This is a genomic window from Ostreiculturibacter nitratireducens (genome assembly GCF_032670585.1).
GTDB lineage: Bacteria > Pseudomonadota > Alphaproteobacteria > Rhodobacterales > Rhodobacteraceae > Ostreiculturibacter > Ostreiculturibacter nitratireducens.
In genome coordinates, this window is sequence record NZ_JAVQHL010000001.1 from 1,181,129 (window position 1) to 1,291,695 (window position 110,567).

Genomic DNA, 110,567 nt, shown 5'->3' on the forward strand with positions numbered 1-110,567 from the left:
CCAAGCATGGAGAGTCCAAGGTGCTGAAGGAATGCACGCTTCCGCTGACCGGCAAGGCCGTGGTGGACCGGATCATCACCAATCTCGGCGTCCTCGATGTGAGCCACAAGGGGCTCCACATCGTCGAACTCGCCCCCGGCGTGACCCGCGAGGAGATGATTGCGGCGACCGAAGCGGCGATCGTCTGATCGCGCCGCCTGAATTGTTTCGATTGCCGGGACAAAACCATAATCCTGCCGGAATTCGCTGTTAGTCGGCGGGTCATGACGATGAGCGGCACCGATCCGATGGCAACGCGCCCCGCCTCCCGGCGGTGGCGCGACCGCGCGCTGCTTCTGGGCCTGGTGGCTCTGGTTGCCGTTGGCCTCGCGGGGCTTGCCGCTGCCACCGGCTGGCGCGAGACGCTGGCACAGCTCTCCCGCCTCGGCCCGCTCCAGATCGCGATCCTCCTGGCGCTTTCCCTCGTCAACTACCTGTTCCGCGCGCTGCGCTGGCACCTCTTCGCGCGCCGCCTCGGTCTTCCGACCACGCTTGCGCGCGACGCGCTGCACTTCCTCGGGGGCTTTGCGATGAGCGTGACCCCCGGCCGTGTGGGAGAGCTCGTCCGCATGCGCTGGCTGCGCCGCGAAACCGGCTGGAGCTTCGAGCGAACCGCACCGCTCGTCCTTGTGGACCGTGCTTCCGACCTCGCGGCGATGGCACTGATCCTCGGCGGCGCGGTCATGCTTTCGGCGACCGGAATTGCCGGCGCCGTCCCGGTGACGCTCCTGGCGCTGGCGGCGGCCTTCGTCGCCACGCGGCCCTCGCTTCTCGATGCGCTCGCCACCCGTGCGCATCGCATTACCGGCCTCTGGCCGCGCCTATTCGCGCGCCTCCGCCGGGCCGCGAAGTCGCTGGCGAAGTTCTCGCACCCCTCTGCGCTCGCCTTCGCCGCATTCCTCGGGGTCCTGGGCTGGGCGGCCGAAGCCTACGCCTTCCACCTGCTGCTCGCCTGGATGGGGGCCGACATCGGCGCCGCCAAGGCCGCCGCGATCTTCATCTTCGCCACCCTCGCGGGCGGCCTGACGGGCGCACCCGGTGGCGTCGGCGGGGCCGAAGCCGCGATGGTCGCGCTTCTCACACTCGACGGCGTGCCGCTCGACGCGTCCGTCGCCGCTACCGCCGTCATTCGACTCACAACGCTCTGGTTCGCGATCGGGATCGGGCTTGCCCTCTTCCCCATCGCCGAACGTCATTCCCTCAAGGCACGGAATGCTCTGGAAAACCGCTGATTACACCGGCTGGGGCCGCGCGCTGCAAGCGACTGGCGATCTCGCTCGCCCCGAACGCCAATCCGCGCTCACGTCGCTTGCCGGCGAAGGTCCGGCCTTCGGCATGCGCCGCAGTTATGGCGACGCGGCGCTCAACTCGGGCGGCAAGGCGATCGACATGTCGCGCCTCGACCGAATTCTCGGTTTCGATCCCGCTACCGGGATCCTCGAGGCCGAGGCCGGCGCCCGCATCGGCGAGATCGCCGCGGCCTTCGCGCCGAGGGGTTGGCTCCCCCCCGTCATGCCCGGCACCGGATTCGCCACGATTGGCGGCTGCTTCGCCCAGGACGTGCACGGAAAGAACCATCATCACGCCGGCAGCTTCTGCCAGCACGTTGCAGAAATCGAACTTGTCCAGGGCGGAAAGCGCCGGAAAATCACGCCAGAGAAGAACAAATCACTCTTCCGGGCAACGTCAGGCGGATTGGGACAAACCGGCGTGATCGCGTCGGCGAAACTCCGGATGATGCCCTGCAAGAGCGACATGATCCTCGTCACCGAACGCCGGGTAGAGGACTGGGACGAGCACATCGCAGCGCTGGATGCCTCGACCGCGACCTATACCGTGGGCTGGATCGACGCGACGGCGACGGGGGCGAAGCTTGGCCGCGGCATCCTTGAAGAGGGTGAAACCGGCAAGGGCCTCGTGAAGAAGCGCGGCAAGGCCCGCAAGGTCCCATTCGACGCGCCGGGCTTCGCGCTGTCGGCGCCCGTGGTCCGCGCCTTCAACGCGCTCTACTACGCCCGCGTGCCGGCCTCTGGCCGCACCGTCGTGAAGCCGATCACCGATTTCTTCTTCCCGCTCGACAAGATCCACGACTGGAACCGGCTGTACGGCAAGCGTGGCTTCCACCAGTTCCAGTGCGTCGTCCCGCTGGCATCGGCCCCCGCGCTGAAGGAAATGCTGGCGCTGATCGCGACCTCGGGCCGGGCCTCGCCGCTCGCGGTCCTGAAACGTATGGGTGAGGGCCGCGCGGGCCACCTCTCCTTCCCGATGGAGGGCTACACGCTGGCGGTCGACTTTCCGAACCGCCCGGCCGCGGCGCCGATGATCGCGCGGCTGAACGACATGGCTGCCGACGCAGGTGGACGCGTCTATTTCGCCAAGGACAGCCTTTGCGACGCGCGCCTGATCCCGGGGATGTATCCGGAGCTTGCCGACTGGCAGGCCGAGGTCGCCAAGGCCGACCCGGAGGGCAAACTCGCCACCGACCTCGTCCGGCGGCTCAAGCTGAGGGAGCCTCGGGCATGAAGGAAACCTGGATCATCCTTGGCGCCAGCTCCGCGATGGCGCGCGCGCTGGCGCGGCAGCTTTCCGAAGAGGGCGCGGCGGTCCTCCTTGCGGGGCGCGACATGGCAGACCTGGAGGCCACGGCAGCCGACTGCCGCAACCGCGGCGCCCTTCTGGCCGAGGCGGTCGCGTTTGACGCCCGCGAACCCAAGGGCTTCGAAGCGATCATCGCCCGGATGGAAGCCGAGGAGGGCACGCTCAACGCCGCCGTTTTCGCCGGCTCCATGCCCGCGCAGGACAAGATCGACGAGGACCCGTCCCTGATCGCGGGCCTCGTCGAAGACAATTTCGTTGGGCCCGCCCGCTTCCTGCAGATGCTTGCGCCGCTCATCGAGGCGCGCGGCGGCGGAACTGTCGTTGGCGTCGGCTCCGTGGCGGGCGACCGCGGGCGGATCGGAAATTACGTCTATGGCGCCGCGAAGGCCGCCTTCCACACCTACCTCTCTGGGCTCCGGAACCGCCTTACGCGCGCGGGCGGCCACGTGGTGACGGTGAAGCCGGGCTTCGTCGACACCGCGATGACCTGGGGGCTGCCGGGCCTGTTCCTCGTCGCCCCCCCGGAAGCGGTGGCGGAGGACATCCTGAAGGCGGTGCGGAAGAAGCGGAACGTGATCTACACGCCCTTCTTCTGGCGTTACATCATGCTGATCATCCGGCACATCCCCGAACCGATCTTCAAGAAGATGAAGATCTGACGGAGCGCATCGGTACGAACTGACAGGGCGAAGAAACGTGGACCCCTCCGGGTCTCACCCGCCGAACCACTGCGCCCAGAGGCCCGCCGCCCAGAACATCAGGCTGAGCGTGATCATCAGGAGGCCGATCCCGAGCTTGTCCTTCATCGCGAAGACGATGGGGTCGTAGTCCTGCTTGCCCCACCAGCCCAGAAGCACCATCCGGACGAGCCACAGCCCCATCGGGATCATCGCGACCCACGTGAGCCAGGTCGTCGGATAAAGCTCCCGCCCCTGCTCGGAGACCGAGTAGAGGAAGAAGATGAGGAGCGCGCCAAAGGTTCCAAGGCCGGCGACGTTCAGAAGGTCTCCACGATCGCCCCGACCATAGCCGCGTCCGGGCAATTTGTCGTCCGTGGTGGCGAGCGTAAGTTCCGTCAGCCGCTTCACGCAGCCCAAGGCGATGAACACCGGGAATATGAAGATCAGCATGTAGATCGAAACGTCGACCTGCCCGGCAGCCGCGCCCGCCACGACGCGGATCGTGTAGAGCCCGGCCAGCGTCGCGATATCCACCCACCTGAGCCGCTTCAGCCTGAGCGAATAGGCGAGCGAGGTGATCATGTAGAGGATCACGATGCCCAGGAAACCGACGTTCAACGAAGCTGCTATGCCCAGGGCCGCGATGGCCAGCGCGACGAAGGTGAACATCCCCGACTGGATCGGCACCACGCCGCTGGCGAAGGGGCGGTTGCTTTTCGTCGGGTGCAGGCGATCCGCCTCGAGGTCGAGGAGATCGTTGACGATGTAGATGGACGAAGCCGCGGCCGAAAAGGCCACGATCCCCCACAGGATCGGCACCAGCGTCGCCATGTCGAACCTGTGGGCCGCGATCAGCGGCAGGACGAGAAGGCCGTTCTTGACCCACTGGTGCGGCCGAAGCGCCTTTGCTAGGCCGCGCCAGTTCGTTCCACCGGCGTAATGCACCACATTCTGCCCGCGCGCCGCAAGTTGCTGCGCCTCGCGCGAACGCCCCAGCACGATCGCGTTTTCCGCCTGTTCCCAAACAGGCAGGTCCGCCCGCGCGTCGCCCGCGTAGTCGAATCCGCGCACTCCGTAGGTTTCGACGAGGGCTTCGGCCTTTTGCGGGCCTTTCATGTTCGTCTCGCCGTCGGACGCCAGGACAGACTTCGAAAGCCCGTAGTCGGCCGCAAGGCGGGAGACGAGGCTTTCGTCCGAGGCCGAGGCCAGAACGACCTCGCGGCCAGCCATGCGGCTGTGCAGGGCGAGCTCGGCAATCTCGGGGTTCACCGGCAGGAGTTCGGTGCGCAGCGGCGCGATGCGGGCGAGTTCCGCCTTGAGCCGGGCGGGATGCCGGAAATGCCGGAACGACGCCAGCAGCGTCGCAACAGGCGCGCGCCCAAGCCCCGCCCAGAAGCATTCCATCAGCATGTCCGTTCTCAGGAACGTGCCGTCAACGTCCAGCACGAGAGGCTTCACGTCCGACATCCTCACCCTTTCACGGCGAAGACACAGCCGTCCGTGACAAGCTCCGGAGGCGTAAGGCACAGCCCCCGCGCCACCGTCCAGGCCGCCAGCACCTTTGGCACGTAGCCCCGCGTCTCGGCATAGGGCGGCACGCCACCGTTAGACTTCACGGAGTTCTCGCCCGCGTTGTAGGCGGCAAGCACCATCAGAGGATCGCGGTCGAACTCCTTCATCAGCCAGTTCAGGTAGGCGACACCGCCTCGAATGTTCTGCGCCGGGTCGGTGCTGTCGGAAACGCCAAAGCGCTTCGCCGTGGCCGGAATGAGCTGCATGAGGCCGACGGCCCCGGCCGAGGAAACCGCTTCCGAGCGGCCCGCGCTTTCGATGCCGATCACCGCGACGACGAGCGCGGGGGAAACCTCTGTGCCGATCGTGGCCCTCAGGATTTCGGTGCCATACCTGGAGGCGATATCCTGCAGCGACTGCAGCCTTGGGGCTCGGACGGCAGTGCCGTCGGGACCCTGAGCCAGAGCCGCAAGCGCCTTCGTGAATCTTCCGTTCCGGTCCCCGAGCGCCGGAGAGACCGCGTTCCAGTACCAGTCATAGTCCGAAGGGCCGCTCGGGCCGTCAGGCAGGAGACCGGGCGCAACGCCGCCCCGAGGTATCGGGTTCTCCGGTGGCGGCATGACCGCGGCCAGCATCCTCGCCTGCTCTTCGGGATCGATCTGCACGGTAATCCGCTTGCCGCCCGACGGTTTGGAAACTCCTATGCGCTTAAAAGTGAAATCCGGGTAGGGCTGGGGGCCTTCTTCAGCACCCGCAGGCACCGCCACAAGGGCAGTGCAAAGGACCGTTATCAGACCGAATCTCCGCGTCATCAGGCGCGTCTCGCCCCACTCCATTGATATCTATTCAATAGTCTTCTCGCAAAACTGGGAAAGTTGTGCCAGACAAACCGCCCCTCGGCCCGGTTTTGCCTGCAAACAAAGGCGATTCGGCAACAGTCGGCGAGCCCAAGACAACCTAGGCGGGTATTTTTTCGTATTTACTTCAAGGGCTTGAAAGGGTATCAAACAGGCACTTGAACCCCCCCTGAAAAAACCCCTACCGTGTCAAAATCCTGCCACGATTGAGCGGCCATAGTTGCCCATGCCGCGACGGCAATGGGCCTTACAGAGTGAGCCCAACGACCGGTGCGGATGGCAAGTAGTGCGAAGCGATGGAGATAGAGATATGAAACTGTTCAAGTTTGTCGGTAAGTTCCGCAAAGAAGAAGACGGCGCTGTGACCGTTGACTGGGTCGTTCTCACGGCTGCCGTGATCGCCCTCGGCGTGATCGCCCTGACCGCGGTTCGCGGTGGCGTTCAAATCCTCAGCGGCAAGATCAGCTCGGCGCTGTCCAGCCGCAACCCGGACTCCCCGTGATCTGACGCGCGTCTCGCGCGAAAGCTGCGAAGGCCGTGCTACCTGCACGGCCTTCGTCGTTTTTTGACAGCCGACCTTCACGGAAAACCCCTTGTCTTGCCGTACTTCCGACATGATCCGATGCGACCTTGTTCCAAGCGGACCCATAAAGGAAATGGCTTCGAGGTGTCTGGTATGATCAAGCGGATCAAACTCTTTCGTCGTTCGGAAGACGGGGCGGTTACGGCCGACTGGGTCCTGCTGACAGCAGCGATCGTAGGTCTTTCGTTCCCGCTCGTCGCCATGATCAAGGGCGGGCAGGACATCCTCGCCGGAAAGATCCACACGTCGCTCTCCACCAGGGAAATTGAGTGATCGCAACGACGATCGGGCGCCCGGCTGGCCGCGGCGCCCATTGACGTGCCCGGCCGGCTCCTTTAACCCCTAGCCGTTCGCGTCCGGCAGCGCGTTTTTTGCCATTTCGGCGGCTGACTGTTCCGACATTGTGCAAATTCCGCCGCTGCGGCGCGGTTTGACCAAGATAATGCCGCAATCTCACGGACAATTGTAGAGACTTCGGCAGCAAATGGATGTTGGCGTCGGGCGAAACCCGACCCCGAGCGGTTGAAAGGAAACGTCATGCGGATCGTCTTTGCTCTGGTCCTGCTCGCGGGCCTAGGCCTCGCCGGCTTCGCCGTTTTTATGGCACAAGGATACATCGAACAGATCCAGGCAGAGCGTGACCAGCTGATCGCCATGCGGGATCAGGCGCCTCACCTGAGCGATGTCGTCGTCGCCAAGAAAACGATGAAGTACGGCGACCGAATCACGCGCGACGATCTTCAGACGATCAAGTGGCCAACGGACAGCCTTCCGGCGGGCGTCTTCAACTACATCGAGGCCCCCGATGGCGCCGGGTCCGATGTCAAAGCATTCTTCGCGCGCGGCGAAACGCGGCCCCGCGCCGCCCTGCGCAGCTTCGAGCCATTCGAACCGGTGCTGGCCAGCAAGGTCACTCAACCGGGGGTTGACGCCGGTATCAACGCGAACCTGACGCCGGGAATGCGAGCCTTCGCAATTCGCGTCGACGTGCTTTCCGGCGTATCGGGCTTCCTGCGTCCGGGCGACCGGGTGGACGTCTACTGGACGGGCCGGATCGGCGACAGCAACGTCACGAAGTTGATCCAGACCGGCGTCCGGCTCATCGCCATCGACCAGAACGCAGACGCCGACCGGACGGAAGAAACCATGATCGCTCGGACGGTTACGGTGGAGGTAACGCCGGAGCAAGTCGCCGCACTCACCCAGGCGCAGTCAACCGGCTCTCTCACGCTCTCGCTCGTCGGCAGCAATGACGTCAGCGAAGTGGGCCCGATCGAGGTCGACCAGAGAACTCTTCTTGGCCTGCAGGAGGAAGTCGTCGTTGCGCCCGAAGTGAAAGAAGTCTGCACCGTGCGCACGAACAAGGGCGGCGAAATCGTCGTTGTGGAGATCCCCTGCCCCGACTGAGAGTCCACAGGCAGGTTCGAGAACCTCTGAAGGACACCGCATATGGTGTCCTTTTCTTTTTGGGCGCGCAACTTAGCCGTATGTGTTGCGATTTGCCCACATAAGGAAATTAACGCAACCAGTTGATTATTGCATAAAAAGGCCGAGTCCCGCATGCTTCCGGCAATATGGGTAGACGACCCGGTAAACGAGGCGTGATCAGAGAGGCAGGGTCACATGACAATACAAAAGGTTCTTTGGGCCGGCATGCTGGGCGTCACGCTCACCATGACGGCCATTCCCGCGGCAGAAGCGCAGACTTTGCGAGTGGTCAGTGGTTCCCCCTCCAGCGCGCTTCAGGTTCCCATGAACCGGGCCGTCGTAGTTGAGGCAGATGCACCATTCGCAGAACTTTCGATCGCCAACCCCGGCATCGCGGACATTTCCACCCTTTCGGACCGCACGATCTACGTTCTCGGCAAGGCACCCGGGCGCACAACGCTGACGCTCCTCGGACCGGACGGCGGTCTGATCGCCAACGTCGAGGTTCAAGTGACCCCGGACGTCGCTGAATTCAAGGAGCGGCTCCAGCAGATCCTGCCGGGTGAGAATATCGAGGTCCGCACAGCGAATGACGGCATCGTGCTGTCGGGCGTTGTTTCTTCGATCACGAAACTCGACCGCGCGCTTGATCTTGCGAACCGCTACGCGCCGGATCGCGTTTCCAACCTGATGATGGTCGGCGGCACCCAGCAGGTCATGCTGAAGGTCCGCTTCGCCGAAATGCAGCGCTCCGTGCGGAAGGCGCTCGGCAGCAGCGTCGCCGTCAGCGGCGGCTTCGGCGATGCCTGGACCGGCTCCTACCTCAACGGCAACATGATGGGCGGGTCCACCTACACCTTCCCGACGGGCACGCAGGCCGGCGCTGCTATCGGAGGCAGCATCGGCGGACTTGAATTCGAGGTTCTCCTCGAGGCCCTGGAAACCAAAGGCATGGTCCGCACGCTCGCGGAGCCCAACCTTACGGCACTCTCCGGCCAGGAAGCGCGCTTCCTCGCCGGCGGCGAAGTACCGATCCCGAAAGACGCCGGCGACGGCAAGATCGCGATCGACTACAAGCCGTTCGGCGTCGAACTGACCTTCCTTCCGACGGTCGTCGATGGCGACGTCATCAACCTCGCGATCAACGCGGCCGTGTCGAGCATCGACACCGCCCTGTCGAGCGAGGAAGAGCGGGTCTTCCGTCGTCGTGAAACCCGCACGACGGTCGAGATGCGCGACGGCGAAAGCTTCGCCATCGCAGGCCTCCTGCAGGACGACTTCCTCGACTCGGCCGGTCAGGTGCCGTGGCTTGGCGACATCCCGATTCTGGGTGCGCTCTTCCGCAGCTCCGAATACCAGCGCCGGCAGAGCGAACTCGTCGTGATCGTGACGCCGCACCTCGTGACCCCGCTTCGCGGAGAAGCCTTCGCGCTTCCGACGGATCGGGTCCACCCGCCGACCGAGGCAGAACTGTTCCTCTTCGGCAAGACCGCCAGAGCCGGCAAGGCCCCCACCACGGGTGGCGCTGCCGAAGTCGCGAAACAGGACTTCTCGGGGTCCTATGGCTATGTGATGGAGTAATCAGATGCGCACGAAGATGAGGCTCCTTCTGATCACGGTCGGTGTCGCGGCGCTTGCTGGCTGCTCCGCTGAAACCAACAACTTCCGCGCCTTCTATTCGGAGGCTGGCAGCGACGTGGACATGGGCGATTTCGGAAATTCGACCATGCAAAACACGATGCTGATGAGCAATCCGGAATCCTACGCGATTGATCTGACGCGGAAATTCGCGGCCGACGTGCCGAACACGGTGAACTTCGAGTTCAACAAGGCCACCCTCGATGCCGAGGCCCAGGCGGTCCTTCGCCGCCAGGCGGACTGGATCAAGCAGTTCCCGGAAATCCGGTTCCGCGTCTATGGCCACACCGACCTCGTGGGATCGGACGCCTACAACAAGCGGCTTGGCCTTCGCCGGGCGCAGGCGGTCGTCTCGTTCCTCGTCGGGCAGGGCATCAGCCGGTCGCGCCTCGAGGCGGTGGCTTCCTTCGGCGAAACACAGCCGCTGGTCTTCACCCAGGCGCCCGAACGGCAGAACCGCCGGACCGTCACCGAGGTTTCGGGCTTCGTCGAGAAGAACCCGGCCCTCCTCAACGGGAAGTACGCTCACGTGATCTTCCGCGAATACGTTGCGGGCGCGACCTTCCCGCATCCGTCGATCGAGCTCCTGGCCATCGGCGCCAGCCAGTGATTCGCCACAAAATCGGTTCGAGGGCGGGATTTTCAACAAATCCCGCCCTTACCTTTTGATCGTATCGGGAATCCGCACAATTACGATCTTCATGCCCAAATCTGGCCCTTATTGTCCGCGATACATACGGAAATCATTGATACGCGCGGAATTTCGCGACTCGCGTAAACGTGTTCGTCTGCGACCCGAGGCCACATATGGCGAAGACCGAAAATCAGCCCTATGATCGGCCTCTCGACAAGGAGAGGCAGGAAGCAATGGGGAACGGAACAGGGGCAACGTCCGCTGGGGCTCTGCAACCGAAGGCAGCTCCAATCACCGCGTGCACAATATCTAGGGACGTTGCGAATTTCGATCTGCTGATCGAGGACATGGAGGCGGAGGTCGGCGAGGCCTGGGGCGATCTGACGTTCGAAGACGCCTCGGTCTTCCTGAGCCAGCCCGAGGCCGAATCGCTTCAGTTCGTTGCCATCGCCGTTGACGAGGAGGATGAGGCCGACCTGAGCCGGATCGCCTCGATCATCCAGACCGCGAAGGACATGGGCATCAAGGTCATCCTGATCGCCCAGGAAGTGAGCCCGGTGATCCTTCACCAGCTTCTGCGTCTGGGTGCCGACGACTTCGTCCCCTACCCGCTTCCGGAAAACGCATTGCACGAAGCCGTCGAAAGGCTTCGCAGGGTAGCGAGCCAGCCGACCGGCCCGGCCGCCGTGGTGCCCGGACACAAGCCGCAAGCCGACCGTAACGGTGTCGTGCTGCCCGTTCATGGTCTTGCTGGCGGCGTCGGCGCAACGAACTTCGCGGTCAACCTGGCGTGGGAACTCGCGACCATCCAGAAGGATGACGCGCCGAAGGTCTGCCTGCTCGACCTCGATTTCCAGTACGGCTCGGTCGCGACCTACCTGGATCTGCCTCGGCGCGACGCGGTCTACGAGATGCTCTCGGACACCGCGCATCTCGACACTGACGGTCTGGCCGGGGCGATGTTGTCGTTCCGCGACAAGCTCTCGGTCCTGACGGCCCCGTCAGAGATGTTGCCCCTCGATTTCGTGACCTCCGAGGACATCAACCGGCTCATCAATCTTGCGCGGGCCAATTACGACTTCGTCGTGATCGACATGCCGCACACGGTGGTGCAGTGGACCGAAGCCGTGCTACACCAAGCGCATGTCCATTTCGAACTTCTGGAACTCGACATGCGCTCGGCACAGAACGCGCTGCGCATGATCCGCGCGCTGAAGTCCGAGGAACTGCCGGTAGAAAAGCTGCGCTTCGTCCTCAACCGTGCGCCGAAATTCACCGATCTCACGGGGAAGGGCCGCGTGAAGAGGCTCAGCGAAAGCCTCGATATCGACATCGAAGGCCAGCTGCCCGACGGCGGGGACCAGGTGTCCCAGGCCAACGACCACGGATTGCCGCTGGGCGAAACCACACCGAAGAACCCGCTGCGCCGGGAGATCCAGAAGCTCGCCAAGTCGCTGTTCGAACTGAGCAAGCAGACGGAAGCTGCAAAGGTATGATGGGAGACTGAGGCATGTTTTCGCGTTACAGAAAGGCAGGAAACACAACCGTTGAGCCGACCACTCCGCAGCCGGAGGCCAAGGCCGCCCCCATTGCCGCAAGAAAGTCGAACCCGGCGAGCAAGCCCGCCCAGGCCGTCGCCGTAGACAAGGACAAGAAGCGCAAGGAGCGGATGAGCGAGCTGAAGGTCGAGCTCCACAAGCGCCTTCTCGACAACCTCAACCTTTCCGCGCTGGAACACGCAACCGAAGCCGATCTGCGGCAGGAGATCGTCGCGATCTCGGGCGAGGCGCTGGATGAAATGGCGGTTGTCCTGAACAAGGACGAACGCGCCCAGCTGCATCAAGAACTCTATGACGAGGTGATGGGCCTCGGACCGCTCGAGCCCCTGCTCAAGGACGACTCGGTCAACGATATCCTCGTCAACGGTCCGCGACAGATCTTTATTGAACGGTCCGGCAAGCTCGAACTCACCGACATTACCTTCAAGGACGAGCGCCACCTCCTCCGGATCATCGACAAGATCGTGTCCGCCGTGGGCCGGCGCGTCGACGAATCGAACCCCTACGTGGACGCCCGCCTCGCGGATGGTTCGCGTTTCAACGCGATGATCCCGCCGATCGCCGTGGATGGCTCGCTGGTCTCGATCCGCAAGTTCAAGAAGGAAAAGCTTTCGGTCGACGACCTCGTCCGCTTCGGAGCCTTCACCGAGGAAATGGCGGCCTACCTCCAGGCGGCCGTTGCAACGCGCCTCAACATCATCGTGTCGGGCGGTACGGGTTCGGGTAAGACCACCACGCTCAACGCCCTGTCGTCGTTCATCGACCATTCCGAACGCATCCTGACGATCGAGGACACGGCCGAACTTCAGCTCCAGCAGACGCACGTGGGCCGGATGGAAAGCCGACCGCCGAACGTCGAGGGCAGGGGCGCCGTCACCCAGCGCGACTGTTTGAGAAACGCGCTCCGGATGCGTCCCGACCGCATCATCGTCGGCGAAACGCGCGGCGAGGAAGTGATCGACATGCTGCAGGCCATGAACACCGGCCACGACGGGTCGATGACCACGATCCACGCCAACTCCGCCCGGGACGCCGTTTCGCGTCTGGAGAACATGTTCTCGATGGCTGGCTTCGAAATGCCGATCAAGGCGCTGCGCTCGCAGATCGCCTCGGCCGTCCATCTCATCGTCCAGGCGTCGCGCCTTCAGGACGGTTCCCGCCGCATGATCTCGGTGACGGAAATCACCGGGATGGAAGGCGATGTGATCTCGATGCAGGAGGTGTTCCGTTACGAGCGCCTCGGCATCGCCCCTGACGGAAAGATCATCGGGCGCTTCACGCCCACCGGGATCCGTTCCGCCTACGCGGATCGCTTCCGCCAGTGGGGCTACGACCTTCCTGCCTCGATCTACGAACCCATTGCCGCGGAGTAGTGACCATGATCATTTCGCCGACCCCAATCATCTACGGCCTCATCTTCGTTGCCGTGCTGCTGCTGGTTCAGGCGATCTACATTCTGGTCTTCGGCAAGTCGATCAGCCTGAACAACAAGGTGAACCGCCGGCTTGCGCTTCTCGAGAAGGGTGGGCAGCGCGAACAGGTGCTGGAACAGCTCCGCAAGGAGATGACGCAGCACATGAACGTGAAGGGCATCCCGCTCTACTCGATCCTGGCCTCCAAGGCCCAGAAGGCCAATATCGCCTTCTCGCCGCGCCAGCTCGTGCTCATCATGGTCGGGATGACGATGTTCGCCTTCCTAGGGCTTTCGATCGCCACGCCCGCAGGCGTCGGCACGCGCTTGCTCCTCGCCTTCGCGATGGGCTTCGGCGGCGTGTATTTCTGGGTCAACGGGAAGGCCAAGAAGCGCATGCAGCTGATTGAGGAGCAACTGCCCGAAGCGGTCGAACTCATGGTGCGTTCGCTCCGCGTGGGGCACCCGTTCTCCTCGGCGATCCAGATCGTCGCGAAGGAAGTGCCTGACCCGCTCGGGACCGAATTCGGCGTCATCGCCGACGAAGCCGCCTACGGCCGCGAGGTATCCGAAAGCCTCAAGCACCTCGCCGAACGGATGGACATGCAGGACCTTCGCTTCCTCGCGGTCGCGGTCACGATCCAGCAGCAGTCGGGCGGCAACCTGGCGGAGATTCTGGACGGTCTGGCGAAGGTCATCCGGGCGCGCTTCCGCCTGTTCCGCCGGGTCAAGGCGATTACGGCCGAAGCGAAATGGTCGGGGATGTTCCTGTCGTCCTTCCCGTTTTTCGTGCTGCTCATCATCCAGGTGTTCAAGCCGGATTACTTCGACACCGTGAAGGATACCGCTTACTTCATTCCCACGGCTCTTGTCGTCTTCACCTTCCTGGGCTTGAACATCCTGTTCATGAAGATGATGGTCAACATCAAGGTCTGAGGGGAAGTCATGGAACAGCTGCAAACCATCAACGATTTCCTCGTCGAGAAGTTTGGTCCTCTCGGCCCGCTTTACGCCGTTGGCGCACTCGGTGTCGTTCTCATCGTTCTCGCGCTGCCGACGATGCTCAAGCGCAGGGTTGACCCGCTTTCGCGCCTGAAGGACAGCGCCGGGCCAAGCCAGAGTGCCCGCGCGCCGAAAACCGACCGACGCGGCACGCTGCGTCAGGGCGGGCATGGCGACAAGCTCCAGCGTTTCGCGTCTTTCCTTGAGCCGAAGACCGAAGAGGAACTGTCCACGGCCCGCTTGAAGATGATGCGCGCGGGTTACCGCAGCAAGAACGCTGTGCGGTCCTTCCATGCGCTCCAGTTCGCGCTCGGGATCCTTTTCCTGACGCTCGGCGCAATCTACGCCTTCGTGACGGCGGCCACCGCCAACACGGAAGTGGCCCCGACGCAACTGATGCTGTACGTCCTGGTGCCGGGGGCGATCGGCTATTACCTGCCCCGCTACTGGGTCGAACGCCGCGTCCAGACGCGCCAGCAGGAAATCCAGAACGGCTTCCCCGACGCGCTCGACATGATCCTCGTCTGCGTCGAGGCTGGCCAGTCGCTCGACCAGGGGATCATCCGCGTCGCGAAGGAACTCAAGGCGGCTTTCCCCTCTCTCGCCGAGGAATTCGGGATCGTCTCGACCGAAATCAAGGCCGGCAAGGACAAGCCCGGTGTGCTTCGCGCCTTCGCCGAACGGTCTGGCGTGCCGGACGTATCGTCCTTCGTCACCGTGATGATCCAGTCGCAGACCTTCGGCACCTCGATGGCCGAAGCGCTGCGCGTCTTCGCGGCGGAGATGCGCGACAAGCGCGTCATGCGCGCCGAGGAAAAGGCCAACAAGCTGCCGACCAAGATGACGCTTGGCACGATGATGTTCACCGTGCCGCCGCTCCTCATCATTCTCGTCGGCCCGTCCGTCTACAACATGCTGCAGACCTTCGCCACGATGCAGGTCGGGACGCAGTGACGGCATGGCCAACTTCCGCCCGGCACTGGTAGCCGCGCTCGTCGCGCTGAGCGCCTGCCAGTCTGCGATCGGCCTGCCGGGTAAATCCGGATCGCCCTACGCCCCGACCGGTCGCGTCAACAGCGACGACGCCATTGACGGGCTGATCGTGGGTCACAGGCTCATGGAGGCGGGCGAATATGAACTGGCGCTGAAGGCCTATTACCGCGGAGCCCTGGAGCACGGCGCGACGGTGGATGTCCTTTCCGCCATCGGGTCGGCCAACCTCCGCCTGGGGCGACTTGGCCAGGCAGAGCGGATCCTTCGCCGCGCCATCGAGCAGGACGAAACCTTCGTTCCGGCCTGGAACAACCTCGGGGTCGTTCTGATGGAACAGGGGCGCGCCGCCGAGGCGAGCGAAGTCTTCAAGCGGGCTTTCGCTCTCGACAGTGGTCAATCGGACGAAATCCGCGAAAATCTTCGCCTCGCACTCGCAAAACTGCAAAATCCCAGCTATGATCCGCCCAATAATAACGAGTTCAAGCTGGTGAGACGGGGGAACGGCCAGTTCCTGTTGCTCACCACACCCTGAGGAAGAGCAGCAAAGGACGCAGGCATATGCGCCATCCGGTTTTTCTAACGCTCTGCCTGGGCAGCGTTTTTGCGCTGTCAGCCTGCAACAACGGCACGAGCAACGCCGATGTCAAGCGCGCGATCGAGAGCGTCAACGTCATCGACGAGTCCAACCTCAACGACGTCATGCTGACAGTGGCCGACCCTAATGAAGCGGTCGCCTATTTCGCCAAGGCTTCCGCGCAGAACCCGGACCGCATCGACCTCAAGCGCGGCCTCGCACGATCGCTCGTCCGCGCCCAGCGCCCGGCCGAGGCGGCGACCGTCTGGACGGCCGTGGTCGCGAGCCCCGAAGGCACGAACGACGACAAGGTGGGCCTTGCGGAGGCCCTGATCCGCGCGAACGAATGGGACAAGGCGGAGAGCGTTCTGAACTCGATCCCGCCGACGCACGAGACATTCGACCGCTACCGGCTGGAGGCGATGATCGCCGACAGCAACAAGAAGTGGGACAAGGCCGACAGCTTCTACCAGACCGCTGTTGGCCTCACGACCACACCGGCGGCCGTGCTGAACAACTGGGGCTACTCCAAGCTGACGCGCGGCGACTTCACCGGGGCGGAGAAACTCTTCGCGCAATCGCTCGTCCACGACCCGTCGCGGTTCACCGTGAAGAACAACCTGGTCCTCGCCCGCTCCGCGCAGCGCAAATACGATCTGCCCATCGTCCAGATGTCGCAGACCGAACGCGCGATGCTTCTGCACACGATGGCCCTTTCGGCGATCAAGCAGGGCGATGTCGCCATGGGCAAGGCACTTCTTCTCGAAGCGATCGAGACCCATCCGCAGCATTTCGATGAAGCCGTGCGGGCGCTCGAAGCGCTCGATAGCGGAACGACGAGCGGCTGACCGTGCCTGACCACCAGGAGACCGCGTCGCTCGTATTCCTGATCCTTGCGGGGCCCTTGGCCTTCTTCATCGCCTGGAGCGATCTCAGGACGATGAAGATACCGACATGGTCCACCGACCTGCTGCTTGGGATATTCGCAGTCGCGGGGCTTTTCGTGCTGCCCTTCGACGTCTGGGCCTGGCGCTGGCTCAACTTCGTCGTGGTATTCCTGATCGCGATCATTCTCTTCTACACGGTCCGCTTCGGGGCTGGTGACGGCAAGTACGCCGCCTCCATGGCGCCCTTCATCGACCCGGCGCATGTCATCGTCGTCGTCTATCTCTACTCGGCCTTCCTGCTCGCCGCCTTCTTCACGCATCGCGCCATGCGGGCCGTGCCTTCGGTGCGCCGGATGACGCCGGAATGGACCTCCTGGACGCGCAAGGACTTCCCGATGGGGCTTGCGATCAGCGGGACGTTTCTCAGCTACCTCTTCTTCACCGCCTTCCCGGCGGCTTACGACGCGCTGATGTTCGACTTCTTCCCCGCCGTCTACGAAGCCATCTTCCGCAGAAGTATGTAGAGCGGCGTCCTGCGCACCTCCTCCAGCGTCTCCCCCCTCTCCGTCAGGGTTTCGAGCACATTCGCGCGCACGTCCGGCGCGATCGGGCAGAGCGGCACGATCACGTAGTCTGCGTTGTCGTATCCGGACAGACCGCCGTAGTACCAGGGGGCGCCGCCCTGCAGGAAGGGGAAGTCCCCGAACAGGGGGTAGGAATTGAATACGTCGGCGGCGAACAGGCGCGCGCCTGCAAAACCCGCGGCATCAAGGTCACGCGAAGCCGCCGTGAACCAGGCGGTCATGCCGACCATGAGTTCGCAATCCGCAAGCTCCTCGCCTTTGAGCTCAGCCGCCGGCGGCCGGTCTGCCTCTTCCTTCCAGGCGTCCAGCCCTGTTCCCGTCCGGTCCAGCGGGACGTTCCCGTCGGTCCGGTACAGCCGGATTTCCCGTGCGTGCAGGTCATCCGACAATCCGGCGCGCGGGAGGAGACTGCCGAAGTCATCCTCTGCAAGGAAAAAGTGCCGGAAGGGGCTGTAGACGAGGTTGAGGGCGGAGGGTGCGCCGTGGCTCAGGACCGCGACCCCGATCACGAGCATGACCGCGCGCATGTCCCAGCCAAGCCCGTTTCGCAGTTCCGTTCTCGGCCGCAGGGCGAACATCAGCATGGCGACGAAATACAGCCACTGCGGATCGTTGCCGAAATTCTGGTATGTCACGTAGACGAAGCCCGGCGCCAGCAGGAGCAGCAGAAGACCAGGCACCTCCTGCCGCGACTGGCGCAGCGCAACCACCGCGCCGAGGAGGAGGAAGCTCGCGCCCAGGTATGCAGGCGCCGTGATCGTCGAACTCAGGTCAGCGCCGGGCCGCTGCCGGGCCTCCGACTGCGTCACCGCGATCAGGTCGTCGAGGTAGGCGTACCAGAATTCCATGCCGACGAGAGCCGTGACCGCCGCCCCGACGGCAACACCGGCAATGATCGCGGCAAGTATCATCCGCCACTGACGACGCATCAGTAGCGCCAGCACGACGGGCGGGAAAAAGGCCACGAAATATGTAACCTTCGTCAGGGCGAGGGCCGCCATCCCCGCGCCGAGGATCACGCCATCGAGGACCGGCGCGCGGTCGCGCAGAGGCTCCAGCATCGCGAGCGCGATGACGATGTAGCTCAGCGCCCAGGCCCAGCGGTTGTAGTGCATCGATATGGACACCGCGCGGTCTGCCTCGCCATGAACCAGGGCGGTGCACAGGACAACGACGATCAGTCCGAAAAGGAAGCTCCAGACTCCGTCGAGCCTGCTGACGGCCACGCGAAGCGCCAAGACCGACAGGACGAATGCGACGGCGATCTGCGCGAGAACGAAGGACTTCCCGATCCCGAAGCCGAGGGCGACGAACGCGGATATGGGCGCGAGTGCGAGGAACCCGATCGGTGTCATGAAGTCGAGGTGGGGCCTCTGCCCGTCCGCTACGCGCAGGACCATCTCGATCAACTGGTAGGCGTCACCTTCGTGCTTTTCGATGAAGACGCCGCCCTTGAACAGGGTCACGCCGCCGAACAATGCGATCATCGCCAGGAAGAAAACCGCCAGAATCGCGGTGTTTGGCCGCCCCATCGTTTCTCTCCTGTCCCTCTGCGTTCATTTTTTGGCCACAATAACGGTGCAGTCTCCCGGAAGGAATCCCGCTCGGAGTGGTTTTTTTCGCGTTGTCGAAGCTATGCTCCGCGGGCATTGTTGAAGGACTGCGATCGGTGGGAGAAGCCCCGAGATGAATATTCCTACGGTGAACGTCGTCGCCCCGGTGGCGCCAAGGTCGATAGCCGATACCGGCCTGTCGACGGTCATGATGCGCGACATCGTTCTGAAGACGATGTTCCGCATGAACATCGAACTTGTCAGCAAGCTCAGCATTGCGATCTGCCTGCCCGTCCCCCTGACGCAGGAGCTCATAGAGCTCTGCCGCAGCCAGAGGCTCGTGGAGGCAACCGGCACGCTCCACGCGACCTCCGGGAACGAGATGGGCTTCCGACTGACGGAGGCGGGCCGCGACCGCGCGCTCGATGCGCTGGGTCAGTCCGAGTACTATGGCGCGATGCCGGTCTCGCTGGACGCTTTCCGCGAGCAGATCAAGCGCCAGTCGATCCGCAACATCAAGGTCACGCGGAAACAGCTGGTCGATTCGATGACCCACCTGATTCTGCCCGACAGCCTTCTCGACCATCTCGGCCCAGCCGTTAACGCCGGCCGTTCGATCCTCTTCTATGGCCCGCCGGGCAACGGCAAATCATCGATCTCGAACGGCATCCGGGCGGCGCTCGGCGACCGGGTCTATGTGCCGCGTGCGGTGGAATATGCCGGTCAGGTCATCACCGTCTACGACCCCGTGGTGCACCGTTCGGCCGAACCGGTGATCGAGGATTCGTCGACCCTGCGACGCCCCACGAACCGCCATGACAGCCGCTATGTCCACTGCGAACGGCCTTCCGTGATCACCGGCGGTGAACTTTCGCTGGACATGCTGGACCTCGGCTACAACCCCACCGCGCGGATCTACAACGCGCCCCTTCAGATGAAGGCGACAGGCGGCGTCTTCATCATCGACGACCTTGGCCGCCAGTCCGAACCGCCGCAGAAGATCGTCAACCGCTGGATTCTTCCGCTCGAAGAATCGAAGGACATTCTCGCCCTGCAGTCGGGCGAGAAATTCGAGGTCCCCTTCGACACGCTGGTGATCTTCTCGACCAACTTCCATCCGAACGAGATCTTCGACCAGGCGGCGCTGCGCCGGATCTTCTTCAAGATCAAGATCGATGGCCCGAACCAGGAACAGTACCTGAAGATCTTCGCGATGGTTGCACATCGCAAGAAGGTGCCGCTGGACGAGAAGTCGCTGGTGTACCTGATGAAGGAAAAATACCCCACGATCAGCAACATCTACGCGAACTACCAGCCGCTGTTCCTGATGGAACAGATCATGTCGATCTGCGAGTTCGAGGGCATCCCCTACCAGATGTCGCCGGAGCTCATCGACCGGGCCTGGGCGAACATGTTCGTCCGGGACGAAATCATCACCCGCTGAAACGGCGGGCTGCCGAAAGGCAGGCTCTCTCCTCTCTCCCCGCCCTGAAAACTCGCGGCGGGGAGTTTTCTTTCCGGGGCGGCGCCCCTAACTTTCCGCCATGGCCGCCCTCCCCGCCCCCTTCGATGCCTGGTTTCGTAGCCGCGGCTGGTCCGCCCACCCGCATCAGGAAGCCATGCTCGCGCGGGCTGGGGCCCCTGCGCTCCTCCTCGTCGCGCCGACGGGTGGCGGCAAGACACTTGCCGGTTTCCTCCCGACGCTTGCCGAACTGGCGGAAGACCCGCGCCCGGGCCTGCATACGCTTTATATCTCGCCGCTGAAGGCCCTTGCGGCCGACATCCGGCGGAACCTGACGACGCCAGTCACCGAGATGTCGCTGCCGATCCGGATCGAGGACCGGACCGGCGACACGAGCTATACGCGACGTCGGCGTCAGCGGGCCGATCCTCCGCACATCCTGCTGACGACGCCCGAGAGCCTCGCGCTTCTTCTTTCCTACGAGGACGCGCCACGTGTCTTCGCCGGACTTTCTCGTGTCATCGTCGACGAAATCCACGCCTTGGCGGAATCGAAGCGCGGCGACCAGCTGATGCTGTGTCTTGCGCGGCTGTCGCGCCTTGCACCCGGGCTCAGGCGGGTCGGGCTGTCGGCGACGATCGAGGACCCGGAGGCCATCGCGCGCCTCCTCGCCCGCCACCCGGAGCCCTGCGATATCCTCCACGCCGATCCTGGCCCCGACCCCGACATCGCCATGCTGGAGACGGAAGACGCTCCGCCCTGGTCCGGCGGAGGCGGCCGCTACGCGATCCCGGCGATTCTCGACGAGGTGCGCCGCCACAGGACCACGCTCATCTTCCATAACACCCGCGCGCAGGCCGAACTCTTCTTCCGCGACCTGTGGCTTGCGAATGAGGACGGACTGCCCATTGGCATCCACCACGGCTCCCTCTCCCGCGAACAGCGCGAGAGGGTGGAGCAAGCGATGGTCGCGGGCAGCCTGCGCGCCGTCGTCTGCACGGGGTCGCTGGACCTTGGGATCGACTGGGGCGACGTGGACCTCGTCATCCAGGTCGGCGCACCGAAGAACGTGAAGCGGCTCGTTCAGCGCATCGGCCGCGCCAACCACCGCTACAACGCCCCCTCGAAAGCACTTCTCGTCCCGGCAAACCGGTTTGAAGTTGTGGAATGCCAGGCGGCGCTCGAAGCCGCGCGGGAACACGACCTCGACGGCGATCCCCGTGGGCGGGGCCCCCGCGACGTCCTCTGCCAGCACATCCTGATCGCCGCCTGCGCCGGCCCGTTCAATGCCGGCCAGCTTTTCGAGGAAGTGGTGTCCGCCGGACCCTACGCCGACCTCACGCGAGCGGAATTCGATGCCTGCCTCGATTTCTGCGCCACGGGGGGCTACGCGCTCCGCGCCTACGACCGCTGGCAGCGGCTGATGATCCGCGACGGGCAATGGACGCTGCGCGACCCGCGCGCGGCGCAGCGTATCCGCATGAATCTCGGCACGATCACCGAGACCGAGACTCTCAAGGTTCGCCTCAGAAGCCATGTCGGCGGCACGCCGCTGGGCGAGGTCGAGGAAAGCTTCGCCGCCAGCCTTACGCCCGGTGACACCTTCCTCATCGGCGGCGAGGTCGTGCGCTACGAGGGCCTGCGCGAGATGACGGTCGAGGTCACGCGCGAGCGGGGTCGCCAGCCGAAGATCGCGGTCTTCTCGGGCACAAAGTTTTCGACCTCGACCCAGCTTTCGGCGCGCATCCTGCGGATGTTCCAGAACGGCGCCTGGCCTGACCTGCCGCCTCACACCGCCGACTGGCTGACGCTCCAGCGGGAGGTCAGCCGGCTGCCGGAACCCGGGCGCCTCCTCGTGGAGACGTTCCCGCATGACGGACGCGCGCATCTTTGCGCCTACGGCTTCGCGGGGCGCAATGCGATGCAGACCCTGGGGCTGCTCCTCACGAAGCGGATGGAGGAAGAGGCCCTGAACCCGCTGGGTTTCGTCTCGACCGACTACGCGGTCCTGATCTGGGGGCTCGACCGGGTGCCCGACCCCCTGCCCCTTTTCAACGCGGCGCGGTTGCGCGACGGGCTGGAGGGCTGGCTTGCGGGCAACGCGGTGATGAAGCGTACCTTCCGCAATGTCGCGCAGATCGCGGGCCTGATCGAAAGGAACCAGCCCGGCGGGCGGAAATCCGGGCGGCAGGCCACCTTCTCGACCGACATCCTTTACGACACGTTGCGGCGCCATGATCCCGGCCATCTCCTTCTCGACGTGACGCGCGAGGAGGCGATGCGCGGTCTCGTGGATTTCGCGCGGATCGAAGCGATGCTGACCGCCACCCGGGGGCAGATCGACCACATGGCGCTGGACCGCGTCACGCCGCTCGCCGCGCCGCTCTTCCTCGAGATCGGCAAGGTGCCGGTCGAAGGCGCGGGTCGTGAAAGGCTGCTCGCCGAGGAGGCGGAGCGGCTGATGGCGGCGGCGGGCTTGGCCGGCATATCGGGGAGCAGAACTCCCTCCCCCCGCCTGTCGCAGGGACATGTCGCCCGCGATGAAAGGGGCGCGCCATGACGACATCGGGGGGCGTCCATGAATTCGATCTTGCGGGCGCTCGGTTGGCCGCCCTGGCTTCCGGAGCGCTCTGGTGGGAGGGGCAAGGGCTTCTCGTCGTCTCCGACCTGCACCTCGGCAAGTCCGAACGCATCGCGCGCGGCGGGGGTACGCTTCTGCCGCCCTACGAGGTCGCGGACACGCTGAGCCGCCTCGACGACCTGGTCTCCTCCCTGTCGCCTGCATGTGTGATCTGCCTCGGCGACAGCTTCGACGACATCGCCGCTGCCGGTTTGCCCGAGAACGAGACTCTGTGGCTCACCCGGATGATGGCCGGCCGGCGCTGGATCTGGATCGAGGGGAACCACGACCCGGGCCCCGTCGGCCTGGGCGGCGAGCACCGGGCCGAATTAGCATACGGCCCCCTGACCTTCCGCCACATCGCGGAACCCAGCGCCTTGGGCGAGGTTTCCGGACATTACCACCCCAAGGCCCGGATAGCCGGCCAGTCGCGCCCCTGTTTCCTCGTGGATGGCGCGCGCGTCGTCATGCCGGCCTTCGGCACCTACACCGGAGGGCTTTCCTGTACCTCGCCGGAGCTGTCCGAACTCATGGCGCCCGGTGCGCTCGCGATACTGACCGGCCGCGCCGCCGTCCCCGTGCCGATGCCGCGATGACGGAAATCAGATCAGGCCGCGTTCGGCGACTGCGGATCTGTATGTGCGGCTCACGGGAACCCTGGACCCATCCCGCAAGACAAGCTGCCACTTGTCGCCCTCGCGCTCCAGCGCCGCGACCGCCGCAACCGCGACCCAGTGAGAACGGTGCACCCGCAAGCCATCGGTGTCTTCAAGTTCCGCAACCGCGTCTGACAGGCGCATGAGGATTTCGGCAGTCCCCTTGTCCGTGACCACGTCGAGATAGTGATCGCGCGCCGAAACCCGGATCAGTTCGCCCCGGAGTTCCGGCTCGATCCGGGTCATGAGCCGCGACATGTGCGGCGCGGCCACAGCCTGCCCGACCGGCGTTTCGACCTTCATTTCAGGCCAGACTTCCCGCCAGACCTGGGTGGCGACTGCATGGCAGAGAAAGCCGACGCCGACGCCGATCACGACAAGTGTCAGCGTCAATTCGACCAGATTGGGCGCTTGGTCCTCCGACGGCCAATGCAGGAGGCTGAACACATGTCTCGTGGCGATGGCCAGGAAAGGCGCCGAGACGACCCCGGCAATGACCGTCGCCGTGCGTTTCTGAAGGCGTTTGAACCGGCTCATCAGCGCCAGACGCAACATCGCGCTGACGACGAGGCATCCCGCGACGACCAGCGCCCAGAGGACGAGCCGTTGGTCGAGGTTGAGCTGCGAATAAGTCCCGAAGGGCCCAGAAAGGGCCAGCGCGCCCGTCAGAACGACCCACGACATCCAAATGATCGGTGACCGGAAAATGGCCCTTAATTCATCAAGAAAAGAGGCGACGGCCCCCAATTGCAGCCTCCCCAACTGCCAGCAACACTTACTGCTAGCCGTAGCTTCGCGGTTGGGCAATCCTCCAGATGATGGAGCTTAGCGGCGCATGTGAATAAAGGGGACTCGGAATGACGCAAAAGGCAGCCAGGCATCTGGACGCCCAAACCGAAGCGCGCATACGTGAAAGCTTCGCCAGCCAGACGCTCATGGCGACGTTCGGCGCCAGCGTGACATCGATCTCGCCGGGTTCGTGCGCGATTTCCGCCCCGATCCTTCCGGGCGCGCGCCAGCAGCATGGCGCGGGTCATGCCGGCCTGACCTTCGCGCTGGGTGACACGGCCGCAGGCTATGCGGCGCTATCCCTCATGCCGGAGGGGCGCGAGGTCATGACAGTCGAGATGAAGGTGAATCTGCTCGCGCCCGCGCTCGGGGAGCGCCTCGTGGCGTCTGGCAGGGTAGTGAAGTCGGGCAAGCGCCTGACGGTCGTCACCGCCGAGGTCGAGGCGGTGACAGGGGAGGAGTGGCGACTTGTCGCGCTCCTCCAGGGAACGATGATCCCGGTGGATACCGTTTAGGCGGTCAACCCCTCGGGCTCCGCCAGGCCATTCGCCCGGCAGCACGCCGTGAGCGTGTTGGCCAAAAGGCAGGCGATCGTCATCGGTCCGACGCCACCTGGCACCGGCGTGATCGCGCCCGCGACCTTGGACGCGCTTTCGAAATGCACGTCGCCCACGAGCTTCGTCTTCCCGTCGCGCTCGATCCGGTTGATGCCCACGTCGATCACGGTCGCGCCCGGCTTGATCCAGTCGCCCTCCACCATTTCGGGCCGGCCAACGGCCGCCACGACGATATCCGCGCGGCGGCAGACCTCGGGCAGGTCCTTCGTCCGCGAATGCGCGATCGTGACCGTGCAGCTATCGGCGAGAAGGAGCTGCGCCATCGGCTTGCCGACGATGTTCGAGCGGCCGACGACGACGGCATTGAGGCCCGAAAGGCTGCCGAGATGGTCGCGCAGGAGCATGAGGCAGCCCAGCGGCGTGCAGGGCACCATGGCCTTCTGACCCGTGCCGAGCAGGCCGACGTTCGAAATGTGGAAGCCGTCCACGTCCTTCGCCGGATCGATCGAGTTGATGACCAGGTCCGAATTGAGGTGCTTCGGCAGCGGAAGCTGCACGAGGATACCGTGCACGCTCGGATCGGCATTGAGCTTGGTGATCAGAGCGAGGAGGTCTTCCTCGGAGGTCTCGGCGGGCAACTTGTGCTCGAAAGAGGCCATGCCCGACGCCTTGGTCTGCTCGCCCTTGTTCCTCACGTAGACCTTGCTGGCCGGATCCTCGCCCACGAGCACCACCGCAAGGCCGGGCGTGATCCCCTGTTCCTTCAGCTTCGCCACATGAGCGGCGACCTGCTCGCGCACCTTGGCCGCAAAGGCCTTGCCGTCGATGATGGTTGCCGTGCTCATTCCTCAGTCTCCTTTATTCTGCTGCCGCGAAACTGGCCGTGTAATGCTCCATCTGGAGCCGCGTGGCCATCACTGCGTTCTTCATAAGGATCGACACCGTCACCGGGCCCACGCCTCCCGGCACCGGCGTGATCCAGCCAGCCACCTCCCGGCAGCTTTCGAAATCCGCGTCGCCGACGACGCGCGGGCCGTCCGGCCCATCGACCTGGTTGATCCCGATATCGATCAGCGCCGCTCCGGGCTTCAGCATCTCGCCGGTGACGAGGCCGGGCTTGCCGACCGCGACGAAGACCGCATCCGCGCGCCGGGAATGGACCGAGACCTGCCGCGTCATGTGGTGGCAGACGGTGACGGTCGCGCCAAGGCCCATCATGAGGAAGGCGATGGGCTTTCCGACGATCTCCGAATGGCCGATCACCGTGACGTCGAGCCCCTCGAGCTTGAGGGGCAGTGTCTTCAGTATCTCCACCGCGGCCACTGCGGTGCAGGGACCGAGCGTCAGGTCGTTATAGACGATGTTGCCGATCGAGGCGGGATGCATCCCCTCGACGTCCTTGAGCGGGTGAACCGTCTTTTGCAGCGCCTTCACGGGGATGTGTCCTGGCAACGGACGCTGGATGATGATGCCATTGACCCGCGGGTCGGCATTGAGTCCGCGCACCACCCCGATGAGCTGCTCGAGAGAGATGTCTTCCGGGTAGTTCCGCGCTTCGAAAGCGACACCGGAGGCTTCGGCCTGGCGTTGCTGGTTGCGCACGTAGAGCTCTGCCGCTGCGACGTCGCCTACGCTGATGGATACGAGTCGCGGCGCCCAACCGGCTTCGGCGAGGCGCGACGCCTCGGCTGCGGCTGCGGCGCGGATGTCCGCGGCGATTGCGCGGCCGTCGATCACTGTGGCGGTCATGCCCTCGGGCCCTTGTGTTCAGAGGCGCGGGAGGGCCGGATGACCCGGCCCTCCCATATCGAGCAGTTTCTCAGAACAGCCCTTCGACGTTCCCTTCGGCGTTGAGGCGGATCACCTCGGCCGAGGGCACCTTGGGCAGGCCAGGCATCGTCATGATCTCACCGCAGATCACCACGATGAAGCCGGCGCCGGCCGAAAGCCGCACTTCGCGAACCGGAACCGAATGCCCCGTCGGCGCGCCGCGCAGGTTCGGGTCGGTCGAGAAGGAGTACTGCGTCTTCGCCATGCAGATCGGCAGATTGCCGTAGCCCGCCGCTTCCCAGGCTTTCAGCTGGTCGCGGATCGCCTTGTCGGCCAGAACCTCGTCGGCGTGGTAGATGCGCTTCGCGATCGTTTCGATCTTCTGGAACAGCGGCATCTCGTCCGGGTAGATCGGTGCGAAGTTCGCGGAGCCCGATTCAGCGAGGCTGACGACCTTGTGGGCGAGATCCTCGATCCCGGCCGAGCCGTGGGCCCAGTGCTTGCAGAGGATCGCCTCGGCGCCCTGTTCGGCCACGTAGGCCTTGACGGCCTGGATCTCGGCGTCGGTGTCGGAATGGAAGTGGTTGATCGCCACCACGACCGGCACGCCGAACGACTTCACGTTGGCGATGTGACGGCCGAGGTTCGGGCAGCCCTTCACCACGGCATCGACGTTCTCCGCGCCGAGATCGGCCTTGGCGACGCCGCCGTTCATCTTCATCGCGCGCACGGTCGCCACGATCACGGCGGCCGCCGGCTTCAGCCCGGCCTTGCGGCACTTGATGTCAAAGAACTTCTCGGCGCCGAGGTCGGCACCGAAGCCGGCTTCGGTCACGACGTATTCGCCGAGCTTCAGCGCAGTTTTCGTGGCGATGACCGAGTTACAACCGTGAGCGATGTTCGCGAACGGGCCGCCGTGGACGAAGGCCGGGTTGTTCTCGAGCGTCTGCACGAGGTTCGGCTGCATCGCATCCTTGAGAAGGACCGTCATCGCACCATCGGCCTTGATGTCGCGGCAGTAGACCGGCGACTTGTCGCGGCGGTATGCCACGACGATGTCGCCGAGGCGCTTCTGAAGGTCCTCGAGGTCTTTCGAGAGGCAGAGGATCGCCATGACCTCGGAGGCCACGGTGATGTCGAAGCCGGCCTGACGCGGGAAGCCGTTCGCAACGCCGCCGAGCGACACCACGATGTCACGCAGCGCGCGGTCGTTCATGTCCATGACGCGACGCCAGGAAACGCGGCGGGTGTCGATTTCCTGCTCGTTGCCCCAGTAGATGTGGTTGTCGATCATCGCCGACAGCAGGTTGTGCGCCGAAGTGATCGCGTGGAAGTCGCCGGTGAAGTGGAGGTTCATGTCCTCCATCGGAACGACCTGGGCATAGCCGCCGCCCGCTGCGCCGCCCTTCATGCCGAAGTTCGGGCCAAGCGAGGCTTCGCGGATGCAAATCACGGCCTTCTTGCCGATACGGTTCAGACCGTCGCCGAGGCCAACGGTGGTCGTCGTCTTGCCTTCGCCCGCGGGCGTCGGGTTGATCGCGGTAACGAGGATCAGTTTCCCGTCGGGCTTGTCGCCAAGCGACGAGATGAACTCCTGGCTGACCTTGGCCTTGTCATGGCCGTAGGGCAGGAGGTGCTCGGTGGGAATGCCAAGCTTCTGGCCAATCTCGAGGATCGGTTTCTTCTTCGCCTCGCGGGCAATCTCGATATCTGTTTTCACAGCCATGGCGCGCTCTCTCCTTGTCGGCTGGCCTTAATCGGTCAGCCTTCGTATAGCCGCGCCCGCGCTTCCCATAAGGATGGTTTCCGACATTTCCTTTGGCGGATTCGCCAGACGGCACATTGAAAGTGCCATTTTCTGGAACGAAATGCCATTCTGCGTCAATATGGAATTTTTGTTCTACGCGACACCTGGTTCTCATCCTTCCCGCGCGACGTCCAGATATTGCCACGCTCGCTGGTCCGGGACATGCAGACGAACCGCATCTCCCAGACGGAACAATCCCTCGCGTTCGGCCCAGGCCGTGACCCCGCGCCGACCCTTCGCCGCAGGCAGGAACAACTTGCCCTTTCCCGGGCAAGCGGCCTCGATTGCCTTGGCCGGAATCGCGCAGGGCCGATTCTGCATGTCGACGACGAGCGTTGCGCCGCTTTCGCCCTGGAGGCGTGACGAAGGCGGAAGATGGCTGAAATCCGGAATCCCCCCGATCACCATCGTCGCGCCGAGAAGCGCGGGATCAAGCGACGGAAGGCCCATGTCACGGGCAATATCCGCCATTTCCTCCAAGGACAGGATGGAAACCTGGCGCGTGTTCCGGATTTCCGTGCCTTTCGGATATTGCGCGGCAACACGGCTGCAAGATGGGCGCGTCAGCCCCTGATGCGCTTCGCCCGCTATTCCGGCGAAGGAGGCGAAGAGTTCCTTCGCAGGCTCGGCAGTGAGCAGCTTTCGTTCACCCGTGACGCGCCCCAACCAAGCGACGCGTCCGACGAACCCGGTGGGTTTGAGCGCGGGCACGGCCCCTCCCCGGCTCAGACCGTCAGAGTGAAGAACACCCGCCGGAAAGGAAACAGGACGGCGCCGTCATCCTCCACGGGATAGGCAGAGGCCAACGCCTCCTCGTAGCGGCGGATGAATGCCTGCGCTTCCCAATCCGCCAGCTTCGCGAGGAAAGGCCGCATCGCGGTGGATTCGGTGAAGCGTCGGACGGGGTGACCGCTTTCCACCGCCTCGAGCTTCTGGACGTAGTCCGTTTCCCAGACACTGACGCGCCCCACGGGGGCAAGCATCCGGTGATAATCGACCGGTGCCGCAACGGGTGGCCGCCAGTCGGCAAAATCGAAACGGTCAGGGAACATGTCGGCCGCGAATTCCCGCAGGAACCGGTGCGACGGCGCGAAGACCTGCCGCGGCATCTGCACGGCGAGTGTGCCGCCAGGCGCGAGGAACCCGGCCAGCCGCGGCATCAGGGCCTCGTGATCGTCGAGCCAGTGCAGGGCAGCATTGGAAAAGATGAGGGCGACCGGTTCCTCGGGCTCCCAGTCGGCTGCGTCAACCGCCGCAAGAGTCCCGTAGTGGCCGGTCTCCTCCGCCTCGGTAAGCATCGCGGGGGAATTGTCGACCCCGATCAGATCGCGATCGGGAAATCGCGCGGCAAGGGCGCCACCCACGGCGCCCGAACCACATCCAAGATCGACGACAGCGCCCTCCGGCAACTCCTGCACCTGCGCAAGAAGATCGAGCGCGGGCCGGAGCCGGAGCCCCCGAAACCGAGAGTAGGTTTCCGGGTTCCAGTCGGGCGCTGCCATCACGGGCCTCAGGCCGAGGGCTCCGGAAGGCCGCCGCCCTTCGGCGCCTTGGGCTTCTTCGTCTTCGGGATGGAGGTGACCGACGGCGCGGCGCCCGAAGGCGGCGGCGTGCTGTCATCCCCACTGTCGAGGGACTCGCCCTTCATCACCTTCTGGATCTCGTCGCCGGTGAGCGTCTCGTATTCCAGAAGCCCCTTCGCCAGGCGCTCGAACTCCTCCTGGTGATCCAGGATGATCGTGCGGGCGGTCTGGTAGCCATCTTCGATGAAGCGCTTCACTTCTTCCTCGATCAGCTCCTTCGTCTTCGCCGAGACAGAGAAACCGCCGGTGGTGCCACGATAGCCCTCATGGGCTTCCGAATAGTCGATGTTGCCGACCTTGTCGGACATGCCCCAGCGCATCACCATGGCCCGCGCGATCGCGGAGGCCTGCTGAATGTCGCCGGCAGGGCCGTTCGACACGCGCTCGTCGCCCCACTTGATGATCTCGGCCGCCTTGCCCGCCATGGTCATGGCGATCTTCTGCTTGGCCTCATCCTTGTGGTAGTTGAGCTTGTCCATCTCCGGCAGGCTCACCACCATGCCGAGAGCTCCGCCGCGCGGGATGATCGTCGCCTTGTAGACCGGGTCGCACTTGTCGAGGTTGAGCCCGACGATCGCGTGACCGGCCTCGTGATAGGCGGTCATCTCCTTCTGTTCGGCGGTCAGGACCATCGAGCGGCGCTCGACACCCATCATGACCTTGTCCTTCGCGGCCTCGAAATCGCCCATGGCAACGAAACGACGGCCGACGCGCGCGGCCATCAGGGCCGCCTCGTTCACGAGGTTGGCAAGGTCCGCGCCAGAGAAACCCGGCGTGCCGCGCGCGATGATGCGCAGGTCGACATCGGGCGCCAGCGGCACCTTGCGGGCGTGGACATTGAGGATCTTCTCCCGTCCCTTGATGTCGGGGTTCGGGACGTGGATCTGCCGGTCGAAACGGCCCGGACGCAAAAGCGCGGGGTCGAGCACGTCCTTGCGGTTGGTGGCCGCGACGATGATGATCCCTTCGTTCGCCTCGAAGCCGTCCATCTCCACGAGAAGCTGGTTCAGCGTCTGCTCGCGTTCGTCATTGCCGCCACCAAAGCCGACGCCGCGCGAACGGCCGACGGCGTCGATTTCGTCGATGAACACAATGCAGGGCGCGTTCTTCTTCGCCTGCTCGAACATGTCGCGCACGCGGGACGCACCGACACCCACGAACATCTCGACGAAGTCGGAGCCCGAAATGGTGAAGAACGGAACGCCCGCCTCGCCCGCGATCGCGCGAGCCAGCAGCGTCTTGCCCGTGCCCGGCGGGCCGACAAGCAGCGCGCCTTTCGGGATCTTGCCGCCGAGGCGCGAAAACTTCTGCGGGTTCCGGAGGAACTCGACGATCTCCTCGAGTTCTTCCTTCGCCTCGTCGATACCGGCCACGTCGTCGAATGTCACGCGCCCATGCTTCTCGGTCAGCAGCTTCGCACGCGACTTGCCGAAGCCCATCGCGCCGCCGCGTCCACCGCCCTGCATGCGGTTCATGAAGAAGATCCACACACCGATCAGGAGAAGGAACGGGAGCCACACGCCAAGGATAGACAGGAAGCCGGATTGCTCCTGACGCTCAACCCGCACCTCGACGTTGTTGGCAATGAGCCGGTCGGTGATTTCATCGCTCTCAGGCTTGACGGTCGAATACTGGCGTCCGTCCTTGCCGCGGACGAGCACCTGCTCCCCGTCGAGGACGACGCTGGTGACTTCGCCGCTCTCCACCCGAGAGATGAATTCCGAATAGCTGATCGTCTGCGAATTCATCGTGCTCTGGCTGCCGCCGAACAGGTTGAACAGCGCGAGGATCAGCAGAAACAGCACGACCCAGAATGCGACGTTGCGCGCGTTACCCAAGAGAGTTTCCTCCGAAATTCCATCGAGAGGCGCAAAAGCAAGGCCTTCGGCACCTCGCTCCTTAAGATAGAGATAAAGGCCGCCCGTTCAATGCGATAAAATCACGGATGGTCGGGCCAAGCCGTCGCAGGCAGGTTCCCACCGGCACCCGGGTGGCCATGCCTGCCGCGATGCGCGGCCAACCGCGCATTGCGCCATCCGATGCCCGGCTTCACGCGGCGGTCAGGCTCGCAAGAAATTGCTCTTTTCCGCCAGTGAGTTCGGCGACCCAACCCTCCGGCTTGCCTGCCAGCGGCGCGGCAATCAGCTTGTCCTCCCGCCAGACCGAAGGCGTCGAGATAAGCGTCGTTCGCGGAATCCCGACCTCACGCCAATTTTGACAGTCGCGAAGACCGGTTTCACCCAACGCACGGACGTCGAGCCCCGGCGCCTCTTCTCCCCTCACCATCCAACGCCCATCCCAGGTGTCGCCAGGCTTGCACGAAAGGTCCCGGACCGCCTGGTACTCGCGGGTCACGCGGACCTCACGCTTGTTCGACGAAATCAGGCAGCCGTGCAGGACCCGGCGCGCGGGCTCCGCGACCGCTTCCAACGACTCTTCCAAAGGTGCGAAGCGGGGGCCGTATTCCGCCGAGGCTACCCAGCGCAGCGCATGGGACAACAGTCTGAGCTGCGTCTCCCTTGGCACCGAAACGAAACCCTCACGTTCGAAGACCACATCGCCAGCCTCGACGCGGACGATCTGAGCCGCCGTCCTGGCGGCGAATTCCGCAAGCGCCGCCCGCGCGACGGAGAGCCGCCCGGCGGCCGCCGCCAGATCTTCGACCTCGACCCCCAGGGGTGCGAGCAGCCCGATGGCCCGCCGGGCCTTCACCCGGTCGAAATCCGGGTTTTCGTTCGAGGGATCGTCGAACCATGCGAGTCCGGAGCCCGCCAGCCAATCCCTGAGCTCCGCCCTCGACCGCGTCAGGAGCGGGCGCAGCCATTGGATACCCTCCGCGTGCCGTTCCGGGGACATGCCTGACAGCCCATCCACTCCCGCGCCTCTCGCAAGCCGCATCAGGAAGGTCTCGGCCTGATCGTCACGCGTATGGCCAAGCGCCACCGCGCCGATCCCCCTGCCCCTTGCCCAATCCGCGATCAGGGTCAACCTTGCCCGCCGCGCCTGGTCCTGGAGATTGCCCTCTCCGTCCCAGTGCCAGCGCAGCGTTTCGTGCGGAACGCCGAGCCCGGCGCAGATCCGCGCCACCGCCGCCGCCTCCGCGGCCGAGCCGGGACGCAGCCCGTGGTCGACCGTCACCGCCGCGATCTCGGCGCCGTGCTCCCGCGCCCAGGCTGCAAGCAGATGCAGGAGCGCCGTGGAATCTCCGCCCCCGGAAACGGCGACGCCGAGGCGAAAGATCCGCCTCGGCGCAAGGAATTCCACGATCGTCTGAAGAAGTTCCGCGTCGCTCACTGGCACCCGAGATTCTGCATCGTCGCCTGAGCCTCCGCGACGGAGGCGCTGCCGGGGAAACGCGCCCCGACTTCGGCGAGCGTAACGCACGCCTCCTGCAGCTGGCCGAGTTGCCCGAGCGACTGGCCGAGCCTCAGTAGACTCTGCGCGGCGACCGGCCCGTCCGGCTGTCCGGAAAACGCCTCGAGGTAGGCCCGAGCGGCGGCCGAGGTTGCACCCGTCTGGGCCAGCGCCTCGCCGCGCATGAAATGCGCCTCTCCGGTCAGGGGCCCGCCCGTGTAGGTCTCGGTGAAGGCCGCAAAGAGATCCGCGGCGTCCTGAAAGTTGCCGTCTTCGTAGGCCGCCTTGGCCCGGTCGAAATCTGCCTGTTCGTTCGCGGCAAGCTCCGGCTGGGACGCCGTCGGCGCTGCGGGCGCAGGCGTCACCGGGCCCGGCGCCGGAGCTCCGCCGCCAAGCGTCGCCGTGACCGGCAGGCTCGAGATGTCGCAACCCTCTTCGAGTTCGCACAGCCGGAACTCGAGGTCGCCGATCCGGTTCGTCCCGTCCGCGACGACCCGGTCCACCTTGTTCTGCAAGGCCTCGGTGACCGAGGTGAGACGCACGATCTCAGCCTCCATCGCGTTCATCCGGTCGAGCGCCGAGGCGCCGCCCGCGGCCTGCATCCCGGCCTGGCCCGATGACACGAGTTCCGCCCGCAGTGCCTGCAGATCGGCGGCCAGGGCCGCGAGTTCGGCCCTGATGTCGGCGATGGTTTCGTCCTGCGCGAAGGCCGGGGCCGAGAAGGCCCCGAACCAGAGGAGAAGAACGGAAAGCCGGATCATGCGCCCTCCTTCAGGTCGGCGTCTCTCAGACGCCCGCGCCGGTGGCCAGCACCGTCACCGCGCGGCGGTTCTGGGCGTAGCAGGCTTCTTCCGAGCAGACCGCGAGCGGGCGCTCCTTGCCATAGGACACCGTGCGCAGACGGGCCGGCGAGACGCCCTGCGAGATCAGGTATTCCTGAACCGCCGTCGCGCGGCGCGCGCCGAGCGCGAGGTTGTATTCCCGCGTGCCCTGTTCGTCGGCATGGCCTTCGACGATCGCGGTGTATTCCGGGTGCTGGTTCATCCAGACCGCCTGCGCCGTCAGGATCTGCTGCGCCTGGGGCGTCAGCGAGTACTGGTCGACCGCGAAGAGGACCTTGTCGCCGATCGTCTGCGCGAAATAGGCCGGCGAGTTCGGGTTGTTCGGGTCGCCGAGGCTCGCCGAGTCGATTCCGCCCATGCCGCCGGCTCCGCCCGCGCCACCGGGCCCGCCCGCGCCGTAACGGTCTGGGTTGTTACAGGCCGAGAGGGCCAGCGCGGCCGTCAGCATCAGGACCTTGGAGAGATGTTTCATCGGGTTACCGCCTCTGTTCTTTGCTCGATGGAGTTACACTATCATTCCGTCCAGGCTTTGGGAACGCCCGCCCTCAGGGGAGAAGCGGGGACCAGGCCGGGTCCGAAGCCGGGCCCGGAGTGGGGATGCGCTTCAGGTTCCGCCCGGAAATGTCGACCGAATAAAGCGCAGGCTCACCGCCCGCGCCGGCGGTCTGGCGGGTGAACATGATCACGCGGCCGTTCGGCGCCCAGGTCGGGCCCTCGTCGAGGAACGACGCCGTGAGAAGCCGCTCCTCGGACCCGTCTGCCCGCATGACGCCGATGTGGAACCGGCCCGCGTGCTGCTTGGTGAAGGCGATGTAGTCGCCCTTCGGCGACCAGACCGGCGTGCCATAACGTCCTTCGCCGAAGCTGATGCGGGCGGGCTCCCCTCCGCCTGCGGACATGACGTAAAGCTGCTGGGTGCCCGAGCGGTCGCTTTCGAAGACCATCCGGCTGCCGTCCGGCGAATAGGACGGCGCGGTTTCGATCGACGGGGCATTGGTCAGCCGCGTCGGCTGGCCCGACCCGAGGTCGAGGCGCCAGAGGTCGGTGTTTCCGCCCTGCTCCAGCGAGTAGACCACCGCCGAGCCGTCCGGAGAGAACCGCGGCGCGAAGGTCATCGTGCCGGGCTGTTCCGCGAAGGTGCGGGACTGGACGCTCGCCACGTCCATCACCTTGATGCGCGGGAAACCGGATTCGAATGAGGTGTAGAGGATGCGGCCGCCATCCGGCGAGAACCGCGGCGCGATGACGATCGTGGAACTGTCCGTGAGGTACTGCACGTTCGCGCCGTCATAATCCATGACGGCAAGCCGCTTGAGCCGCGCATCCTTCGGTCCGCTCTCGGACACGAAGACGACGCGGCTGTCGAAATAGCCGGTCTCGCCCGTGATCCGCGAATAGACGACGTCCGCGACCTTGTGCGCCATCCGGCGCCAGCTGTCCGCCGGCCCGCCGAACTGGAACCCGTCGAGCGGCACGCCCGAGGTCACGTCGTGCAGACGGAACTTCACCGTGAGCCGCCCGTCCGAACCAAGGCTTACGCCACCGGTCACCAGCGCCTCGATGTTGATCGCCTTCCAGTCCGGATAGGAAACCGGGGCCTCGAAGCTCGTCACCCGCGCGATGTGGGAGCCTTCGGGCACCTCGCGGAACAGCCCCGTTCCGATCAGGTCGTCCGCAACGACACGGGCGAGGCTTGCCGCGTAGTCCGTCGCGGCGGGGTTCTCCGCGACGAAGCGCGGTATGGCGAAGGGCATCGGTTCGATCACGCCCTCGGTGATCTCGATCCTCAGCGGACCTTCCTGCGCCGGCGCGGCGACGGGGATGAGGCCCAGGAGGGCGACTGCGGCAATCAGGTGGCGGAGCATGGGCATCTGTCCCTCTGGCTCTTTTGATTTCTGGCTGCGGCGTCGGGGTGGCCAGCAGCGGCGATCTTTTTCGGGGCGCGCATCGTCACTTCAGCCTCATCTTCTCGGGATTGAAGACGACTTCGAGTTCGCGCCACTGTTCGTATTTCTCCGCCGGAAGCGGATAGCCGTCCCGCGCGCAGCGCAGGATCGCGCGGCGCCCGGCCTCGTAGGCCTGCTGGGCCGCGGCATCCGATCCGCCCTCGTAGCCGATCAGGCGGATCGAACCCGCGTCGGGCTTACCATCCGGCCCCATCGACACGCCGACCGTGACGATCGTGCGCAGGGCTTCCGTCGACAGGGCGCCCACGTTCCAGCACTGCTTGACCGCGAGGATCAGCGCGTCCTTCTCGCCAGAGGTCATCGGCGGCCCGGAGGGCGCCGTGCCGGTCCCTGCCTGCGTCTCGCCAGTCTCTTCGGCGGCCATCGCTTCGGCCAGCGCGTCGGCGATCGCATCGGCCGCCGGCTTTTCGGGCTCTGGAGCGGATGCGGTCTGCGTTTCCTCGGGCACCGGCTCCGGAGCGGGCTTCGGCTTGTCGGGCCGCGATCTCGGGCGCGCGGAACTCAAGGGCGCCGAGCTTTCGGGCTTGTCGTCGGTTTCGGTCGCTTCGGTCACGATCTCCGTCGTGGCCTCCGGCGGCGCGGCTTCCTCGACCGGTGGCTCCGGTTCGGGCTCGGGTTCAGGCGCAGGTTCGGGCCGCGTCTCCTCGACGGCGGTTTCCGCCACCTCGGCATCGACTTCCGGGGCCTCCGACGGCGTCGGCGCCACGCGCGGTGCCGCCCGTGGCTTCGATTCCGGGCTGATCTCCGGCAGGACGGTCGTGGAAGGCTCCTCCACCGGCGGCGTCGGCAGCGGCGGGGCTTCCGTTACCTCCGGCGCGGGGGGCGTCGGCGGCTCCGGTTCGACGACCTCCACCTCCGGCTCCGGTTCAGGCGGCGCGGCCTGCTCCGGCTCGGCCAGCGGCGTCTCGGGCGGCAACTCCTCGGTTGGAGTTTCCGGCACGGGTTCAGACTCGGGCGCTCCCGTCACTTCCGGAGCCTCCGGCGTCACCTCGGGCGCACGCGCTGCCGCGGCCGTCAGCGCGGCGAACTCCGCCTCGCTCATCAGCGTGACTTCGGCCAGCGCCACGGGTTCGGAGGGCTGCGGATGGAACAGCATCCCGCCAAACAGGATCCAGACGATCAGGCTCGCATGTCCTGCCGCCGAAACCGCCGTGCCTATGCTCGCCGGTCTGTCCATCGCCCCGTCTGCGCGCTCCTGCGTTTAGTTGTTGACGGCCGCGTCCATCCGCGGTCCGCCGGCGTCCGTCACCAGGATGATCTCCGTGAAGCCACCCGCGTTCAGCGCGCCCATGACCTGCACGACGCGCTCATAGGGGATCGCGCCGTCCGCCCGAAGGAAGAGCTTGTTGGACGACCGCTCCGCCGCTATGGCGCGAAGCTTGCCGATCAGTTCCTCTTCCGGCACCTGCGTGTTCTGGATCGAGATCGCCCCGTCGACCTGGATCGAGACGGTCAGCGGCTCCTCCTGCTCGGTCGGAACCGCCTGCGCCGCGGTCTTGGGAAGCTCCAGTGGGACCCCCACGGTCAGAAGCGGCGCCGCCACCATGAAGATGATCAGAAGCACGAGCATGACGTCGACCATCGGCGTGACGTTGATCTCGCTCATCGCGGCGTGCTTGCCGCGTGCCCCCCGCCGACGGCGTCCACCGCCCGCGGTCTTCTTCATTACGCCGGCGCCCATCCCGTCACCCCGCGTCCAGCTGACGCGACAGGATCGTGGAGAATTCGTCCGCGAACGCCTCGTAGCCCGACACGATCCGGTCGCTGTCGGTCGAAAGCTTGTTGTAGAAGATCACCGCCGGGATTGCCGCCAGAAGGCCGAGACCGGTGGCCAGAAGCGCTTCCGCGATGCCCGGCGCCACGACGGCGAGCGAGGTGTTCTGCGAAATCGCGATTTCCTCGAAGGCGACCTTGATCCCCCAGACCGTCCCGAAGAGGCCCACGAACGGCGCCGTCGAACCGACCGTCGCGAGGAACGGCAGGCCGGACTGAAGGTATTCGGCCTGTTTCGCGATCGCCACGTCCATCGACCGGTCGATACGCGCCTGTGCGCCCATGATGAGCTTTCCGTCCTGCCGGTGGCTGCGACGCCATTCCATCATGCCGGAGGCGAAGATCTTTTCGGAGGCGCCGTCGGGTTCCGGCCCCAGCGTCTCGAAAAGCTCGTCCAGCGGCTCGCCGGACCAGAAAGCCCGGTCGAAGATCGCCGCCTCGCGCCGCGCAAGACGGTAGGCGATGAACTTCTGGATGATGATCGACCAGGACCAGAAGGAGGCCACGATCAGGAGGATCATCACGAGTTTCACAGTCAGTGAGGCGCGCGCAAAGAGTGCCAGCAAGGAGAAGTCAATCTCCTGCGCCATCGCAAGGGCTTCGGTTTCCATCAGTCACTGCTCGCCGGTTGGGCCACGCTTGGATTACGCGGCTCTGATTATCAGGGTTTCTACCGCGATTTTAGGGTGATTGCCAACACATCTGCGTCATGAGCGTGGCTGCGCCGGAACTAATCCGTCGCGCCGCACAGTTTCTGGCGGATATCCGCCGGCAGCCGCGCCGGCGCACCGGTTTCGGTCAGGCAAACGAGCGTCACTTCGGACGAAAACAGCCGCTCGTCGCCCCGCATCACGTCCTGCGACAGCGCGATCCGCGCGCCGGTCTGCGCGAGAAGCCGCGTCTCCACGCGCAACTCGTCGTCAAACCGTGCCGGCCGCAGATACTCCGCCACCACCCGGCGCACCGCGAAGACGATCCCCGCCTCGGCGCGCAGCTTCGCCTGGTCGACCCCGAGCTCGCGAACCCATTCGGTCCGGGCGCGCTCTATGAACTTCAGGTAGTTGGCGTAATAGACGATCCCGGCGAGGTCCGTGTCCTCGTAGTAGACGCGCACTGCGAAACTGTGGGCCATGTGTCCGTGCCGCCTCGTTTGAACGCTACCCGGGTAATCGCCGACCGCCCTCGTGGCAAGTCCGCGCCTGAGCTTTGGTGTCTCTGGTCGCCGGCGACTTCACTGCGCGCCAGGGCCAGGCAGGCTCATCCGCGCCGCAAGCCGCAAGGCATGGGACGGATCCATCGCCGAAGCCGGCATTACCGGGTCGTAGGCCGCGCGGATCACGGCGGCGATTTCCGGCCGCAGCATGAGCCGGCCTCCCGCTTCGGCAAGAGGCGAGCGGGCTGCAAAGGCCCGGTCAGACCAGTTGAGGATCATGCGCACCGCCTGGTCCAGGGCGATCACCTCGGCGGGAAGCGCCGCGAGATCTTCGTCGATCCTGAGGAATGCGAAGCAGGCCCGGATCGCCCCGGCTTCGTCGAAACGGAAGACCCGGTACTGGTTCGCCCCAACCTCCTCAAGCCGTTCCACGAGGTCGTGCAGGCCGGGAATGAGCCGATCGAGGTTCGGCACGTCGGAAAGCTCGCGCCATTCACGGAAAAAGAAGAGCATCAGGTTCGCGCCAAGCTCCGGGTCGGTTTCCGCAACGGTATGACCGGCAAGCCCCGTCACCGCCTCGATGGCCCCCTTGACGGTGCGAAGGGTTTCTTCCTCCACGCCGAAGACCACCGGCGCGATCGGGCGCCCCCAGCGGGCGAAGTGGTACTTTCCGTCAGGGCTGGTGAACAGGGCCTCGGGGGCTGAGCTATCCATCGGCACGAGGTTCCTTTTCGTCTGGATGGCGTTCTTGCCGTTTTCCTACATTTTCCGGGCGTTGCCGTGCGCTTTGCTGCAAAACGCCAACCGCTCTCACGCGCCGAACAGGTCGCCCTGCCCCGCGCCCTTCGGCGGATCCATTCCGAGATGCGTCCAGGCTTTCGAGGCCAGCATCCGCCCCCGCGGCGTCCGCTGGATGAGCCCCTGCTGGAGAAGGTAGGGCTCGATCACTTCCTCGATCGCGTCGCGGCTTTCCGACAAGGCCGCGGCGAGTGTCTCCACCCCGACAGGCCCGCCGGCGTAGTTCTCCGCCATGAGCGTGAGATAACGGCGGTCCGCTGCGTCGAGACCGAGGTGATCGACGCCAAGCCGGGTCAATGCGGAATCCGCAATTTCCTTCGTCAGCCGCCCGTCGCCCTCGACAAGGGCGAAGTCTGCGACCCGCCGAAGAAGCCGCCCGGCTATCCGGGGCGTTCCGCGCGCGCGCCGGGCAATCTCCAGCGTTCCCTCGGCGTCCGCGGGCAGGCCCATGAGCCGCGCCCCCCTGGTGACGATGTGGTCAAGTTCGACAATCGTGTAGAATTGGAGCCGCGTCGGAATGCCGAAACGGTCGCGGAGCGGCGTCGTCAGCAGGCCAAGCCGGGTCGTGGCGCCGACGAGGGTGAAGGGCTGCAACTCGATCCGCACTGTCCGCGCGGCGGGTCCCTCCCCGATCACGAGGTCGAGCTCGAAGTCCTCCATCGCGGGGTAGAGCACCTCCTCGACCGCCGGGTTCATGCGGTGGATCTCGTCGATGAAAAGGACGTCGCGCGCCTCGAGATTGGTGAGGATCGCGGCAAGGTCGCCCGCCCGCGCCAGCACAGGTCCGGAGGTCATCCGGAAGTTCACGCCAAGCTCCCGAGCCATGATCTGGGCAAGCGTCGTCTTCCCGAGGCCGGGGGGGCCGTGGAACAGCGTGTGGTCCATCGCCTCGCCCCGCCGCCGCGCGCTTTCGATGAAGACGCGCAGGTTGGCGCGCGCTTCTTCCTGGCCGACGAAGTCCGAAAGAAGCTGAGGCCGCAGAGCCCGGTCGGCATCTTCCGGCAAGGGATCGGGGCGGAGGGTCGGGTCGGGTCCTGTCATAGGCTCAGCCCTTCGGCGCAAGCAGTTTGAGCGCAGCGCGGATCAGCGCGGGCGTTCCGGCAGCCTCGTCGCCGGCCGAGGCCTCCGCGACCGCGGAAGCAGCCTCCCCCTGGCTGTAGCCGAGGTTCACCAATGCCGACAGCGCCTCCGCGCTCGCCGCGGCGGAAGGTGCGGGCCGCGTTGCGGGAGCCTTCGCCGGTTTCGGCGCGGGTTCCACGACGTCGTCCGACGCCGGCAGATCGACGGTCAACGCTCCACCCAGGGCCATGACCGAGGGCGCCTTGTCCTTCAACTCCATCACCAGCCGCTGCGCCAGCTTCGGCCCGACGCCGGGCGCGGCCTTGACCGCCCCCCAGTCGCCCAGAGCGATGGCACGGCTGACACCTTCCGCCCCGAGCGTCCCGAGGATCGCCATCGACGCCTTCGCGCCTACGCCCTGCACCGTCATCAGAAGACGGTGCCATTCCTTCTCCAGGAGGGTCGGGAAGCCAAAGAGCTGCAGAAGATCCTCGCGCACGAGAAGATCGGTATAGAGCGCGACAGCCTCACCGACCGGCGGCAGCGCGGCGGCCGTGCGCTGACTGACGTGGACGACATAGCCCACGCCCCGAACGTCGATGAGAACGTGGTCCATCGCCCGGTGCAGGATGGTTCCGGCGATGCGCCCGATCATGCCCGCACCCGCGCAGGGATCAGCCGTGAGGCGGATTGAAGGTGATGGGCATGGCAAATCGCAACGGCCAACGCGTCCGCCGCGTCAGGACCGGCAAGTTCGACGCCCGGCAGTTGGAAGCGCACCATATGCGCGATCTGAGCCTTGTCCGCGTGACCGACGCCCACCACCGACTTCTTCACGGCATTGGGCGCATATTCCCCGATGGGCAGCCCGGCCTGGGCGACCGCAAGCATCGCGACGCCGCGCGCCTGGCCCAGTTTCAGGGTGGCCACGCCGTCCTTGTTGACGAAGGTCTGCTCCACCGCAGCTGCCGTTGGCATGAACCGCGCAAGGACATCACTCAGATCGCGGTGCAGGATCATCAGCCGTCCGGCCAGTTCTCCTGCCTCGGTATGGATTATCCCGTTGCCGACATGCGCGAGTCGCGAGCCCGAAACCTCGATCACGCCCCAGCCGAGATGGCGCAATCCGGGGTCGATTCCCACTACGCGCATACTGCCCTCGCCATTCCGGGCTTTCGCCCTGTTGCTTTTCGGACACGACTAGCACGAAAAGCGAACATCCGCCAGTCCGAATGCCCCGGGCGCAATTTCGCGACAATGTGAGCTCCGCGTCCGGAAATCGCCTTCGCACCTGCAGAAAACGACACTTTCTGCGGGTGCGAAATGCCTTTTCGCGACCAGGTGCTAAAGGCGTTGCGAGACATGCAAAAAACGCATGTCCGGACTGATCCCACGTCGCTTGTTTCGGCAATTCGACACTTCTATGTGCGGCAACATGGAACGCTGCCTCAAACCAAGGCAAATCGTGAAGGAAGCAGGAAATGGCCGTCTTTGAAACCACCCGCCCCGTTGCTCACACCAGCTTCTCGGGGAACGTCGCCCGCCTCGTTGCATTTGTGACCAAATGGAACGACGCACGCACCACGCGCAAGGCGCTGTCGCAGCTCTCCGACCGCGAGCTGAACGACATCGGTCTCTGCCGCGGTGACATCGAGGCGATCGCTGCGCGCGACTGACATATAGTCAAGGCGAGCAAAAGGCCGCGCGAGCTCAACTCGCGCGGCCTTTGCAATTCTACGGTCCGCCCCGGCCTCTTCAGTGGAAGGTGCGGAAGAAGTCCGAAACGAAAAGCGTCAGCGGATCCGCCTGCAGCACGTAGGCCCCGATCCGATCCGCCGTATCGCCTGCGCGCATCGTCTCGATACGCGAGTCATACGTCGCCGCACCGATCTGGGCGTGAACCGCACCCTTCACCAGGATGACGGCGCCAAGAACGAGGGCGAGCGGAAGGATCCAACGGCTCGCGCCGCGACGGCGCTTGAGATTGGTGTAGTAACTGTGTCCAAGGGTTCCCGCAGCCTCGAACCCGCCACCGGAACGATGGATGGACTCGATGCGCCTCAGTCGGCCCTGGAAATTCTTCATGTTCGGGTCGCGCATGGCAGCTTTCCAACTCGAATGAACAATTACAAAAAAACTACGTGGAAATTGTGGCAACATTGCGGCCACGGGTCAAGGAAGCGAACCTGCGGCTGTCAGGAGCGACGCAGAACCAGGGTCGTCCACTCGCCGATATCGTCCCTGCGCTCCAGACGGAACCCATTGGATTCATAGGCAGAAATCACCGCGTCGGCCTGCTGCACGAGTATCCCCGAGAGCACCGCGCGGCCATCCGAACGACAGTTCTCTGCCATCGTAGGGGCAAGATCTATCAACGGCCCCATAAGGATATTGGCAAGAATGAGGTCAAAGGGGCCGGTCGATTCCAGGTCGGGGTGAGCGAATCCCTCCGCCTCGACGCAATCCACACGCTCCGACAACCCGTTGATGCGCAGGTTTGCCTCCGCGACCTCGACCGCCTGCGCGTCGATGTCAGATGCGATGACGGTGCTCTCGGGCCACGCGATCGCCGCCGCCATCGCAAGGACAGCGGTGCCGCAGCCGATGTCGGCGACAGTGGCGGGTTCGAAGCCCTCGCTCGCCATCAGATCGATCGCCTTCAGGCAGCCGAGCGTCGTGCCGTGGTGCCCGGTTCCGAAGGCCATCGCAGCGTCGATCAGCAGACCGACGCGGCCCTCGGGCACCTTTTCCGCATCGTGGCTTCCGTGAACGAAGAAGCGCCCCGCCTCGACGGGACGCAGTTCCCGGCGAACATGGGCGACCCAGTCGGTCTCGGGCAACTCGGAAACGGCGAACGGGTTGGCCGAATGAGCGGCGGCGAGGAGCGCGAGTACCGTCTCGTCCGGCGCTTCGGTGAAATAGCCACCCACTTCCCAGCGGCCCGAACCATCCTCGATCTCGAAGACTCCGACGCCTTCCGGCTCGGGGGGCAGCGCCTCGAGCGCCTCGCCAAGCGCCTCGGCGGAGGCACGGTTTGGCAAGGTGGTGAATGCGGTCCAGGTGGCCATGGGACTTCTCCTGCAGGGTCTGCGCCGGATAGGCCCCGCGCCGGCTTGCGTCAAGCACGGAGCCCACGGCCCCGCGAAGAGATGAGCGATTCCGGGCTTGGCTATTCGCCGGCGACCGGCGCGGCCCCCGAACCGTGGCGCCTGCGCAGGGTGCCGATATAGCGCCAGGCCAGCACCGCCGCGATCGTTCCCGCCGCCACGTTTGCCACGGCCTGCGCCCAGACCACGCCCACCTCTCCGGCCGCGGCGCCCATGGCATAGGCGAGAGGCACCATCAGCAGACCGTCCCGCATCCAGGTCGCGGCCGTGCTCCACAAGGGTCGGCCGAGGTTGTTGAAGGTCGCATTCGCCACGAACAGCGCCCCGGTGAAGATGAAGGCACCGGCGGCGTAATGGGTGAAGGCGCGCACGACGCCTGCGCCCTGGTCGGACAGCCCGAAGGAGTCGGAGATCGGTCCCGAGAGGGCAGCCATCAAGGCCCAGACCGCAAGCGTGTAGACCGCGCAGTATTTCAGCGCGGCGACAAAAGCGCCCTCGACCCGGTCCGCGCGGCCGGCGCCCCAGTTCTGGCCGATGATCCCGCCGATCGCCCCTGACAAGGCGAAGATCCCCCCGAAGGCGAGGATCGTGAGCCGCAAGACCACGCCCCACCCCGCAACCGCGCTCTCGCCGTGTTCGGCCATCGCACGCGTCAGGATCCAGTTGCCGAAAGGCGTCGAAAGCTGGGTGGCGATGGCGGGAATGGCGATGCCGAAATAGGGCCGGGCAAACAGGCGCACATCCTCCGCCGCCGGCCGCGCGAGCATGTCGTGCGTCACCATCACAAACCACAGCCCCGCCGCCGCCATGGCCGCCCGGGACAGCACGATCGACAGGGCGGCCCCCTCGATCCCCCAGCCCATCCAGAGGATCAGAACCGGGTCGAGCATCGCCGCGAGGATGCCGCCCGTCACCGTGACGGCCGCCGAACGCCAGGCGTCGCCCATCGCGCGCAGGATCGCCGAGCCGGTCATGCCGACCGCGATCAAGGGCAGCGAGGGAAGCGAGATGGCGAGGAACCGGACGGATTCCTCCAGCACCTCGCCCTCGGCCCCCGTGGCAGCCAGAAGCTGGCGGCGGAATAGGAAGGCCAGGAACGCGACCGTGCTCTGCGCCAGGAACGTCAGCACCATCGCCGTGGCCGCGATCCGCCTCGCCCGCGCCTTGTCGCCCTGCCCCAGTGCCCGCGACACGAGCGCCACCGCCCCGATCATCATCCCTATCGCGACGGAGATGACGGCGAACTGGAGCGTTCCGGCGATGCCCACCGCCGCGATCAGCTTTTCCTGCCGAAGCTGGCTTATCCACCACAGCGCGAGGAAGTCGACGAGGAAGGTAAAGCCGAGCCCGAGCGTCCCGGACAGCGACATCACCGTGACATGCCGCATCAGGCTTCCGGTGAGGAACTTGCCGGGCTCCCGCATGATCACTCCGCCGCGACGGGAAGTCCGCGCGCGAAGATCGTCTCGTAACCGGGTTCGGGGTGACGCGGGATCAGCAATGCCAGCAGAACGGACGTGAAGGCCATCGTCGCGGCCAGGCCGAAGACCGCGCCCGGTGATCGGATCCAGAGGTAGCCGAGGCCAGCGGGCAGGAACACCGCCGCGATATGGTTGATGGTGAAGGCCACCGCCGCGGTCGGGGCGATGTCTCCGGGTGAGGCGATCTTCTGGAAATAGGTCTTAAGCGCGAAAGCCAGCGCGAAGAACAGATGGTCGATCACGTAGAGCGCGGCCGCCAGGACGACGCCCCAGCCGAAGTAATAGATCCCGCCATAGGCGAGGAACACGAGCGTGAGCCCGCAGTATTCGAAGATCAGCGCGTTCCGTTCGCCCCAGCGTCCGACCGCGCGGCCCATGAAGGGCGCGGCCACCATGTTGGCCATGAAGTTGATGAGGAAGAGCGCCGTCACCTCGTGCACTTCGAAGCCGAAGCGCTCCACCATCATGAAGGCGGCGAAGACGACGAATATCTGCCGCCGGGCGCCCGACATGAACTGCAGCGCGTAGTAGAGCCAGTAGCGCCTCCGCAGGACGAAGTGCTTGAGCTGCGGCTCCGGCGCCTCGAACTGCGGGTAGGCGAGCGCAGCGAAGATGACGATCGCGAGCGTGGTCCCGCCCGCCAGACCGTAGACGAAGCCATAGGAGAGCCCGAAGGTCTTCCACGTGACCACGAGAAGCCCGTAGGCGACGAGCGACGCGCCCGACCCTACGGCGACGATCCAGCCAAGGGTCTGAGGCGCCCTTGCGCGGTCGATCCACTGGAGTTGGAGCGACTGGTTCACCGTCTCGTAGTAATGGAAACCGATGGACGACAGCATCGTGACCATCAGGATTCCGCCGAAGCTCGGGAACATCGCGGTCACCGCCGTCGCCGCCCCGAGGAGCACGAGCGCGGAGAGCGCGAGCACCTGTTCACGCATCACCCACAGAAGAACGATCACGCCGATGGCGAGGAAACCCGGTATCTCGCGCACGGTGTGCAGCCAGCCGATCTCCACCCCCGTGAACCCTGCCGCGTCGATGACGAAGTTGTTCAGAAGCGCCGACCAGGTCGCGAAGGCGAGCGGCATCGCCGCCGCCATCAGGAACAGGAGCGCATCGGGTCGCCGCCAGCGGGGCAGTGCGTCGGCATCTGCAAGTTTCACGGGTAATTTTCGCGAGAGCATGCGCATGAGTTACGCCTCTTGCGACCGCTTGGCGAGAGGATTCCGGCAGTCCGGCTGATCTGGATCAAGGCAGACAGATGCAGTTTCGCGCATGTGTCGCGCGACGCTGCGGCGAACAGGAGCGGTCATGGACATTCTCTCGGTGGTGGAACGGTTCGGGGAGGCCCCGGCGGGAGCCATTTTCGGGCTCATCACCGGAATCATTTTCGGCGTGGCTGCGCAGCGGTCGAATTTCTGCCTCCGCGCCGCGACGGTGGAGTTCGCGCGCGGATCGCTCGGCCCCCGCGTCTCGGTGTGGCTCCTGACGTTTTCGACCGCCGTCGTCTGGGTCCAGGCGGCGGAACTCGCCGGCCTCATGCGTTCCGACGAGGCGCGCATGATGGCCGTCACCGGATCCTGGTCCGGCGCCGTCATCGGAGGCCTCATGTTCGGCGCGGGCATGGTTCTTGCGCGCGGCTGCTCGGGGCGGCTGCTCGTCCTCGCGGCGACGGGGAACTTGCGTTCGGTCGTCTCCGGCCTGATCTTCGCAGTCATCGCGCAGATGAGCCTCAAGGGCGCCTTGGCCCCGCTGCGCGACCGGCTCGCTTCTCTCTGGATGACGGAGGGCGGCCGCAACATGCACATCCTCGACACCATCGGCCTGCCGGATGGAACGGGGCTCGGTATCGGCATTGCGACAGCGCTGGTCGCCCTTTATCTTTCCCGTCGCAACCGGATCGGGGTGCCGATCCTCTTCTTCGCTTCGGGCGTAGGCTTCGCCGTCGCCGTGGGCTGGGTCCTGACGTTCGGGCTTTCGCAGGTCAGTTTCGAACCGGTCACCATCACCTCGGCCACCTTCACCGGCCCCTCGGCAAGCACGCTCATGTTCTTCCTCGAACCGGACCCGGTGCTCGATTTCGACATCGGCCTCGTTCCGGGCGTGTTCGTCGGGGCCTTCCTCTCGGCCGCTGTGGCCGGGAAGCTGAAGTTCCAGGGCTTCGAAGGCGAAAGCAACATGCGCAAGGCGATGATCGGTGCCGCGCTGATGGGCTTCGGCGGCATGCTTGCCGGCGGCTGCGCGATCGGCGCGGGCGTCTCGGGCGGCTCGATCTTCGCGGGCACCGCGTGGCTCGCGCTGTTCTGCATGTGGATAGGCGCCGTCGTCACCGACTTCGTCATCGACCAGAAGGGCGCCCGAGTCGCGGCCTGAGCATCACGCCGCGAAGACCCCGTCCATGTCCGCGAAGCCCTTTATCTCGATCGGATTGCCCGAAGGGTCGCGGAAGAACATCGTCCACTGTTCCCCCGGCTGGCCCTCGAACCTGACCGAGGGGGCGAGGACCCACTCCGTGCCCGCCTCTTCCAGCCGCGCGGCCAGCGCCTTCCAGTCCGCGAGCGGCAGCACCACCCCGAAATGCGGCATCGGCACCATGTGGTCGCCGACCTTTCCCGTCGGGGCATTCGCGAAGGGCGTGCCAAGATGCAGGCTAAGCTGGTGGCCGAAGAAATCGAAATCGACCCAGGTCTCGGTCGAACGCCCCTCCGTGCAGCCGAGCACCCCGCCGTAGAAGGCGCGCGCGGCATCGAGGTCGGTGACGTGGAAGGCAAGGTGGAAGGGAGTTGGCATGTTCGTCCGTCCGGTCTGAGATCGGCGCGACGCTATCAGGGGCGCAGCGCCGGTGGAAGCGGTCGTCTCTCGCATTACCTGCGCGCCGTTGTTGTGACTCACGCGGCCTTCCCCTAACGTCACCGCGAAGCGAAATGACGAGAGGACCCCATGACCAAGACCTACGGCTTCGACACCCTGCAAATCCATGCGGGCAGCCGCCCCGATCCGGCAACTGGCGCGCGCCAGACGCCGATCTACCAGACGACGGCCTACGTCTTCCGCGACGCCGACCACGCGGCGGCGCTCTTCAATCTCCAGGAGGTGGGATACATCTACTCACGCCTGACGAACCCCACCGTCGCCGTCCTGCAGGAACGCATCGCCACGCTGGAAGGCGGCGTGGGGGCGGTCTGCTGCTCGTCGGGCCACGCGGCGCAGATCATGGCGCTTTTCCCGCTGATGGGACCGGGCAAGAACATCATCGCCTCGACCCGCCTCTATGGCGGCACGGTCACGCAGTTCAGCCAGACCATCAAGCGGTTCGGCTGGTCGGCGAAGTTCGTCGACTTCGACGATCTCGCGGCGCTTGAGGCCGCTGTCGACGACGACACCCGCGCGATCTTCTGCGAGTCGATCGCCAACCCCGGCGGCTACATCACGGATCTCGACGCCATTTCCGGCGTGGCGAACAAGGTGGGCCTGCCGCTCATCGTCGACAACACCTCGGCCACGCCCTACCTCTGCAACCCGATCAAGCATGGCGCGACGCTCGTCGTTCACTCGACCACGAAATACCTGACCGGCAACGGCACGGTCACTGGCGGCGCGATCGTCGACTCCGGCAAGTTCGACTGGTCGGCCTCGGGCAAGTTCCCCTCGCTGTCCGAGCCGGAGCCGGCCTATCACGGCCTGAAGTTCCACGAGACTTTCGGCCCCCTCGCCTTCACCTTCCACAGCATCGCGGTCGGCCTCCGCGACCTCGGCATGACGATGAACCCGCAGGGCGCGCATTACACCCTTCTCGGGATCGAGACGCTGTCGCTGCGGATGGAGCGCCATGTCGCGAACGCCCGCAAGGTGGCGGAATGGCTGGAGAATGACCCGCGCGTCGAATACGTGACCTATGCGGGCCTTCCCTCCTCGCCCTATTTCGACCGGGTCGAGAAGATCTGCCCGAAAGGCGCCGGGGCGCTGTTCACCTTTGCGGTGAAGGGTGGCTATGACGCCTGCGTCCGCCTCGTGGACAGCGTCGAGCTCTTCAGCCATGTGGCGAACCTCGGGGATACGCGCTCGCTCATCATCCACTCGGCGTCGACGACGCACCGACAGCTTTCGCCCGAACAGCAGCGCGCCGCCGGCGCGGCGCCGAACGTCGTGCGGCTTTCGATCGGGATCGAGGACGCGGACGACATTATCGCCGACCTCGATCAGGCCCTGGCGAAGGCCACGGCATAAGGTCCGGACGGGCGCCCCACGGGGCGCCCGTCTTCCTTCATTCCCCGATGGCGAAGATCATCGTGACGTTCGCCGTCACCGTCATCTCTCCCGCTGCGACCGGCACGGGGGCGGCCTTGGCGAAGCTCGCCTCCATGGCCATGGGCATCGGGTAGCCGGACTGTTCCGTCATGCTGACGACCGGCCCGAGCGTCACTCCCGCCGCAGTCGCGAGGATCTCGGCCCGCCGGCGCGCATCCGCGACCGCCCTCCGGCGGGCCTCGTCAAGCTGGTCCGCCGGGTCCTGAAGGCCGAAGCTGAGGCCGTTCAGCGTGTTGGCGCCCTCGCCCACGACCGCGTCGAGAAGCCCTCCCAACCGATCCAGAGCCCGAACCCGGATGGTGAGCGAATTCGAGGCCGTGAAGCCAACGATCTGGGGAGCGCGCCGACCGGCCCGCTCACTGTCCTCGTAGAGCGGGTAGAGCGAAAGGCCCGTCGTCTGGAGGTCGCGATCCTCGATCCCTTCGGCCTTGAGAAAGGCCAGCACGCGCGCCATCTCCTCGGAATTCGCCGCAAGCGCGGCGGCCGCGGATTCGGCTTCAGTCGTCACCCCGAGCGAGATCTGCGCCATGTCGGGCGTCGCCGCGACCTGACCTTCCCCGGTCACGGTGATGTGACGAGCGTCGGTCTCTGCCTGGGCCGGGACCGCAAGTGCCAGGGGCACGGCCAGAATGATCATAAACAACTTGGAAATCCGCATGATTTTCTCCCATGTCATCAGGATTTCGATATCTCATTTGACGCAGCCCGTGCCGGATTCCTTGGGGCTTTTCCTTTCCTTGCGCGGATTCCTGCTGTAGGAAGGTGCACTGGCGCGAAGGTGACTGCGTGCCTGCTGTAATCATGTTAGCCCGCGCGAGATGAAACCTGGCTTCGCACTGAACCTTTCGCACGACGGAATCGGCCTTTTGCGCCGAACCGGACACGGGTGGGTTCAGGTCGGTGAGGTCTCGCTCGAAGACCCGAAGCTGGGCGAGAAGCTCAGCGGTCTGCGCGACGCCGCCGCATCACTTGCACCCTCGGGGATGGCGACCAAACTCATCATCCCGAATTCGCAGATCCTCTATACCGAGATCGAGGCCCCCGGCCCTTCCGCAGCCAGCCGCCGCGGTGCGATCAGGAAAGCGCTGGAAGGCCGCACACCCTACGCGGTGTCGGACCTGGTGTTCGACTGGTCGGGAACCGGGCGCGTCGTTCAGGTCGCCGTCGTCGCACGCGTGACGCTGGAGGAGGCGGAAACCTTCGCGGAGCAGTATGGCTTCGCACCGGTTTCCTTCGTCGCGATCCCTGACGATGGCACCTTCCGGGGTGAGCCGTTCTTCGGGGCGGCAAGTCGCTCTGCGGACCACCTGCCCGAGGGGGCCCGGCTCGACCGGGATCAGGACCCGGTGCGCATCGTCGGACATGACGAGAAGGAGCCGGAACCGACTTCGGCGCCGCCAGCAGCCGCGGCCGAAGATGCAGAGCCCCCGGAAGAACGCCCCTCGGACGAGCAGGACGAGCAGGACGAGCAGGACGAGCCTGCGGTCGATGCCGTTGCATCGGAAGTCGAGGAGAAGGTCGGCTCGGATCGCACGGAAGAAATCGACGTCACCGAGGTTCAGGAGACCGACGAGGCAGCGTCGGAGGCTGCCGCGGCGGAACCGGAAGCCTCTCCTCCTGTCACGGAGGCCGCGGAGGCTTCGGCACTGCCCGAGCCGGTGATGGACACGTCGAAGCTTACCGATGAGGCTGAGGCGCCCGAAGAGTCGTCTGAGGCTACGGCCGGGACCATCTCGCCCGAAGCCGAGGTCGAGAAGCCGGAACCCGCTGCCCAGTCGACCGAAGCGGTTGAGAAGACCGAGGTCCCGGAACAGGCCGAGGAGGCACCGGAGGCAGAGGAAGAACCGGCCGCCACACTGGAGCCGGCTCTGGAAGAGACTTCGGAGTCTGCCGAGCCCACAGAGACGGCAGAGCCGGTGAGCGAACCCGAGGAAGTCGAGGAAGCCCCCGCCGCGAGCCGCGAAGAGACGACGTCCGATGTGGTTCAGGAAGCCGAGACCCCCGGCACAGAGGCGGCGGGACAAGAGACGACGCCATCGGCAGACGCCGAAGGTCCCGAAAAGGCTCCCGAGGCGGAAGCGGAACTCGCGTGGCACTCGCGCTTCCAGATCGGCCAGATCACGCCCGAGCGCGCCGCGGAAATCTCCGAGGCGGATGCTGATGAGGGCGCGGCAGCTGTCGAACCGCCCCCCGCCCCGGCCGCCGCCGCCGATGGCGCAGGTTCACCCGACATCGCTTTCGTTTCCCGGCGCGTCGGCGTCCCGGACGCGCAAACACCCGATACGGAAGACGGGAAAGCCCCGGCGATCGGCTCGGCGACGGCCGAGGCCGACGGTCCGAAACCGAAACTGGGATCGGCCGTCAAACCGGGGGAACCGGGATTCGTTGTTGGCGGCCGTGTAACGGGTCTGCCGGATGCGGTGCGACCCGGCGCCAGGAAGGGGGATCTGCCGGGAGCCCCCGGCGAACGCGACCCCGTGGGCAAGTCAGCAGCCCGCCAGCTTCGCACCTGGATCGAAGGTCGCAAGAGAGCGCGGGCCGGAACCGCTGCGCCGGTGGCTGCGGCCAAAGCTTCTAAGGCATCATCGGCCACGAAGCCCGGAGAGGCCGAGCGGCCCGGCGTTTTCGGAACGCCCCCAGCGGCCAAGAAGCGGCCCGCGAAGTCGAACCGGCTCGGACTTTCGCTGATTGCCGGACTGCTTTTCCTGATGGCTGCGGTCGCCCTTTGGTCCAGCTTCTTCGGCGCGCAGGATCAGGCGCCGATCGTGGTGTCGGAGGCTCCGCCGGAAACGGCAAGCGCCCCGCCGGACCTGGCGACCCCTCCTCAGGAGGCGATATCGGAGCCCGCCCCGCCAAGCATGCCGGAGGTCGCATCCGAGCCCGCGGCTACTGTCGACGCCGACACGACAGTCCCGGACGTGGCTCCTCTGGAAGAGCCGCTTGCATCAGCCCCGGCCGACGATACCGCTCCGGCGGTACCCGGGGAGACCGCGCGGCCAGAGGCAGAGGCCCCGGAAGCGCCTCTGCCTGCCACGCCTGTCTGGATCGGTGCTCCGGAACAGCCCGATAAGCTCGCCCCGGGCGCGAGAACGGCCATCGCCCCGATACCGCCCGATACCGGACCCGCGGAGCGTCAGACGACGCCCCTGCCGGAGTCCGTGAATGTGGCCATCGGTCCCAGCCCGGCGGCACCGCCTTTCGGGACCGTGACCGGCCCCGAAGGCGAAGACCTGGTCGAGCCGACGCCCGAGGGGACGTTGATGCCGGAAGGGTTCGCCCTTTACGCCGGCCAACCGGACACTGTGCCGCCAGCCCGGCCGGAGGCCATCGAGGCCGCCGCGCAGCAGACGGCAACGGAGCCCGACCCGCTTGAAGGCAAGCGCCCGCGCGCACGGCCCGCGGGGATCGCGCCTGAACCGCCCGCCGAGCCGGCGGGAACCGAGGATGATGCAGCCGCAGAGCAGCCTTCGGAAACTGTCGTTGCGGAATCCACCTTCGCCGCGGATCCGGCGCTGGCCGGCAAGACCCCGAGGTCGCGCCCCGCTTCAGTCGTCGCAGCGGCCGAGGCCGCCCAGGCAGCAGCCGACAGGGCGGCGGCCGAGATAGAGGAAGCGAGCGCGCTCGCCGTCGCCAGTTCCCGCCGCCCCGCTGTCCGCCCGCCCAATTTCACTCGCGCCGTCGACGCGGCCGTTGCCGCGGCCGTGGCCGCTTCCCAACCCGAAGCGGAAGTCACGGCGGCGGCCGCCCCGGCGCCCGAGGTGGAGATCGACGAACCCGAGCCCGAGGCGGCAGCGCCGGACATTCCGACCCGCGCCTCGGTCGCGAAGCAGGCAACCGTAACGAACGCGATCAAGCTGAACCAGGTCAACCTCATCGGGGTATATGGCTCTTCTGCGAACCGGCGGGCGCTCGTGCGGCTCGGAAACGGGAAATTCGTGAAGGTCCAGATCGGCGACCGGCTGGACGGCGGCAAGGTCGTGGCCATTACCGATCGGCAGCTGAGCTATACGAAGGGCAGCCGGACGATAGTCCTCGAGATGCCGAAGGACGGATGACCGGGAGACTTCCGCGCTTGAGCGGAAGCCTGGGCAAGCGGTGCAGGAAACTGCCCGAGAACTCGATGTGGTGGCGAACCGGCCTTGGCGCAGACGCGCATCAACCCGCTGTGTTCAGAGTGCTCATGTCCTGACGGCGTCGGCGTATGCCCTTCTGCGCAAAAGACCGACACCCAGCAGGAAGACAGCCAGAATGATTTCCGGCCAGTTTTGCAGGAGGTAGCCAACCTCCCCCCTCAGTGGAGCATAGGCGGCGATTGGCGTGTAAAAGACCACAGCCGCCGAGGACCAGCAAAACGGGCAGGACGCGCCCGCGTCACGCAGACGCATCGTGAGTATCAGCCATATAGACACGACGAAGAGGGAAAGCACCGGCAGGAAGACAACGGCACCGTCAAGGAGATTGCCGTAAATCATCAACGGAAGCAGGATGCCGAGCACCGCAAAGCCGCAGCCCATTCCGATGAGCCCGAAGAAATATTCCCGGCGATTCAGTGAACCTTCAGTCGGGCTGAACCGCGATTTGTTGTTCACCATCCGTTGTCCGCCTCCTCATGGTCTGGAACAGTCCTGCTGACCGTCAACGATGGTTTTGGCTCGACGCACTCAAAGCCTAGAATGCGAACTGCCGAAGCATCAAGCCGAGCGTTTCAAGGCAAGCCTAACAGATGCGCCTGAGTTCCAAGCAGTAGCCTTTTTGCCGCAGTTCGTTCGCTGGCGCAGGAACAAGGGAATTGCCCGCATCCCCGCCATTTCCGGATTCAAGCCGGTTGATGAAAACGGGCGCGCGGATGAAATCCGCGCGCCCCCTCCTCCCTGCGGGACCGGCGGTTCAGCCCGCCTTGAGAACCCCGCGGTCAATCTGATCCTGCTCGATGGATTCGAAGAGCGCCCGGAAGTTCCCCTCGCCAAACCCGTCGTCGCCCTTTCTCTGGATGAATTCGAAGAAGATCGGCCCGATCACGGTCTTTGAGAATATCTGAAGCAGTATCTTCGTCTCGCCGCCGTCCACGACACCTTCGCCGTCGATCAGGATGCCGTGCCTGGCCATCCGGCCGATGGGTTCCTCATGGCCCTGAACGCGATCGTGGCTCATCTCGTAATAGGCCATCGGCGGCTTCGGCATGAATTTGAGGCCGCGGTCCGCGATCGCGTCGGTGGCGGCGTAGATATCCTCAGTGCCGACCGCGATATGCTGGATGCCCTCGCCCTTGTAGCGTTTGAGGTATTCGACGATCTGGCCGGTCTCGCCCCGGTCCTCGTTGATCGGGATGCGGATCCGGCCGCAGGGCGAGGTCAGAGCTCGACTGTAGAGGCCGGTATACTTCCCCTCGATGTCGAAGAAACGGATCTGCTTGAAGCCGAAGATGTTCCCGTAGAAACGGAACCACACGTCCATGTTGCCCTTGTGGACGTTGTGGGTGAGGTGATCGAGGTAATAGAAGCCGACCCCCTCGGGTTTCGGCTTGGCAACCCAGTCGAATTCCGCGTCATAAGGATTTTCGTCGCCGTACTTGTCGACGAAGTAGATGAGCGATCCGCCGATCCCGACGATGGCCGGCACGTCCAGCGCCTTGTCGTCCGCACCATAGGGCTTTGCACCCTTGGCTATGGCGTGTTCGTAGGCATGCTGCGCGTCCACGACGCGCCACCCCATCGACGGCGCGCAGGGCCCGTGTTCCTCCACGAAACGCGTGGCCTGGCTGCCGGGTTCGGCGTTCAGGATGTAGGTGATGTCGCCCTGCTGCCAGAGTTCGATAGCCTTGGACTTGTGGCGGGCGGTCAACTGGTAGCCCATCATGCGGAACAGATCGCGCAGCTTTTCGGGCTCGGGATGGGCGAATTCGACGAATTCGAAGCCGTCGGTTCCAACCGGGTTGGCGGCGGAAATCACAGATTTCGGTGCGGAATGGGGAAATGGACCCATGGCAAATCACTCCTGTTCGCGGTGACGGGAGTGTAACGCGCGCATCATGCGGGCTGCGCGCAAAGATCACGAGAAGTTTGCGGTACAGCGCGCGTTTTCCGCGCTATGATCCGAAATCATGCAACATGACCGCATATCTCTGGATGAAGTCGACTCGCGCCTGCTTGCCGCGCTGCAAAAGAATGCACACCTGACGGCGCAGGAACTTGGCGAGATGCTGAACCTTTCGGCCAGCCAGGCCGGCCGGCGCCGGCAGCGGCTCGAGGCCGAAGGGCTGATCACCGGATATTCCGCGCGGCTCGACCCCGGGCGGCTTGGCCTGTCGGTGCAGGCCTTCGTGCAGGTGCAGATGGCCCGGCACGGCGCGGAGACCGCTACCACTTTCGCCCGGCTCGTCGCGTCCCAGCCGGAGATCGTGTCGGCCTGGACGTTGACGGGGGAGGCGGATTACCTCCTCAGGGTCTATTGCGCAGACCTCGCCGCGCTGAATAGACTTATTCATCAGGTTCTCCTGGCGCATCCCTCCGTCACACGGGTGCAAAGCCAGATCGTTATGGACCAGTTCAAGCCGGACGCCCCCCTGCCCGTCTAAGGAGAAACATGGACGCCTTCCTGTTCCAGGCCACGCTCTACCTGATCGCGATGGTCGTCGCGGTGCCGATCGCGTCCCGGCTGGGGCTCGGTTCGGTGCTCGGCTACCTGCTCGCCGGCATCGTCATCGGGCAGTTCATAGATCACTCCGCCGACGAAATGGAGGAACTCCGGCATTTCGCCGAGTTCGGCGTGGTCATGATGTTGTTCCTCATCGGCCTGGAGCTTGAGCCGCGAACGCTTTGGGCGATGCGCGACAAGCTTCTGGGCCTTGGCGGACTGCAAATCCTCGCGACCGGGCTTCTTGTCACGCTGGGCGCGATGGCGCTTGGCCAGGACTGGCGCGTGGCGCTGACGCTCGGCGCTATCCTGGCACTGTCCTCGACGGCGATCGTGCTTCAGACGCTGTCGGAGAAGCGGCTGATGCAGACCGCGGGCGGGCGGTCGACATTCGCGGTTCTCCTGACCCAGGACGTCGCGGTCATCCCGTTCCTCGCCCTCCTGCCGCTTTTGGCCCTGCCCGGCGCCCGGGCCCTTGCGGAAGCCGAGGCAGGCCACAGCGCGCTGAGCCTTATCGAGGGACTTCCGGGCTGGGGCGTGACGCTGGTCACGCTCGGCGCCGTGGCGGCGGTCGTTCTGGGCGGGCATTACCTGATCCGGCCGCTCTTCGCCTTCGTCCACACCGCGCGGCTTCGCGAGATCAACACCGCGTTAGCGCTTCTCATCGTCGTGGGGATCGCCCTCCTGATGCTCATGGTGGGCCTGTCACCGGCGCTCGGGACATTCCTCGCCGGCGTCGTGCTGGCGAACTCGGAATTCAAGCACGAACTCGAAAGCGACATCGCTCCGTTCAAGGGGCTGCTCCTCGGCCTGTTCTTCATCACGGTGGGCGCGGGGATCGATTTCGGCGTCCTGTTCGGCAAGCCGCTGACGATCCTCGGCCTGACCGTCGCGTTGATGGCAACGAAGGGCCTCGTGCTCTACGTCCTCGGCTGGCTCTTCGGGCTTCGCGGGAAGAACCGCTGGCTCTTCACCCTTGGCCTCGCGCAGGCCGGCGAATTCGGCTTCGTCCTGGTGTCCTTCACGCTCGGACAGCGCATCCTGACGGAATCGCTTGCGCAGACCGTTCTCCTCGTCATCGCGCTGTCGATGCTGCTGACGCCATTGTTCTTCATTCTCCACGACTGGCTCGCGGCACGACTGAAGGAGGAGAGCGAAGCGCCGGCGGCGGACGAGATTGACGACCAGCAGCCCGTGATCATCGCGGGCGTGGGGCGCTTCGGGCAGGTGGTGAACCGGATGGTCACCATGTCGGGCTTCAAGACCACCGTTCTCGACCACAGCCTCGAGACGATCCAACTGATGCGGAAATTCGGCTTCAAGGGCTATTATGGCGACCCGACACGGCCGGAGCTTCTGGCGGCGGCGGGGCTCGACAAGGCGCGCGTGCTGGTCGCGTGCCTCGACGATGCCGAGGCGACGACGCGGCTCGTTCGCTATGCGCGGCGGCTGCGGCCGGACTTGCACATCGTCGCCCGCGCCCGTGACCGGACGCATGTGTATGAACTCTATCAGGCCGGAGCCAACGACATCGTGCGGGAGCTTTTCGATTCCTCGCTGCGGGTCGCGCGCTACGTGCTGGAAAATGTGGGCCTGTCTGAATTCGAGGCGGCCGAGTTGGAGAAAATCTTCTTCAAGCTCGACCGCGCATCCGTGCGGGATCTCGCCAAGCTCTGGAAGCCGGGCGTCCCGGGCGCGGAGAACCCGGAATACATCGCCCGCGCGAAGGAACTCGACCACGAACTCGAGACCGCGCTCATGGCGCGCTTCGCCACCGAGCCGGACGAACCATCGCCGGACCAGCCGGTGAAATAGCCGCCCTGCCGCATGCCTGCGGCGTTTTGCGGGCCTTCGCTATCCGCACCCGATGCCCTAGTGTCCGGCCGAAAGACGGTTCGAGCCGGGAGTGCATTGCGTGACTGACGTCGTCCGATACCGCGTGACGGGCATGGACTGCGCGTCCTGCGCCGCGAAGATCGAGCGTGCCGTGCGTTCCGCCGGCGTCGACGACCTGAGCGTCTCGACCGCCTCGCAGATCCTGACGCTGAACGTCGCGCGCTCGGACAAAAGGCTGTCTGGAGTGGAGGCCGCCGTGAGCAAGGCCGGCTATCACCTGACACCGATCGAGCCCGAATCCGGATCGGCGGAAACCATGCGGCCGACCCACATGACCGCCGGATACCGTTGGGCACTGTGGATCGTGATCGGCCTGAACGTTGGGTACGGACTGATCGAGATGATCGGCGGGTTCTTGGCGGGTTCGCAGGCCCTGAAGGCCGACGCTCTGGATTTCCTCGGCGACGGGCTGATCACGCTGTTCGGCGTTCTCGCCATCGGCTGGAGCCTTGCCTGGCGCGCGCGTTCCGCGCTTGTCCAGGGCGTCTTCCTCGGTGGACTAGGCATGGGCGTGATCGGCAGCACGATCTACCGTGTCTTCACCGCGCAACAAATCGAGGCGGGCCTGATGGGCACCCTCGCCTTCGTGGCCCTCGCCGTGAACGTGGCCGCGGCTCTCGTGCTGATTCCGCACCGGGCGGGCGACGCCAATGTGCGGGCCGTCTGGCTGTTCTCGCGGAACGATGCGCTCGGCAACATCGCGGTCGTCCTTGCGGCGGGACTGGTTGCATGGTCCGGCTCTTCCTGGCCGGACCTCGCCGTCGCCTTCGCGATCGCCGGGTTGTTCCTGCATTCTTCGTGGGTCATCGTGCGCGACGCCCTGAACGACATGCGGGCACCTACGGACAACTGACCGTTGCTGCCAATGCGCGGGGCCAGACGTCCAAGGAAACCGCCGCGACAAGGAAAAGGCCGCGGACGAAACCACGGCCTTTTATTACTTCTGGATGCTGAGCCTCAGGCCGCGCGGGACAGAAGGACGTCGTCCACCTTCTTCTGCGCGCCCGCCTCGTCCGTGCCCGAAACGGCCGCGACTTCGCGGGTCAGGCGCTCGAGAGCGGCTTCGTAGAGCTGACGCTCCGAATAGGACTGTTCGCGCTGATCGTCGGCGCGGTGCAGGTCGCGCACCACTTCCGCGATCGAAAGAAGATCGCCCGAGTTGATCTTCTGTTCGTATTCCTGGGCGCGGCGCGACCACATGGCGCGCTTCACCTTGGCCTTGCCCTTGAGCGTCTCGAGCGCCTTCGACACGATGTCGGGCGAAGAGAGCGAACGCATACCGATTTCGGCCGCCTTATGCGTGGGCACGCGCAACGTCATCTTGTCCTTCTCGAAGGAGATGACGAACAGTTCGAGCTTGTGTCCGGCGATCTCCTGCTCCTCGATCGACATGATCTTGCCGACGCCATGAGCCGGATAGACCACGAAATCGTTGGGACGGAAATCGGTCTTCTTGGACTTGGTCATATGGTTCCTTCCTCGCAGGTCAACCCGGCTGTCAGCGTCACAGACTCCACCGGAGAGTTCTTCACTCCGGAGGCAAGGGTGATTTGGCGCTGATTTTTCCCCCCGCGGCCGAGTGGTGCAGCAGGTGGTGTCGAGTCCTCAGATTCCTTTGCAGCAATATATAGCAGAAAATGGCCCTGTTTCAAAGGGCGGCCGGCCTGGATGGCGCTTGCCAAGATTCCTTGGCCGGACTGGGAGGATTCCGCCGGACGGAAGCTCCCGTCGACCGGGATAGGGGCCGAATCAGCGCGGATCGCGCGGACGCGGTCAGTCGCCCTGACCGGGTTTCTCGCTGAAGTATTTTTCCATCTTGCCGGCCTCTCCGTCGCGTTCCTCCGCCTCGGGCAGCGGGTCGCGCTTCTGGGTGATGACGGGCCAGAGTTCGGAATATTTCCGGTTGAACTCCACCCATTTCTCCATGTCGGGCTCGGTGTCGGGCCGGATCGCGTCGGCGGGGCATTCAGGTTCGCAAACGCCGCAGTCGATGCATTCGTCCGGATGGATCACGAGGAAGTTCTCACCCTCGTAGAAACAGTCCACGGGGCAGACCTCGACGCAGTCGGTGTATTTGCAGGCAATGCAGTTTTCCGTGACGACGTAGGTCATTCTGGCACCAGGGACGAGGTTGCTTTCGCCGCTACCTAGCTTCTGTGCCCCGGGCGATCAAGACGAAGACGTCGGGAAAGTCCGCGCTGATTGCCGCAAGGCCGATATCAGGGCGACGGTTCCGTTTCCGGCGGCGCGTCCGGAACCGGCGTTCCTTGCGGAGAGTCCAGATCGACATAGAGCGTCTGCGCCTCGCTCGCCGGGCCGCGACGGTCGCCCGGGGCGACCACACGCACGAGGCGGATGCGCCCGCCCTGCGGGAAAGTCAGCGTGTCGCCGGGGCCGACGGGCTGGGCGGGCTTGGCCACCCGCCGCCCGTTCACGCGGACCTTGCCAGAGGATACGACCTCGGCCGCGAGCCCGCGCGACTTGAAGAAGCGCGCGTGCCACAGCCATTTGTCGAGCCGAATCCGGTCCTCAGCTTCCGCCAAGGCTCAGATCTTGTCGCGCAGCCCCATGAGGGCGGCGGCGAAGGGGTTGTCGGGATCGATGCGCTCCTTCTTCGGCGGACGCGCCTCGAAGCTCTTGCCACCCCGGTCCTGCGGGCGCCCTTTCGGCTTGCCCTTCGGCTTGCCTTCGCCGCGCGGTTTGCCCTCGGCGCGCTCGCGCCGCTCGCCGGGCTTGCCCTTGCGCTCGGGCCGTTCGCCACGCGGCTCGCGCCGTTCCGCGCGCGGACGGGGCGCCCAGGTGAAGGTGTAGAACACCTCCATCTCGGGTTCACCCGAGGCTTCCGGTTCGGCCTGGCGGAGGACCGATTCCTCCTCCGGGATCGGGTTGGAGGATTTCCCCTCCGCCGGTTCGGCCGGCTCGGGCGCTACCGCCTTGACCTTCTCGCGTTCGCCCTTCTCGGCCTTGTAGCCGAGGCCGCCCATCAGGTCGGCGAACTGGTCGAGCGTCATGCCCGTGATCGAAAGCATGTCGGCGGTCGCCTCGAACCCGGCACGGCTGTCCTTGGTGCGCAGGAGGTCAGCAAGGCGTTCCAGCATGTCGATGCGGATCGCGCGGGCCCCGGCCGGGCGATAGCCCGACAGCGTGTAATGTTCCATCGGCACGTCCGGCAGGTTCGGGATCGTGACGAGGCCCGGAGGCGGGCTTTCGGGGAATTCCGAGAGGCCATTGGCGAGCGACCACACAACGAGGCGCAACCGCGTCGGGGCGGGCTTCAGCAGCGCCGGCAGGAAGATCGTGTATTGGCCGAAACGGACGCCGTGCTTGCGCAGCGCGCCGCGCGCTTCCTGGTCAAGCTCCTTGACCTCGGAAGCCACGGATTCACGCGGCAGCACGCCGAGAGCCTCGACAAGGCGGAAGGCGAAGCCGCGGGCGAGCCCGGTGAGCGTTTCGTCGCGCTGCATGGCGAGAAGCGGCTCGAACAGCGCCGCGACCTTGCGGTCGATGAAATGCTGAAGCCGGCGGCGCACCTTCTCGGCGACGTCGGGACCGGCCTCTTCGTCCACGAATGCCTCGACCTGCGGCTTCAACGCATCGGCGCCGGCGACAAGCTTGCCCACCGCGCTCGAGCCCCACATGAGGCCGCCCTGCTCGGTGAAGTCGAACTCGGTATCGGGCGCGTTGTAGAAGCGGTCAGCGCGCAGGTGGAATTCGGGGCGGAGCGCCTGTACGGCGGCCTGGCGCAGTGTCTTCGCCTCCTCCGGGGACGCGGAGCCGTCCTGACGGAAGCGGAAGCCCTCGAGCCGACCGACGAATTCTCCTTCGACGGTCACCTCACCCTTGTCGTTCACCTCGGCCACCAAAGCCTCCTTCTGTTTGAGCCGGCGCATCAAGACAGATGTGCGCCGGTCCACGAAACGCGCGGTCAGCGCGCCATGCAGCGCGTCCGACAGGCGGTCTTCTACCTCGCGCGTTCGCCCTCGCCAATGGCTTTCGTCGGCCACCCAGCCCTTGCGTTGTGCGACATATGTCCATGTGCGGATATACGCGAGCCGCTTCGACAGAGTGTCGATGTCACCCTCGGTCCGGTCGATGCGCGCGATCTGCGCCGCGAGCCAGTCGTCGGGGACGTGGCCCTGGTCGTGCAGGAAGCCGAAGATCCGGGCGAGGAGCGTCGAGTGTTCGTGCGGCGAGATCGAGCGGAAGTCGGGGATTCGGCAGGCGTCCCAGAGGAGTTTCACGTCACGGGGCCCCGAGAGGCGACTGCGGATGTCCGGTAGCTCGGCGAGCGTCTTGAGGGCGACGACGTCGTCGGCCTCCCGCCCCCGCTGCAGCCAGGGGTCGTCGGAAGACGCCTCCAGCGAGGCGATAAGGCGATCGGTCGAGCCGAAGTCGAGATCGGCGGAGCGCCAGTTCAGCCGCTGGATCGGGGAGAAGCGGTGGTTCTCGACCGCCTCGACGACTTCCGGGGAAAGCGGGCCGGCCTCCCCGGTCACGCCGAAGCTGCCGGGGGAAAGGTGGCGGCCCGCCCGCCCGGCGATCTGTCCGATTTCGTGCGGGAAGAGCGCGCGGATCCGGCGGCCGTCGAACTTGGCGGTGGACGAGAAGGCGACATGGCCGATGTCGAGGTTCAGCCCCATCCCGATCGCATCCGTGGCGACGAGGTAGTCCACGTCGCCGTTCTGATACATCTCGACCTGAGCATTGCGCGTGCGGGGGCTGAGGGCGCCCATGACGACCGCCGCGCCGCCCTTCTGGCGACGGAGGAGTTCGGCGATCGCATACACATTCTCAACCGAAAAGCCGACAATTGCCGACCTTCCCGGCATCCGGCTTATCTTTTTCGAACCTGACCAGCTCAGTTCCGAAAACCTGTCGCGGCGGACGAACTGCACCCTCGGCACCAGTGCTGCGATCGCGCCGCGCATGGTGTCGGAGCCGAGAAACAGCGTTTCGTGAAGACCACGCGCCCGGAGAAGACGGTCGGTGAAGACATGCCCGCGCTCCGGGTCGGCGCAAAGCTGGATCTCGTCCACGGCGACGAAATCGGCGCCGATGCCTTCCGGCATCGCCTCGACCGTGCAGACCCAGTACTGCACCCGTTCGGGCACGATCCGCTCTTCGCCGGTTACCAGCGCGACGACGGAGGGGCCGCGCGCGGCGACGATGCGGTCGTAGACCTCGCGCGCGAGAAGGCGCAAAGGCAGGCCGATCACGCCCGTGCGGTGCGCCAGCATCCGCTCGATGGCGTAATGTGTCTTGCCGGTATTCGTCGGCCCGAGGACCGCCGTGATCCGCGTCTCGGCTGCCATTTGAGACTCCAGAAGCGTCAGAGGGCCTAGATGTCGGTACCCTGCAGCGCCCGTTCAAGGCGCGACACCGCGCCTTTTAGGTCTGGTCGGTTCGGATGTATAGCCCGCGCGGCGCGGTAGGCCTTGAGCGCCGCCTCTTCGTTCCCCATCTCTTCAAGTATCATGCCGAGACCGCCGAGCGCGCCGAAATGACGCGGTTCGAGTGCCAGCGTGTGCTGGATGTCGGACAGCGAGGGGCCAAGATAGCCGCCAAGGAAATAGGCGGTTGCCCGCGCATTCCAACCCTCGGGGAAGTCAGGGGCATGGTCGGTCAGGGCGGTCAGATGCTCGATGGCGGCTTCGTAATCGCCCGCCCCGATCGCCTGCTCGCCCCGCTTGAGGAGAAGATCCATCGCAGGCGAGCCGGATTTCGACCATTCGCGCAGGATGTCCGATTCGACCCGTTGCCATTCGGGATTGTCGGGTTGGGCCAGTTCCGCGAACAGTTCATCGAGCGGCGCGGCGACGGCCGGCGATGCGGCGGAAACGAAAACGACGCAACTTGCCGTTACGGCGCATTTGAGAAGGGTGGCAAAGGCTTTCATAACCCTTAAGAGTGTAGACTAAGCGCGGGGAAAAACGAGAGCCCCCGCCATCACTTTTTGGAGGACTGGATGAGCGATGTTGTGACGGCGGCCGTGGTCGCGCTGAACGAGAAGGTGGCCGGCGGTTTCACCGGGACGGCAAAGTTCGTGATCTCGGGCGAGGGCTCGCTGATTCTCGACGCGAACGGCGCGCGCGAAGGCGATGATGACGCCGACGTCACGCTGACGGCGGATGCCGAGACGTTCCAGGGGATCCTGTCGGGCGACGTGAATCCGACCGCGGCCTTCATGACCGGCAAGCTCACGGTCGACGGCGATATGGGGCTTGCCATGCAACTGGGTGCCTTCCTGTCGTGAAACTCCTGTCCGCCCCCTTCTTCCAGGACATCGCGAAAGCGCCGGAGGGCGGAGAGGCGTTCTGGATCACGACCGAGGACAGGGTGCGGATCCGTGTGGCCGCATGGGGCAAGGGCAACCTCGGGACGGTGTTCCTGTTTCCCGGGCGGACGGAATACGTCGAGAAATACGGCCCCCCGGCGGCGGAATTCGCGGCGCGGGGCTATGCGACGATCGTGGTGGACTGGCGAGGCCAGGGCTTGGCCGATCGCCCTCTCCCCGACCGCGAAACGGGGCATGTCTCCGGCTTCGCGGACTACCAGATGGACGTGGCGGCGGTGGAGGCCGTGGCGCGCGAACTCGGCCTGCCCGAGCCGTTCTTCCTCGTCGCCCATTCGATGGGCGGAGCCATCGCCTTCCGGTCGCTGATAGAGGGCCGGCCTTTCCGCGCCGCGGCCTTTTCCGCGCCGATGTGGGGAATCAAGATCGCCCCGACGCTCAGACCGGTCGCCTGGGTTCTTGCCGCGACAAGCCGGAGAATCGGCCAGGCCCATCGCTATGCGCCGGGGACCGGCCCGGTCGATCTGGAGCGTGATTACGTCTTCGAAGGGAACACGCTGACGACCGACCCGGAGATGTTCGCCTTTCAGCGCCGGCAGGTCGAGATGTATCCCGAACTTGCGCTGGGCGGGCCAAGCCTGCACTGGCTGCACGAGGCGCTGCGCGAGACGCGAGGACTGAGGGCGCTTCCCTCCCCTGAGATTCCGGTGCTGACGGCGCTCGGAACGAACGAGCGCGTGGTGGAGCCGCGGAATGTGCATGATCGGATGCAGCGCTGGCCGAAGGGCCGATTCAACCTGTTCGAGGGCGCCGAGCACGAAATGATGATGGAGCGGCCGGAGGTCCGGACGGAGTTCTATGACCAGGCAGCCGAGCTCTTCGATCTGCCCTCCCGCGTGCGTTCGCGGGCGAGCTGAGGGGGCCTATTCCGGGTGCCCCGGCACTTTCCTGGACGGAGCGGCATAGGGCTTGGTCACGTCGCGAAGCGTCAGGTCGACACATTCCACATCCGCGCGGATCGCGCCGTCACCCGCGAGGGTCAGAACGATCCGCCCGGTCCCGTCATCGCCCGGTTCCCAGCCAACCGAGAGGAGCGAAAGAACGGTGTCCCGTTCCTGACGGTTGATCCCCTGGCTCGCCACTCCGGTCACATCGCCGATCGCAAGAACCGACCGGACACGTTCGTAGGGCCGTTGCTGACGTTCCGCGAGCGCCCGGTCTTCCCAGCGGAAACGGTTCAGAAGGAGCGAGAGGCGGCGCGCCTTCGGCTCCCATTTGATCTCGGTGATCGGGAAGATCGCGTCCTGGATCAGCGCGGAGATGACCGCGACGCTGTCCGCGTCGAAGGCCTTGAGATGAAGGGCGCTCTCCGCCCCGTCCTCGAACCGCGCGTCCTGGCTCATTCCCCCTTGACCCTTTCGATCGTCGCCCCCACGGCAGAGAGCTTTTCCTCCACTCTCTCATAGCCGCGGTCGAGGTGATAGACCCGGCTGACCAGAGTTTCGCCCTCTGCGGCGAGGCCCGCAAGGATGAGACTCACCGAAGCGCGCAGGTCCGTTGCCATGACGCGCGCGCCCTTGAGCCGCTCCACGCCGGTCACGGTGGCGGTGCCGCCGTGAACCTCGATGCTCGCCCCCATGCGCATGAGTTCCGGCGCATGCATGAACCGGTTCTCGAAGATCCGTTCCTCGAGGACCGAGGTGCCCTCCGCGGTGCAGAGAAGCGCCATCATCTGCGCCTGTAGATCGGTCGGGAAACCCGGGAAGGGTTCGGTGACCACGTTGACCGCGTTCACGCGTCCGTTCCGCCGCGCGACCTTTAGCCCGCGCTCCGTTTCCTCGACATGGATCCCCGCCGCGTCGAGTTTCTCACAGAAGGAACCGACAAGCTCCATCCGGCCGCCGAGGCATTCCACCTCGCCGCCGCAGATGGCGGGCGCGAGCATGTAGGTACCAAGCTCGATTCGATCGACGACGACGGGATGGGTCGCGCCGTGCAGTCGGTCCGTGCCTTCGATGGTGATCGTCGAGGTTCCCTCGCCTTCGATCTTCGCGCCCATCTGCCGGAGGCATTGGGCAAGGTCCACGATCTCGGGCTCGCGGGCGGCGTTCTTAAGGACCGTCGTGCCCTTGGCCAGCGTCGCGGCCATGAGCGCGTTCTCCGTCGCGCCGACCGACACCATCGGAAACTCGAACTCAGCGCCATGCAGCCCGCCCGGCGGGGCCTTGGCGTGGACGTAACCCTCGCGCAGGTCGAGTTCCGCCCCCATCGCCTCGAGCGCCCTGAGATGCAGATCGACCGGCCGCGCCCCGATGGCGCAGCCGCCGGGAAGCGAGACCACGGCCCGCCCTGCCCGCGCGAGAAGCGGCCCGAGCACGAGGATCGACGCGCGCATCTTGCGCACGATCTCGTAGTCGGCAGTGACATTGTTGAGGTCGTGCCCGGAGAGCGCGAGTACCTGCCCGGATTGCAGATGCGTCACCTCGGCGCCGAGGGACTGCAGGAGTTCCGTCATCGTTCGGATGTCGGAAAGCCTTGGGGCGTTCGTCAGGGTCAGCGGCTCCTCCGACAGAAGCGCCGCCGGCATCACCGCCAGACAGGCATTCTTGGCCCCCGCGATCGGGATCTGGCCGTGAAGGGGCGAGCCGCCCGTGACAATGATCGAATCCATCCGCCTGCCTTCTTATGCTTTCTTTTCCGCTTCCCGCGCCTTGGCCTGCGCCTTGCGGCGCTGGAGATTTGCCTTGAGCGCAGCCTTGAGCCGCGCCTCGCGGCTATCGGGCTGGGCCTTGGCGGAGGGTTTACCGGGTTTTTCCGTCATGGCGCTTCTCTACACCTGCGTGAAGAAAGGGTCCAGAATGCGCTTGCGTCGGGCACGGTTTGCCACTAACACCCGCGAGCGAAATCCGGCTGCCGTAGCTCAGTGGTAGAGCACTCCCTTGGTAAGGGAGAGGTCGTGAGTTCAATCCTCACCGGCAGCACCATTTCCTTCCAGGATCGTCCCGGCATACGCGCTTGAGCGCAAGGCAATTCGCGATTCCTCTGACGGGCATTTCGCGGACCGCCGTGCGTATCGGGAACCTCGGTGACGTGCCGCGCGATTCGTCGTCAGCGGCGGGTCGCACTCCGGTCCGCGGACCTGTCCGGCCGCCTTACGCATGGGTTCCGGCCGCGCCACGACGGGCGCGCGCATCCGCCGCAATTGAAAACTGCTTTCCGCTTCGGCATATTCTTTCGTCAGAGCAGGCGCTCGGGGAATCCGGAAAACCGGGTCCGGGCACGAGTGACGGATTGAGGCAGACAGACATGAAACGGCTGATCATCGCGACAGTAGTAGCTTCGACAATCGCTCCCGCGGCTTGGGCGGGTCCGATCGAACAGGCATGCCTTCGGTCGGGGCGCGAGGCGGCGAACCGCTCGCTCTGCGGCTGCATCCAGCAGGTCGCGGACATGACGCTCACCAATTCGGATCAGCGGCAGGCGGCGAAGTTCTTCCACGATCCACACCGTGCGCAGGAGATCCGGCAGTCCGACCGGGCGAGCCACGAGGCCTTCTGGCAGCGCTACAAGAACTTCGGCGCGACCGCCGAGGCGTTCTGCGCGGGCTAGGACCGCCCCCGCCAAGCCATTTTCATGTAGACATCTCCGGCGCGAAGCTCGTCGAGCATTTGCGCCAGGCGCTTCCGGCGTGTCTCGGGCCGCTTCGCGCGGGCGATCCAGGCGAGGTAGTCGTTCCGCTGATAGGGCGGGCGCGCGTCATAGGCCGAAAGCAGCCCGGTTTCGACAAGCGCCCGGGCGACATCGTCCGGCATTGGCTGCAACTCGCGCCTGAGCGTCATCGGCCGTCTCCCGTTCCGGCACCTTGTCTTGCCGCCCCGATAGCCTAGCATGGACGCGACAGGAGGATGAATGGATGCGGATCGTCATCCTGACCGGTGCCGGGATATCAGCTGAAAGCGGCCTGTCCACGTTCCGCGACAAGGGCGGGATCTGGTCGCGCTACGACCTGAAGGACCTCGCGACGCCAGAGGCGTTCGCCCGGAATCCAGCCTTCGTGCATGAATTCTACAATATGCGTCGTGCCAATGTCCGGAAAGCAAAGCCAAATCCGGCACATGAGTCGCTGGCCAGGCTGGAAAAGAACTATCCGGGCGAAGTGACGCTCGTGACGCAGAACGTCGACGACCTGCACGAACGCGCGGGACATTCCCGCGTGATCCACATGCATGGCCGTCACGGCAGCGCGCTCTGCGCCGAATGCGGCCATCGGTGGGAGGCGCCCGAAGTCATGCGCGTCGAAGATCCTTGTCCCGCCTGCGGGCGGCCAGCGACGCGGCCCGACGTCGTCTGGTTCGGCGAGATTCCCTATCACATGGACGAAATCCTGGGCGCGCTTGCCCGCGCCGACCTCTTCGTTGCGATCGGCACCTCCGGAACGGTCTATCCGGCGGCTGGCTTCGTTGCCCAGGCGAGAGAGACAGGTTCCCGTACGCTTGAGCTGAACCTCGAATCCTCTGCCCAGACGCGGCTCTTCGACGAGACACGCACCGGGCCCGCCACGGAGATCGTGCCGCAGTGGGTGGACGAGATGCTGGCCTGAGCCCTCTGCCCCGAGGTTCCGGGCCGTCTCAGCGGAACGCGGGACCGTGGGCCCAGATCGTCAACGACCAGCGGGCCCCCGATGTGACCGGTGTCACGCGGTGCAGCACGAAGCTCGGAAACAGCGTGGCGCTGCCACGCTCGGTCCGGGCCTCCTCCGTCGCACGGTCGGCCCGAAGTTCGAGCCGACCGCCATCGTAGTTCGCGGGCTCCGAAAGCTGCACGACCATGGTCAGCTTGCGTCGCTGGGCGACCTGGCCAAGGCCAATGTCCGAATGCCAGTCGAAATGCCCCTCCCGTTCGGCGCCGTAGCGCGCGACCTGGGCACTTTCGGCGAATTCGGAGAGCGCGAAGTCGAAATGCTCCCGGTTCGCGCGGGCGACGACGGACATGATCCGGTCCATCACCCATTCCGCCCCGGCCCGCTCGTCAAGCCAGGCGAGGTCTGCGCGCCGGATGTTGTGGTCGGCGCGCTGGCCGACGAGACCGGCGTCGTCAAGCGCCCCCTCCTCGGCAATGGCGATGATGCGGTCGCATTCGGAAGGCGAAAAAGCGTCGGGGATCGTATGCGCAGAGAGCAAGGAAAGACTCCGGAAGAGTGGCGCCTTCTCCTGCCCGATCTGCCTTGCCTCCGCGCGGCGGGAAGCGACGAAGATGTCGGATTTCAACCGCGCGGCGGCCCTGACCGCCTCCTCGTCGGCCTCAGTTCGTCGCTGCGGCCCCGTTCATCTGCGCACCGTGCATGTGACCCATGCCGCCGCCCTGATCCATCATCGTGCCCTGGCCGCGTGTCAGGTCCACGGGAACCTCGATCACCATCTCGCCCGCCTTTTCGAAGACGAGCGTGACGGTGACGACATCGTCCTGCTGCATCGGCTGTTTCAGCCCCATGAACATGACGTGGTCGCCGCCGCGCGCGAGTTCGTGGCTGCCATTCGCCGGGATCACGAATCCTTCGGGCACATGGACCATCTGCATGACGCCATCGGCGCCGGCGATGTGAGTGTGCAGTTCGGTCTTCACCGCGATTTCGGAGGAGGCGTCGATCAGCCGGTCATCCTCGGCACCCGAGTTCGAAATGACCATGAAGGCGGCGCCCGCCTTGGACATCGGGCTTCCGGCACGGGCGTAAGCCTCGGTGACGGTGATGGTACCTTCAGCGAAGGCGGGCATGGCGACGGCAACCGCAGCAGCGGTCAGGAGAGTCTTGAGAAACATGTGATTCTTGTCCTGTCTTCGAGTTTCGTCTGATGGGAAGGATCAGGCGAGGACAGGGGGCCCACGGGCCGGCGCGGAAGGGACCGGGCGCGGACAGGGATCGGATTGGCACGCCGCTGCAAGCGCCTCGGCACGGCCCGCCGGGCGCGCGATCTCGGGTGCGGGTGCGGCAAGGCCCGCGACAAGGCCAAGCGCCATGTCCGGGCAGAGATGCGGCGTCGTCGGATTGCCGTCCGCATTGACGGAGCCGGGCACGTAGAGCGCCCCGGAACACAGCACGACCGTGCCCCCGACCCGCGTCTGGCCGCGCGCGGTGGCCAGCGTGATGCTGGTCACGGCGAGCAGCGCCGCGAGAATCAGGGCCAGTGCCGGACTGAGGTTCCGCTTCGTCATGGCTTCCAGATATGCGATCCGAAGGGCGAAGTGGAAGCGGCAAAACGAAGCGGCCCCGCCGATGGCGGGGCCGCGAAAGATTGCCCGGAGGCTGAAATCAGGCCGCGGCCTGAGCCTTGGCGATTTCTTTCTTGACCTTGAGCGCCTTGGCGGAGAGCTCTTCGTCCTTCGCCTTGGCGAGGAACGCGTCGAGGCCGCCACGGTGGTCGACCGAACGCAGCGCCGCAGCCGAGATGCGGAACTTGAACGATTGGCCGAGAACGTCCGAGATCAGCGTCACATCGTTCAGGTTCGGGAGGAACCGGCGCCTGGTCTTGTTGTTCGCGTGGCTCACGTTGTTGCCCGTCATCGGGCCCTTGCCGGTCAGTTCGCAGACGCGCGACATGGCTGTCTTCCTTGTGCTTCCGGGCCCCTGCCCGATCATCCGATAACGTCAAAGGGCGCCGCTATGGCAGCGCGCCCCGAATTCCGTCCGCGCCGTTTACGGGGAAAGGGCGCGGGCGTCAAGCGATTCATCCGCCTCGACGTGACCGCGCGCGCGTGAGGCTCAGCGCGAACAGCACCGCGGCGGCAGCCACGATCGACGGCCCCGCCGGCGTGTCGAAACGGAGCGAGGCGAAAAGCCCTCCGAGCGTCGCGAGGACCCCTGCGAGCGTCGCCAGGGCCGCCATCACCTCGGGCGAACGGGCAAAGCCACGCGCAGCGGCGGCGGGGATGACGAGCATCGACGCGATCAGCAGCGCGCCTACGATCTTGATCGCCACCGCGACGGTCAGGGCGAGCGCAAGCGTCAGCACGAGTCTCTCCCGGTCCGGACGGATCCCGGCGGCCTGTGCGAGTTCCTCGTTCACCGTCGCGGTCAGCAGCGCCTGCCAGCGCCACAGAAGCAGGCCCGCCACACATGCTCCGCCCGCCCAGATCACGAATATGTCCGACCGCGTCACGGAAAGGATGTCGCCGAAGAGGTAGGCGGAGAGGTCCACGCGAAGCCCGGCGATGAACGAAGCGGCAAGAAGACCTGCGGCCAGCGCGGTATGGGCGAGGACGCCCAGCGCGGCATCCATTGCATGACCGCGCCGCGCGAGCGCCGTCACCGCGAGCGCCATCGCGAGCGCGGTGGCCAATGTGCCGGCATAGACGGGCGCCGTGAACGCAAAGGACAGAGCCACCCCGAGGATCGCGGCATGGGCCGTGGCGTCCCCGAAATAGGCCATGCGCCGCCAGAGGACGAACGCGCCGAGGGGGCCCGTCGCAAGCGAAAGGCCAATGCCGGCGAGAGCGGCTCGAATCAGGAAGTCGTCAAGCATGGCCGGCTTTTTCGCCCTCGTGATCAAGGTGATGCGGGTGCGTGTGATCGTGGCCATGCCCGTGGTCGTGGTCATGATCGTGGTCGTGATGGTGCTGGTAGAGCGCGAAGGCGCCGCCCGTTCCGAGACCGAAGAGTGCACGGTATTCCGGCGCGGCGGAGACGACCTGCGGCGTTCCTTCGCAGCATATGTGGCCGTTGAGGCAGATCACGCGGTCCGAGGAGCTCATCACGACATGAAGGTCGTGGCTGACCATCAGGACCGCGGCCCCCGTCTCGGCGCGGACCTCTTCGATCAGGCGGTAGAAAGCGGCGGTGCCGGGCTGGTCGAGCCCCTGCGTCGGTTCGTCGAGAATCAGGATGTCGGGGCGGGAAAGCAGCGCGCGGGCGAGAAGCACGCGCTGGAACTGCCCTCCCGAAAGCGCCGCCATCTGCCGCGAGCCCAGCCCGGGGACACCGGTGCGGGCAAGCGCGGCCTCGGCGTCGGAATCGGAGACGCGTGACGGAAGCGACAGGAAGCGGCGCACGGTCATCGGAAGCCCGGCGTCAATGTGAAGACGCTGGGGCACATAGCCGATCCGGAGCCCCCTGGCCCGTGTCACCGCGCCCGAGGCCGCCGGCTCAAGCCCGATGAGCGCGCGCACGAGCGTCGACTTGCCGGATCCATTGGGACCCACAATCGTGACGATTTCGCCCTTCTCGATGTTGAAATCTATGTGCTCAAGCACCGCCGCGCCGCCGTGGCGCACGCCGAGATCCGTGGCCTTGATCAGACTCATGTCCGTTCCTCCGCGCAGGCGGGGCAAAGGCCCAGAGCCTCGACGTTCGTCCTCTCGATGGTGAAGCCGAGCTTTTCGGCTGCCGATTCGAGCGCCGCGCGCACTGCGGCGGCGGGCGCCTCGGCCAGGTGATCGCACTTCCGGCAGATGAAGAAGGCCGGGCTGTGCGCCTCCCCCGGGTGCATGCAGGCCGTGAAGGCGTTCAGACGCCTTATGCGATGCGCGAGGCCGATCTCCACCAGGAAATCGAGCGCGCGGTAGGCGACCGGGGGCTGCTTGCCGAAGCCTTCCGCCGCGAGCCGCTCCAGGACCTCGTAGGCCCCCATGGCCCGATGGGCCTCCAGAAGGATCTCCAGAGTGCGGCGCCGGACGGGCGTCAGGCGTGCGCCATTGGCCTTGGCGAGGGCCTCAGCGCGCGTCAGGACCTCGTCAGCGCAGTTGGCATGGTCGTGGCGCGCGAACGCGAGCGCCGTTCCGGCGGGAGGTTGGGCGCTGTTCATTCCGTCGCTTTCTGCTTGACTGTTACACTATTACATAAAACAAGGGCCCCACCAACCACAAGCCCGGAGTAACGCCGTGCGTCCAGCAATTCTGATCTCTGCCGCCCTTTTCGCCCTTCCGGCGGCGGCCGAAGTGCCCGAGGTCATGACCGACATCCCCGCAGTCCAGTCGCTTGCCGCCATGGTGATGGGCGACATCGCCACGCCGGACGTGCTGCTGGATCCGAGCGCCAGCGCACATTCCTACCAGATGCGACCGAGCGAGGCACGGGCAGTTCAGCGCGCGGATCTGGTCATCTGGGTCGGCCCGGAACTTACGCCCTGGCTTGACCGGGCCATCGCGGGCGCGCAGGGCACTTCGCTCGCGCTTCTCGAGACGGACGGAACGCATCTCAGGGAATTCGACGCAGAAGGGGGCGAAGAGGCGCATGACGACGCGCACGGCCATGCGCACGAGGGCACCGATCCCCATGCCTGGCTGGACCCGGCCAACGCGGAAGTCTGGCTCTCGGCCATCGCGGAAGAGCTTGGCAGCCTTGATCCCGAGAATGCCGCCGCCTATTCCGCGAACGCGGATACCGCGCGGGGCACGATCAGGGCGATGGATGCACGCATAGGGGAGCGCCTTGCGCCAGTCACGGGGCGGCCCTTCATCGTATACCACGAGGCATATGGATATTTCGCGGAGCACTACGGCCTGACCCTGAACGGCGCGATCGCCGAAGGGGATGCGGCCCAGCCGGGCGCCGCGCATCTGGCAGAGATCCGTGACTTGCTCGAGGCGGGCGAAGTCGTCTGCGCCTTTCCCGAGGCTCAGCATGATCCGAAACCGGTGGAAGTTCTGGTCGAGGGCACCAATGTCAGGGTCGGCGCGCCCCTAGATCCGACCGGCAGCCGGTTGCACGACGGTCCGGGCCTTTACGTGGCGCTGATGGAGAATCTGGCCGAGACGCTCGTGGAGTGTCTTTCGGGTGAGTGAGGCAAGCCGGCAGGCTTGCCAACCAAGGCTTCGGCTGCGCTAAATCGCGCTGCCCGCTACGAGCCGGGCGCGGAGGAAGCGCACATGACCGATCCCGCCCTGACCGCCCCGCCCCGCGTCTTCGACGATACGCGGTGCGCGTTGGGCGAAGGTCCGCTCTGGCATCCCGAGCGCGCACAGCTTTTCTGGTTCGACATCCTGAACAGGCGCCTGCTGACGCGGTCTGCCGAGGGGCCGAAGCACTGGAAGTTCGACGAGCATGTCTCCGCCGCCGGATGGGTGGACGCGGACCGACTGCTCGTCGCCTCTGAAACTTCGCTGTCGGTGCTGAATCTCGAAACGGGGGAAAAGGACCTCGCGGCGCCCCTGGAGCGTGATAACCCCGCGACGCGATCGAATGACGGGCGCGCGGACCCTTGGGGCGGATTCTGGATCGGCACGATGGGCAAGCGGGCGGAACCTGCCCTCGGCGCGATCTACCGTTACTACAGGGGCGAGGTGCGGCAGCTCTTTGCGCCGATCACGATCTCGAATGCGATCAGCTTTCCGCCGGACAGAAGGCACGGCTATTTCGCGGACACGGCGGCGCGAAAGGTCTGGCGCGTCGCGCTGTCGGAAACCGACGGGTGGCCGCGGGGCGAGCCGGAGGTCTTCATCGACTTCGCCGCCCGTGACCGCAACCCGGACGGTGCCGTCTTCGACGCGGAGGGGAACTTCTGGTGCGCAGAATGGGGCGCCTCGCGCGTCTCAGCATATGATACCAGGGGCGAACCCCTCGGCCACGTCCCGATCCCGGCCCGTCATACGTCCTGCCCGGCCTTCGGGGGGCAGGACCTCGGCACGCTCTTCGTGACGACGGCCCGCCAGGGCCTGTCCGCCGCCATGCTGGAGGAGCAACCGCTCAACGGGCAGACATTCGAGGTGAAAGCAGGAGTGCGCGGCCAGGCCGAGCACCGGGTGATCCTTTGAGCGCGGATGTCACCGTTTTCGGGAAGACCCGGCAAGGGACCGAGGTGCAGGCTATCACCCTTCGCGGCGGAGGGCTCACGGCGCGGGTGCTGACGCACGGGGCGACCCTGCAGGATCTACGGCTGGAGGGCGTTGACTGGCCGCTTACGCTCGGTTCCGCGGAGTTGGCCGCCTACGAGGGGCCGATGGCGCATTTCGGGCCGATCGTCGGGCCCGTCGCGAACCGGATCGCCGGTGCGCGGGCCGAGATAGACGGCCGCCTCTGCCGGTTCGATGTCAACGTGGGCGCGGATACGACGCTTCACAGCGGGCCGACGGGCATCCAGCACCAGGTGTGGTCCATAGCGGATGCGAGGGCGGACCGGGTGACGCTGACACTCGACCTGCCCGACGGGCTGGGCGGGTTTCCAGGGAACCGTCGGATCGAGTCCGTAATCTCTGTGGAAGCCGAAGCGGCGCTGACGTTTCGGCTGACCGCCACGACCGACGCGCCGACGCTCGTGAACCTGACGAACCACAGCTACTGGAACCTCGACGGGTCGGAAACGATCGCCGGCCACTGGCTGCGCGTGGCGGCGAACAGCTTCCTGCCGCTGACCGATGCATACATCCCGACGGGAGAGGTGCGGGAGGTCGCCGGCACCGTGTTCGATCTGCGCGGGGGACGAACCCTGAAGGCGCAGCGGACCTATGACGTGAACCTGTGCCTCGCCGATGGGCCGAGGCAGCTTACGGAAGTCGCCGAGCTGATCGGGCAGTCGGGTGTTCGGCTGCGGCTCGCGACGACGGAACCGGGGCTTCAGGTCTACGACATGTCGTCAGCCGGTTCTTCGCCCTTTGTCGGGCACGGCGGGCGACCATACGGCAGCTTCGCGGGGCTCGCGCTGGAGGCCCAGCTCTGGCCAGACGCGGTCCACCATACGGCCTTCCCGTCGATACTCCTGCGCCCGGACGAGACAAGGGAACAAGTGACGCGCCTGCGCTTTGACCGGACCTGACGGATCACCGCGGATCAAGGTCGCTCGGAGCGGCTCGGGCCGAGGTGCATGCTCAAATCCGTACGGAGCCGCTTACTCCGAGGCGAGGACCGGCGCGCGCAATCGGTGTCCCGGGGCGATATCGCACGCTCCTGGTTTTCCTCCGAATACCAGAGGCTTGAAGCCGCCGAAGCCATCGAGCGATCGGTCGGAAGCAGGCATTTCGGCTGAACCTTCGCAGTGACGGCCGCGGGACTTTTCAGACGACCTGGCCGACTGGACTTGTACGGAAAGACAGCTTGTTCGACTCGGCAGCAACGGGGATCAAGATAACACGTGTAGCGAGTGTTGATTGTAAGTGGTTTGCTAAATAGTTGTTAACGAGTGCGACCTTTGTGTCGACGCAGTCAACACTCGCTGCATATCTCTCAGCCGGAAAAATCGCGTCGCTTCTGGTCGAAGCTGAAAGCGGGGCCCGCGACTCAGTGGAACGCGCGGACGAAATCCGGATCCACATGCATCCAGACGCCATCAACATGCACCTCGACCGGCGTTCCGCAATGGAACAGGGTATAGGTGAACATGGGTTCCGGTCTGCGGATTGCCTTGCCCCCGCCGACCAGTTCCGAGGCCAGCTTGTTGGTGCGCGGCCCATAGCCGCCACCCAGGCAGATCATCTGCCCCGGCGAAACGAGCACATCCTGCTTCGGCATGCCAAGTCCGATCGCGCCAGCACGTATCAGAACGGGCTGAGCCTCGGGATGGCGGTGCATGAAATCCTCGTTGAGCACGAGCCGATCGAGCCACACGATCTGGGCAAACATGCCGTTGCGCGTGCGGACGCGGTCGCGCACACGCAGGGTCTGGGCCGGGAAATTGCCGAAATCCGTCTCGATGGGCGCCATCGGACCGAATCCCGGCAGTTTCCAGCGCGCCGGCTGCGCTACGCGCTGACCTGCGGCCGGCAAGACATCGTTGCCAAGGGGCTGCGCCTCTGGCGTCAGTGCGGTGGGGGCGGGTTCGTTCCTGTCCATCTCGGTCGACCTTGATCCTGGTTGAACTCAGGGCGACGATTCAGGCTTCTGACGTAGCCGTATGATACAGCAGGTCCGCCTTTCGGTCTAGGAAACCGCGACAGGACACAACGCACACCGGACAGACAGGAGACCTGCCCGCCCGGTGCGTTACACAACATCAGCACTCGTACCTGGCGCAACATGCCTACTCGTTACCCTCGAGCGGGGACGGTTTCCCGTTCCGCTCAAGAAACAGATAAGCCTTGGAAGTGGACGTCAATCGGGCGCGAAATTGATGGAATGTGCCGTTTCTTTGCCGCCGGAATTTGGCCAACTCGGCCAATTTCAGTTGAGAATTCAAAGAAAAGAACAATGGCACCCGAAGACCTGTCTAAAAGGACAAGTGCCGCGTTCTGGCAGCTGTCCTTTGTTTCCAATTTGCGAATGTTTCGCCGCCACGGACCGGTCACATTTTGTTATTCTTAATTTGAAAACAAACTGTTTTTCGGGGCCGACCCCGGTGAGAAACGCCCAATACCGCGCAATGCGGCCTGATTGCTCACCCCGGACATGACACAAGTAGGATCGCGGCGCTGTTTCAACCGTTTGCCGCGCGGAACCAGGCGACGATCGCTTCCCGCTCGGCCGGCTCCATGTAAGAGAGATTCGCGGGCGGCATCGCGTGGCTCAGCCCGGCCTGAACCGTGATGCGCCGAGCCTCCTTCGCGATCTGTTCGGCTGTTTCCAGTACGACACCTTTCGGCGGCCAGTAGAGGCCGTCCCAAACCGGCTCGGCGGCGTGGCACATCGAACAGCGGCCCTGAACGATCCACGTCACCTCCTCGAAACCGTCGGCGGACGCGTAGCGAAGCGCGGCCCCCTTGAGTTCGGCGGCCTCCGTCTCGGCGGCCCTGGGCGCGCCGATCGCGGAGAGCCAGACGATGACGAGGAACAGGATCACGGTCGCTGCCCAGGTCCAGTGCGGGTTGCCCTTCCGCGCGTGGACCGAGTTGAAGTAGTGCCGGATCGTCACGCCCATGAGGAACACGATGCTGGCGATGATCCAGTTGTACTCGGTCGCGAAGGCGAGCGGGTAGTGGTTCGACAGCATCAGGAAGATCACCGGCAGCGTCAGGTAGTTGTTGTGCGTCGAACGCTGCTTGGCGATCTTGCCGAATTTCGGATCTGGCGTCCGCTGGGCGATGAGGTCGGCCGTGACGATCTTCTGGTTCGGGATGATCGTCATGAAGACGTTGCCCGACATGATCGTGGCGGTCAGCGCGCCAAGGTGCAGGAAGGCGGCGCGGCCGGAAAAGACCTGCGTGTAGGCCCAGGCGAGCCCCACGAGGATGATGTAGAGCGCGACCATCAGGCGGCGGTTGTCGTCGCCGAAGCGGCTCTTGCAGATCATGTCGTAGGCGAACCAGCCGAAGATGAGCGAACCGAGCGAGATCAGGATCGCCTGCCAGGTCGGAATGTCGAGTACCTCGGGGTCCACGAGGTAGAACTCGGCACCGACGTAATAGACCAGAATCAGCATCGCGAAGCCGGTCAGCCAGGTCGAATAGCTTTCCCATTTGAACCAGGTCAGTTCGTCCGGCATCCGCGCGGGCGCGACCATGTACTTCTGGATGAAATAGAACCCCCCGCCGTGCACCTGCCAGGCCTCGCCGTGGACGCCGGCGCGGCGGTCCGTCGAAGGAAAGAGACCGAGGTCGAGCGCGATGAAGTAGAAGGAGGACCCGATCCAGGCGATCGCCGTGATCACATGCGTCCAGCGGACCGCGAATTCCAGCCATTCGCCGAGGACCACGAAATCGTACATCAGAGCCTCCTGAGCGTTTGGCAGCAACTATACCGCCGCCGACTATTTTGATAATCCATCAAATGCCTGAGGACATTCAGGCCAAGCCAAATAATCGCGGGGCGCCCCCATGTCCTACGTCAATAACCTGAAGATGTTCGTCCGTGTCTTCGAACTGGGCAGCATGAGCGCGGCTGCGCGGGATCAGCGCACTTCGCCCGCAGTGGCCTCGGCCCGCATCGCGGAACTTGAGAAGCATCTCGGCGTCCGGCTGTTCAACCGCACCACGCGCTCGCTTCAGCCGACGGAGAGCGGTCGTATCTTCTACGAGGGCGCGCAGAACGTGCTGGAGGCGATCGACGCGGCCGAAGCGGCCGTGGTGGACGCAACGCAGAACCCCAAGGGCACGATCTTCGTGGCGGCGCCCCTGGGCGTCGGCCGACGGTTCATCGCCCCGCATGTGCCCGCGTTCAAGGATGAATACCCGCAGATAGACATCCGGTTGCGCCTGTCCGACCGGAAGGTGGACGTGATCGGCGAAGGGCTGGACCTCGCGTTTCACCTCGGGCCACTGGAGGATTCCACGCTGAAGGTCCGGGTGATCGCCGATTGCCCGCGACTTCTCTGCGCGGCGCCCTCCTACGTCGAACGGCGGGGGAACCCCGAAAACGGCGAGGCGCTGGTCAAGGACCGGCACGACTGCCTGATCCTCCGCTTCCCCGGGGCGCGCGAGTTCCAGTGGACGCTCCGGACGCCGGACGGCCCGCGCCGCTATGACGTGTCCGGCCCTTACGAGTCGGACGACGGCGACGTGCTGACGGGGTGGGCTCTCGACGGCCGGGGGATCGTGATGAAGCCCTGGTTCGAGGTGGCCGAGCACCTGCGCCAGGGGCGCCTGGTGCCGGTCGCGGAGGCGACCCCGCCCCTGCCCACGCAGTTCGTCTGCCTGACGCAGCACCGCCGCTTCACCGACCCGAAGATCCGGCTTTTCACCGATTTCATCGTGGCGCGCTGCAAGGCACAGCTGGCGCGCGAAACCGAAGGCATTCAGCTGCCCCGGTAAGTCGAATAGCCGTAGGGGGATAGCAGCAGGGGAACGTGGTAATGAGCCCCGGCGTCCGAGATGCCGAACCGGATCGGGACTTCGTCGATGAACAGAGGCTCCGCGCCGGACTGACCGGTCGCGCGAAGATAGTCGCCGGCGGCGAACACGAGTTCATAAGTTCCAGCGGCGAAATCCTCCTTGGGGAGGATCGGGCTGTCGGTTCGGCCGTCGGAATTAGTCGCCATCTCCGCCAGCTTCACGCGCCCTGCCCGGTCAAGCCGGTAGAGCCTGATCTTGAGCCCTGCCGCGGGTAGACCGCGCGCGGTATCGAGAACATGGGTGGTGAGATAGCCGCTCATTCCGTCCTCCTCTTGCCCCTGCAGTATGCATGGGAACGCGCGGCCAGGCGACCGGGCCCATGCGCGAAAGGTCCTTCAGGGATTTCTTGATAAACGCGTGGAATTTCCGTGTTCATAATGAAGATGCAACTGGGAGGCCGGGCATGAACAGGTATCCGCGCGACATGCGGGGTTATGGCGCCTCCGCGCCGGATGCGGCCTGGCCGGGCGGCGCCAAGATCGCCGTTCAGATCGTCCTGAACTACGAGGAAGGCGGCGAGAACTGCATCCTCCACGGCGATGCGGCCTCGGAAGCCTTCCTGTCGGAGATCGTCGGTGCAGCGCAATGGCCGGGCCAGCGTCACTGGAACATGGAGTCGATCTACGAATACGGCGCGCGCGCCGGGTTCTGGCGACTCCATCGCCTGTTCACCGGCATGGAGATTCCGGTCACGGTCTACGGTGTGGCGACCGCGCTTGCTCGCTCACCCGAGCAGGTCGCCGCGATGAAAGCCGCGGGCTGGGAAATCGCAACGCACGGGCTGAAGTGGGTCGAGCACAAGGACATGCCCGAGGAGGAGGAGCGCGCCCAGATCGCCGAGGCGATCCGGCTTCACGCCGAGGTCGTGGGCGAAAGGCCGCGCGGCTGGTACACGGGGCGCTGTTCGGCGAACACCGTGCGGCTCGTGGCGGAAGAAGGCGGGTTCGACTGGATCTCGGACACCTACGACGACGACCTGCCCTACTGGATCGAGGCGGGGGAGCGCGACCAGCTGATCATCCCCTACACGCTCGACGCCAACGACATGCGGTTCGCGACCCCGCAGGGTTTCAACACCGGCGAGCACTTCTTCCAGTATCTCAGGGACGCCTTCGACTGCCTCTATGCCGAAGGCGCGGCAGGGGCCGCGAAGATGATGAGCGTGGGGCTCCACTGCCGCCTGATCGGGCGCCCGGGCCGGGTGATGGGGCTCAAGCGCTTCCTCGACTACGCGAAGGGGCACCAGGGCGTCTGGTTCCCGCGCCGTATCGACATCGCGCGGCACTGGGCCGCGACGCATCCGCCGAAACGGCGCGATCGGCCGAGCCGGATGGGGCGGGAGGATTTCGTCGCGAAATTCGGCGGCGTCTTCGAACATTCGCCCTGGATCGCGGAGCGTGCCTGGGAACTGGAACTCGGCCCTGCCCATGACAGCGCGGCGGGCGTTCACAACGCGCTCGCGCGGATGTTCCGTTCCGCAACGGAGGCCGAACGCCTCGGCGTGCTGAAGGCGCACCCCGATCTCGCGGGGAAGCTCGCGCAGGCGAAGAGGTTGACCGAGGCTTCGACCTCCGAACAGGCGAGCGCCGGGCTCGACGCGCTGACCGACGAGGAACGCGCCACGTTCGAACGGCTTAACACCGAATACGTCGAGAAGCACGGCTTCCCCTTCATCATTGCGGTCCGCGACAACACGAAGGCGACGATCCTCGAGGCGTTCGGGCGGCGCCTCTCCAACGACCGCGAAGCCGAATTCGCCGAAGCCTGCCGGCAGGTCGAACGCATCGCCTGCCTGCGCCTGAAGGACATGCTGGATGAGTGACTACTTCGCCCCCCATGGCGGCCTGCCGCCGCAAACACAGCTGATGACCGGCCGCGCCGTCTTCACCGAAGCCTATGCCTTCATCCCGCGCGGCGTCTTCTCGGACATCGTGACGAGCTATCTGCCCGGCTGGGAGGGGACCCGCCTCTGGCTGATCGCCCGGCCCATGACGGGGTTTTCCGAGACGTTCAGCCAATACGTGATGGAAGTCGCGCCCGGCGGCGGATCGGACGCGCCCGAGCCCGAAGCCGGCGCCGAGGGCGTGATCTTCGTTACCGACGGCGAGGCGCGGCTGACCATCGAAAACACGGATCACACGCTGACACCCGGCGGCTACGCCTATCTTCCGCCCTCCTGCGAATGGCGGCTGAGGAACGCGGGCGACGCCCCTGCCCGCTTCCACTGGGTCCGCAAGCTTTACGAGCCCGCGCCGGGCATCCCCGCACCTAGGGCCTTCGTGACCTCCGACAAGGATGTGGCCCCCATCGCCATGCCCGACACCGGGGGCCGCTGGGCCACCACGCGCTTCGTGGATCCCGCGGACCTCTCGCATGACATGCATGTCAACATCGTCACCTTCAAGCCGGGCGGCCTCATCCCCTTCGAAGAGACGCATGTGATGGAACACGGGCTCTACGTGCTGGAGGGGAAGGCGGTCTACAAGCTCAACCGCGACTGGGTCGAGGTCGAGGCCGGGGATTTCATGTGGCTCCGGGCCTATTGCCCGCAGGCCTGCTACGCGGCCGGACCGGGTCCGTTCCGCTACCTTCTCTACAAGGACGTGAACCGCCATGCCCGCCTTCGCGGCCCCGGCGCGTTCGGACGCTGAGATGGCGCGCCCTGCTGCCCTCCTGCTGGCCGAAGACCTCCTCCAGCGACCTCGGGGAAGAAAAGCCCCGGCCCCGACCATGGAACCCGCATGCAAGACCTGATCCGAACCGAACCGCTCACGCCAGAGGTCTTCGCCCCCTTCGGCGACGTGCTGGAGGCTGGCGGCGAACCGGATCGGATCATCAATCGCGGCCTGTGCGGGCGCTGGCATGACCGGGGACGGCTCGACTTCGGCCCCGGCGGGCGCGCGGGCATCTCCATCTTCAAGGCCGAGCCGCGGGAAATGCCCTACACGCTCGACATGGTCGAACGGCATCCCGACGGCAGTCAGGCCTTCCTTCCGATGTCGCTCGACCCGTTCCTGGTGATCGTCGCGCCAGACGAGGGCGGACGCCCCGCCCCCCCCCGCGCCTTCATGACGAGCCCGGGACAGGGCATCAATCTTCTGAGGAATACCTGGCACGGGGTACTCACTCCGCTGGCGGCGCCGGGCCTGTTCGCCGTGGTCGACCGCATCGGGGACACCCCGAACCTCGAGGAGCACTGGTTCGACAGTCCCTACCTCATAGCCTTCAACCGATAACAGAGGCCGGTTCACGGCCCGTTTTCCGGACAACAGAAGAGGAACAGTGAAAAAATGGCTGACGTTTCCATAGGGACGCCGGAGCAACTCCGCGATCCCGACTACATGCCGGATATCGGCAAGGCGGTGCCCCTCGGCATCCAGCACGTGCTCGCGATGTTCGTTTCGAACGTCACGCCGGCGATCATCGTCGCGGGTGCGGCGGGGATCGGCTTCGGATCGGACCAGGGTGCGCTCGGCTTCCCGGACATGACCTACATGATCCAGATGTCGATGCTCTTCGCCGGCATCGCGACGTTGTTCCAGACCATCGGCTTCGGCCCGGTGGGGGCGCGGCTGCCGATCGTGCAGGGCACGTCCTTCGCCTTCGTTCCGGTAATGATCCCGGCGGTCGCCGGGCTCGGAACGGCAGGGCTCGCGGGACTGATGACGGGTGTCCTGATCGGCGGCATGTTCCATTTCTGCCTCGGCTTCATCGTGGGCCGGATCCGGCACGCCCTGCCGCCCCTCGTCACCGGCCTCATCGTCCTGATGATCGGTCTCGCGCTTGTGCGCGTCGGCATCCAGTACGCTGCCGGCGGCGTCCCGCTGATGGGCAAGCCGGAATTCGGCTCACTCGCCATGTGGACGCCGGCGCTCGTCGTGGTGATCGTCACGCTGGCTGTGAAGTTCTTCACGCGCGGCTTCACTGCCATCGCGGCCGTGCTGATCGGCATCATCGCGGGCTACGCGGTTGCTTTCGCCATGGGGCAGGTGAACTTCGGCAACGTCGGGCGCGCGGCCTATTTCTCGGTACCTATGCCCTTCAAGTGGGGCTTCGAGTTCAACTTCGCCATCGTGATCGGGATGTGCTTCATGGCCATCGTATCGGCGATCGAAACGGTGGGCGACACTTCGGGGATCACCAAGGGCGGCGCGGGGCGCGAGGCGACGGACCGCGAAGTTTCCGGCGCCACCTTCGCCGACGGGCTCGGCACCGCGGTCGCCGGCATCTTCGGCGGCCTTCCGAACACCTCGTTCAGCCAGAACGTCGGCCTCGTCGCGATCACCGGCGTGATGAGTCGGCACGTCGTCACGATCGGCGCGCTGTTCCTCATCGTCTGCGGCTTCATCCCGAAGATCGGCGCGATCATCAACACGGTTCCGATCAACGTGCTGGGCGGCGGCGTCATCGTGATGTTCGGCATGGTCTGCGCCTCGGGCATCAACATGCTGTCGGACGTGACCTGGAGCCGCCGCAACATGGCAATCTTCGCGATATCTCTGTCGCTCGGCTTCGGGCTTCAGCTTGAACCCTCGGCGCTTCAGCATCTGGGCAAGACCGCGCAGATCCTGCTCAGCTCGGGCCTCCTGCCCGCTGCGACGATCGCGATCGTGCTGAACCTCATACTGCCCGAAGAAATCGAAGACTGAGGCGAAGCCACGACGCGGCCCTAAGGCCCCGGCGTTCGCGCCGGGGTCTTTCATCCCTGGAACAGGCTCAGTTAAGCGTCATCGGCGAGGTCCGCCAGATGCCGAACCCCGCCCACCAATGGTCGAGGTTGCGGCGGGCGCGCTCGGCACGGGTGCTGTCTTCAGGGAAGAAAGCCTCGATCGCTCCGTCGATCGCGGCACGGCCACCGATGCTTTCGATCCGCCGCCCGGCAAGGAAGAGCGTGCGGTAGTCCGCATCGCGGGCGAGTTCGGCATCCGACATGGCGTGCGCACGCGCTTCAAGCCGCAGGTAGGCTGCGCGTGCGTGATCAAATGATTCAAAAAGAGAGGAGTAGCTCTCCGGCGGTGGCGTCATCGGCACGGCCTCAATGGATGAGTGAGCGGGTTATAAGGCGGCTGGAGGATCGAATCAACTCTTTGGTCAAAATACGCATCGCGCGCTCGGGACATCCGTCCCGTCAACATGCGACAAGACATTGCCGCAACTGGTAGTTCCGTTGCCGTCTTCGGCATGGCATATGGGACGGAAACCGCCATGGGAGACCCAGAGATGAAGGATTCCAACTTCCTCAAGGAAAACAATGCCCGCCATTTGTGGCATCCGATGGGCGCACCTGGGGAAATGCAAAGGACAGCGCCGACCATCATCACGCGCGCCGAGGGTGTGCGGATCTTCGATATCGACGGGCATTCTACCGTCGACGCCGTCGGCGGCCTGTGGTGCGTGAACGTCGGCTACTCCAACGACAAGGTGAAGGCGGCAATCGCGGATCAGCTTTCCGCCCTGCCCTACTACTCGGCCTTCGCGGGGTCTTCGAACGACAAGGCGATCGAGCTTTCCTACCTGCTGCAGGAATTCTTCGCACCCGACGGAATGACGCGCGCATTCTTCACCTCGGGCGGGTCGGACAGCGTGGAGACCTGCCTTCGGCTCGCGCGCCAGTATCACCGGATCAAGGGCGAACCCACGCGGACGAAGTTCCTGAGCCTCAAGAAGGGCTATCACGGCACACATTTCGGCGGCGCCTCGGTCAACGGCAACAATCGCTTCCGGATCGGGTACGAGCCGCTCCTGCCGGGCTGCTTCCACCTGCCGGCACCCTACACCTACCGCAACCCGTTCGACGAGACCGACCCCGAACGGCTGGCGGACCGGATCGCGGCCGCGATGGTGGACGAGATCGAGTTCCAGGGCGCGAACACGATCGCGGCCTTCATCATGGAGCCGATCCTCGGCGCGGGCGGGGTGATCGTCCCGGGCGCGACCTTCATGCCGAAGCTGCGCGAGATCTGTTCCCGCTACGGCATCCTGATGATCGCCGACGAGGTCATCACCGGGTTCGGCCGGACCGGGGACTGGACCGGCTCTCGCCATTGGGGTGTCAAGCCCGACCTCATGTCGACCGCCAAGGGGATCACCTCGGGCTACCTGCCCTTCGGCGCGGTGATGATCGCCGACCACGTGGCCGAAGTGTTCGAGAAGGACGAGACGGGGGCCGCCGCGATCTGGCACGGCTACACCTACTCCGCCCACCCGGTCTGCGCGGCCGCAGCGATCGCCAACGTCGAGGAACTGCAGCGGCTGAAGCTGAACGAGAACGCTGCCCCGCGCGGGCGCGAGCTCCATGAAGGCGTGCTGAAGCTTCAGGAGAAGTACGACATCATCGGCGACGTGCGCGGCGGCCACGGCCTGATGACCGGGATCGAGATCGTGTCGGACCGCGCGGCCAAGACGCCGATGGACGCGGCGACGATGAAACGCATCCACAAGGCGGCCTACGAGGCCGGCGCGATGGTGCGTCTGGGGGCGCACAACATCCTGATGTCGCCACCCCTCACGATCTCCGCCGAGGATATCGGCGTCATCCTCTCCGCGCTCGACAAGGGCTTCGCCGCCGCCTGAGCGGGTGACAGGGGACAAGGCCACCGCTACGCTTCCTCCGGATGCATCCGGAGGAGGCGGAGGATGGCCGCGCAGGAACTTGACGGGATCGCCGCCGACCTGGCGGCAAGACTTGGCTTGAGCCGGCCGGCCGGGCGCTGTTTCGCGGCGATCTGGCGGGCCGCGCAGGCGCCTTCGGCGGAAGCGCTCGTGGCGGAATTGGGGCTGTCGCGGTCGAACGTCTCGACGGCACTGAAGGAACTTCGCGGCTGGGGCCTCGTGAGCGTCGAGCGCGTGCCGGGCGACCGGCGCGAGTATTTCACCGCGCCGCCAGACCCCTGGGACATCCTGCGCATTGTCATGGCAGAGCGCGCGCGGCGGGATCTGGCCCCCTTCGCAGACCGTCTGCGCAATGTCGATGGCGAAGCCGCTGCGGACCTGGCGAAGATGCTCGGCGCCGTTGCAGGCTGGATGGAGGGGCTGTCGCGGCTTCAGGCGTCGGACCTCGCCCAGGCGATCGCGGGAGAGCCTGCCGAGGGCGGCAAGAAGAAAAAGAAGAAGAAAAAGGCGCGCTGAGGGGTGGCCGGATCAGCCCGGCTCGCCCCAGCCGCCGCCGCCCGGCGTCAGCATCTCGAACACCGCGCCCGCTGACAGGTCGCGTTCGTCATTGCCCCTGAGCCTTTCGCGCCGGCCGTCGGGCCAGAGCACCCAATCCTCGCCCGTGGCACCCGGCGCGCCGCCATCGCCACCGAAGGGATGCACGACACGGTGCGACGCGAGCGTCGTGACCGTGACCGGAACCAGGAAGCGCAGCCGCCGGAAGGCTCCGTCGCCGCCCTTCCAGTGCCCCGCACCGCCGGACCCGCGCCGGATGCCGAAGGCTTCGAGGTGAACCGGGAAGCGGCGTTCCAGAACTTCGGGGTCCGTCATCCGCGTGTTCGTCATGTGGCTTTGCACGGCGTCGCAACCTGAGAAGCCGGGTCCCGCTCCGGTGCCGCCGGCGATGGTTTCGTAATTCTGGAACTCCGCGTTGCCCCAGACGAAGTTGTTCATCGTCCCCTGGCTGCCGGCGATCACGCCCAGCGCGCCGTAGAGCGCATTGCAGGCGGCCTGGCTGACCTCGGTGTTCCCGGCGATCACGGCGGCGGGGTAGCGCGGGTTCAGCATCGTGCCTTCGGGGACGATGATCTCCAGCGGTTTCAGGCAACCTTCGTTCAGGGGAATGTCCTTGCCGACGAGCGTGCGGAAGACATAGAGCACCACCGCCCGCGCGATGGAGAGGGGGGCGTTGTAGTTGCCGTCGTGCTGCGGGCTCGTCCCCGTGAAGTCGATGGTCGCACGCCCCCCGTCCCGGTCCACGCGAACGGAGACGCGGATTTCCGTGCCGATATCCATCGAATAGGCGAAATCACCGTCGTGGAGCGTTCCGATCACTTCGCGGACCGACGCCTCGGCGTTGTCCTGAACGTGGCCCATGTAGGCCGCGATCACGTCGGCGCCCCAGGCCTCCACAGCCTTAAGCAACTCGCGCCGCCCCGTTTCGTTGGCCGCCACCTGCGCCTTAAGGTCGGCGAGGTTCTGCGACACGTTCCGACAGGGATAGCGGCCGGAGGTCAGAAGCTTGCGCGTTGCATCCTCGCGGAAGGCACCCTTCTCGACCAGCGGGAACACGGGGATCAGCACCCCCTCCTCCTCGATCCTGCGGCTGTCTGGCGGCGCGGAGCCGGGCGTACGGCCGCCGATGTCGGCATGGTGGCCGCGTGACCCGAGCCAGAACAGAGGTTCGGAGCCGACGAAGACCGGTGTGACCACTGTGACGTCGGGCAGATGCGTGCCGCCGTCGTAGGGGCTGTTCAGCATGTAGGCGTCGCCGGGGGCAATGCTGCCCTTCGTCTCCCGGATCACCGTGCGGATCGAGTCGGACATCGAGCCGAGATGCACCGGAACATGCGGGGCATTGGCGACCAGATCGCCCTTCGCATCGAAGATCGCGCAGGAGAAATCGAGGCGCTCCTTGATGTTCACCGACCACGCCGTGTTGGCGAGTGTCGCGCCCATCTGGTCGGCGATCGACATGAAGAGGTTCGACATGACCTCCAGCGTCACGGGGTCGGCCTCCGTCCCCTCCGCCTTCGGGCGAGAGAGGACCGCGACGCGGTCGAGGACGAGGTTTCCACGCGCGTCCACCCGCGCACGCCAGCCGGGTTCGACAACGGTCGTCCCGGTGGATTCCGTGATGATGGCGGGGCCCTCGATCGTCGCCCCCTCCCCGAGGTGTTCGCGCGCGAAGAACGGGACGTCCTGCCAGCGGTCGGCGGCGTAGACGGGGGCATGGGCGATCGGGCCTGGCGCCACGGCCCGCGGCGCGCGTTCCTCCGGCAGGTCACCCGCGCGGCCAAGCGCCTCGACCGCCAGCATGTCGACGCGCAGAGCGCGGTCGGGAGCGGTGAAGCCGAAGCGCGCGAGGTGCGCGGCCTCGAAATCGCGCTGCATGGAGTCGGGAAGCCCGAAGGGCACGTCGAGCGTCTGGTGCGAGCCTTCGTAGTGAATATGCGCACGGGCCTCCGCCCGGATGTCAGCGGGCGCGACACCCTGCGCCTCCACCTCGGCGCGGGCCTCGCACTCGAGCCGGGCCACCTCGTTCGCAAGGATCGGATCGCGGGGTGCGTGGTCGGCCTGCGCCTCCTTCAGCGCGCTGATGTCGGCGAGCCCCATGCCGTAGGCCGACAGGACCCCGGCGAAGGGGTGCAGGAAGATCCGAGTCATGCCGAGCGCATCGGCCACGCGGCAGGCGTGCTGGCCGCCCGCGCCACCGAAGCACTGGAGCGTGTAGCGCGTCACGTCGTGGCCGCGCTGAACGGAAATCTTCTTGATCGCATTCGCCATGTTGGCCACCGCGATGCGCAGGAAGCCTTCGGCGACCTCCTCCGGGGCTGAAGGGGATTGCCCCGTCGCCTCCGCGATTTCGGCGGCCATTTCGGCGAACTTCGCGCGCACGGTATCGGCGTCCAGCGGCTCGTCCCCGTCGGGCCCGAAGACCGGCGGGAAATGCGCGGGATTCAGGCGGCCCAGCATGACGTTGCAGTCGGTGACCGTGAGCGGCCCGCCGCGGCGATAGGCGGCAGGCCCCGGATTGGCGCCGGCGCTTTCGGGGCCGACCTGGTACCGTCCGTCGCGGAAGGACAGGATCGAACCGCCGCCCGCCGCGACGGTGTGGATGTCCATCATCGGCGCGCGCATGCGGACGCCTGCGACCTCTGTCTCGAAGCTCCGCTCGAAGAGACCCGCATAGTGGCTGACGTCCGTAGAGGTGCCGCCCATGTCGAAGCCGATCAGGCGGTCGAAGCCCGCGGCCTCGGCGGTCCGCACCATGCCGACGATCCCTCCCGCAGGGCCCGAGAGGATCGCGTCCTTGCCCTGAAAGCGTGTCGCGTCGGTCAAACCGCCGTTCGATTGCATGAACAGGAGCCGTCGACAACCGCGCCCGAGGTCGAGCGCATCCGCAACCTGGCGGACGTAGCGCGCGAGGATCGGCGAGAGGTAAGCATCGACAACGGTCGTGTCGCCGCGCCCGACGAGCTTGATGAGAGGGCTCGCCTCATGGCTGAGCGAGATCTGCGTGAAGCCGGCTTCGCGGGCGAGTTCGCCCACGCGAAGCTCATGCGCGGGGTCAAGCCAGGCGTGCATCAGCGCCACCGCAACGGCGCGGATGCCCTTGGCGCTAGCGTCCGCGAGAGCCGCGCGGACGGCCTCCTCGTCGAGGGGAACGATGACCTTCCCTTCAGCGTCGAGGCGTCCGGGGACCTCGGCCACCTCTTCGTAGAGAAGCTCGGGGCGACGGATGTCGAGGTCGAAAAGGCGCGGGCGCGTCTGGTAGCCGAGCCGAAGGAGGTCGCCGAACCCCTCGGTGATGAGGAGGAGAACGCGCTCCCCCTTCCTCTCGAGAAGCGCATTGGTGGCGACGGTCGTGCCCATCTTCACCGCGTCGATGGCACCCTCGGGGATCGGTTCTCCGGGCGCGAGACCGAGCAGTTCGCGGATGCCCTGGACCGCGGCGTCGGGATAGCGCTCCGGGTTCTCGGACAAGAGCTTGTGGGTCAGAAGCGCGCCATCGGGACGGCGCGCGACGACGTCGGTGAACGTGCCACCCCGGTCGATCCAGAATTCCCATGCCCGCTCCGCCATGAAACCTCCTCGCGCGCTCCGGACACGATCACGGCGGAATGGGCGGGGAATGTCAACGCGGGGGCGTGGCCGCCCCCGCGCCTGGCGTCAGCTGAAGGTCAGCGGGCGGTCGCCGTCCGCGTCCTTGACGCGGGTCGGAAGACCGATCCGGTCGAGAATCTGAAGGAAGGGCTTCGGTGGCAGTTCCTCGACGTTCGCCATGCGGCCCACGTCCCACTCGCCCTTGGCGATGAGGATCGCGGCGGCGACCGGCGGAACGCCCGCGGTGTAGGAGATGCCTTGGCTGCCCACTTCCATGTAGGCTTCCTTGTGGTCGGCGACGTTGTAGATGAAGACCTCGGTCTCCTTGCCGTCCTTCTTGCCCTTCACGAAATCGCCGATGCAGGTCTTGCCGGTGTAGTCCGGCGCGAGCGAGGCCGGGTCGGGCAGCACCGCCTTAACGACCTTGAGCGGGATGACCTGCTGCCCTTCGGCGGTCTTCACCGGCTGCTCGGAGAGAAGCCCGAGGTTCTTCAGAACGGTGAAGACGTTGATGTAGTGGTCGCCGAAGCCCATCCAGAACCGTACATCGGCCTTCGGGTAGCGGGCGGAGAGCGAGTGGACCTCGTCATGGCCGGTCAGATAGGCCTTTTGGCTACCGACCACGGGAAGGTCCCATGACTTGCCCACCTCGAACATCTTGTTCGCCTGCCACTGGGCGTTCTGCCAGGACCAGACGGTCCCGGTGAATTCGCGGAAGTTGATCTCCGGATCGAAGTTCGTCGCGAAATAGCGGCCGTGCGAGCCCGCGTTGATGTCGACGATGTCGATCGAGGTCACCTCATCGAGGTAATCGTCCTCGGCAAGGCGGGCATAGGCGTTCACGACGCCGGGGTCGAAGCCCACGCCGAGAATGGCGGTGACGCCCGCCTTCTCGCAGGCCTCGCGACGCTTCCATTCGTAGTTGCCGTACCACGGCGGCGTTTCGCAGACCTTGTCCGGATCCTCATGGATCGCCGTGTCCATGTAGGCCGCGCCGGTTTCGATGCAGGCCTGAAGCACGGTCATGTTCACGAAGGCGGAGCCCACGTTGATGACGATCTGGGAACCGGTCAGCCGGATCAGGTCTGCGACCGCCGCGCTGTCCATCGCGTCCACGGCATGGGCACCGAACGTGCCCGGCACCTTCATCGCGCCCTTTTCGTGGACGCTGGCCACGATCGCCTCGCATTTCGAGCGCGTGCGGGAGGCGATGTGCAAATCGCCCAGCACGTCGTTGTTCTGCGCGCATTTGTGCGCGACGACCTGCGCGACGCCGCCGGCGCCGATGATCAGCACGTTGCGTTTCAAGGCCGGTTTCCTCCTTCCCGGTCGGTTGGTGCCTCAGGAGAGGCTGGATGCGTAGTCCTCATATCCGAATTCGCGCACGAGGCGGAGCGTTCCGTCTTCCTCGCGGATCACGATCGACGGCATCTTCACGCCGTTGAACCAGTTCTTCTTGACCATCGTGTAACCGGCCGCGTCGCGGACCGAAATCCGGTCGCCGACCTTGAGCGGCTCGGGGAAGGCGAATTCACCGAAGATGTCCCCGGCGAGGCAGGACTTGCCGCAGACCATGTAGCTGTGCGGGCCTTCGTTCGGCGCGATCTTCGCGGGCTGACGATAGATCAGCAGATCGAGCATGTGCGCCTCGATCGAGGAATCGACGATGGCAAGCTCCTTGCCATGCGACAGGAGGTCTAGAACCGTCACCTCGAGCGTTGCGCTTTCGGTGATGGCCGCCTCGCCGGGTTCGAGATAGACCTGCACCCCGAAGCGTTCGGAGAAGGCCTTGAGCCGTGCCGCAAGAGCGTCGAGGGGATAGCCTTCGCCGGTGAAGTGGATGCCACCACCGAGGCTGACCCAGTCGAGCTTCTCGAGGAAGGGGCCGAAGCGGGATTCGATTTCCGTCAGTTGCCGGTCGAAAAGCGGGAAGTCCGCGTTCTCGCAGTTGTAATGGATCATCACGCCCGAGATCCGGGGCAGCGCGGCCTCGAGCCGGTCCATGTCCCACTCCCCGAGGCGCGAGAACGGCCGCGCCGGGTCCGCCAGGTCGAAGCCCGAGGTGGACACGCCGGGGTTCAGGCGGAGGCCGCAGGCGATGCCCTTGGCGCGGTCCGCGAAACGTTCGAGCTGGCCGAGCGAGTTGAAGATGATCTTGTCGGCGTGGGAAATCGCCTCGTCGATCTCGTGATCCGCCCAGGCAACGGAATAGGCATGCGTCTCGCCGCCGAACTTCTCGCGTCCGAGACGGAGTTCGTAAAGCGACGACGATGTCGTGCCGTCCATGAAGGGGCGCATCCGGTCGAAGACCGACCAGGTCGCGAAGCACTTGAGCGCGAGCAGAGCCTTGGCTCCGGACAGTTCGCGAAGGCGGGCGACCTTGTCCATGTTGGCACGCAGGCGAACCGTGTCGATCTGGTAGAAAGGCGTCTCGATCATCGGGCGCGGGCTCCTCGGCTGGAACGCGCCGTATAGGGCCTGGCCCCATGAGGATCAAGAAGAACCGTGGCGCAAACTGACCGATTTCCAGCGGAAGTCGTCACTCCGGCCCGAGGGTCCGAGCCTCTCGCGAAACCGCGCCTTCGAGGCCGGTCGAGCCATAGAGCCAGTCGACCGCATCATACCAGTCCTCGGGCGATTTCGCCTGCATGATCGCGTTCCTGAGCGCCGCATGGGCCCCGGCGGGATGATAGATGTGCTGGCCTATCTCGCGCGACTGAAGCTGGACTCGCGCGGTGCGAAGCCTCCGCCGCGCGGCATAGCGCCGAAGCGCCGGTTCCAGATCGTCGCCCGCCCCGGCAAGTTCTGCCGAAAGGCAGACCGCGTCCTCCATCGCCATGCAGGCGCCTTGGGCGAAATACTGGAGCATCGGGTGCGCGGCATCGCCCAGGAGCGCCACGCGGCCATCCGTCCAGTCCATGACCGGGTCGCGGTCGCAGAGCACCCAGAGCTTCCAGTCCTGGCCGCGCTCGATCACCTGGCGCGCGACCGGGCTCACATGCTCGAACCCCTGCCGGACCTCGTCATGGGTCACGGGCATGCCGGCGACGGGTTCGGGGGCGTCGTTGTGATAGGTCACGACGAGGTTGAAGAGCTTCCAGCCCGACAGCGGGTAATGGACGATGTGGCACTTCGGCCCCGCCCAGAGCGTCGCGGCGTTCCAGCGCAGATCCTCGGGCATGTCCTCGACCGGAATGACCGAGCGGTAGGTGGTGTGACCGGAGACGCGCGGGGCACCGTCGCCCACCACGCGCTTGCGGATGTTCGACCAGAGACCATCGGCGCCGATCAGCCCCCTGCCCCGCAGCCGTTCGCCCGAGGCGAGGGTCGCGGTCACCGTCTCGCCGTCCTGGTCGTAATCCAGAACCTCGGACGCCGTGCGGAGGGAGACCAGCGGGTGCGCCTCGCAGGCTTTGAGGAACACGCCGTGCAGGTCGCCGCGATGGACGACGGCGTATGGGTTGCCGAAGCGCGTCCGGAATCCCTCGTCGAGAGGGATTCGGGTGATCTCCTCCCCGGACAGCGCGTCCATCAGGCGAAGGCTGTCGATGTAGACCGCCATGGCTCGGGCCGCGTCACCGACGCCAAGCGTGTCGAAGGCATGAAACGCGTTAGGGCCAAGCTGGATGCCCGCGCCGATCTCCCCGAGGCGCGACGCTTTTTCCAGGACGAGCGATGCCACGCCCTTCTGCGCGAGGCCGATGGCGGTGGCGAGCCCGCCAATCCCGCCGCCTGCGATCAGGATGGGAAGATCCGACATGGCGCTACTCGGCAGGGCCAATGGCGAGGCGGACCGGCGCGAGACCGTCGATGCCGCCTTCGATCGTGTCGCCGGCGCTCACGGCGCCGACGCCCGCCGGGGTGCCGGTGTAGATGAGATCCCCGGGCCCGAGGTGGTAGAGCGTGGAAAGGTGGCTGACGAGTTCCGCGACCGACCAGATCAGGTCCGAGAGATGCGCGTCCTGCTTCGTTTCGCCGTTGAGCGACAGGTGGATGCGCTGCGGGCCGGGGACTCCGAATGCCGCGGCCTTCGTGATCGTCGCGATGACGGCCGAATGTTCGACGTCCTTCCCGGTATCCCAGGGGCGCTGCTTCGCGCGCTCCGCAAGCTGAAGGTCGCGCCGGGTCATGTCGAGGCCGCAGGCATAGCCGTAGACGGCTTCCATCGCCTCTTCGACGGGAACGCGGAAGACGGGGGAGCCGAGGGCGACGACAAGCTCCATCTCGTAGTGGAAATTCTTCGTGCCCGGGGGATAGGGGATCGTGGTGCCGGTCGCCTGAAGCGCGAAGGCCGATTTAGTGAAGTAAAAGGGCGCCTCGCGGTCGACCTCAACCCCCATTTCCTTGGCATGGTCCGCGTAGTTGCGCCCGACACAGAAGATGCGCCGCACTGGGTAGCGTGCGGTTTCGCCCTGAACCGGGACGGAAGGAAGTTCGGGCGCGGGGAAGAGAAGGCCGGTCATCGAGCACGTTCCTCGTAGAAGCGGAGTTTTTCCTGAAGCGGTCGGTCGTGGACGCGCATGAGGAAAGCCTCCTCGCCCGCGTGATGGTCGATCTCCGCGAAACAGGGGGCGGAGAAGGTGTCCTTCGGCCCCCAGGCGATGGTTTCCCCGTTGATCCGGCTGGTCCCGTGGCCCTTCACGACATGGAACACGGACGCGGAGGAGACGAGCGGCGGGCGAAGCGTCTCGCCCTCGCGCAGCATCATCGCCGTGAATCCCATGATGGGAAGCACGTCCTCGCCGGTCTCGGGGTTGACGAAATCCGCCTCAACCGGATCTTCACCACCCCATTTCGCCATTTCCCGGAGGGCGGCCTCGGTCCGGACCCAGGGGTATCGCATCATCGGGTAGCGGCGGACCTGGGCCCCACGGCCGCGCGCAGGCGCAAGGCCGGAGGCGAGGTATTCGACCTGGCTCGCGTCTGGGCGGTTGCGCTGCGCCTGCAGGGGCGCTTCCTCTGCGTATGATCCTTCGAGGTAGACGAAGAGCGGCAGGTCAAGCGCGTCGAGCCAGACGACGGGCTCCGTCCCCTCGTGGCCGTGGTCGTGCCATTCGCCGCCCGGGGTCAGGACGAGGTCGCCCACTTCCATCGGAAGCTTCTCGCCGTCGACGACGGTGAAGCCGCCCTTGCCCTCGACGATGATCCGCGCCGCCGAAGGGGTGTGGCGGTGGGCCGGCGCGGTCTCGCCCGGAAGAAGAAGCTGCAAGCCGATGTAGATCGAAGGGGTGGCGAGCATGGCCCCTGCCCCGCGCCCTGGGTCCGACAGAACCAGCACCCTGCGCTCGGCCTTCTCGACGGGCGTAAGCTCCCCGGCGCGCACCAGAAGCGGGCGCACCGCCTCGTAGGACCAGAAGCCGGGCTTCGTCACGGGTTTCGGCGCCCCATGCGGCAACACGTTGCGCATCATGGGCCAAAGCGGCGCGACACCCGCCGCCGTCATCGCCTCGCGGTAGTCGAGAGGCAGTTCTTCAAGCGTTCCCAAGGTTTCGGCCATGCGCGCATCCTCCCCAAGCCGCGAGCGTGATAACAGTAAGTATGCTAACCATTTGCTCGCTTGTCAATGCCCGCGAAGCAGCGGTATCAACGAATCAAGGCGCGCCGGAACACTGAGGAGCGGCCCGATGCTATCTATCCACGACATGCCAGGCCACCTGATCCGGAGGCTGCACCAGATCTCCACCTCGGTCTTCGCCGACCGCGTGGCCGAGGCGGGCCATGACATCACGCCCGTGCAGTTCGCGGCGCTGGCGACGATCGAGGCCAATCCCGGGATCGACCAGGCGACGCTCGCCGGGCTCATCGCCTATGACCGGGTGACGATCGGCGGCGTCGTTGACCGGCTGGAGGCCAAGCGGCTTCTGGAGCGGGCGGTCAGCCCCCGGGACAGGCGCGCGCGAGTCCTGGAGTTGACTCCGGAGGGCAAGGCTCTGATGGCCGTGCTGAGGCCCGTCGTCGTGGCGTTGCAGGACGACATCCTTCCGGGGATGACGACGAAGGAGAAGACGGAGTTCCTGCGGCTTCTCGCCAAGACGGCGGCCGCGGGAAACTCCCTGAGCCGCGCGCCGCTATCCCTGCCCGAGTAGGGCGGAAACTTCAGCAGATCCGCGGAAGCTGTTCGCCAAGCGGCATGTCGACGATGCGCGAGCCCCCGAAGGCGGTGTTCATGGTCACCATGCCGGGCCGCTCCGCCACCGCGCGGCCGATGATCGCGGCGCCCGCCCCTTCCGGCCGCGCGCGAATCGCGGAAAGCGCGTCCCCCGACTGATCCTCCGGCACGAAGAGAACGAGAGTGCCTTCGTTGGCGAGGTAGAGCGGATCGAGTCCGAGGATCTCGCACATCCCCTGCACCTCCGGCCGAACGGGAATCGCGCCTTCGTCGAGCGCGACCCCCACGCCCGCCGCCAGAGCCATCTCGTTGAGCGCCGCCGCAAGCCCGCCGCGCGTCGCATCCCGCGCCGCCCGGATGCCCGGCGCGGCCTCGAGCGCGGCCTCCATGAGATGCCCTAGCGCGGCGCAGTCCGACCGGATGTCGGCGGAAAGGGCGAGTTCCCCCCGCGCCGCAAGGATCGCGGCGCCGTGGTCGCCCAGCGGCCCGTTGACGATCGCGACGTCGCCCGGACGGATGAGCCGCGCGGCCAGATCGCGGCCGGGAGCAATCACGCCCACGCCCGTCACGCTGACGAAGACGCCGTCGCCCTTGCCCCGTTCGACGACCTTCGTGTCGCCGGTGACGATGGCGACGCCTGCAACCTCGGCCTCCATCCGCATCGACCGGGCAATACGGGACAGCAGGGCGATTTCGGCTCCCTCCTCGATGATGAAGGCGGCCGAAAGCCAGAGCGGCCGTGCCCCGCCGACAGCGAGGTCGTTGACCGTGCCGCAGACGGCGATCTTTCCGATATCCCCGCCGGGAAACTCGAGCGGTGAGACCGTGTAGCCATCCGTCGTGATCGCGAGGCGGGCACCCGGCTCGGCCAGTGAGGGATGCGTCACGCGCGCCTGATCCTCGGCCGTTTCCGAACCGAAGACCGGGGCGAAGACCTCCTCGATCAGGTCACGCATCGCCTGCCCGCCGCCGCCGTGAGCGAGGGTCACATGGGTGTCGCGCAAGGGCATGAAGGCTCCGTCATGCGAATGGCTGTCATCGCGCTGCGGCACCACGCGCGCCGGCATATTGCCAGTAGGCCGCGCAAGCGCCCTCGGAGGAAACCATGAGAGCGCCCAAGGGCGTCGCCGGCGTGCAGCCGCTGCCGAATTGCGGGCAATCCGTCGGCTTCAGCCGCCCGGTCATCACCGCCCCACAGGCGCAGCCCTCGGCCTCCGCCACAGCTCCCGCGCCGTAGCCGATGCCGAATTTCTCCTCGGCATCGAAGGCGGCGTGGGTGGCGCGGATGCGCAGGCCCGAGGCGTCGATCTCTCCGAGGCCCCGCCAGGCGAAGGAGGGGCGCGGTTCGTAGACCTCGGCGATGGCGGCAAGGCTTGCCGGGTTCCCTTCCTCCGGCACGACGCGGGAATACTGGTTCTCCACCTCCGCCCGGCCCTCCGCGATCTGGGTCAGGACCATGAGCACGGATTGCAGTAGGTCCAGAGGTTCGAACCCGGCGACGACGATGGGCTTGCCGAAGTCGTGCGCGATGAAATCGTAGGGCCTGAGCCCGATCACCATCGAGACATGGCCCGGACCGATGAACCCGTCGATCGCCATGTCCGGGTCCTGAAGCAGCGCGCGGATCGGCGGCGGAACGGTGATGTGGTTGCAGAAGACGGAGAAGTTCCCGATCCCCTCGCGCGCCGCCTGGAGGATGGTGAGCGCGGTCGCGGGGGTCGTCGTCTCGAAGCCGAGACCGAAGAACACGACCTCGCGCTCAGGTTCCTTTCGGGCCAGCGCCAGCGCATCGAGGGGCGAGTAGACCACTCGGATGTCTGCCCCGCGGGCCTTCGCCTGCATCAGGCTGCCGCTCGTTCCGGGGACGCGCACTGCATCGCCGAAGGTGATGAAGATGACGCCGGGGCGGCTCGCGATTTCCGCAGCGTCGTCGACGCGTTGCATAGGCAGGACGCAGACCGGGCAGCCCGGGCCATGCAGGAACTCGACGCTTGGCGGCACGAGCTTGTCCAGCCCGTGCCGGAAGATCGCATGGGTGTGGCCGCCGCAGATTTCCATGATGCGCACCGGGACGTCGGCCGTCGCGCCGATCCGGTCGCAGGTTATGGATATCGCGCCCAGAATGCGGCGCGCCGCGAGGGGATCGCGAAAGTCCTGCGTCAGGTTCATTCCCCCGCCTCCAGAGCGCGGGCACTTTCGGCCATCGCGTCGAGCGCCTCCGCCTCCTCGCCCATGCGGCGAAGCGCTTCGAGCGTGCGCTGCGCCTCGTCCTCGTCGATGAGAGCCATCGCGAAGCCCACGTGAATGAGGACCCAGCGCCCGACGACGGCTTCGGGGTCTTCCCCGCCGACGCAGGCCAAGCTGACCTCCCGCCGAACGCCGGAGATGTCCGCCAGCGCCATCTGACGTCCGGCGTCGGTCACCGCAACGATCCGTCCCGGGATGCCGAGGCACATGTCCCGCCCCCTTTTTCCTATTCGGCCGCCTGGCCAAGCGACTTGGCCGCCAGGCCACGGCGGAGCCAGGCGATCCAGGCCCCGACGCCCTCGCCAGTCTTCGCGGAAACCCGCATGACCTCGATATCCGGGTTCACCCGGCGCAGGTTCGCTTCGTAGGCGTCGAGGTCGGCGTCGCAATGCGGCGCGAGGTCGATCTTCGTCAGTATCGCGAGCCTCGCCGTGGCGAATATGTCGGCGTATTTCAGCGGCTTGTCCTCGCCTTCCGTGACGGAGAGGATCGCCACGCGCGCATCTTCGCCAAGGTCGAAGGCGGCCGGACAGACGAGGTTGCCGACGTTCTCGATGAACAGCAGGCTCGCCGGGACGAGCGCAAGGTCATCGATGGCATGCCCGACCATGTGCGCGTCGAGGTGGCAGCCCTTCCCGGTGTTTATCTGCACCGCCCGGGCGCCCGCCTCGCGGATCCGGTCGGCATCGCACGTGGTCTGCTGATCCCCCTCGATCACCGCGAGCGGCGTGCCGTTCAGCGCCGCGATGGTCTTGCAGAGAAGCGTGGTCTTCCCCGCCCCGGGCGACGAAACGAGGTTGACCGAGAAGGCCCCGAGGCCGGCCAGCGCGCGACGGTTCGCTGCGGCGAGGGTGTCATTCTTCGACAGGATCGCGGTTTCGACGGCTACGAGCCCGGGTTCTGCGGGGCCGTGGCTGTGGCTGTGTCCGTGGGTGTGGCCGTGCAGATGGAATTGGCCTCCGTCGCCGCAGCCGCAGGTCGTGCACATCACGCCACCTCCATGTCCTTCACGCGCATCTCGTCGCCCCCGGTCGGGCGCAGCCGTTCCCCACCGCAGCGCGGGCACGGCGCGAGGCGGCCGGCAAGTTCGACCTCCTCGCCGCAATCATAACAATGGGCGCGGCCCGGGAGGTCAATGATTTCCAGTTCCGCCCCTTCGGCCGGACTGCCCTGCATCGCCGCTTCGAAGGCGAAGGCGAGGGCCGATTTCTCGACCGCCGCGAAGGCGCCGATCTCAAGGCGAAGGCGAAGGACGCGTCGGAAGCCGCGCGCGCGGGCCTCGTCCTCGACAATCTCGCGGATCGCGCGGGCAAGGGATAGTTCATGCATCGGCGGCCTCGATGCGGACGCTCATGCACGGATCGAACAGTTGAACGAGAAGCGGCAGGAGGTGGCGCCTGGCGGGGGGCAGCGCGGCTATGGCGGTTGCGAGCGCGCCGTCGGGTGCAATCATGTCGTCCGTCGGCGTGCGGCGGCTGAGCGCCATCACGACGCCGTCGGAAACCTTGGCAGAGACGGTATAAAGGCCGCGGGCGGAGGGGGCCGAGGCCCGGCCGGGGCCGAGGGCGACAGGCGCGGGAATGGTTCCGTCAAGGCAGGCCCCGGCATCGACCAGACGGCCCGTGGCTCGCCACAAGGGTCCCCGGCCATGTTTTCCCTTGATCTCTCGAAGGAGAGGATGCGCGGAGTGTCGCGCGGCCGGCGAGTTCTCGCAAGGCGCGGCGGCCGGGGCAAGGGGAAGGGAATCGCTCACGGCCTCGCCCGGCGCGAAGGCATTCGCGATCGCCGTCAGAACGGGCGCGGCCCCCTGCCCCGCAGCGAGCCAATCCGCGAAGGCGCCGAGGCCGTGCGGCAGCGTGCGGCGCGGTCCGAACAGGGCGGCGGCGGTCGCGTCAGGGTCCTCGGCCCAACCGGCGGGCAACTTCAGCGGAGGCAGTCCGAACCGGGCAGGCAAAAGGAAACAAAAGTGAAGTACATGGTCGCGCAAGATCTCGGCCCGAAGGCGCGTCTCTCCCTCCGGGTCGGGCGGCAATCCCAGGCAGAGGCGAAGCGCTCCCTCCTGCGCCGCGCGGCAAAGGTTGAATACGCGCGGGAGCGTTTCCGCCACCTCGGCCACGGGGCGACCCGTGACCAGCGTGGCGACCTGGATCTCGTCCGACACTTGAAACACCGGCATGAGGCGGCCATCAGCCTCCCCGACAGTGATCGTCAGGCTTCGACCCAGGGGGCGGGGGGCATTGGCGGTGTCTGGCGGCATCTGGGCTCTTTCTTCGCATCCAGCGAACAGGCCGGCGACGCCCGCGTCAACTCCCCTTCGCCGCGGCAACGAGCGCCTGGCCGAGGGCCAGGCCGCCGTCGTTCGGAGGAACGGCACCATGTGTAAGGACCGGGAGGCCATCAAGCGCGGCGAGCGTCAGTTCGAGAAGACGCGCGTTCTGGAAACAGCCACCGGAAAGGGCGACAGCGCGGGCGGCGCCGGTTTCAACGAGCCGGCGGGCACGGACGGCAAAGGCCTCCGCGAGCCCGGCGTGAAAGCGGGCCGCTATGGCCCCGGGGCTTTCGGCATCCAAATCGTGAGCGAGGGCGCGAAACATCGGGGCGGGATCAATGCGCCGGGGGTCCTCGCCCATCGGGTAGGGATCGGCGCGTCCTTCGGCCAGGGTTTCAAGGCGCATGGCCGCCTCCCCTTCATAGCTCTGCGCTGGCGGACAGAGCCAGAGGCAGGCGGCCACCGCGTCGAAAAGACGGCCGGCGGAAGAGGCCGCGGGCGCATTGACCCCGGCGGCAATCGCGGCGCGGACGGCCGCGCGCGGCGCGTCGGGAAAGAGGCGGTCGGCGACTTCCGGAAGACCCGCCGCGTCGAGCCGAACGAGAGCGTTGCGCCAGGGCTCTCGCGAAGCCGCGTCCCCGCCGGGGAGCGGGGCTGGCGCGAGCTGGGCGGCCCGCGTGAACCCACGGTAGTCGCCGAGAAGAAGCTCCCCGCCCCAGCTGGTGCCGTCCGGGCCGAGGCCGGTTCCGTCGAGCACGATCCCGGCGACGGGACCTCCATCGAGCGGCCAGAGGTTTTCGCCGAGGCAGGCGGCGAGGTGGGCGTGATGGTGCTGGACATGCACAAGTGGCAGGCCCGTGGCCTTCCCCCGCGTCTCGGCATGCCGGGTGGCGCGGTAGCCGGGGTGGAGGTCGCAGGCCAGGGCCTCCGGGAGGTGTTCGAAGATCGCGGCGTAATCGGCTTCGGCCGCGAGGAACTCGGCCCAGGCAAGCGGATCGTCGAGGTCTCCGAGGTGATGTGAGAGGAGCGCTTCGCCGGATTTCAACAGACACGGCGCGGACTTGATCTGCCCCCCGACGGCGAGGATGCGCGGGGCCGCTTCGAACCCCGGCGGAAGCGGAAGCGTCGACGGAGCGCGGCCACGCCCGCGGCGGAGCGTGACGGGACCGCGGGGCGTGATCCGCTCGACACCGTCGTCCAGCTTTCGGGCAATCTCGCGGTCGTGCATGAGGAATGCGTCGGCGATATGGCCGAGCTTCGCCCGCGCCTCGGCGTTACCGGTGACCTGCGGCTCGCCCGAGAGGTTGCCGGAGGTCATCACGACCGGACCGGGGAATTGGTTGAGAAGAAGATGGTGCAGCGGCGTGTGCGGGAGCATGAAGCCCAGCGTGGAAAGGCCCGGCGCGACGGCTTTGGGCAGGGCGTCGTGCGCGTCGAGAAGAACGATCGGGGCGGCGGGGCTGGCCAGCAGTGCCTCGGCCGCGGGCGGAACATGGGCGTGGACGCGGACGACCGGCAAAGACGCCATGAGCGCAAAGGGCTTGCCCGGGCGGCGCTTGCGCGCGCGAAGCGTGGCGAGCGCATCGGCGCTAGTCGCGTCACAGGCGAGGTGGAAGCCGCCAAGCCCCTTGATGGCGAGTATCTGCCCCGCACGCAGCCGCCTCGCGGCCTCGGCAACGGGATCGCCCGGCACCTCTTCTCCCCCCGCCTCGAGCCAGAGCCGGGGCCCGCAGGCGGGACAAGCGATGGGCTGCGCGTGGAACCGCCGGTCAGCGGGGTCTTCGTACTCGGCGCGGCAGGCGGGGCACATTTCGAACTCCGCCATCGTCGTCGCCGCGCGGTCGTAGGGAAGCGAGCGCAGGATCGAAAAGCGCGGGCCGCAATTGGTGCAGTTGGTGAAGGCATAACCCTGGCGCCGACCGGGTCCCCGGATCTCCGCGGCGCAGTCGGTGCAGGTCGCCGCGTCGGGCACGACGCCCGTCTCGGCACCATGCCCCGTCGAAGGCACGATCAAGAAACCGGTCGGTCGGGCCGCGAACCTGTGCGGCGTGCTTTCGACCGACGTGACCTTGGCCAGCGGGGGGAGGTCGTCGGACAGAGCGGCCTCGAAGTCCGGGAGGGCCGGGCCGGCGGCGAGGATCAGGACGCCTTCCGCGTCGTTCTTCACCTCGCCCACGATCCCCAGCCGCTGGGCGAGATGCCAGACGAAGGGACGAAACCCCACCCCTTGCACACGGCCGCGAACGCGGATGCGGAGGCCGGTCGCCCCGTTCATCCGATGCTCCTCAGCCGCGCGCGAACTCTCGTCTTCATGCCCGCAGAATAGCCGCAGTGGCCCCGCCCCGTAAGCTCCGCCTCAGCCCGTCCCGACATCGGCCGGCGCGACCGCGACCGACTTCACGATCGCATGGCAATCCGTTCCCGGTTCCAGCGCCAGCGCCTCGGCCGAACGCCGGGTGATGCGCGCGAGGATGAGGTCTTCGCCCGCGCGGAGCTGGACGATCACCCCCGGCCCTTCGCCGCGCTTCACTCCGGTGACGGTGGCGGGCAGGATGTTGAGGGCGGAAAGCCCCTCCGGCCGGGCGCGGGAGAGGATGACGTCATGCGCCGGGATGCGGACGCGCAGCCGCGTGCCGGGTTCGGCGGAAATCCGGGGAAGCAGGATCCGCCCCGCGCTGACCGCCAGTTCGGTGAGATCGTCAGCATGATGGGCAACGACACGCGCCGGAAGGAGAGCGCCCGCCTCCCGGACGCCGAGAAGGGGCGCGGCGGCCGGGTCGGACAGCATGTCCGCCGCCGGACCAGCCCGGACGACACGACCTGCCTCCAGCACGACGATCGTCGTCGCGAGGCGGGCGACCTCGGACAGGGCGTGGCTGACGTAGAGGATGGGCACGCCGGCCTCATCCCTGAGCCGCTCGAGAAACGGAAGGATTTCCGCCTTGCGTGCCGCGTCGAGGGCCGAAAGCGGTTCGTCCATCAGAAGAAGCCGTGGCCGCGACAAGAGCGCGCGGCCGATGGCGACGCGCGAGGCTTCCCCTCCCGAGAGAGCGCCCGGGCGGCGCGGTAGCAGCGCCTCTATCCCGAGAAGCCCGACGATACGGTCGAAGTCACCCCCATGCCCACCGGCCCCGGGCGCCAGACGGGCGCCGTAAAGAAGATTCTGGCGGACCGTCAGGTGGGGGAACAGACGCGGTTCCTGGAAAACATATCCGATGCGGCGCTTGTGCGGGGGCAGCCAGATCCCATTCGCACTGTCCTGAAGCGCCGTACCGTCGAGCGTGATCCGCCCCTCGTCCGGCCGCAGAAGGCCCGCGACCGCGTTGACGACCGTCGTCTTCCCGGAGCCCGAGCGGCCGAACAGCGCGGTGACGCCGGGCGGAGCCTCGAAGGCGGCGTCGAGCATGAAGCCCCTGAAACGGTGGCGGAGCGAGACGCAGAGGGTCATTTCCCGGCGATCCTCCGCGCTACCCGGCGGGATACCCATTCCGACAGGAACAGCGCCGTCATGGCGACCGCAATCGCAACGACGACGAGGCGCAAGGCGGAGGACTCACCGCCCGGCACCTGCAGGAAGGCGTAGACGGCGGAGGGCAGCGTCTGGGTCTGGCCGGGGATGTTCGAGACGAAGGTGATCGTGGCTCCGAATTCCCCCATCGCCTTGGCGAAGCCGAGGATCGCGCCGGCGAGGATGCCGGGGAGTATGAGGGGCAACGTGACGGTGGCAAAGACCCGGAGCCTCGATGCGCCGAGGGTCGCCGCGGCTTCCTCGAGCTTCGGGTCCACGGCTTCTATCGAGAGGCGGATGGCGCGGACCAGGAGCGGGAAGGCCATCACGGCTCCGGCAAGGGCCGCGCCGGTCCAGCGGAAGGCGAAGGTGAAGCCGAAAGCCTGGTCGAGGAATGCGCCGACCGGCCCTTTGCGGCCGAACGCGAGCAGAAGGAGGTAGCCGGTAACGACCGGGGGCAGGATCAGCGGCAGGTGCACCAGGCCGTTGAGGAGCCCCCTGCCCCAGAACCTGCCGCGCGCGAGCGCGAGGGCCACGAGGATGCCGGCGGGAAGGCTGAGGAGCGTCGCCCAGAACGCCACCTTGAGCGAAAGCGCGACGGCCTGCCATTCCTCCGGGCCAAGAGCCGCGATCACGGGGCTCGCCCCGGCAGGGTGAAGCCCTGGGTCGCGAAGATCGCGGCCGCTTCGGGCGTTGCGAGCCAGTCGAGGAAGGCAGCCGCCGCCTCGGCCGCTTCGCTTCCCGCGATCACGGCGCCCGGATAGACGATCGGTTCATGCGAGTCCGCCGGAAAGGTGCCCACGACACTGACGCGGGGCTCGGCCACGGCATCGGTCGCGTAGACGATCCCGTAGGGCGCCTCGCCCGTAGCGACGAGGGCCAGCGCGGCGCGGACGTTTTCGGCCTGCGCGACGCGCGGTGCGACGGCATCCCAGAGGCCGAGGCTCTCGAGCGCCTGCTTGCCGTAGATACCTGCCGGGACGCTGTCGACCATCGCCATGGCGAGGTGACCATCGCCCAGTCGCCCCGCGAGGTCGAAGCCAGGGCCGATCTCTTCCGCCGTGCCGGCCTCGTGCGCCACCAGAACGATCTCGCTGCCGAAGAGGTCGCGCCGCGTGCCGGGATCCAGCAGCCCCGCGGCGTCGAGCGCCTCCATCCAGTCGAGGCTCGCGGAGATGAAGATGTCGGCGGGTGCGCCAGCCTCGATCTGACGGGCGAGCGCGGAGGTCGCCGCGTAGGAAAGCGTCACCCCGTTCCCCGATGCCGCCCGCCATTCCGCCGCGGCGGCATCGAGCGCGGTCTGCAGGCTCGCCGCCGCGAAGACCGTTATCTCCGCCGCCCGAGCGGGCGCGCCGACGAACACGGCGATCGCAAGGGCGGAAACCAGGTGGCGGAGGGACATGACGGCGAACCTCAGGAGCGATATGTCCCGCGAAACATATCATCCGGAGACAAGTGCGGGGCAAGCGTTATTTCTGACAAGACATATCCCTATTCTTCCACCCGAATGCGCGCCGTTATCTCCGCGACCTCCTTCGCCGCGGCCTCGACACTCGCCGCCTCGAGGCGGCGATAGGCCGCAAGAATCGCCACCCCCGCCTCGGTCAGCCGCGCCCCGCCACCCTGAGCGCCCCCACGCGCGCTTTCGACGAGGGGCTCGGCGAACATGTCGTTCATGGTTTCCACCAGCGTCCAGGCGCGCTTGTAGCTCATCCCCATACGGCGGCCTGCCGCAGCGATGGAACCGGTCTCGGCAATCCCGTCGAGCAGGTCCGCCTTGCCAGGGCCGATCATTCGCCCCTTGCCGAAAACCAGCCGGATCCTGAGCTGCGGAGTCTCAGCCCCACCCATCGGCTATTCCTTCCGCGCCCGGTCGAGACGGGTATGGGTCTTATCGGTGAAGCGCCGCCTCCCCGTCCCGCGCCCGGCGAGTGCCGGAAACAGAAAGTCGAGCCTGTCCGCGATCCCTGAGGCAGGCGTCATGCGGCAACTGGCACGACTTCCGGTGCTTGGCCCGTCCGTGCGGGCACGGGCGAGCCTCTGGCGATGGATCGGATTGCATCCGGGCAAGGCGCGGAAATCGTCGCGTCGGCCGCAACCGGACTTCGGGGGCTCGTCCCTGATCCGCGACGGGAGGGCGGCGCCGGACTCGCGCCGCGTGAAGAACACCGCCCTGTCCGGAAGACCCAGCTCCATCGCCGCGCACTCAGGCCCGGACGACCTTCTGGGTCTGCGTCCCGAGCCCCTCGATCCCGAGCTTCATGACCTCGCCGCCCTTCAGATAGACCGGCGGCTTGTGCCCCATGCCGACGCCCGGAGGCGTTCCCGTGGTGATGACGTCGCCTGCCTGGAACGACATGAAGCGGCTGCAGTAGCTGATGATATGCGCCACGTTGAAGATCATCGTGGAAGTGGATCCGTTCTGGCGGCGCACGCCGTCCACGTCGAGCCACATGTTGAGGTTGCCGACGTCGCCAAGCTCGTCCGGAGTGACGAGCCAGGGGCCGAGCGGGCCGAAGGTGTCGCAGCCCTTGCCCTTGTCCCAGGTGCCGCCGCGCTCGATCTGGAACTCGCGCTCGCTGACGTCGTTGACGACGCAGTATCCGGCGACGTGGGACAGCGCATCCGCCTCTTCGATGTAGCGGCCGGGCTTGCCGATGATGACGCCGAGTTCCACCTCCCAGTCGGTCTTCTCCGAGCCGCGCGGGATTTCCACGTCGTCATCAGGACCGACGATTGCCGACGTCCACTTGTTGAAGATCACCGGCTCCGCCGGCACCGGAAGGCCGCTTTCGGCCGCATGGTCGGCGTAGTTGAGGCCGATGCAGACGAACTTGCCGACCTGGCCCACACATGGCCCAAGCCGAAGGTCGTCCTGCGGCGTCCCCGCGACCACCGGCAGCTTCGCGGGGTCGAGAGCCTTCAGCCGGGCGATACCCTCCGGCTCCAGAACGTTCCCGGCGATGTCCGGAACCACGCCTGACAGATCCCGGACGCGGCCATCGGCATCGAGCAGGCCGGGTTTCTCGAGGCCCTTGGGCCCGTAGCGGAGCAGTTTCATGCTGGTTTCCTTTCCTAGATCGTGACGCCGCCGTCGACGAGCATCGCCTGCCCGGTGACGAAACGGCTTTCGTCAGACAGGAGATAGACCACCAACGGCGTGATATCGTCCACAGTCGCGAGCCGGCCCATCGGCTGGCGGGCGATGAAATCCTTTTCGGCCTGCACGGGATCGGCCGCCGAGGCGATCCGGCCCCTGAGGCTCGGCGTGTCCACGGTGCCGGGGCAGAGCGCGTTGCAGCGGAGGCCCTGCTTCACGAAGTCAGCAGCGACCCCCTTTGTCAGGCCGATCACGGCAGCCTTGGTGGCGCCATAAGCCGTGCGGTTCGGGAAGCCTTTGATCGAGCCGGCCATCGACGCCATGTTCAGCACCGCGACCCCGCCCGTCTCCTCCGCGCGCGAAAGCATTCCCGGCAGGAACGCCCTCAGCATCCGGTACATCGAGGTCACGTTGAGGTCGAGGCTGAAAGCCCAGTCCTCCTCGGATATCTCCAGCACCGTGCCGTGGTGGACGAAGCCCGCGCAATTGAAGAGGCCATCGAGGGGCGGCAAATCCGCGGCCATCCCGGCGATCGCGTCCGCGTCACGCACGTCGAGTTGTCGCGTCTCGATCCTGCCGCCCGAAACTTCCGGCAGATCGGTCATCTTCCCGGCGTCGATGTCCACCGCGATCACGCTCGCGCCTTCCGCCGCGCAGGCGATGGCGCTGGCGCGGCCGATACCCTGCCCCGCAGCCGAGATGAGAATTCGCTTGTCCTTGAGACGCATGCGTCGGCCCCTCCCCTGCACTGTCCGCCAGACCCTAGCCAATTGCCCACCGACGCGGCAATGCTCAAGTTCCCCGCTCGTCTGAGGTTTTCCGCCCCTCAAGGCGCTTGACACAAAATTGGGCCCGACGGTTAATCGGTGCATGTCGGCCTGACGCCGGGCAACGGCGCGGGCACGCACGAGACTCCAACAGAGAGGAACTCAAGCCATGCTACACAGTCGCAAGCTACTTGCAGCGGCTCTCTCGGCGCTGCTGATCGGAGCGGTGCCCGCCCGGGCCGAGGCGCCGCCTGACACGTTCATCCAGGCCTGGGCAATCGACGACATCATTTCGCTGGACCCTGCGGAAATCTTCGAATTCACCGCCGCCGAAATCGCCGGCAACACGTATGAGCGGCTGATCGGCTACGACCCGAACGACGTGTCGAACATCTTCGGCGTGATCGCCGAAAGCTGGCAGGTGGCTCCGGACGGGAAGTCGATCTCCTTCACGATCCGCGAGGGACGCACTTTCGCCTCCGGCAACCCGATCACCGCCGAGGACGTGGTGTTCTCGCTCGTCCGCGCCGTGAAGCTCGACAAGTCGCCGGCCTTCATCCTCACGCAGTTCGGCCTGAACGCCGACAACGTGGAAGAGATGGTCGTGCAGACCGGCGACTATTCCTTCGACTTCAAGATGGACAACGCCTATGCGCCGACGCTGGTTCTCTATTGCCTGACGTCGACCGTCGCCTCGGTCGTCGACAAGAAGCTCGCGATGGAGCACGAGGCGAATGGCGACTTCGGCTACGAATGGCTGAAGACGGCCTACGCCGGGTCCGGCCCCTTCACGATCCGCGAATGGCGGGCGAACGAGGCCGTCGTTCTTGAGCGGAACGAAAACTTCTCCGGCGACAAGCCGGCGATGGCGCGCGTGATCTACCGCCACATTCCGGAAGGCGCCACGCAACGCCTGCTTCTGGAACAGGGCGACATCGACATCGCCCGAGACCTCGGGCCGACCGAGATCGATGCACTTTCCTCCAACCCCGACATCGTCATCGAGAGTGGGGTGAAGGGCGCGATCTACTACCTCGGCCTGAACCAGAAGAACGAGTACCTCTCGAAACCGCAGGTCCGCCAGGCGATGAAATACCTGATCGACTATCAGGCGATCGCCGACACGATCATGAAGGGCACCGTGCAGGTGCACCAGGCCTTCCTGCCCAAGGGCTTCCTTGGCGCGCTGGAAGACACGCCCTTCTCGCTCGACGTCGAGAAGGCGAAGGCGCTCCTCGCGGAAGCAGGTGTGCCGGACGGGTTCACCGTCACGATGGACACCCGCAACACGCCCGACATCACCGGGATCGCGCAGGCGATCCAGCAGACGATGGCGCAGGCGGGGATCAAGCTCGAACTCATCCCCGGCGATGGGCAGCAGACGCTGACCAAGTACCGCGCGCGCAACCACGACATCTACATCGGCCGCTGGGGACCGGACTATCAGGACCCCCACACCAACGCCGACACCTTCGCGCGCAACCCGGACAACAGCGACGAGGCGGCTTCGAAGCCGCTGGCCTGGCGCAACGCCTGGGATATCCCCGAGATGACCGCCGAGGCCGACGCCGCGGTGCTGGAGCCCGACGCGGGCAAGCGCGCGGAGATGTACCTGGCGCTGCAGCGCCAGCACCAGGAAGTGTCGCCTTTCGTCATCATGTTCCAGGAGATCGAGGTGATCGG

Annotated in this window: 112 protein-coding genes and 1 tRNA gene (2 of these 113 running past the window's edge); 44 read left to right on the forward strand and 69 right to left on the reverse strand. The window is 66.0% G+C overall.

From position 1 onward, the window contains the following. From ABCN56_RS05675 to ABCN56_RS05690, 4 genes are all read left to right on the forward strand, one after another. Positions 1 to 188: the final stretch of a 3-oxoacid CoA-transferase subunit B gene (locus ABCN56_RS05675; RefSeq protein WP_343079785.1), read on the forward strand. 439 nt of this gene lie to the left of the window's left edge; only the last 188 of its 627 coding nucleotides appear in the window; the start codon falls outside the window, past its left edge; the stop codon is at positions 186 to 188. Positions 189 to 269: 81 nt separating this feature from the next. Next, positions 270 to 1,271: a lysylphosphatidylglycerol synthase transmembrane domain-containing protein gene (locus tag ABCN56_RS05680; RefSeq protein WP_343079786.1), complete on the forward strand. Its 1,002-nt coding sequence runs from the start codon at positions 270 to 272 to the stop codon at positions 1,269 to 1,271. Beyond that, complete coding sequence (locus ABCN56_RS05685) at positions 1,252 to 2,562, forward strand: FAD-binding protein (protein ID WP_343079787.1); 1,311 nt, start codon at positions 1,252 to 1,254, stop codon at positions 2,560 to 2,562. Before ABCN56_RS05680 ends, ABCN56_RS05685 begins: the two co-directional genes overlap by 20 nt. Beyond that, positions 2,559 to 3,296: an SDR family NAD(P)-dependent oxidoreductase gene (locus tag ABCN56_RS05690; RefSeq protein WP_343079788.1), complete on the forward strand. Its 738-nt coding sequence runs from the start codon at positions 2,559 to 2,561 to the stop codon at positions 3,294 to 3,296. Before ABCN56_RS05685 ends, ABCN56_RS05690 begins: the two co-directional genes overlap by 4 nt. Positions 3,297 to 3,350: 54 nt before the next feature. Here the strand turns inward: ABCN56_RS05690 and ABCN56_RS05695 are convergent, their stop codons facing one another. Both ABCN56_RS05695 and ABCN56_RS05700 read right to left on the reverse strand, forming a co-directional pair. Next, positions 3,351 to 4,784: a UbiA family prenyltransferase gene (locus tag ABCN56_RS05695; protein WP_343079789.1), complete on the reverse strand. Its 1,434-nt coding sequence runs from the start codon at positions 4,782 to 4,784 to the stop codon at positions 3,351 to 3,353. 2 nt (positions 4,785 to 4,786) lie between these two features. Then, a complete protein-coding gene (locus tag ABCN56_RS05700) occupies positions 4,787 to 5,641 on the reverse strand; it encodes a lytic transglycosylase domain-containing protein (RefSeq protein ID WP_343079790.1) in 855 nt (284 codons plus the stop codon). 355 nt (positions 5,642 to 5,996) lie between these two features. Between ABCN56_RS05700 and ABCN56_RS05705 the strand changes: the two genes are divergently transcribed. The 12 genes from ABCN56_RS05705 to ABCN56_RS05760 all read left to right on the forward strand — a co-directional run bounded on the left by ABCN56_RS05705 (position 5,997) and on the right by ABCN56_RS05760 (position 16,919). Continuing rightward, positions 5,997 to 6,188, forward strand: coding sequence for a Flp family type IVb pilin (locus ABCN56_RS05705; RefSeq protein WP_343079791.1), 192 nt, complete (start codon positions 5,997 to 5,999; stop codon positions 6,186 to 6,188). Positions 6,189 to 6,362: 174 nt separating this feature from the next. Further along, the gene (locus tag ABCN56_RS05710) at positions 6,363 to 6,542 is read left to right on the forward strand and encodes a hypothetical protein (protein ID WP_343079792.1); all 180 of its coding nucleotides are present in this window, start codon (positions 6,363 to 6,365) and stop codon (positions 6,540 to 6,542) included. 264 nt (positions 6,543 to 6,806) lie between these two features. Then, entirely contained in the window at positions 6,807 to 7,676 is an 870-nt protein-coding gene (gene cpaB, locus ABCN56_RS05715; protein WP_343079793.1) for a Flp pilus assembly protein CpaB, read from the forward strand. A 216-nt stretch (positions 7,677 to 7,892) separates the two neighbouring features. Continuing rightward, positions 7,893 to 9,278 (forward strand): type II and III secretion system protein family protein, encoded by a 1,386-nt coding sequence (locus tag ABCN56_RS05720; RefSeq protein ID WP_343079794.1) that lies wholly within the window; start codon positions 7,893 to 7,895, stop codon positions 9,276 to 9,278. Positions 9,279 to 9,282: 4 nt separating this feature from the next. After that, positions 9,283 to 9,945 carry an OmpA family protein gene (locus tag ABCN56_RS05725; protein WP_343079795.1) on the forward strand — a complete coding sequence of 221 codons (663 nt, stop codon included), beginning with the start codon at positions 9,283 to 9,285 and terminating at the stop codon, positions 9,943 to 9,945. A 257-nt stretch (positions 9,946 to 10,202) separates the two neighbouring features. Continuing rightward, a complete protein-coding gene (locus ABCN56_RS05730) occupies positions 10,203 to 11,465 on the forward strand; it encodes a CpaE/TadZ family protein (RefSeq protein WP_343080125.1) in 1,263 nt (420 codons plus the stop codon). Between the two features lie 14 nt (positions 11,466 to 11,479). Next, positions 11,480 to 12,901 (forward strand): TadA family conjugal transfer-associated ATPase, encoded by a 1,422-nt coding sequence (locus tag ABCN56_RS05735; protein ID WP_343079796.1) that lies wholly within the window; start codon positions 11,480 to 11,482, stop codon positions 12,899 to 12,901. A gap of 5 nt (positions 12,902 to 12,906) precedes the next feature. Then, the gene (locus ABCN56_RS05740; RefSeq protein ID WP_343079797.1) at positions 12,907 to 13,875 is read left to right on the forward strand and encodes a type II secretion system F family protein; all 969 of its coding nucleotides are present in this window, start codon (positions 12,907 to 12,909) and stop codon (positions 13,873 to 13,875) included. A 9-nt stretch (positions 13,876 to 13,884) separates the two neighbouring features. Next, positions 13,885 to 14,895, forward strand: coding sequence for a type II secretion system F family protein (locus ABCN56_RS05745; RefSeq protein WP_343079798.1), 1,011 nt, complete (start codon positions 13,885 to 13,887; stop codon positions 14,893 to 14,895). A gap of 4 nt (positions 14,896 to 14,899) precedes the next feature. Continuing rightward, the gene (locus ABCN56_RS05750) at positions 14,900 to 15,466 is read left to right on the forward strand and encodes a tetratricopeptide repeat protein (RefSeq protein ID WP_343079799.1); all 567 of its coding nucleotides are present in this window, start codon (positions 14,900 to 14,902) and stop codon (positions 15,464 to 15,466) included. 26 nt (positions 15,467 to 15,492) lie between these two features. Beyond that, on the forward strand, positions 15,493 to 16,356 hold the full coding sequence (locus ABCN56_RS05755; protein ID WP_343079800.1) for a tetratricopeptide repeat protein: 864 nt from the start codon (positions 15,493 to 15,495) through the stop codon (positions 16,354 to 16,356). Between the two features lie 2 nt (positions 16,357 to 16,358). Further along, positions 16,359 to 16,919, forward strand: coding sequence for an A24 family peptidase (locus ABCN56_RS05760; protein WP_343079801.1), 561 nt, complete (start codon positions 16,359 to 16,361; stop codon positions 16,917 to 16,919). Here the strand turns inward: ABCN56_RS05760 and ABCN56_RS05765 are convergent. After that, entirely contained in the window at positions 16,889 to 18,511 is a 1,623-nt protein-coding gene (locus ABCN56_RS05765) for a hypothetical protein (RefSeq protein WP_343079802.1), read from the reverse strand. The two genes, ABCN56_RS05760 and ABCN56_RS05765, sit on opposite strands and share 31 nt — an antisense overlap. A 154-nt stretch (positions 18,512 to 18,665) precedes the next feature. Here ABCN56_RS05765 and ABCN56_RS05770 point away from each other — a divergent pair, with 154 nt between their 5' ends. From ABCN56_RS05770 to pdeM, 3 genes are all read left to right on the forward strand, one after another. Next, complete coding sequence (locus tag ABCN56_RS05770; RefSeq protein ID WP_343079803.1) at positions 18,666 to 19,976, forward strand: ATPase; 1,311 nt, start codon at positions 18,666 to 18,668, stop codon at positions 19,974 to 19,976. A gap of 100 nt (positions 19,977 to 20,076) precedes the next feature. Next, complete coding sequence (locus ABCN56_RS05775; RefSeq protein ID WP_343079804.1) at positions 20,077 to 22,554, forward strand: ligase-associated DNA damage response DEXH box helicase; 2,478 nt, start codon at positions 20,077 to 20,079, stop codon at positions 22,552 to 22,554. Continuing rightward, positions 22,551 to 23,210: a ligase-associated DNA damage response endonuclease PdeM gene (gene pdeM / locus ABCN56_RS05780; protein WP_343079805.1), complete on the forward strand. Its 660-nt coding sequence runs from the start codon at positions 22,551 to 22,553 to the stop codon at positions 23,208 to 23,210. The genes ABCN56_RS05775 and pdeM overlap by 4 nt, the downstream gene beginning before the upstream one ends. Positions 23,211 to 23,216: 6 nt before the next feature. On the opposite strand, the gene ABCN56_RS05785 is transcribed toward pdeM, so the two are convergent. Next, entirely contained in the window at positions 23,217 to 23,954 is a 738-nt protein-coding gene (locus ABCN56_RS05785; RefSeq protein ID WP_343079806.1) for a LytTR family DNA-binding domain-containing protein, read from the reverse strand. A 173-nt stretch (positions 23,955 to 24,127) separates the two neighbouring features. Between ABCN56_RS05785 and ABCN56_RS05790 the strand changes: the two genes are divergently transcribed. Continuing rightward, positions 24,128 to 24,574: a PaaI family thioesterase gene (locus ABCN56_RS05790; RefSeq protein ID WP_343079807.1), complete on the forward strand. Its 447-nt coding sequence runs from the start codon at positions 24,128 to 24,130 to the stop codon at positions 24,572 to 24,574. On the opposite strand, the gene folD is transcribed toward ABCN56_RS05790, so the two are convergent. The 18 genes from folD to ruvC form a co-directional block, all read right to left on the reverse strand. Further along, positions 24,571 to 25,461 carry a bifunctional methylenetetrahydrofolate dehydrogenase/methenyltetrahydrofolate cyclohydrolase FolD gene (folD, locus tag ABCN56_RS05795; protein WP_343079808.1) on the reverse strand — a complete coding sequence of 297 codons (891 nt, stop codon included), beginning with the start codon at positions 25,459 to 25,461 and terminating at the stop codon, positions 24,571 to 24,573. The two genes, ABCN56_RS05790 and folD, sit on opposite strands and share 4 nt — an antisense overlap. A 13-nt stretch (positions 25,462 to 25,474) precedes the next feature. Then, complete coding sequence (locus tag ABCN56_RS05800) at positions 25,475 to 26,365, reverse strand: bifunctional 5,10-methylenetetrahydrofolate dehydrogenase/5,10-methenyltetrahydrofolate cyclohydrolase (protein ID WP_343079809.1); 891 nt, start codon at positions 26,363 to 26,365, stop codon at positions 25,475 to 25,477. 70 nt (positions 26,366 to 26,435) lie between these two features. Next, positions 26,436 to 28,112, reverse strand: coding sequence for a formate--tetrahydrofolate ligase (locus ABCN56_RS05805; RefSeq protein ID WP_343079810.1), 1,677 nt, complete (start codon positions 28,110 to 28,112; stop codon positions 26,436 to 26,438). 192 nt (positions 28,113 to 28,304) lie between these two features. Continuing rightward, positions 28,305 to 28,904: an MOSC domain-containing protein gene (locus ABCN56_RS05810; RefSeq protein ID WP_343079811.1), complete on the reverse strand. Its 600-nt coding sequence runs from the start codon at positions 28,902 to 28,904 to the stop codon at positions 28,305 to 28,307. A 14-nt stretch (positions 28,905 to 28,918) separates the two neighbouring features. After that, a complete protein-coding gene (locus tag ABCN56_RS05815; protein WP_343079812.1) occupies positions 28,919 to 29,695 on the reverse strand; it encodes a methyltransferase domain-containing protein in 777 nt (258 codons plus the stop codon). 8 nt (positions 29,696 to 29,703) lie between these two features. After that, the gene (gene ftsH, locus ABCN56_RS05820; RefSeq protein ID WP_343079813.1) at positions 29,704 to 31,614 is read right to left on the reverse strand and encodes an ATP-dependent zinc metalloprotease FtsH; all 1,911 of its coding nucleotides are present in this window, start codon (positions 31,612 to 31,614) and stop codon (positions 29,704 to 29,706) included. Positions 31,615 to 31,825: 211 nt separating this feature from the next. Then, positions 31,826 to 33,070, reverse strand: coding sequence for a tRNA lysidine(34) synthetase TilS (gene tilS / locus ABCN56_RS05825; protein ID WP_343079814.1), 1,245 nt, complete (start codon positions 33,068 to 33,070; stop codon positions 31,826 to 31,828). Beyond that, a complete protein-coding gene (ybgF, locus tag ABCN56_RS05830) occupies positions 33,067 to 33,891 on the reverse strand; it encodes a tol-pal system protein YbgF (RefSeq protein ID WP_343079815.1) in 825 nt (274 codons plus the stop codon). Before ybgF ends, tilS begins: the two co-directional genes overlap by 4 nt. A 25-nt stretch (positions 33,892 to 33,916) precedes the next feature. Then, on the reverse strand, positions 33,917 to 34,444 hold the full coding sequence (gene pal, locus ABCN56_RS05835) for a peptidoglycan-associated lipoprotein Pal (protein WP_343079816.1): 528 nt from the start codon (positions 34,442 to 34,444) through the stop codon (positions 33,917 to 33,919). Positions 34,445 to 34,517: 73 nt separating this feature from the next. Beyond that, complete coding sequence (gene tolB / locus ABCN56_RS05840; protein WP_425466074.1) at positions 34,518 to 35,843, reverse strand: Tol-Pal system beta propeller repeat protein TolB; 1,326 nt, start codon at positions 35,841 to 35,843, stop codon at positions 34,518 to 34,520. A gap of 79 nt (positions 35,844 to 35,922) precedes the next feature. Continuing rightward, positions 35,923 to 37,116 carry a cell envelope biogenesis protein TolA gene (locus tag ABCN56_RS05845; RefSeq protein WP_343079817.1) on the reverse strand — a complete coding sequence of 398 codons (1,194 nt, stop codon included), beginning with the start codon at positions 37,114 to 37,116 and terminating at the stop codon, positions 35,923 to 35,925. Positions 37,117 to 37,140: 24 nt separating this feature from the next. Further along, a complete protein-coding gene (gene tolR, locus ABCN56_RS05850; protein WP_343079818.1) occupies positions 37,141 to 37,620 on the reverse strand; it encodes a protein TolR in 480 nt (159 codons plus the stop codon). 4 nt (positions 37,621 to 37,624) lie between these two features. Next, on the reverse strand, positions 37,625 to 38,323 hold the full coding sequence (gene tolQ, locus ABCN56_RS05855) for a protein TolQ (RefSeq protein ID WP_343079819.1): 699 nt from the start codon (positions 38,321 to 38,323) through the stop codon (positions 37,625 to 37,627). Between the two features lie 119 nt (positions 38,324 to 38,442). After that, positions 38,443 to 38,844, reverse strand: coding sequence for a tol-pal system-associated acyl-CoA thioesterase (gene ybgC / locus ABCN56_RS05860; RefSeq protein WP_343079820.1), 402 nt, complete (start codon positions 38,842 to 38,844; stop codon positions 38,443 to 38,445). Positions 38,845 to 38,943: 99 nt separating this feature from the next. Continuing rightward, a complete protein-coding gene (locus tag ABCN56_RS05865; protein WP_343079821.1) occupies positions 38,944 to 39,579 on the reverse strand; it encodes a hypothetical protein in 636 nt (211 codons plus the stop codon). 96 nt (positions 39,580 to 39,675) lie between these two features. Continuing rightward, entirely contained in the window at positions 39,676 to 40,704 is a 1,029-nt protein-coding gene (gene ruvB / locus ABCN56_RS05870) for a Holliday junction branch migration DNA helicase RuvB (RefSeq protein WP_343079822.1), read from the reverse strand. 4 nt (positions 40,705 to 40,708) lie between these two features. Further along, positions 40,709 to 41,377, reverse strand: a complete 669-nt coding sequence (gene ruvA / locus ABCN56_RS05875; RefSeq protein ID WP_343079823.1) for a Holliday junction branch migration protein RuvA — start codon at positions 41,375 to 41,377, stop codon at positions 40,709 to 40,711. After that, positions 41,374 to 41,874 carry a crossover junction endodeoxyribonuclease RuvC gene (ruvC, locus tag ABCN56_RS05880; protein ID WP_343079824.1) on the reverse strand — a complete coding sequence of 167 codons (501 nt, stop codon included), beginning with the start codon at positions 41,872 to 41,874 and terminating at the stop codon, positions 41,374 to 41,376. Before ruvC ends, ruvA begins: the two co-directional genes overlap by 4 nt. Positions 41,875 to 42,203: 329 nt before the next feature. On the opposite strand from ruvC, the gene ABCN56_RS05885 reads away from it, so the two are divergent. Further along, entirely contained in the window at positions 42,204 to 42,398 is a 195-nt protein-coding gene (locus ABCN56_RS05885) for a DUF1127 domain-containing protein (protein ID WP_343079825.1), read from the forward strand. Positions 42,399 to 42,477: 79 nt separating this feature from the next. Here ABCN56_RS05885 and ABCN56_RS05890 read toward each other — a convergent pair whose 3' ends face one another. From ABCN56_RS05890 to ABCN56_RS05905, 4 genes are all read right to left on the reverse strand, one after another. Continuing rightward, positions 42,478 to 42,822 (reverse strand): hypothetical protein, encoded by a 345-nt coding sequence (locus tag ABCN56_RS05890; RefSeq protein ID WP_343079826.1) that lies wholly within the window; start codon positions 42,820 to 42,822, stop codon positions 42,478 to 42,480. A 95-nt stretch (positions 42,823 to 42,917) separates the two neighbouring features. Beyond that, a complete protein-coding gene (locus ABCN56_RS05895; protein WP_343079827.1) occupies positions 42,918 to 43,790 on the reverse strand; it encodes a 50S ribosomal protein L11 methyltransferase in 873 nt (290 codons plus the stop codon). Between the two features lie 101 nt (positions 43,791 to 43,891). Further along, positions 43,892 to 45,253, reverse strand: a complete 1,362-nt coding sequence (locus ABCN56_RS05900) for an MATE family efflux transporter (RefSeq protein ID WP_343079828.1) — start codon at positions 45,251 to 45,253, stop codon at positions 43,892 to 43,894. Positions 45,254 to 45,255: 2 nt separating this feature from the next. Then, positions 45,256 to 46,497: an MFS transporter gene (locus ABCN56_RS05905; RefSeq protein WP_343079829.1), complete on the reverse strand. Its 1,242-nt coding sequence runs from the start codon at positions 46,495 to 46,497 to the stop codon at positions 45,256 to 45,258. Positions 46,498 to 46,624: 127 nt separating this feature from the next. Between ABCN56_RS05905 and ABCN56_RS05910 the strand changes: the two genes are divergently transcribed. After that, entirely contained in the window at positions 46,625 to 47,686 is a 1,062-nt protein-coding gene (locus tag ABCN56_RS05910) for a YeeE/YedE family protein (protein WP_343079830.1), read from the forward strand. A gap of 3 nt (positions 47,687 to 47,689) precedes the next feature. Here the strand turns inward: ABCN56_RS05910 and ABCN56_RS05915 are convergent, their stop codons facing one another. Then, entirely contained in the window at positions 47,690 to 48,103 is a 414-nt protein-coding gene (locus ABCN56_RS05915) for a VOC family protein (protein ID WP_343079831.1), read from the reverse strand. Between the two features lie 150 nt (positions 48,104 to 48,253). Here ABCN56_RS05915 and ABCN56_RS05920 point away from each other — a divergent pair, with 150 nt between their 5' ends. Then, positions 48,254 to 49,540 (forward strand): O-acetylhomoserine aminocarboxypropyltransferase/cysteine synthase family protein, encoded by a 1,287-nt coding sequence (locus tag ABCN56_RS05920; RefSeq protein ID WP_343079832.1) that lies wholly within the window; start codon positions 48,254 to 48,256, stop codon positions 49,538 to 49,540. A gap of 37 nt (positions 49,541 to 49,577) precedes the next feature. Here ABCN56_RS05920 and ABCN56_RS05925 read toward each other — a convergent pair whose 3' ends face one another. Beyond that, the gene (locus ABCN56_RS05925; protein ID WP_343079833.1) at positions 49,578 to 50,279 is read right to left on the reverse strand and encodes an SIMPL domain-containing protein; all 702 of its coding nucleotides are present in this window, start codon (positions 50,277 to 50,279) and stop codon (positions 49,578 to 49,580) included. Between the two features lie 160 nt (positions 50,280 to 50,439). On the opposite strand from ABCN56_RS05925, the gene ABCN56_RS05930 reads away from it, so the two are divergent. Further along, positions 50,440 to 53,676, forward strand: coding sequence for a hypothetical protein (locus ABCN56_RS05930; RefSeq protein ID WP_343079834.1), 3,237 nt, complete (start codon positions 50,440 to 50,442; stop codon positions 53,674 to 53,676). A gap of 123 nt (positions 53,677 to 53,799) precedes the next feature. On the opposite strand, the gene ABCN56_RS05935 is transcribed toward ABCN56_RS05930, so the two are convergent. Beyond that, entirely contained in the window at positions 53,800 to 54,213 is a 414-nt protein-coding gene (locus ABCN56_RS05935; RefSeq protein ID WP_343079835.1) for a hypothetical protein, read from the reverse strand. A gap of 295 nt (positions 54,214 to 54,508) precedes the next feature. Beyond that, on the reverse strand, positions 54,509 to 55,603 hold the full coding sequence (gene hppD / locus ABCN56_RS05940) for a 4-hydroxyphenylpyruvate dioxygenase (RefSeq protein WP_343079836.1): 1,095 nt from the start codon (positions 55,601 to 55,603) through the stop codon (positions 54,509 to 54,511). Positions 55,604 to 55,721: 118 nt separating this feature from the next. On the opposite strand from hppD, the gene ABCN56_RS05945 reads away from it, so the two are divergent. The 3 genes from ABCN56_RS05945 to ABCN56_RS05955 all read left to right on the forward strand — a co-directional run bounded on the left by ABCN56_RS05945 (position 55,722) and on the right by ABCN56_RS05955 (position 59,003). After that, positions 55,722 to 56,195 (forward strand): Lrp/AsnC family transcriptional regulator, encoded by a 474-nt coding sequence (locus tag ABCN56_RS05945; RefSeq protein WP_343079837.1) that lies wholly within the window; start codon positions 55,722 to 55,724, stop codon positions 56,193 to 56,195. 8 nt (positions 56,196 to 56,203) lie between these two features. After that, positions 56,204 to 58,069 (forward strand): monovalent cation:proton antiporter-2 (CPA2) family protein, encoded by a 1,866-nt coding sequence (locus ABCN56_RS05950; protein WP_343079838.1) that lies wholly within the window; start codon positions 56,204 to 56,206, stop codon positions 58,067 to 58,069. A gap of 100 nt (positions 58,070 to 58,169) precedes the next feature. Then, entirely contained in the window at positions 58,170 to 59,003 is an 834-nt protein-coding gene (locus tag ABCN56_RS05955; protein WP_343079839.1) for a cation efflux transmembrane domain-containing protein, read from the forward strand. A 104-nt stretch (positions 59,004 to 59,107) separates the two neighbouring features. Here the strand turns inward: ABCN56_RS05955 and ABCN56_RS05960 are convergent, their stop codons facing one another. The 5 genes from ABCN56_RS05960 to ABCN56_RS05980 all read right to left on the reverse strand — a co-directional run bounded on the left by ABCN56_RS05960 (position 59,108) and on the right by ABCN56_RS05980 (position 64,046). Beyond that, positions 59,108 to 59,617: a CarD family transcriptional regulator gene (locus ABCN56_RS05960; protein ID WP_343079840.1), complete on the reverse strand. Its 510-nt coding sequence runs from the start codon at positions 59,615 to 59,617 to the stop codon at positions 59,108 to 59,110. Positions 59,618 to 59,923: 306 nt separating this feature from the next. Then, the gene (gene fdxA / locus ABCN56_RS05965; RefSeq protein ID WP_343079841.1) at positions 59,924 to 60,262 is read right to left on the reverse strand and encodes a ferredoxin FdxA; all 339 of its coding nucleotides are present in this window, start codon (positions 60,260 to 60,262) and stop codon (positions 59,924 to 59,926) included. Positions 60,263 to 60,369: 107 nt separating this feature from the next. After that, on the reverse strand, positions 60,370 to 60,693 hold the full coding sequence (locus ABCN56_RS05970; protein ID WP_343079842.1) for an RNA-binding S4 domain-containing protein: 324 nt from the start codon (positions 60,691 to 60,693) through the stop codon (positions 60,370 to 60,372). Positions 60,694 to 60,696: 3 nt separating this feature from the next. Next, positions 60,697 to 63,462, reverse strand: a complete 2,766-nt coding sequence (locus tag ABCN56_RS05975; protein ID WP_343079843.1) for a helicase-related protein — start codon at positions 63,460 to 63,462, stop codon at positions 60,697 to 60,699. 26 nt (positions 63,463 to 63,488) lie between these two features. Next, positions 63,489 to 64,046: a tetratricopeptide repeat protein gene (locus tag ABCN56_RS05980; protein WP_343079844.1), complete on the reverse strand. Its 558-nt coding sequence runs from the start codon at positions 64,044 to 64,046 to the stop codon at positions 63,489 to 63,491. A gap of 69 nt (positions 64,047 to 64,115) precedes the next feature. Between ABCN56_RS05980 and ABCN56_RS05985 the strand changes: the two genes are divergently transcribed. Continuing rightward, positions 64,116 to 64,403, forward strand: a complete 288-nt coding sequence (locus tag ABCN56_RS05985) for an SCP2 sterol-binding domain-containing protein (protein ID WP_343079845.1) — start codon at positions 64,116 to 64,118, stop codon at positions 64,401 to 64,403. Next, positions 64,400 to 65,359 carry an alpha/beta fold hydrolase gene (locus ABCN56_RS05990; protein WP_343079846.1) on the forward strand — a complete coding sequence of 320 codons (960 nt, stop codon included), beginning with the start codon at positions 64,400 to 64,402 and terminating at the stop codon, positions 65,357 to 65,359. Before ABCN56_RS05985 ends, ABCN56_RS05990 begins: the two co-directional genes overlap by 4 nt. Before the next feature lie 6 nt (positions 65,360 to 65,365). Here ABCN56_RS05990 and ABCN56_RS05995 read toward each other — a convergent pair whose 3' ends face one another. From ABCN56_RS05995 to ABCN56_RS06005, 3 genes are read right to left on the reverse strand one after another with little or no spacing between them, the layout of a single operon-like run. Then, positions 65,366 to 65,845, reverse strand: coding sequence for a DUF2948 family protein (locus tag ABCN56_RS05995; protein ID WP_343079847.1), 480 nt, complete (start codon positions 65,843 to 65,845; stop codon positions 65,366 to 65,368). Beyond that, on the reverse strand, positions 65,842 to 67,113 hold the full coding sequence (gene murA, locus ABCN56_RS06000) for a UDP-N-acetylglucosamine 1-carboxyvinyltransferase (RefSeq protein ID WP_343079848.1): 1,272 nt from the start codon (positions 67,111 to 67,113) through the stop codon (positions 65,842 to 65,844). Before murA ends, ABCN56_RS05995 begins: the two co-directional genes overlap by 4 nt. A 12-nt stretch (positions 67,114 to 67,125) precedes the next feature. After that, positions 67,126 to 67,263, reverse strand: coding sequence for a hypothetical protein (locus tag ABCN56_RS06005; protein WP_343079849.1), 138 nt, complete (start codon positions 67,261 to 67,263; stop codon positions 67,126 to 67,128). An 88-nt stretch (positions 67,264 to 67,351) separates the two neighbouring features. Between ABCN56_RS06005 and ABCN56_RS06010 the strand changes: the two genes are divergently transcribed. Both ABCN56_RS06010 and ABCN56_RS06015 read left to right on the forward strand, forming a co-directional pair. Next, a tRNA-Thr gene (locus ABCN56_RS06010) sits at positions 67,352 to 67,426 on the forward strand. A 322-nt stretch (positions 67,427 to 67,748) separates the two neighbouring features. Beyond that, positions 67,749 to 68,051, forward strand: coding sequence for a hypothetical protein (locus tag ABCN56_RS06015; RefSeq protein ID WP_343079850.1), 303 nt, complete (start codon positions 67,749 to 67,751; stop codon positions 68,049 to 68,051). Here ABCN56_RS06015 and ABCN56_RS06020 read toward each other — a convergent pair. Then, a complete protein-coding gene (locus ABCN56_RS06020; protein ID WP_343079851.1) occupies positions 68,048 to 68,281 on the reverse strand; it encodes a YdeI/OmpD-associated family protein in 234 nt (77 codons plus the stop codon). The two genes, ABCN56_RS06015 and ABCN56_RS06020, sit on opposite strands and share 4 nt — an antisense overlap. A 74-nt stretch (positions 68,282 to 68,355) precedes the next feature. Between ABCN56_RS06020 and ABCN56_RS06025 the strand changes: the two genes are divergently transcribed. Beyond that, on the forward strand, positions 68,356 to 69,042 hold the full coding sequence (locus ABCN56_RS06025; protein ID WP_343079852.1) for an NAD-dependent deacylase: 687 nt from the start codon (positions 68,356 to 68,358) through the stop codon (positions 69,040 to 69,042). 28 nt (positions 69,043 to 69,070) lie between these two features. Here the strand turns inward: ABCN56_RS06025 and ABCN56_RS06030 are convergent, their stop codons facing one another. The 7 genes from ABCN56_RS06030 to ABCN56_RS06060 all read right to left on the reverse strand — a co-directional run bounded on the left by ABCN56_RS06030 (position 69,071) and on the right by ABCN56_RS06060 (position 73,237). Further along, positions 69,071 to 69,622 (reverse strand): 2OG-Fe(II) oxygenase, encoded by a 552-nt coding sequence (locus ABCN56_RS06030; RefSeq protein WP_343079853.1) that lies wholly within the window; start codon positions 69,620 to 69,622, stop codon positions 69,071 to 69,073. Between the two features lie 121 nt (positions 69,623 to 69,743). Continuing rightward, positions 69,744 to 70,259, reverse strand: a complete 516-nt coding sequence (locus ABCN56_RS06035) for a copper chaperone PCu(A)C (RefSeq protein ID WP_343079854.1) — start codon at positions 70,257 to 70,259, stop codon at positions 69,744 to 69,746. A gap of 42 nt (positions 70,260 to 70,301) precedes the next feature. Continuing rightward, on the reverse strand, positions 70,302 to 70,652 hold the full coding sequence (locus ABCN56_RS06040; protein ID WP_343079855.1) for a hypothetical protein: 351 nt from the start codon (positions 70,650 to 70,652) through the stop codon (positions 70,302 to 70,304). Between the two features lie 97 nt (positions 70,653 to 70,749). Continuing rightward, complete coding sequence (gene rpmB, locus ABCN56_RS06045; RefSeq protein ID WP_343079856.1) at positions 70,750 to 71,037, reverse strand: 50S ribosomal protein L28; 288 nt, start codon at positions 71,035 to 71,037, stop codon at positions 70,750 to 70,752. Between the two features lie 127 nt (positions 71,038 to 71,164). Continuing rightward, positions 71,165 to 71,959 carry a metal ABC transporter permease gene (locus ABCN56_RS06050; protein WP_343079857.1) on the reverse strand — a complete coding sequence of 265 codons (795 nt, stop codon included), beginning with the start codon at positions 71,957 to 71,959 and terminating at the stop codon, positions 71,165 to 71,167. Further along, positions 71,952 to 72,737, reverse strand: coding sequence for a metal ABC transporter ATP-binding protein (locus tag ABCN56_RS06055; RefSeq protein WP_343079858.1), 786 nt, complete (start codon positions 72,735 to 72,737; stop codon positions 71,952 to 71,954). Before ABCN56_RS06055 ends, ABCN56_RS06050 begins: the two co-directional genes overlap by 8 nt. Then, complete coding sequence (locus tag ABCN56_RS06060) at positions 72,734 to 73,237, reverse strand: Fur family transcriptional regulator (RefSeq protein ID WP_343079859.1); 504 nt, start codon at positions 73,235 to 73,237, stop codon at positions 72,734 to 72,736. The genes ABCN56_RS06055 and ABCN56_RS06060 overlap by 4 nt, the downstream gene beginning before the upstream one ends. A 76-nt stretch (positions 73,238 to 73,313) precedes the next feature. Between ABCN56_RS06060 and ABCN56_RS06065 the strand changes: the two genes are divergently transcribed. From ABCN56_RS06065 to ABCN56_RS06075, 3 genes are all read left to right on the forward strand, one after another. Further along, entirely contained in the window at positions 73,314 to 74,216 is a 903-nt protein-coding gene (locus ABCN56_RS06065; protein WP_343079860.1) for a zinc ABC transporter substrate-binding protein, read from the forward strand. A gap of 84 nt (positions 74,217 to 74,300) precedes the next feature. Next, positions 74,301 to 75,185 (forward strand): SMP-30/gluconolactonase/LRE family protein, encoded by an 885-nt coding sequence (locus tag ABCN56_RS06070; RefSeq protein WP_343079861.1) that lies wholly within the window; start codon positions 74,301 to 74,303, stop codon positions 75,183 to 75,185. Between the two features lie 44 nt (positions 75,186 to 75,229). After that, positions 75,230 to 76,183 (forward strand): aldose epimerase family protein, encoded by a 954-nt coding sequence (locus ABCN56_RS06075; RefSeq protein WP_343079862.1) that lies wholly within the window; start codon positions 75,230 to 75,232, stop codon positions 76,181 to 76,183. A gap of 461 nt (positions 76,184 to 76,644) precedes the next feature. Here ABCN56_RS06075 and ABCN56_RS06080 read toward each other — a convergent pair whose 3' ends face one another. Further along, the gene (locus tag ABCN56_RS06080; protein ID WP_343079863.1) at positions 76,645 to 77,196 is read right to left on the reverse strand and encodes a Hint domain-containing protein; all 552 of its coding nucleotides are present in this window, start codon (positions 77,194 to 77,196) and stop codon (positions 76,645 to 76,647) included. A gap of 580 nt (positions 77,197 to 77,776) precedes the next feature. Further along, entirely contained in the window at positions 77,777 to 79,003 is a 1,227-nt protein-coding gene (locus ABCN56_RS06085) for a urate hydroxylase PuuD (RefSeq protein WP_343079864.1), read from the reverse strand. A 109-nt stretch (positions 79,004 to 79,112) separates the two neighbouring features. Between ABCN56_RS06085 and ABCN56_RS06090 the strand changes: the two genes are divergently transcribed. Further along, a complete protein-coding gene (locus ABCN56_RS06090; protein WP_343079865.1) occupies positions 79,113 to 80,045 on the forward strand; it encodes a LysR family transcriptional regulator in 933 nt (310 codons plus the stop codon). On the opposite strand, the gene uraH is transcribed toward ABCN56_RS06090, so the two are convergent. Then, positions 80,030 to 80,386 (reverse strand): hydroxyisourate hydrolase, encoded by a 357-nt coding sequence (gene uraH, locus ABCN56_RS06095; RefSeq protein ID WP_343079866.1) that lies wholly within the window; start codon positions 80,384 to 80,386, stop codon positions 80,030 to 80,032. The two genes, ABCN56_RS06090 and uraH, sit on opposite strands and share 16 nt — an antisense overlap. A gap of 143 nt (positions 80,387 to 80,529) precedes the next feature. Here uraH and puuE point away from each other — a divergent pair, with 143 nt between their 5' ends. The 4 genes from puuE (at position 80,530) to ABCN56_RS06115 (ending at position 84,775) form a co-directional block, all read left to right on the forward strand. After that, positions 80,530 to 81,948 carry an allantoinase PuuE gene (puuE, locus tag ABCN56_RS06100; protein WP_343079867.1) on the forward strand — a complete coding sequence of 473 codons (1,419 nt, stop codon included), beginning with the start codon at positions 80,530 to 80,532 and terminating at the stop codon, positions 81,946 to 81,948. After that, a complete protein-coding gene (locus tag ABCN56_RS06105) occupies positions 81,941 to 82,777 on the forward strand; it encodes a bifunctional allantoicase/(S)-ureidoglycine aminohydrolase (protein ID WP_343079868.1) in 837 nt (278 codons plus the stop codon). Before puuE ends, ABCN56_RS06105 begins: the two co-directional genes overlap by 8 nt. A 90-nt stretch (positions 82,778 to 82,867) precedes the next feature. Then, complete coding sequence (locus tag ABCN56_RS06110) at positions 82,868 to 83,362, forward strand: ureidoglycolate lyase (protein ID WP_343079869.1); 495 nt, start codon at positions 82,868 to 82,870, stop codon at positions 83,360 to 83,362. Positions 83,363 to 83,416: 54 nt separating this feature from the next. Then, the gene (locus ABCN56_RS06115) at positions 83,417 to 84,775 is read left to right on the forward strand and encodes a uracil-xanthine permease family protein (protein ID WP_343079870.1); all 1,359 of its coding nucleotides are present in this window, start codon (positions 83,417 to 83,419) and stop codon (positions 84,773 to 84,775) included. A gap of 67 nt (positions 84,776 to 84,842) precedes the next feature. On the opposite strand, the gene ABCN56_RS06120 is transcribed toward ABCN56_RS06115, so the two are convergent. Further along, on the reverse strand, positions 84,843 to 85,058 hold the full coding sequence (locus tag ABCN56_RS06120) for a hypothetical protein (protein WP_343079871.1): 216 nt from the start codon (positions 85,056 to 85,058) through the stop codon (positions 84,843 to 84,845). Positions 85,059 to 85,346: 288 nt separating this feature from the next. On the opposite strand from ABCN56_RS06120, the gene ABCN56_RS06125 reads away from it, so the two are divergent. Both ABCN56_RS06125 and ABCN56_RS06130 read left to right on the forward strand, forming a co-directional pair. Next, on the forward strand, positions 85,347 to 86,699 hold the full coding sequence (locus ABCN56_RS06125; RefSeq protein ID WP_343079872.1) for an aminotransferase class III-fold pyridoxal phosphate-dependent enzyme: 1,353 nt from the start codon (positions 85,347 to 85,349) through the stop codon (positions 86,697 to 86,699). A 63-nt stretch (positions 86,700 to 86,762) separates the two neighbouring features. Beyond that, positions 86,763 to 87,254, forward strand: a complete 492-nt coding sequence (locus ABCN56_RS06130) for a GbsR/MarR family transcriptional regulator (RefSeq protein WP_343079873.1) — start codon at positions 86,763 to 86,765, stop codon at positions 87,252 to 87,254. Between the two features lie 12 nt (positions 87,255 to 87,266). Here the strand turns inward: ABCN56_RS06130 and ABCN56_RS06135 are convergent, their stop codons facing one another. From ABCN56_RS06135 to ABCN56_RS06160, 6 genes are all read right to left on the reverse strand, one after another. Then, a complete protein-coding gene (locus tag ABCN56_RS06135) occupies positions 87,267 to 90,863 on the reverse strand; it encodes a hydantoinase B/oxoprolinase family protein (protein ID WP_343079874.1) in 3,597 nt (1,198 codons plus the stop codon). 87 nt (positions 90,864 to 90,950) lie between these two features. After that, positions 90,951 to 92,192, reverse strand: coding sequence for a saccharopine dehydrogenase family protein (locus tag ABCN56_RS06140; RefSeq protein ID WP_343079875.1), 1,242 nt, complete (start codon positions 92,190 to 92,192; stop codon positions 90,951 to 90,953). A 33-nt stretch (positions 92,193 to 92,225) separates the two neighbouring features. After that, positions 92,226 to 93,323, reverse strand: a complete 1,098-nt coding sequence (locus tag ABCN56_RS06145) for a carboxynorspermidine decarboxylase (protein WP_343079876.1) — start codon at positions 93,321 to 93,323, stop codon at positions 92,226 to 92,228. Between the two features lie 100 nt (positions 93,324 to 93,423). After that, entirely contained in the window at positions 93,424 to 94,644 is a 1,221-nt protein-coding gene (locus ABCN56_RS06150; protein ID WP_343079877.1) for a 3-hydroxybenzoate 6-monooxygenase, read from the reverse strand. A gap of 4 nt (positions 94,645 to 94,648) precedes the next feature. Next, positions 94,649 to 95,347 (reverse strand): fumarylacetoacetate hydrolase family protein, encoded by a 699-nt coding sequence (locus ABCN56_RS06155; RefSeq protein WP_343079878.1) that lies wholly within the window; start codon positions 95,345 to 95,347, stop codon positions 94,649 to 94,651. Next, the gene (locus ABCN56_RS06160; protein WP_343079879.1) at positions 95,344 to 96,381 is read right to left on the reverse strand and encodes a cupin domain-containing protein; all 1,038 of its coding nucleotides are present in this window, start codon (positions 96,379 to 96,381) and stop codon (positions 95,344 to 95,346) included. The genes ABCN56_RS06155 and ABCN56_RS06160 overlap by 4 nt, the downstream gene beginning before the upstream one ends. 127 nt (positions 96,382 to 96,508) lie before the next feature. Between ABCN56_RS06160 and ABCN56_RS06165 the strand changes: the two genes are divergently transcribed. Beyond that, positions 96,509 to 96,970 (forward strand): MarR family winged helix-turn-helix transcriptional regulator, encoded by a 462-nt coding sequence (locus tag ABCN56_RS06165; protein ID WP_343079880.1) that lies wholly within the window; start codon positions 96,509 to 96,511, stop codon positions 96,968 to 96,970. Between the two features lie 10 nt (positions 96,971 to 96,980). On the opposite strand, the gene hypE is transcribed toward ABCN56_RS06165, so the two are convergent. The 13 genes from hypE to ABCN56_RS06230 all read right to left on the reverse strand — a co-directional run bounded on the left by hypE (position 96,981) and on the right by ABCN56_RS06230 (position 108,845). After that, positions 96,981 to 98,003: a hydrogenase expression/formation protein HypE gene (gene hypE, locus ABCN56_RS06170; protein ID WP_343080127.1), complete on the reverse strand. Its 1,023-nt coding sequence runs from the start codon at positions 98,001 to 98,003 to the stop codon at positions 96,981 to 96,983. Positions 98,004 to 98,028: 25 nt separating this feature from the next. Continuing rightward, positions 98,029 to 99,162, reverse strand: a complete 1,134-nt coding sequence (gene hypD, locus ABCN56_RS06175) for a hydrogenase formation protein HypD (protein ID WP_343079881.1) — start codon at positions 99,160 to 99,162, stop codon at positions 98,029 to 98,031. Further along, on the reverse strand, positions 99,159 to 99,449 hold the full coding sequence (gene hypC, locus ABCN56_RS06180; protein ID WP_343079882.1) for a HypC/HybG/HupF family hydrogenase formation chaperone: 291 nt from the start codon (positions 99,447 to 99,449) through the stop codon (positions 99,159 to 99,161). The genes hypD and hypC overlap by 4 nt, the downstream gene beginning before the upstream one ends. 17 nt (positions 99,450 to 99,466) lie before the next feature. Further along, positions 99,467 to 100,228 carry a hydrogenase nickel incorporation protein HypB gene (gene hypB / locus ABCN56_RS06185; protein ID WP_343079883.1) on the reverse strand — a complete coding sequence of 254 codons (762 nt, stop codon included), beginning with the start codon at positions 100,226 to 100,228 and terminating at the stop codon, positions 99,467 to 99,469. After that, positions 100,228 to 100,569, reverse strand: coding sequence for a hydrogenase maturation nickel metallochaperone HypA (hypA, locus tag ABCN56_RS06190; protein ID WP_343079884.1), 342 nt, complete (start codon positions 100,567 to 100,569; stop codon positions 100,228 to 100,230). Before hypA ends, hypB begins: the two co-directional genes overlap by 1 nt. Beyond that, positions 100,562 to 101,497, reverse strand: coding sequence for a hydrogenase expression/formation protein HupK (locus ABCN56_RS06195; protein WP_343079885.1), 936 nt, complete (start codon positions 101,495 to 101,497; stop codon positions 100,562 to 100,564). Before ABCN56_RS06195 ends, hypA begins: the two co-directional genes overlap by 8 nt. Before the next feature lie 46 nt (positions 101,498 to 101,543). Beyond that, a complete protein-coding gene (gene hypF, locus ABCN56_RS06200) occupies positions 101,544 to 103,784 on the reverse strand; it encodes a carbamoyltransferase HypF (protein WP_343079886.1) in 2,241 nt (746 codons plus the stop codon). Positions 103,785 to 103,865: 81 nt separating this feature from the next. Further along, positions 103,866 to 104,957, reverse strand: coding sequence for a molybdenum ABC transporter ATP-binding protein (gene modC / locus ABCN56_RS06205; RefSeq protein ID WP_343079887.1), 1,092 nt, complete (start codon positions 104,955 to 104,957; stop codon positions 103,866 to 103,868). After that, on the reverse strand, positions 104,954 to 105,649 hold the full coding sequence (gene modB / locus ABCN56_RS06210) for a molybdate ABC transporter permease subunit (RefSeq protein ID WP_343080128.1): 696 nt from the start codon (positions 105,647 to 105,649) through the stop codon (positions 104,954 to 104,956). Before modB ends, modC begins: the two co-directional genes overlap by 4 nt. Beyond that, positions 105,649 to 106,419 (reverse strand): molybdate ABC transporter substrate-binding protein, encoded by a 771-nt coding sequence (gene modA / locus ABCN56_RS06215; protein WP_343079888.1) that lies wholly within the window; start codon positions 106,417 to 106,419, stop codon positions 105,649 to 105,651. The genes modB and modA overlap by 1 nt, the downstream gene beginning before the upstream one ends. A gap of 89 nt (positions 106,420 to 106,508) precedes the next feature. After that, positions 106,509 to 106,868, reverse strand: coding sequence for a winged helix-turn-helix domain-containing protein (locus ABCN56_RS06220; RefSeq protein ID WP_343079889.1), 360 nt, complete (start codon positions 106,866 to 106,868; stop codon positions 106,509 to 106,511). Between the two features lie 355 nt (positions 106,869 to 107,223). Next, complete coding sequence (locus tag ABCN56_RS06225) at positions 107,224 to 108,078, reverse strand: fumarylacetoacetate hydrolase family protein (protein ID WP_343079890.1); 855 nt, start codon at positions 108,076 to 108,078, stop codon at positions 107,224 to 107,226. A gap of 14 nt (positions 108,079 to 108,092) precedes the next feature. Then, positions 108,093 to 108,845 (reverse strand): SDR family oxidoreductase, encoded by a 753-nt coding sequence (locus ABCN56_RS06230; RefSeq protein ID WP_343079891.1) that lies wholly within the window; start codon positions 108,843 to 108,845, stop codon positions 108,093 to 108,095. 208 nt (positions 108,846 to 109,053) lie between these two features. Here ABCN56_RS06230 and ABCN56_RS06235 point away from each other — a divergent pair, with 208 nt between their 5' ends. After that, positions 109,054 to 110,567, forward strand: the 5' portion of a protein-coding gene (locus ABCN56_RS06235) for an ABC transporter substrate-binding protein (RefSeq protein ID WP_343079892.1). Its footprint extends 76 nt past the window's final position; the window shows 1,514 of its 1,590 coding nt (coding positions 1-1,514); its start codon is at positions 109,054 to 109,056; the stop codon falls past the right edge of the window.

Bases quoted from the DNA above. Each gene is read 5' to 3' on its own strand.
- ABCN56_RS05680 (WP_343079786.1), top strand. From the start codon at position 270: ATGAGCGGCACCGATCCGATGGCAACGCGCCCCGCCTCCCGGCGGTGG.
- ABCN56_RS05685 (WP_343079787.1), top strand. From the start codon at position 1,252: ATGCTCTGGAAAACCGCTGATTACACCGGCTGGGGCCGCGCGCTGCAA.
- ABCN56_RS05690 (WP_343079788.1), top strand. From the start codon at position 2,559: ATGAAGGAAACCTGGATCATCCTTGGCGCCAGCTCCGCGATGGCGCGC.
- ABCN56_RS05695 (WP_343079789.1), bottom strand. From the start codon at position 4,784: ATGTCGGACGTGAAGCCTCTCGTGCTGGACGTTGACGGCACGTTCCTG.
- ABCN56_RS05700 (WP_343079790.1), bottom strand. From the start codon at position 5,641: ATGACGCGGAGATTCGGTCTGATAACGGTCCTTTGCACTGCCCTTGTG.
- ABCN56_RS05705 (WP_343079791.1), top strand. From the start codon at position 5,997: ATGAAACTGTTCAAGTTTGTCGGTAAGTTCCGCAAAGAAGAAGACGGC.
- ABCN56_RS05710 (WP_343079792.1), top strand. From the start codon at position 6,363: ATGATCAAGCGGATCAAACTCTTTCGTCGTTCGGAAGACGGGGCGGTT.
- cpaB (WP_343079793.1), top strand. From the start codon at position 6,807: ATGCGGATCGTCTTTGCTCTGGTCCTGCTCGCGGGCCTAGGCCTCGCC.
- ABCN56_RS05720 (WP_343079794.1), top strand. From the start codon at position 7,893: ATGACAATACAAAAGGTTCTTTGGGCCGGCATGCTGGGCGTCACGCTC.
- ABCN56_RS05725 (WP_343079795.1), top strand. From the start codon at position 9,283: ATGCGCACGAAGATGAGGCTCCTTCTGATCACGGTCGGTGTCGCGGCG.
- ABCN56_RS05730 (WP_343080125.1), top strand. From the start codon at position 10,203: ATGGGGAACGGAACAGGGGCAACGTCCGCTGGGGCTCTGCAACCGAAG.
- ABCN56_RS05735 (WP_343079796.1), top strand. From the start codon at position 11,480: ATGTTTTCGCGTTACAGAAAGGCAGGAAACACAACCGTTGAGCCGACC.
- ABCN56_RS05740 (WP_343079797.1), top strand. From the start codon at position 12,907: ATGATCATTTCGCCGACCCCAATCATCTACGGCCTCATCTTCGTTGCC.
- ABCN56_RS05745 (WP_343079798.1), top strand. From the start codon at position 13,885: ATGGAACAGCTGCAAACCATCAACGATTTCCTCGTCGAGAAGTTTGGT.
- ABCN56_RS05750 (WP_343079799.1), top strand. From the start codon at position 14,900: ATGGCCAACTTCCGCCCGGCACTGGTAGCCGCGCTCGTCGCGCTGAGC.
- ABCN56_RS05755 (WP_343079800.1), top strand. From the start codon at position 15,493: ATGCGCCATCCGGTTTTTCTAACGCTCTGCCTGGGCAGCGTTTTTGCG.
- ABCN56_RS05765 (WP_343079802.1), bottom strand. From the start codon at position 18,511: ATGGGGCGGCCAAACACCGCGATTCTGGCGGTTTTCTTCCTGGCGATG.
- ABCN56_RS05770 (WP_343079803.1), top strand. From the start codon at position 18,666: ATGAATATTCCTACGGTGAACGTCGTCGCCCCGGTGGCGCCAAGGTCG.
- ABCN56_RS05775 (WP_343079804.1), top strand. From the start codon at position 20,077: ATGGCCGCCCTCCCCGCCCCCTTCGATGCCTGGTTTCGTAGCCGCGGC.
- pdeM (WP_343079805.1), top strand. From the start codon at position 22,551: ATGACGACATCGGGGGGCGTCCATGAATTCGATCTTGCGGGCGCTCGG.
- ABCN56_RS05785 (WP_343079806.1), bottom strand. From the start codon at position 23,954: ATGTCGTGGGTCGTTCTGACGGGCGCGCTGGCCCTTTCTGGGCCCTTC.
- ABCN56_RS05790 (WP_343079807.1), top strand. From the start codon at position 24,128: ATGACGCAAAAGGCAGCCAGGCATCTGGACGCCCAAACCGAAGCGCGC.
- folD (WP_343079808.1), bottom strand. From the start codon at position 25,461: ATGAGCACGGCAACCATCATCGACGGCAAGGCCTTTGCGGCCAAGGTG.
- ABCN56_RS05800 (WP_343079809.1), bottom strand. From the start codon at position 26,365: ATGACCGCCACAGTGATCGACGGCCGCGCAATCGCCGCGGACATCCGC.
- ABCN56_RS05805 (WP_343079810.1), bottom strand. From the start codon at position 28,112: ATGGCTGTGAAAACAGATATCGAGATTGCCCGCGAGGCGAAGAAGAAA.
- ABCN56_RS05815 (WP_343079812.1), bottom strand. From the start codon at position 29,695: ATGGCAGCGCCCGACTGGAACCCGGAAACCTACTCTCGGTTTCGGGGG.
- ybgF (WP_343079815.1), bottom strand. From the start codon at position 33,891: ATGATCCGGCTTTCCGTTCTTCTCCTCTGGTTCGGGGCCTTCTCGGCC.
- pal (WP_343079816.1), bottom strand. From the start codon at position 34,444: ATGAAACATCTCTCCAAGGTCCTGATGCTGACGGCCGCGCTGGCCCTC.
- tolB (WP_425466074.1), bottom strand. From the start codon at position 35,843: ATGCCCATGCTCCGCCACCTGATTGCCGCAGTCGCCCTCCTGGGCCTC.
- ABCN56_RS05845 (WP_343079817.1), bottom strand. From the start codon at position 37,116: ATGGACAGACCGGCGAGCATAGGCACGGCGGTTTCGGCGGCAGGACAT.
- tolR (WP_343079818.1), bottom strand. From the start codon at position 37,620: ATGGGCGCCGGCGTAATGAAGAAGACCGCGGGCGGTGGACGCCGTCGG.
- tolQ (WP_343079819.1), bottom strand. From the start codon at position 38,323: ATGGAAACCGAAGCCCTTGCGATGGCGCAGGAGATTGACTTCTCCTTG.
- ybgC (WP_343079820.1), bottom strand. From the start codon at position 38,844: ATGGCCCACAGTTTCGCAGTGCGCGTCTACTACGAGGACACGGACCTC.
- ABCN56_RS05865 (WP_343079821.1), bottom strand. From the start codon at position 39,579: ATGGATAGCTCAGCCCCCGAGGCCCTGTTCACCAGCCCTGACGGAAAG.
- ruvB (WP_343079822.1), bottom strand. From the start codon at position 40,704: ATGACAGGACCCGACCCGACCCTCCGCCCCGATCCCTTGCCGGAAGAT.
- ruvA (WP_343079823.1), bottom strand. From the start codon at position 41,377: ATGATCGGGCGCATCGCCGGAACCATCCTGCACCGGGCGATGGACCAC.
- ruvC (WP_343079824.1), bottom strand. From the start codon at position 41,874: ATGCGCGTAGTGGGAATCGACCCCGGATTGCGCCATCTCGGCTGGGGC.
- ABCN56_RS05885 (WP_343079825.1), top strand. From the start codon at position 42,204: ATGGCCGTCTTTGAAACCACCCGCCCCGTTGCTCACACCAGCTTCTCG.
- ABCN56_RS05890 (WP_343079826.1), bottom strand. From the start codon at position 42,822: ATGCGCGACCCGAACATGAAGAATTTCCAGGGCCGACTGAGGCGCATC.
- ABCN56_RS05895 (WP_343079827.1), bottom strand. From the start codon at position 43,790: ATGGCCACCTGGACCGCATTCACCACCTTGCCAAACCGTGCCTCCGCC.
- ABCN56_RS05900 (WP_343079828.1), bottom strand. From the start codon at position 45,253: ATGCGGGAGCCCGGCAAGTTCCTCACCGGAAGCCTGATGCGGCATGTC.
- ABCN56_RS05905 (WP_343079829.1), bottom strand. From the start codon at position 46,497: ATGCTCTCGCGAAAATTACCCGTGAAACTTGCAGATGCCGACGCACTG.
- ABCN56_RS05910 (WP_343079830.1), top strand. From the start codon at position 46,625: ATGGACATTCTCTCGGTGGTGGAACGGTTCGGGGAGGCCCCGGCGGGA.
- ABCN56_RS05915 (WP_343079831.1), bottom strand. From the start codon at position 48,103: ATGCCAACTCCCTTCCACCTTGCCTTCCACGTCACCGACCTCGATGCC.
- ABCN56_RS05920 (WP_343079832.1), top strand. From the start codon at position 48,254: ATGACCAAGACCTACGGCTTCGACACCCTGCAAATCCATGCGGGCAGC.
- ABCN56_RS05925 (WP_343079833.1), bottom strand. From the start codon at position 50,279: ATGCGGATTTCCAAGTTGTTTATGATCATTCTGGCCGTGCCCCTGGCA.
- ABCN56_RS05930 (WP_343079834.1), top strand. From the start codon at position 50,440: ATGAAACCTGGCTTCGCACTGAACCTTTCGCACGACGGAATCGGCCTT.
- ABCN56_RS05935 (WP_343079835.1), bottom strand. From the start codon at position 54,213: ATGGTGAACAACAAATCGCGGTTCAGCCCGACTGAAGGTTCACTGAAT.
- hppD (WP_343079836.1), bottom strand. From the start codon at position 55,603: ATGGGTCCATTTCCCCATTCCGCACCGAAATCTGTGATTTCCGCCGCC.
- ABCN56_RS05945 (WP_343079837.1), top strand. From the start codon at position 55,722: ATGCAACATGACCGCATATCTCTGGATGAAGTCGACTCGCGCCTGCTT.
- ABCN56_RS05950 (WP_343079838.1), top strand. From the start codon at position 56,204: ATGGACGCCTTCCTGTTCCAGGCCACGCTCTACCTGATCGCGATGGTC.
- ABCN56_RS05960 (WP_343079840.1), bottom strand. From the start codon at position 59,617: ATGACCAAGTCCAAGAAGACCGATTTCCGTCCCAACGATTTCGTGGTC.
- fdxA (WP_343079841.1), bottom strand. From the start codon at position 60,262: ATGACCTACGTCGTCACGGAAAACTGCATTGCCTGCAAATACACCGAC.
- ABCN56_RS05975 (WP_343079843.1), bottom strand. From the start codon at position 63,462: ATGGCAGCCGAGACGCGGATCACGGCGGTCCTCGGGCCGACGAATACC.
- ABCN56_RS05980 (WP_343079844.1), bottom strand. From the start codon at position 64,046: ATGAAAGCCTTTGCCACCCTTCTCAAATGCGCCGTAACGGCAAGTTGC.
- ABCN56_RS05985 (WP_343079845.1), top strand. From the start codon at position 64,116: ATGAGCGATGTTGTGACGGCGGCCGTGGTCGCGCTGAACGAGAAGGTG.
- ABCN56_RS05995 (WP_343079847.1), bottom strand. From the start codon at position 65,845: ATGAGCCAGGACGCGCGGTTCGAGGACGGGGCGGAGAGCGCCCTTCAT.
- murA (WP_343079848.1), bottom strand. From the start codon at position 67,113: ATGGATTCGATCATTGTCACGGGCGGCTCGCCCCTTCACGGCCAGATC.
- ABCN56_RS06005 (WP_343079849.1), bottom strand. From the start codon at position 67,263: ATGACGGAAAAACCCGGTAAACCCTCCGCCAAGGCCCAGCCCGATAGC.
- ABCN56_RS06015 (WP_343079850.1), top strand. From the start codon at position 67,749: ATGAAACGGCTGATCATCGCGACAGTAGTAGCTTCGACAATCGCTCCC.
- ABCN56_RS06020 (WP_343079851.1), bottom strand. From the start codon at position 68,281: ATGACGCTCAGGCGCGAGTTGCAGCCAATGCCGGACGATGTCGCCCGG.
- ABCN56_RS06025 (WP_343079852.1), top strand. From the start codon at position 68,356: ATGCGGATCGTCATCCTGACCGGTGCCGGGATATCAGCTGAAAGCGGC.
- ABCN56_RS06035 (WP_343079854.1), bottom strand. From the start codon at position 70,259: ATGTTTCTCAAGACTCTCCTGACCGCTGCTGCGGTTGCCGTCGCCATG.
- ABCN56_RS06040 (WP_343079855.1), bottom strand. From the start codon at position 70,652: ATGACGAAGCGGAACCTCAGTCCGGCACTGGCCCTGATTCTCGCGGCG.
- rpmB (WP_343079856.1), bottom strand. From the start codon at position 71,037: ATGTCGCGCGTCTGCGAACTGACCGGCAAGGGCCCGATGACGGGCAAC.
- ABCN56_RS06050 (WP_343079857.1), bottom strand. From the start codon at position 71,959: ATGCTTGACGACTTCCTGATTCGAGCCGCTCTCGCCGGCATTGGCCTT.
- ABCN56_RS06055 (WP_343079858.1), bottom strand. From the start codon at position 72,737: ATGAGTCTGATCAAGGCCACGGATCTCGGCGTGCGCCACGGCGGCGCG.
- ABCN56_RS06060 (WP_343079859.1), bottom strand. From the start codon at position 73,237: ATGAACAGCGCCCAACCTCCCGCCGGAACGGCGCTCGCGTTCGCGCGC.
- ABCN56_RS06070 (WP_343079861.1), top strand. From the start codon at position 74,301: ATGACCGATCCCGCCCTGACCGCCCCGCCCCGCGTCTTCGACGATACG.
- ABCN56_RS06080 (WP_343079863.1), bottom strand. From the start codon at position 77,196: ATGGACAGGAACGAACCCGCCCCCACCGCACTGACGCCAGAGGCGCAG.
- ABCN56_RS06085 (WP_343079864.1), bottom strand. From the start codon at position 79,003: ATGTACGATTTCGTGGTCCTCGGCGAATGGCTGGAATTCGCGGTCCGC.
- ABCN56_RS06090 (WP_343079865.1), top strand. From the start codon at position 79,113: ATGTCCTACGTCAATAACCTGAAGATGTTCGTCCGTGTCTTCGAACTG.
- uraH (WP_343079866.1), bottom strand. From the start codon at position 80,386: ATGAGCGGCTATCTCACCACCCATGTTCTCGATACCGCGCGCGGTCTA.
- puuE (WP_343079867.1), top strand. From the start codon at position 80,530: ATGAACAGGTATCCGCGCGACATGCGGGGTTATGGCGCCTCCGCGCCG.
- ABCN56_RS06105 (WP_343079868.1), top strand. From the start codon at position 81,941: ATGAGTGACTACTTCGCCCCCCATGGCGGCCTGCCGCCGCAAACACAG.
- ABCN56_RS06110 (WP_343079869.1), top strand. From the start codon at position 82,868: ATGCAAGACCTGATCCGAACCGAACCGCTCACGCCAGAGGTCTTCGCC.
- ABCN56_RS06115 (WP_343079870.1), top strand. From the start codon at position 83,417: ATGGCTGACGTTTCCATAGGGACGCCGGAGCAACTCCGCGATCCCGAC.
- ABCN56_RS06120 (WP_343079871.1), bottom strand. From the start codon at position 85,058: ATGTCGGATGCCGAACTCGCCCGCGATGCGGACTACCGCACGCTCTTC.
- ABCN56_RS06125 (WP_343079872.1), top strand. From the start codon at position 85,347: ATGAAGGATTCCAACTTCCTCAAGGAAAACAATGCCCGCCATTTGTGG.
- ABCN56_RS06130 (WP_343079873.1), top strand. From the start codon at position 86,763: ATGGCCGCGCAGGAACTTGACGGGATCGCCGCCGACCTGGCGGCAAGA.
- ABCN56_RS06135 (WP_343079874.1), bottom strand. From the start codon at position 90,863: ATGGCGGAGCGGGCATGGGAATTCTGGATCGACCGGGGTGGCACGTTC.
- ABCN56_RS06145 (WP_343079876.1), bottom strand. From the start codon at position 93,323: ATGATCGAGACGCCTTTCTACCAGATCGACACGGTTCGCCTGCGTGCC.
- ABCN56_RS06150 (WP_343079877.1), bottom strand. From the start codon at position 94,644: ATGTCGGATCTTCCCATCCTGATCGCAGGCGGCGGGATTGGCGGGCTC.
- ABCN56_RS06155 (WP_343079878.1), bottom strand. From the start codon at position 95,347: ATGACCGGCCTTCTCTTCCCCGCGCCCGAACTTCCTTCCGTCCCGGTT.
- ABCN56_RS06160 (WP_343079879.1), bottom strand. From the start codon at position 96,381: ATGGCCGAAACCTTGGGAACGCTTGAAGAACTGCCTCTCGACTACCGC.
- ABCN56_RS06165 (WP_343079880.1), top strand. From the start codon at position 96,509: ATGCTATCTATCCACGACATGCCAGGCCACCTGATCCGGAGGCTGCAC.
- hypE (WP_343080127.1), bottom strand. From the start codon at position 98,003: ATGCCCTTGCGCGACACCCATGTGACCCTCGCTCACGGCGGCGGCGGG.
- hypD (WP_343079881.1), bottom strand. From the start codon at position 99,162: ATGAACCTGACGCAGGACTTTCGCGATCCCCTCGCGGCGCGCCGCATT.
- hypC (WP_343079882.1), bottom strand. From the start codon at position 99,449: ATGTGCCTCGGCATCCCGGGACGGATCGTTGCGGTGACCGACGCCGGA.
- hypB (WP_343079883.1), bottom strand. From the start codon at position 100,228: ATGTGCACGACCTGCGGCTGCGGCGACGGAGGCCAATTCCATCTGCAC.
- hypA (WP_343079884.1), bottom strand. From the start codon at position 100,569: ATGCATGAACTATCCCTTGCCCGCGCGATCCGCGAGATTGTCGAGGAC.
- ABCN56_RS06195 (WP_343079885.1), bottom strand. From the start codon at position 101,497: ATGCCGCCAGACACCGCCAATGCCCCCCGCCCCCTGGGTCGAAGCCTG.
- hypF (WP_343079886.1), bottom strand. From the start codon at position 103,784: ATGAACGGGGCGACCGGCCTCCGCATCCGCGTTCGCGGCCGTGTGCAA.
- modC (WP_343079887.1), bottom strand. From the start codon at position 104,957: ATGACCCTCTGCGTCTCGCTCCGCCACCGTTTCAGGGGCTTCATGCTC.
- modA (WP_343079888.1), bottom strand. From the start codon at position 106,419: ATGTCCCTCCGCCACCTGGTTTCCGCCCTTGCGATCGCCGTGTTCGTC.
- ABCN56_RS06220 (WP_343079889.1), bottom strand. From the start codon at position 106,868: ATGGGTGGGGCTGAGACTCCGCAGCTCAGGATCCGGCTGGTTTTCGGC.
- ABCN56_RS06225 (WP_343079890.1), bottom strand. From the start codon at position 108,078: ATGAAACTGCTCCGCTACGGGCCCAAGGGCCTCGAGAAACCCGGCCTG.
- ABCN56_RS06230 (WP_343079891.1), bottom strand. From the start codon at position 108,845: ATGCGTCTCAAGGACAAGCGAATTCTCATCTCGGCTGCGGGGCAGGGT.